Raw genomic sequence first — 115,343 nt, 5'->3', positions numbered from 1 at the left:
ATTCTGGTGAAAGCCGGTTTCGATTCGCACCATTTCTTCGTGACAGGCATCTCGCTGTTCGTGGGGCTTATCACTTTGTTTTCAATGATAAAAATCTGGAACGAAGGATTTTGGAAAAAACAGCCCGAAGAAGTTGAAGAAGTCGTGAATTACACGGAGAAGAAGGTGGGCTTTGCCCTGATTTTTCCGTCAGTTGTATTGGGGTTGTTCTCTATCGGAATGGGAGTGGCTGTTGGCTTTTTCTTCGATTTTTGCATGACGGCAGCACAGCAGTTGCTCGAACCATCAGCTTACATCAATGCTGTTTTAGGAAAATAATACCGGAAGCTATGAGGTATATCTTGGTGAAAATAGTTCAGATCATCGCGTTTGCAGGGTTCTATTTCTGGGAGTTGCTCAAGGCGAATCTAGTGCTGGCGTATGATATCTTAACGCCGACGCACCACATGAAGCCGGGCATTGTAGAGATTCCGCTCGATATCAAGAGCGATTACGAGATCATGACATTGGTGAATCTAATTACCATGACCCCGGGAAGTTTAAGCCTTGATGTGTCGGAAGATAAGAAAAGGTTGTATGTGCATGTTTTATACCTTGAAAATGCCAATGCCTACCGCGAAGAGGTCAAATCGGGCCTGGAAAGAAGAGTAAAGGAGGTGTGGTCATGATGCTGCTTTCGACCGTCATTACCGATGCGGCCAATATTGCTATGGGCATGTTGTTGCTCGCATTCTTTTTGGCTTTTTGGCGATTGGTAAAAGGTCCCAGTTTGCCCGACCGGGTTGTGGTGCTGGATTTGATCGCCTCCCTGGTGATTGGCATTACACTGGCCATAACCTTTCTGAGCGGAGAAAAAGTGTATCTGAACGTAGCCGTGATGATTGCGCTCATCACATTTATGGGAACCGTGGCTTTTGCCATCTATCTAAAGAAACGTTATCATGATAAGTGAATGGATTTCGGCCATATTGTTGGTTTTAGGTGCCTTCTTCATGTTGTTGGCGGCCATCGGAGTGTTGCGTTTTCCCGATTTGTATATCCGGATGCACTCTGCAACCAAGGCGTCGTCGTTTGGTGCGTTGCTGATGCTGGTGGCGGTTTCCATCCACTTTCCCGTTGCCTATGTGATTATCGAGGCAGCACTGGTCATCATTTTCATTTTTCTGACAGCTCCGGTCGCGTCACATATGATCGGGCGGATTGCTCACCTGTTGAAAGTGCCGAAATGGGAAAAAACTACCGTCGATGAGCTGGAAAATCGAATTGATTATGATGAAGAGGATGGCAAAACTAATTCTTAATCTGATACTTTATGTTGTTTAATTTAAATATAAGTAAATCAGTTTACTCGTTTTATTCCGGAGAAGTTTTCACGAAAGGCTGAAGGCGTACATCCTTCCATTTTCTTAAAGAATCGGTTGAAGTTAGCCAGGTTATTGAAGCCAGACTTGTAGGCAATCTCCGAAACGCTCATATTCGATTCGATTAACCACCTCGAAGCAAGGCTTATTCGGTAATGATTTAGATATTCCACAAAAGTTTTTCCGGTTCTTTGCTTGATGAACCGGCTGAATGATACTTCTGTCATGTTCAGCAGTTGCGCCACATCTTCCACTTTTATCTTTTGGGCGAAATGTTGTTGAACGAAATCATGCACCTTCTTGATTTTTCCACTGTTGTGGAAATCGTCGTTTTTAGCCATCACAGAAGAAAGCATCTGTTGTCCGCGTGAATTAGCCAGGTCGAACAACAATGAAACCAATTCCATCAGCGCGTCGATGCCGCTTTTGTGCGCCAGGCTCATGATGCGGGGCTGCAGTGTTTGAATCGTTTCTTCGGAAAAGGCGATACCGCGTACCGACCGGTCCAGCATGTCTTTCACCGGTTTCATAATGTTGCGGTCGAGCAGGGTTTGGTGAAACAGGTCGCGGTGAAACTGGATGGTTACTTCGTGGATATCTTTTGAGTGACATTCGCCCTGTTCCCACACATGCATCAGATTCGGTCCGGTCAATACCAACTCCCATTTCCCGATAGGTGCCCGGTGTTCACCGACGACCCGCACTGCATCTTCCGCATTGTAAATAAAGTTGATTTCGTATTCCGGGTGGAAATGTAACGGAAAGTCGAAGTTGAGCTTCTTTCGATCGAAAACCAGCAGGCAATCTCCTTCAGTTAGTGGGGTGATTTCGCGTTGAGGATTGGCTGTATCAATGCTCATAATGATGAGTTGTTAGGAAAAGTACAGGATTTTGACGAAATAGTATTTGAAGAATGCAAGTATAGCAAATACTTTTGAGACTGGATATTCTTGTTAAAACAAGGGTGTTGATAGCTGGTTGTTTGGTTTTGTCTTCTGATGTATGCTGTTTATCGCCTTGTTGAAGTTGAAATAGTATTGAATTCAGGAAAGGAAATGGCCAGGCCGGTCAAACCAGCTATTTTTAGAAGCTAACGATTCAAACCCTGTAAATGAAGCTTGGAATTATTGATATATCCGTCATTTTCGGATATCTGATGCTGACCGTGGTTATCGGACTGGTACTGCGGAAGCGTGCGCAAAAAGACAAATCAGCTTATCTGCTTGGCGGAAATCGCCTCCCCTGGTACATGTTGGGCCTCTCGAATGCGTCCGGAATGTTCGATATCTCCGGAACGATGTGGCTGGTGACCATCACCTTTGTTTATGGTCTGAAAAGCGTTTGGATTCCATGGCTTTGGCCGGTTTTCAACCAGATTTTCCTGATGGTATTCCTTTCCGTCTGGGTACGACGCTCGAATGTGACTACCGGAGCAGAATGGATTGGTACCCGGTTTGGGAAAGGCCGCGATGCTGCCATGTCGCATGCAGTGGTTGTGGTGTTTGCATTGATTACCTGCCTGGGATATCTCGCTTATGGTTTTATCGGACTGGGAAAATTTGTGCAGATATTCATTCCGTGGAGCGTGGTGCAACCGTACATTCCTTTTCATGTTCCGGTTGAATACGTGCCGCACATTTATGGAATTATCTTCACCTTCTTTGCCGTATTCTATTCGGTTTTGGGCGGAATGTCGGGAATCGTCTGGGCCGACGTGCTGCAATATCTTATCATGACGGTTTCGGCTTTTGTGATAGCTTTCATTGCGATGGGCGCTTTGGGACACAGTACCCTGAATGTGCCGGATGGCTGGATGAATCCTTTCTTCGGATGGAAGCTTCACATGGACTGGTCGCATATTATCGCGGAGGTGAATGAAAAAATTGCTTCGGACGGCTACTCGCTCTTCAGCATCTTCTTCTCCATGATGTTGTTCAAAGGCGTGCTGGTCAGTTTAGCCGGGCCTGCCCCGAACTACGATTTGCAGAAGATTCTCTCGACCAAGTCACCAAAGGAAGCAGCCATGATGAGTGGTTTTGTGAGTGTTGTGCTCATGCCGGTTCGTTACCTGATGATTGCCGGATTTGCTGTGTTAGCGCTGCTTTACTACGACAAACTGAATTTGGTTGTGGCTGGTCACATCGATTTTGAGCAGATTCTTCCGTCGGCGATTAACGAATTCGTTCCGGAAGGATTTACCGGGTTATTGCTGGCCGGACTGTTGGCGGCCTTCATGTCGACTTTTGCGGGAACGCTGAATGCTGCCCAGGCGTACATTGTCAACGATATTTACCTGAAATACCTGAATCCAAAGGCATCAAAACGACAAATTAATGTGACAACCTATGCCACCGGAGTGTTGGTGGTAGTTGTCAGTATCTTCTTCGGAATATTTGCCACCGATGTCAATTCGATTTTGCAATGGATTGTGTCGGCGCTGTACGGAAGTTACGTGGCTTCCAATGTGCTGAAATGGTACTGGTGGCGCTTCAACGGTCACGGTTTCTTCTGGGGCATGGTGGCCGGAATGGTTCCCGCGCTGGTTTTCCCGTACATCTTCACCGAAACCCTCGATCTCTATTATTTCCCGCTTATTCTCATTATGTCCGTGGGCGGAAGTATCATCGGAACTTACATGGCTCCGCCTACCGATGAAGAGACATTGAAAAGTTTTTACAAAAGCGTTCGTCCGTGGGGATTCTGGAAACCGGTTCATGAGCTGGTCATAGTCGATGACCCGGGCTTCCGGAAGAATAAAAACTTCTACCGCGACATGTTCAATGTAGTGCTTGGTATCATCGCGCAAACCGGATTGGTTTTGGTCCCCATATATCTTGTGTTGAAGAAAAATCTGGCGCTGGGAATTTCACTGGCCATCGTGGCGGTGATTGCCATTATCATGAAGAAAACCTGGTGGGACAAGTTGGTGGAAGAGGAAGGCTAGTTCACCTGATGGAATAATAGATTGGAAAATAACCTGAAAAAATAACATCAAACGAAAGATGACTCAGTATTTCGAAAACCGATTAACCCAACTGAAGGAGAAGCACGAAGAACTGCTGACCCGGAAGAATATAGCAGAGTTCTCTGTAAACGGCATTTACGAGCGGTACCGTTATCCGGTATTGACAGGTGCTCATGCTCCGTTGCACTGGCGTTTCGATTTATCGTCCGAACGCAATCCGAATCTGCTGGAGCGCATTGGGGTGAATGCGGCTTTTAACGCCGGCGCCCTGAAATCCGGCGATAAATATCTGTTGGTCGCCCGGGTGGAAGGCTGGGACCGGAAATCTTATTTCGCGGTAGCGGAAAGCTCGAATGGTGTGGACAATTTCCGGTTTTGGGAACGACCTATCACGATTCCGCAGCTGGAAGATCCCGATATCAATGTATACGACATGCGTCTGGTGACACATGAAGATGGCTGGATTTACGGCATCTACTGCACAGAGCGCAAAGATCCTAACGCGCCGAATGGCGATACCAGTGCCGCAGTTGCCAATGCCGGCATTGTTCGTAGCAAAGATCTCAGTAACTGGGAACGCCTGCCCGACCTGATTTCCAACACCGGTCAGCAACGCAATGTGGTGCTGCATCCCGAATTTGTCAACGGAAAATATGCGGTTTATACCCGCCCGCAGGATGGTTTCATCGATGTAGGGAGTGGCGGAGGAATTGGTTTCGGTTACATCGATGAAATGAAAAATCCGGTGGTTCAAAACGAGACCATCATTCACCAGAAAGCCTATCACACGGTTTACGAATTGAAAAACGGACTTGGTCCGGCACCGATCAAAACGGAGAAGGGTTGGTTGCAGTTGGCTCATGGCGTCAGGAATACCGCTGCCGGCTTGCGTTATGTGCTGTACCTTTTTATGACCGATTTGCACGATCTGACGAAAGTTACCCACCTACCGGGAGGATATTTTATGGCGCCGGAAGGAGAAGAACGCATTGGCGATGTTTCGAATGTATTGTTTGCCAACGGCTGGATTGCCGATGACGACGGAACGGTCTATATTTACTATGCGTCATCCGATACACGAATGCATGTAGCTACAACTACTGTTGATAAATTAGTTGATTATGTGGTTAATACGCCTGAAGATCGACTGGCATCTCATCGCTCGGTCGAAAACATCAACGCACTCATCGATTCCAATAAAGGTTTGTACTGATGCCGATTTCTGTCGAAACATATTTGGGTGAATTGAGCCGGGAGCTGAAAAATATCCTGAGCTACTGGCAAACCTACATGCCCGATGTAAAGCACGGTGGTTTTTACGGCCTGCTCGACGGGCAAAACCGCCCGGACAAAGAAGCGCCCAAAGGCGTTATCCTGAATACACGCATTTTGTGGACGTTCTCCGCGGCTTGCATGCACTCGTTCTCGGAAGAGAAAAAGGCAATGGCCGACCGGGCTTTTCAATACCTGGAAACATATTTTCGCGACAAGCGATATGGTGGAGTGTACTGGGAACTTGATTACTTGGGAAAGCCTCTGAATCCGCGGAAGCAGGTTTACGCTCAGGCATTTGCTGTATATGCATTGTCTGAATATTACAAGCTGACGTCAGAGTCGGCAGTACTCGACTGGATCTTAGAACTTTTCCATTTGCTGGAAGAGAAGGCGGCTGACCGGGAGAGTGGAGGGTACATTGAGGCTTTCGCCGAAGACTGGAGTGAGCTCGACGATCTGCGCCTGAGCGAAAAGGATGCCAACGAGAAAAAGGGAATGAACACCCATATTCATCTGCTGGAAGCATTCACAAACCTGTACCGTATGCACCGAACGGAAGAAGTGGGAGCTGCGTTACGACAGCTCATCGAATTGATGCAGGAACATTTCGTTGGAGACGACTATCATTTAAAGCTGTTTTTCGACGAAAAGTGGAACGTAAAGAGTTCGGTCATCTCCTACGGTCATGATATCGAAACCTCCTGGTTAATATACGAAGCAGCCGAAGTGCTGGGCGATGAAGCATTGATAGACGAGTTGAAGCCGATGTTGCTCGGAATGGTCGACACATTTCTAAAGGAAGGAGTGGACAGTGCCGGTGGTGTGATGAATGAGCTGGACAAGGAAACCGGCCATCTGGATACCGATCGTCATTGGTGGCCACAGGCTGAAGCGATGGTGGGACTGGCTTATGCCTACCGGATGAGCGGCGATGATCGATATCTCGGAAAGGCGCTGAAAATATGGACATTCATTAAGGAATTCATCATTGATCACCGGAAGGGCGAATGGTTTTGGAAGGTCGATCGGTATGGCAATCCTGACGTGAGCGATGAAAAAGCCGGGTTCTGGAAATGTCCCTATCACAATTCCCGGGCTTGTCTGGAAATCGGGCGTCAATTGGGTTAACGCAACAAACTTCTCTGTTCTAAAGCGGTATCGGGAGGTTCAAGAATAAGCTCATATTCTTTCACATAGGTTTGTATTACTGAAAAAGGGTGACCTGTTTGTGGGTCACCCTTTTTGTTTCACTATCTAATCTCGTATGAAAGCAGGCCTGGGCGTCTTTAACCGGTTGACCAGGATAAAGACGACGAACGCTGCGATGATACCAAAGAAAATGGGGTCGAGTCCGTAGGGTAAATCTTTTTTTATAAGCGTTAATGTAATGGTCAGTGTTCCACCCGTGACCATCGACCAGAAAGCAGCACCGGGATCCTTTCGTTTGAAATAGAGAATTCCGAGAACGGGAATTAATAAGCCGGACACCATAAAGGCGTAGGAATAAAGCATCAGCTCGAGCACGTTCTGCATACTGGAAGCCAGCAGAATGGCGAACACTCCTACAATAATGGTGACAATCTGGGGAATAACCATTTTTCCCCGTCCTGATTTGCCTTTGAATTTGAAGATGTCCGTCAGGATATTTCCGGATGCAGCCATCAGACAGCTATCGGCGGTCGACATAACGGCCGAGAAGTATGCGGCCAGCATCAGTCCCATCACACCGGTCGGGAGGACGTATTTCAGCAGCAGCGGAAGTCCCAGCTCGGCATCGATGCTATTCACATTGGCAAAGCCGGCGTCGGCAAACATTCCCTGAATAGTTGCCACACGCGAGAACATTCCCAGCAAAACACCCATGAACGACATCAGCGGATATTCGAATAAGCCGGCAATGTACCAGGCACGTTTGGCCGTTTTTTCATCCTTACAGGCATAAATCCGCTGGTAAAGCGTCATCCCGATAAACCAGATGGGAATAATGGTAATACTCCAGTTGATGATTTTCGCAATGGAGATATTCTGCAGCGAGAAAAATTTGTCGGGCAAAGTGGCAGAGATGCCGTCCCATCCTCCAATTCCGATAAAACCCAGTGGAATTCCGATGAAAACCAGGCCGAACATCAGGATGGCCCATTGAAAACTGTCGGTGTAAATCACGGCTTTCAATCCGCCGAGACCAGTATAAGCGACAGCAATTACCCCCATCACAATCAGGGCGATTTTGGTATCGATCTCTGGGAAAGTCGCGGTAGCCAGTTTAGCGCCGGCCAGCAGCTGCGAACTCGTAAAACCGATATAACCAATCGCCGAAATGATTCCGGCAGCAAACGCAACTCGTTTATCGTAGTGGGTTCCCAGTAACTGGGGAAAGGTGAGTAAATTTTTTTCCCGGGCTGAATTAAAAATCTTTGGAATAAGAATGACGGCACTCAGCCAGGCACCAATCAATCCGGTGAACAGCATCCAGCTTCCCGAAAGGCCCATCACAAATCCCAGTCCGCCAAGTCCGATGGAGAATCCACCACCGACGTCGGTAGCAACCACTGAAAGACCGATGTGAAAGCTTCCCATTTGGCGTCCACCCACGTAATAATCTTCCTCACTTTCATTCTTCCGGTGGTGGTAAATACCAATAGCTAAAACAACAATGAAATAAATAATCAGAACGACTGCATCAATCAATGTCATATGAATTCGATATTTTGATTAGGCTAACAAAAGGTTTCGGTATGAATATTTTTTTTGATAATACCCGGATGTATTTCCTGCAAAAGGGTTAGGCGGAATGGGGCTTACGATGTACCCCGGATTTCCGGCGACGGGTATCGGTTATTCATCTGTCTCAGCGATGAACATAAAAAAAGGGAGAGTCATACCGAACTGGCTCACCCTTCTGTGAAATTTCCTTAAAATTAATCAATCGAAGGCAAGTCACCAAAAGCAATCGGGCTGGCTGGTTGCAGCCTTTGTCGCTACTATTCTTACATTAAAAGCCTTACGGCAGAAATAAGAAAGGCCTGAAAATCTGAGGCAGCCGTTGTTTCTACCGGCAAAATGAACGAAATCCGGCGTTCGGCGGTTATTATGAGCAAACAGACTTAACCTGAACAAATAACAACAATGGACAAAAAAATCAAGCCGAATATCCCCGCATATTTTTACTGGAGCGCCACCATCGCCCTGATGATTGTTTTCCTGATTGTTGGCCGCAGTATTCTGGTACCGCTGGCGTGGGCCATTTTGTTCTCTTTCCTGCTGGTTCCCCTGGTGATTTTCCTGGAAAAGCATGGCTGGAAACGGCCGCTGGCTATCCTGACGTCGCTGGTACTGTTTCTCATCATTATCGGGGCGCTCTTTTATTTTCTCGGCTCGCAGGTGGTGGCCATCAGCAGCGAGTTGCCTTCCATTACCGGGAAGTTGTCGGTTTACATCAACGATGCCAAAGATTTTATTGAGGCACACTTAAATATCATTCCTCAGGGAAGCGATTTGCAAAAGCTGTTGGTTGGACAAGTGGAGAAAGTGGCTTCGTACTTTTTGAAACACGTAACCACCATCGGCCAAACGCTCATGTATGTTTTCCTGATGCCGGTGTTCGTCTATTTTCTGTTGTACTACCGTGAATTACCTGCCAAATTTGTGCGCGAGCGCTACCGCGATCGGGAAAACCGCGAATCGGTGAGTCATGTCTTCTTCAAAATACAGAAGATGATTGAGAAATACCTGGTGGGCGTTCTCTGGTTAACGGCAACAACCGCGGTGATGGATTTCATTGTCTTGATCAGTTTGGGCGTGAATTACGCGCTGTTCTTTGCGGTAATGATTGCCCTGCTGAACCTGATTCCGTACGTGGGAAACCTGATTGCCATGATTGTGGTGGTAGGCTACGCGCTGCTCACTTCCGATTCGTTGCTTGTTCCACTACTCACCCTCGGGTTGCTCTGGGCAGCCAATATTTTGCAGGAAAACCTGGTTCGTCCGTGGCTGGTGGGCTCTTCTACCAAAATCAATGCATTTGTGGTGCTCATCTCGGTTATCGTTGGTGGTATGGTTTGGGGCGTGTCGGGTATGGTGTTGTTCATCCCGATTGTCGGTGTCGTGAAAATTATATTGGAAGAGGTTCCGACACTACGGCCTTTCGCTGTTTTTCTTAGCGATACCGGAAAAGTGACAGAGGAAGAGGAACCGGAAAAACAGGATACCGAATCGGAAGAATCATAGTTTTTTATCTTCCGCCCTTTTTATTTCCCGTCGGAGGATTGCCGAAAATGCTTTATCTTGCCATCTGAATCAAAAATTAAAACCAAATTGAACGATGAGTAAATTAGTTATTGGCAGCTACGATGAGTTTGCGGCGTATGATGGCAGGGATTTGGGAACATCAGAGTACCTGAAAATTACCCAGGATCAAATCAACTTGTTTGCCGATGCCACCCTCGATCACCAGTGGATTCACACCGATCCCGAAAGGGCAAAAACCGAGAGCCCGTTCAAAAGCACCATCGCGCACGGTTATCTGACCCTGTCGGTATTGCCTTACCTGTGGGAGCAGATTGCCGAGTTCCACAATGTGAAAATGCTCGTAAACTACGGAATCGATAAGCTGAAATTTATGGAAGCGGTCCGTGTCGACAGCGAAGTGCGGTTGCACGCCAAGGTGAATTCCATTATGAATCTCCGGGGCATTACGAAAGCACAGCTCGACGTAACGCTGGAAATCAAAGACAGCAAAAAGCCGGCGCTCACTGCTACACTGATTTTCCTCTACCATTTCGAATAAACATCCGGTTTCCTCTAAGCCGGGTTGACGGAAATCACCATGAAACATGTTTTCCGCGTACTCGTCTTATCGGCAGGATTAATCATATCAACAATCGTCGCCGGTTTCCTGGCGGCGTTTGTTTTATCGGTCCTTTCCACACATCCTGCACCTTCGGTTTGCCCGGAAAAGAAACTCGTTTACGTTACCACGAATGGTGTTCATCTGAGCATCATCGTTCCCCTCAATCAGCTCGATACCGCTTTCGCAGAAGAATTGCAACTAACGCCCGGAACCCGTTTTGTCTCCTTTGGTTGGGGCGATCGCGGCTTTTATCTCACCACACCTACTTGGGCCGACCTCACTTTCAAAACAGCTTTTCGCGCGCTTTTCCTGAGAACACCATCAGCCATGCATATAGACGATTACCGCTTTCGCGGAAACTCGTGGCATGAAGTACAGCTTTGTCCGGAACAACGAAAAAAGCTACTTGCTTATATCCGAACCTCTTTCACTACCGACAGCCTTGGTCACATCATCGAAATACCTCACGCGGGCTACACGCCTTCCGATCGTTTTTTCGAAGCCAATGGCCATTTCACCTGTTTCCACACCTGCAATGTGTGGGTGAACGATGCGTTGAAAACAGCCGGGATTCCCACGTCCATCTGGTCGCCGTTCGATAAAGGAGTATTGTTTCACTTGACGAAACGGGAGAAGCGCAAATGAAAAACCCCGGCATCAGTCAGGGTCTTCGAAAATATAATGATAAAGTTGATTAATCCGTTAGTAGAATTTCCGGAAACCGATGATTTCACGAACTTCCTTCAGCGTCTGAGAAGCCGATTCACGGGCTTTTTCAGCTCCCATTTTGGCTACTTTTCCCAGATAGGCATCATCCTTCACAATGTCCTCAATTCGCTCCCGTATGGGCGTCGTAAAGTTGATGATGTCTTCGGCCAACTGCTTTTTCAAATCGCCGTAGCGGATGGAACAGTTATTATAGGCATCGTCGAAATGCTTCACGGTATCAGGTGTCGAAACCACGTTCAATAGTGTAAACAGATTCTGAATGGGCTCCGGCTTTTCCTGGTTCATCTCGGTCGGACCGGCGTCGGTTACGGCGCGCATCACCTTCTTGCGAATGCTTTTGGGATCTTCGGCCAAACCAATGGCATTTCCTTCCGATTTACCCATTTTTCCTGAACCGTCCAGTCCCGGAATCTTAATCATATCCTTGCCATCGAATGTGAAAGGCTTGGGAATCGGAAACTCTTCCACCTTGTACATCCGGTTGAAACGGCGGGCAAATGTACGCGCCATTTCCAGGTTTTGCTCCTGATCTTTTCCTACCGGGACAAAATGTGCTTTGTGGATGATAATGTCGGTCGCCATCAGCACCGGGTAGGTCAAGAGCCCGGCATTCACGTTATCGGGTTGCTTCCGGGCCTTATCTTTAAATGAAGTCGTTCTTTCCAACTCGCCCAGGTACGCATTCATGTTCATGAAAGTGTACATTTCGGTAATTTCCGGAACGTCACTCTGGATAAAAAGGGTGGCTTTTTCCGGATCGAGTCCGCAGGCAAGGTATTCCGAAAGTACCTGCCGCACATTCTGGTACAGGTGATCGGGGTGTGGGTGCGTGGTCAGCGAGTGAATATCGGCAATAAAGAAATAACAGTTCATGTCATGTTGCATCTGCACGAAATTCTTTACCGCCCCGAAATAATTTCCCAGGTGAAGATTCCCGGTTGAGCGGATTCCGCTTACGACTGTAGGCACTTTGGTGGTCATATCGTTGTGTTGTTATGATTTGCTTATGAATAAAACAGATGCAAAAATAGCAAATGTTCCCGAAAGGGGAAGGATGAATCGGCTCCGGCTTAGGCAATTGTTTCCGGTTTGAATCATTGTGAGTAAGAAATCCGTAAACGAGAAATGTTTTCAGACGGATTTACTTTTATAATTTTTAGTCTATTCTGGAACTTTCGGTATTTTTATCAGTGAATTTTTATCCTATTTGTAAAACAAACTTTTGTGACCAATGATTCGTAACATTCTTCCTTTACTTACCGGGATTATGTTGTTGGCAGTGGCTTGCCAACCAACAAAGAAGACAGTGCAGCAGCCGGAGCGATTGACCGATTTTGTCAACCCGTTTATCGGTACTGCAGGCCACGGACATACTTATCCGGGAGCGGCTTATCCGTTCGGACAGATACAGTTGAGCCCTGATAACGGCGTTTCGGGCTGGGACTGGTGTTCCGGTTACCACTATTCCGACAGCATCATTTCCGGATTTTCGAATTTGCATCTGAGCGGAACCGGCATCGGCGATTTGGCCGATCTCTCTTTCCTTCCGGTGAATGAGCCCGTAACATACAAGCCGGGTGAAAAAAATGCAGACTTTACCAAAAAGTATGCAGCTACTTTTTCGCACGACGAAGAGATGGCTTCGCCGGGATATTATGCCGTAACATTACAGGATCGCGATGTGCGGGCCGAAATGACGGTAACCGAGCGTTCCGGATGGCAGCGTTATACTTTTCCCGACGAGGGAGAGCACAACATTATGCTGAACCTCGGTTTCGCCATCAATTGGGACAAACCCTACGAAACCGCCATCACGGTAGTGGATGATCATACCATTACCGGGAAACGTTTTTCGCATGGATGGGCAGCCGACCAGCACGTTTTCTTCGTAGCCCGGTTCAGTGCGCCAATTCAGAAATCAAAGATTTTCGATGCGCCGACGGATGCGGAGAAAGTGGGTGTTTTCACGTTCGGCGAAAGCCAGGTGATGGTGAAAGTGGCAGTTTCCTCTGTTTCGGTAGACAATGCCATGGCCAATCTCGCATCGGCACCGGAGAACTGGGATTTCGATGCAGTTCATCAGGCAGCCAGTGATGCATGGGAAAAAGAGCTCGATAAAGTTCGTATCAAGTCAAGCGATCCCGACCAGAAAACTACTTTCTACACCGCACTGTATCATACCATGGTGGCGCCGGCACTTTTCTCCGACCGGAACGGCGATTTCAAAGGTGTCGATGGCAGTACGATGAGAGCGAACGGTTACAAGCGTTACACCGTTTTCTCGTTGTGGGACACCTACCGTGCCTTGCATCCGCTGTTTACGTTTATGCACCGCGACCGCGTGAACGATATGGTGAAAACCATGCTCGACCATTACAAGCAGACCGGCCTGTTACCCGTTTGGGAACTGGAAGGTAACGAAACGTTCTGTATGGTGGGCAACAGCGGCGTACCGGTTGTTGGGGAAGCCATTCTGAAAAATATTGGCGATTTCAATCGCGAAGAGGCCTACGAGGCAATGAAAAATACCATGATGTCGGATCGCGACGGACTGGATTACTACAAAAAGCTCGGTTACATTCCGGCTGATAAGGTAAACGAATCGGTTTCGAAACTGCTCGAATATGCCATCGATGATTATAGCGTGGCGCTGGTGGCAAAGAAATTAGGCAAGACCGATGATTACAATTACTTCCTGAAACGTTCGCGGAATTTCAAGAACATTTTCGATTCGAAAACCGGTTTCTTCCGTGGGAAAAAACTGGACGGAAGCTGGACAGGCGATTTCGATCCAGCCTATTCCAAGCATCGTCAGAGCGATTACACCGAAGGAAATGCCTGGCAGTATCTGTGGGAAGTTCCGCAGGATGTGCCCGGTTTGATAGATTTGCTGGGTGGCAAAAAAGCTTTCGCTGACAAGCTCGACACTTTGTTTGCTTTGAAACACGGTGTAAAAGGCGCCGAAGCTTCTCCCGACATTTCCGGCTTGATTGGTGGGTATGCACAGGGTAACGAGCCGGGTCATCACATCACCTATCTGTTCAATTATGCTGGGGAGCCATGGCGTACGCAGGAACTGAACCGTCAGATTCAAACCGAAATGTACTACAACGCACCCGACGGTCTTTGTGGAAACGAAGACTGCGGCCAGATGTCGGCGTGGTACGTGTTCAGTGCTCTTGGCTTCTACCCGGTCAGTCCTGCCGACCAGCAATATCAGTTAGGTTCTCCGATAGTTCAGGAAGCGCAGATTACCGTCGCTCCCGGCAAGGTGTTCACCGTAAAGGCACCCAATGCATCGGAGGATAACCTGTATGTGCAGTCTGTGAAACTGAACGGGAATGAGTTGCATCGTTCATACATCACGCAGGACGAAATTATGAACGGCGACACACTGGTCTTCGATATGGGACCGGAACCCAACAAGCAACTGTTTCAGTAAAGATATTGTAAGGGAATTCGTTCCCGGTGCCTAACCCGTCAGGCTTCCAAAACCTGACGGGTTTTCTTATTATTGCAAAGGCAAATTCAGCAGGAAACTATTCTGCCGGAATCTTGTTCTCTATTCTGATTTGGACAAAAGTGTAACCTAATCAATTTAAATCATCATGGAATCAGGAAATTCTATCTGGTCGGCAGCCGTTTTGTTGTTTTTGCTCATGGACCCGATTGGTAACATACCGATACTCCTGGCAGTGCTGAAAGGAATTGAACTGAAACGTCAGCGGACCATCATCATTCGGGAGTTGCTGATTGCCCTGGGGATTTTGGTGTTTTTCATTTTTACCGGAAGACCTATGCTGAACTTTATGCACCTGCAAAAAGAGGCGGTGACCATTGCCGGAGGAATCATCCTGTTGATTATTGGTCTGCGGATGATTTTCCCGAAGCCGGAAGGAGTGATGGGCCAAACGCCCGGAGGAGAGCCTTTCCTTGTTCCCATAGCCATCCCGATGATTGCCGGTCCGTCCGTCCTGTCCATGTTAATCCTGATGTCGCAGGGGAGCACCGGTAACCGTGTCAGTTTGGTTCTTTCCCTGGTGATTGCCTGGATTATGTCCTTCATTATCCTGTTAGTGGCACCAGCTCTTATCAAAGTGTTGAAACAGCGCGGCTTGATCGCCCTCGAACGTTTCATGGGAATGATTCTGGTGATGATGGCTGTTCAGATGCTGTTGGACGGATTTAAGCAAATACTTTAATAGTTAGCCTAGTACTGATTTTTCATCAGCCGTTTTAAATCACCCCTTTCTTTTCCAGCGAAGTCTTCATTTCCCGGTGATGTTTTTGGAAGTTGATGTCGATGGTGTGCAAAAGCTTTTTGACTTCAGGATGGTCCTTCATATTGTCGATCAGTGGATCGATTTTGAGGAAAAGAATCACCCAGTAGTAGTAATCCTGTTGCTCTGAAAAAAGCTTCAACTGTTCGATTGCTTTGGTCGTTTGGTTTTCGTATGCATAGTACATCGCCAGGCTTAGGTGCTTGTAAATCGATTGGTCGCCTTCAGCGAAAGCTTTGTACTTCTGCAAATATTCAGCTGATTTTTCGGTTTGTCCGACCTGGGCTAATACCAGTCCAATTTTGGCATCTTCGCCCGGAAAAATCGCCAGGTGATACTTTTCTTTGGCAGCGATGAACGGTTGGTAATAGAAATAAGCACTTTCGTAATCGCGCTGGTAGTAACAGATTTTTCCTACCTCCTGCAACACATCCAACCGGGTGGTATCCTTTTTTAGCACGGCAATCAGACGAGTCCGTAATTTTTGCAGGTCTGGATTCCGGGCATACTGAATGTACGCTTTCACATATTGAGAGTAGAGATTATCGGGATGATAGGCCAGCGACTGATTGATATACTTTTCCGCTTCATCAACAAAACCGCTTTGAATAAAGGCATTGCTGATGTGCAGGAAGATGAAACTGGCAGTCACCGAGTCATTGGCGGCAATATCCAGTTGTGCACCTTTCAGCGCATATTCGAGATACTTCTCGGAGTTGGGAGAGTAGGTGGTATAAAAGTCGGACAGAAGATTGATCACCATGGCGGAATTGGGGTGATATTCCAGCGCTTTCAGCAGGTAAGGTTCGGCCAGTTTGTACTCTCTACTGTGCATATAGAACAGTGCTTTGGCCATTAAACTCTGCGGCAGCTGAGAATCGTACAGCAGCGCTTTGTCGGCATTCTCGTTGATTTCAGCACCGTATTTTTTTTCGGTTTGGCTAATGTCGAGGTAATAGTAAGCAATGGCGATATCGGCGTAGGCGCGGGCAAATGTTGAGTCGTGTTCCACCGCTTTTTTAAATAATGGGAGAGCTCTCTTCAGTCCTTCGCCCGTGCCTTTGTGGAAATACTCGAGCGCCTTCAGAAAATAGTCGTAAGCAACCAGATTCCGGGTCGGCACTTTGTCGATACGCTTCTGTTCTTCCGGTGTGATGATGACCTCAATCTTTTCAGCGATATTTTTAGCGATTTCGTTTTGCAACGAGAAGATATCCTTCGTTTCGCGGTTGTACTGTTCCGCCCACAGGTGTTTGTCGCCATTGGCTTCAATCAGCTGCACATTCAGCCGGATGTGGTCCCCGATTTTCTGTCCGCTGCCTTCCACCACATAGGTCACGTTGAGCTCTTTGGCAATTTCGGAAATGAGCTCGGGGTGATGGCGGTATTTTTCCACGGAAGTGCGGCTAATCACCCGCAAATGCTGAATATTTTGAAGATTGTTGAGGATGGATTCCATGACACCGTTGATGATATACACATTGGTGGAGTCGTTGCTATCGTTGATGAAAGGCAGCACCGCGATGGATTTCTCCTGCGTTTTGGGCTTTTCGGCCATCGGACCGACGATGAGGTAGATGATATTGGCGGTAATAACAACCAGAATAATGGCCCATAACCAAACCAGACTTCTCTTTTTCTTCGGAAGCTCTTCCGGAACCGTTTCTTCTTCGGCGGAAGCCTTATTCTTTGCTTCGCCGGGCGGATAGCCGTACTGGTCGCGGAAGCATTTAATGAAGTAGGAAGTGCTGCCAAATCCTACGCGGTACGATATTTCCGAAGTAGTCAGTGACGTTTCTTTCAGCAGCTCCATGGCCGCCTCGAGGCGTACCTGACGAATAAACTGACTGGCCGAAAGGTTGGTCTGCTTTTTCACCTTGCGGAGCAGGTTGGAGCGGCTCATGCCCATTTCGTGCGCCAGCTCCGATACGCCGAACTGCTCGTTCGACAAATTTTCTTCAATGGCAGCGGTCGTTTTGCTTAAAAAATCGTTTTCTAAGGTTCCGGATTCAGTCATGATTCAGTCAGGCATCAGGTAATTTCTGCAAAAGTTACGCATAAAGTTTGAAACTGCATTTCAGGCCGTTTCGTCGTCATTTGCGTCATAATTGATATGCCTGCGTCATAATTTTCACGTGCTCGTCAAACTTGATACGATTGACGGCATGGTTGATAGGCTTTGCGTCAGTGCGTGACGGAACTTTACACTGTCAATCAAAAATCGAAATTTAAACGATGCGGTCATGAAAACACGAATCTATTTTTTGGACAATCTGAGGACTTTCCTCATCTTTCTGGTGGTGCTGTTGCACGCAGGATTGGTTTATGAACAAGCCCTCGAAGGCAACTGGATTGTTGTCGACCCGGTGAAAAATAATTCCATAGGCTTGATCAGAATGTACCTGGACCTCTTTGTCATGTTCAGTATCTTCTTCATCTCCGGATACTTTATTCCTTATTCTTTAAAGAGTAAAAATACGTGGGGCTTCGTGAAATCGAAACTGAAACGAATTATGCTTCCGTGGCTGATTGCCGTGTTGACCCTGATTCCTGCCTACAAAGCGATCTTCCTTTTCTCAAGAGGATTGCCGCAGGAAGCCTGGTACACCTATTTCCATGTGTTCCAACGTGCCGGAACCGACCTGTACTTTTTTGCCAATAATCCGACCCAGAACTGGCTGTGGTTCTTACCCATCCTGTTTATGTTCCAGCTGATTTACCTTGCTTTACACAAACTCAACCTCTTATCGTTCAAAATTTCACTGAAAACGGGTGTGGTTTTGACATTCGTCTTCGGAGTCCTTTACGGTATGGTTATTTCCGAAGCCGGACTGATGGGCTGGACACACACAGCGCTCTTCGATTTTCAGCGGGAAAGGCTGTTGATTTATTTCATGTCCTTCCTGTTGGGAACCCTGTGCAATAAGCAGAAAGTGTTTGAATCGGGTACAAAAAATAAAAAGCTGTATATACAGGCAAATGTGGTATTGACCTTCTCGTTGCTGGTTTTCACAGCAGTAGCGCTGAACCTGTTCTTCAATATCATCAATCCCGGAAGGAACTTCTACTTCGTTTCCCCGTTTTTCGACCGGCTTTTTTACCATATGTCGGCTGTGCTTTCGATGTTGAGTTTCCTGTATGTATTGATTTATGCGTTCCGCTTTAGCCTGAATAAAACCAACTGGTTAATGGACGAACTGAATAACAGTTCTTACTCGGTTTACATTATTCACCTGGTCGTGATGGGCGTAATTGCAGTTGGATTACTGTATGCACCGGTTCCGGCGTTGGTAAAATATGCCGTACTGACTATTCTGACGTACGCAGTGAGCAACCTGCTGGTGATAGTTTATCGCCGGGTTTTTCAACCGAACGTTCCCTTGAAACTGGCGACGGGTGCTGTCATGGTAGGCGCATTTTTTGCCTTCATAGTAATAGGAAGTCAGAAATCAGCTACTGCTGAGCCGGAGCAACCGGCAAAACAGGTCGAAGTGAAAGCGAATCCAAAAGTCAGCCTGCACGAAGCCATTGTTCTGGGCGATATGGAAGCGGTACAGCAGCACATTGCATCTGGTTCCGATCTGAATATCAAAGAATCCTCGGGTGGTTCGAGTCCGTTGATGACGGCTGCAACCTTTGGACGGAACGAAATGGCAATGGCATTGATTGAAGCGGGAGCCGATGTCAACTTCCGGAACAACAATGGTTCCACGCCCTTGCATACTGCTGCTTTCTTCTGCCGTACGGAAATCGTGAAGGCATTGCTGGCCCATGGTGCCGATACATCCGTTAAGAACAATGCCGGCTCTACGGCACTCGAATCCGTGCTGGTTCCCTTCGAAGCGGTGAAAGGTATTTACGATTATTTCGGGAAGGTATTTGGTCCGCTTGGGCTGAAACTGGACTACGAACGTATCAAAACCGCTCGTCCTGAAATTGCAAAACTGCTGCAACAGTCATAACTTGAATTGATTTCCAACTAATTGATGAAGGATAAACGTAAACGGAGGAACTAAAAATGAGCGAAAAAAGCGAAACTGAAGACAAGAGTACCTGGGCCATTGGTGGCGGATTGCTGCTGGGGTTGGGTATCGGATTTTTCTTCCTGCAAGCATCTGTATTGGCCTTTGTGGGCTGTCTCATTGGTGGTCTCGGTCTGGGCTTAATCCTGACCGCTGTTATCTCCCGGTTTTAAAACCGGGATTTTTTGTATGTAAATTACAGCACATCCTCATCGAGAACCTTTTCCTGACCAGAGGTAAGGAAGGCGCTTATAACCAGGCCCAAGAGGATATCAAAACGCTAATTGGGTTGATTGATGGGGAGGTGGGGGCGGCAGAAAGAAAAATAGAAATGAGACTATATCAAGTGATTGGAAACCGCCTGCGGGGCGGTTTTGGGGAATAATGTTTATTTATTAACTTAATCATTTCTTGCAAACAGATTACTGATCTATTCATATTTAGCTTAGTAGGAACAAATGATATTTGGAAATTAAAGAATAAATTTATTTATTTTGCAAAGGTTTAGCTCAAACTAAACATTATGGAGTCTTTTACGTTAAAACAAATAGATGAAATTGAGGGAAAGCAGAAAATCTATAAACTAGAAATAGATGACAAATGTCTATTTGATGATTTTGAAGATGAAATTGAGAAACGAGGTCAATATTCAGATGAATTGGCAACTATATATGCACATATTGAAGACTTTGCAAATAATAAAACTTTACCTCAAACAAAATTTAGGATTCTGAATAAAGGAGTTAAAAATGATAAAATAAAAGAGTACGAATTTAAATCAAAGCATCTTAGGATCTATGGAATTAAAGCTCCTAGTGGTCAAATTATTATCATGGGAGGCTACAAGAAAACGCAAAAGAAGGATATCAATAGATTGAAGAATATTAAAGCAATTTACATTAAAACCTTATGATATGAAAAGAGAAAAATTAATAAAAAGCAAAGGGTATAATGTAGCAAAGATTCAAAATGAACTTTTCAGACAATTAACTGAATATATTGAGAAAAAAGGTATTACAAGATCTCAGTTTGCAAAGGAATTGGGGGTTTCAAAAGGATATGTATCTCAAATATTAAACGGAGATTTTGATTTTAAGCTTTCAAAACTTGTCGAATTGTCTTTGGCAATTGGAAAAGTTCCCGAGATTAATTTTAAATCATTTGAAGAAAAAACAACTGAAAAAAAGACAGTTAAATCATTTGAGAGAAAAATATATTTCTTGCATTCAAATAATTATTCTTTCCATTCATCAAACCATATTATAGAGATTCGGAATAATTGGGGGGGCGAAGTCAAAGAAAACTCGAAGTATGAATACGCTTCAATGAATTAGTTATGAAAGCAGATCAAGAGATTAAAATTAGTATATCAGAAATTAATGAGGTGTCATACAAACAATCTCATTCTCCTATTCCAATGGAGGAAATTGTTTTTGGTCAAAATTTGATTTTCGGTTTAGGATTTAATTTTGAGGTAGATTTTGATAAAAGCAACTTCATATTTTCAACATTGGTTAGATTTATCGTCGAGGGATACGATGATCCTGTTATTGAGCTTGAGACAGAGATTGTTTTTGAAGTTATTAATTTGGTAAGTGTTGTGAAAAAGATGGAAGGGGGAGAGATTGAACTTGAAGATAAATTTTTAGCTACGCTTGCAGGTGTTTGCATCGGTACTTCAAGAGGTATTCTGGCTAAAAATACAAAGGGTACACCATTTGCTAAATATCCTCTTCCAATATTGAACCCTACTGAAATAATTAGAGACATGAAGAGAGATACAAATAGCAATTAGTGATAATTGTTTTTCAGTCTCTGTTAAAAAAAAGAAAAGTCCCCGATACCCCGGGGACTTTTCTTTTTTAGGGTCCTTAATTGTCCATTTACTTCTGGTCTTCCGTCCGGTATTCAGGCTGTTCTTTCTGGTCTTTCACCATGTCATCCGGGTCGTCGAGTTTCGTGCCTTTGTTGAGAGCAGCCCAGTCGAAGTTTTCGTCCAGCGGATCGAGTGCTTTCTTCGGATCGAAGATGCGTTTGTCGACTGGAACGGCTTCGTACGGCGTAAAGTCCGGCTTATCGGTGAACATATCGGCCAGGTCGGTAGCGCCGGCATCGTACTGGTTCAGATAGGGAAGCCCTAACACATTCCAGAACGTTTTGAAAATACTGCCAAAGCTGTAGTGCACATGCCCCACGTAATGATGTTTCGCGTAGGGCGAAATCACCATCAGCACGCTGCGGTGCGCATCCACATGGTCCACACCGTTCTGCGCGTCATCTTCGGTAATCACAATCGCCATGTTCTTCCAGTACGGCGTGTGCGACAGGAACTCCACAATGCGCCCTACCGCCAGGTCGTTGTCGGCCATGTAGCTTTCGCGGAAAGGATACCCTTCGGTTGGCCGCTCACCGGCACCGTGGTCATTGGGAATGATGACCGTCATCACGCTCGGCATCGTATCCTGGGTGTTAATCCATTTCTGATTGAATTCCTTGATGAACTGGCTGATGCGGAACTGGTCCGGGATGTTCATGTTGAACGTCGGGTATGCCTTCGACGAGCGGGTGAAGATGGGCTGCGGCACCGGGAAGTTGGCAAACTGCTTAATGCCGGTGTACTTGTACGATTTGTCGTAGAATGCCGGCTCGAACATCACGCTGAACCCGAAATTGTAAAAGTCGATTTTGTTTCGCTCCAGGTGATCCCAAAGCGAACCGGCTTCGTTGTAATCTTCGGGGTAGATGGCTCCTGCCGCGCCGTTCATGGCCAAAGCACCGGGTGCCGTAGATTCCGGATTGTAACGGCGGTTGCCGCCGTAGCTGGCCGGCGTACAGGTTTCCACCCACTCGTTGGGATAGGTATTCACCAGCCAGCGGTGTCCGTCAGCTGACACATCCGAATCCACATAAAAGTTATCGCCAAAGCCGAATTGCCGGGCCAGTCTCAGGTGGTTGGGCATCACGGTGGCGTGCTCCACCTTCATGGTTCCCTCATGGTTGGTGAACCTTACATCGCTTCCGTAACGGGCAATGGTCGGGTCGCCGTTGGCGTTCTTCAACTGACCGAAAATTTCGTCGTACGTCCGGTTCTCTTTCGAGATGAAAACAATGTGCCTGATGGGTGACTCCTTTTGTCCGCCGTAAAGCGGAATCGGGTTGTTCTCCCGTCCTTTCATCGCATCCGTCACCGCCTGGATTTTAAAATTGTTATGGATAACCTTGTCGGTGAGTGAGGTCAATTCCCAGTCATCGGGAATGTCCATCACAGTAACGGTTCCTTTCATCAGATTGCCGATGTAGGTTCCTTCGGGGCCTTCCTTGAAATCTTTGCCGCCATTGGGACCGGCACCGTAGCCTTTCGCATTGGCTACAATCAGCTTTTTCCCGTCAGGCGTTACTTTCAGTTTCGATGGGAACCAGCCTACCGGGATGTGGCCAAGCACTTTTAACGAGGGAATATCAATCACCCCCACCGCGTTGATGCCTGATTCGGCTACATACAGCCTTTTCTGGTCCGGAGAAACGGCCAGACCGAACGGAATTACGCCCCGGAAATGCTTCAAAGGGTCAGCCGGCTTCAGGGCTATCTCCTTGATGATGGTATCTCTCTTTGTATCGATGACGGAGATGTTGTCGTTGTTTCCGTTGCTCACGAAAACGTATTGGTCAGTTGCTACCACCGAGTTCGGGCTCGAGCCACCCACGGCCGGGATGCCTTCTACTTTGGCTCCGACGAGTGTTCCGGTTTTGATTTTGGCCGTTACATGCGGCTTGTCTTTCAGCGAAACGGCCCACACTGAGAACGATTCGGGAACGTTCGGGTCGCCGAGGCCCGGCACTTTCATGCTGTCGATAACCGTTCCGTCCTTCATCTCCTTCGAGCCGTAAGCAAACGCCGGAAACTTCAACGCTTTGTCAATCTTGTGTTCCGACTCGATGTCGTCAATCTTCTTGTACTCGAACATGCCCACGTTGGCCACGTACGCCTTGCTTCCGTCAGGCGAAAGGGTGACCCCGAAGGGATATCTTCCGGTAGGAACCGAATACAGCACTTTTTTCGTTTGCGTGTCCGCGATGATGAGCCGGAAGTTCATCTGGTCGACGGCATACAGGGTTTTGCCGTCTTTGCTCAGCACCATGTCGCCGATGTACCCGTAAGGCGTTTTCTCGCCATCGGCCATCACGTTGCAATCAATGGAATCCAGTTTTTCCCCGGTGGTGATGTCGAACAGGTAAATCTGGTTGGTTTGTCCGCCGGCTACGTAGACCACCTTATTGTCCGGCGAAATAGCCAGTCCCATGAAAACCGAAGCCAGCACACCGCGGTCGGTCGATGGACCGGGAGGTACCTGTCGGATGTCCGGATTTTTCGACGTGATGTTTTTCAAAATGGAAATGGAAAGTGGCGATATGCCCGAGTTAGCGGTTACGGCTACCGTTCCGTCGTGGCTGAGTGTCAAACCAAACGGGTGTGGCGCCACCGTAAAGGTATTCCCGAAAGGCGTAATGAGCCGTCCGTTGGGAAGTACGGTTTCGCCGCCCGGCACAATCTTCGTGAACCGATCGCCGGCTGGTGCCGTTAGCACAACGGCCTCTTTCTTTTGCGGCTGGCAGGACCAAAGAATCAGCCCGAATGCGAGTACCGCAAAAGCAGTGAAAAGCTTTTTCATAGTATTTAATTGTCAGTTGTCAAGTCTGTTTTGAACCATTCTAAGGTATATGTTTGGCTGAGGATATCCAACGGGTTGCAAAAGCGATTGGTGGGATGACGAAAACTTTATGTTGGTAACCCGAAAAAAGTGAGATGGATAGCTTTTTATCTGGTCGCAAATGTCGCGATTTTGCAATAGAAAAATCACGAAAGGATAACGAAATGGCAGCTTTGAGCGGCAGAAATTCATGACCTGCGATACATCTTTCCCGGCTGGCGGATGAATTTTCCGCTTCAGCGAAATGTTCGCAGCCTCTGCCGTTTCCCTCAACAACCATGGCGTGAATGGCCGGCCCGCACCCAGGGGTAACCACAGGTGGGGATTGTTCGCTAAGTGGTGGGCGGACTTCGCTGACAGGTGGGGATTGTTCGCTAGGTGGTGGGCAGACTCCGCTAAGTGGTATTTTGCTTCCGCCATGATACGGGGAACTATGTGTTATAAAGGATGTCATCCCGCCGAGGGATGACATCCTTCCTTCACGCCATTTACGCCGGCAAGGCAGTCAGTGGTTATCCTTAAACCCTTAAATTTTTTTCAACCTGAAATGTCTGGAGTCTGCCATCTGGCGATTTTTCATAAAAAAACACCATGCTATGTTCGAACAGGATGGTGTTTTCCCCCGAAAGGGGTATCTAATTGGAAGTTACTTTCTCTTATAGAATAATTTTCCGGTAATCAACAGGCCGGCAAAAACGAAGATGCCAAATACCAGGCTGCTCACGGCTAACTGCATGCCTCCGGAGAGGATGTGTCCGCTGGTACATCCGCCGGCCATTCGTGCTCCGAAAATGAGGATAAATCCACCAATGAAAGCAGTCACCAGTCGTTTGCTTACCGACTTGCCTTTGTAATGCTCCCAGCGACGGTGGATCGCGGTAATTTTGAATTCTTTTGACAGGAGTGAGAAAACCAGTCCGGCCAGCAGCGCTCCGAAAAGGAAAACCAATTCCCAATGTCCCGGAGTAGCAATCTTACCAAAATAACCGTTGTTGGTCATCCCGGTGAGCTGGTCAGCTACATACGGATAACTCGTCGATGCACCGATGGGACGGTTGGAAGTCACCTTCAGGAATACCATGGCATTGAGAACAGCCAAAGCCAGGCCGGCAAACAGCCAGCGATAATTGGGCGCTTTGTGTTTTTTATCGAAATAGAAGGCGAGCAGAATCATTGCGGCGCCAAATAAAATCGTCAGAAAGTAAAACCAGTAAGTGGTTTGCTCACCCATGATGGTAAAGAGGGAAATCTTGCCTAAGTTGGGACCCAGAATGGGTTCGATGGCAGGCAGGACTGCAGTGAAGATGAGTCCTCCCAGCAAGCCGCCTACGATACCGACCAAAGCGTCGATGGAGCCTTCGCCAAGTGAGACAGCCATGGTTCCGGGGCAGTAACCCAGAATGGCCATGCCGGCTCCGAAAATCAATCCGCCCAGCATAATGCCGCCAACAATGAACGGTTTTACATGGTAGATTGCTTGCCCGGTTCCGATTTCGAAGTTGATGAGCATAATGCCCAGTCCGATGGCGACGAGAATGGCTTTGACTACGGTGTAGTCTTCCAGCGTTGCCATTCCGCTGATGGTGTTGTATTTGTTCAGCTGTGCCCGCTGAAGAATGGCTCCGAAAAGGAAGCCGAATACTAAAATCTGAAGGCTCATAGTTGTCTTATTTAATCGTTTCGGTTATGTTTTTTCCGATAGGAAAGACGTTAAGTACCAACATGAGTTTGAGTGTTGGTTTGCGATGGTAAAGTAATTGGTAATCAATTGTGTGTGCAAATACAATTCCATTATACTCAATAACTACTGGTTATCGACTTGTCCAGGCAGCGACAGCGAGACTGACGGTTTCGACTACTGTTCTTTCCGGTAGAAGAGTTGTATCAAACCGGTATCGAAGCGCTTGGTTTCACTCAATTTCCAGTTTCGGCGCCTGTTCAGCAAACGGAACAGTGACTTTCCATTGCCAATGAACAGGGGATGAACCGCGAGCTGCATTTCGTCGACCAGACCCAGATCGAGGCATTGTCCGGCGATGTCGGCACCACCGAACAACCAGATGTCTTTTCCGGGCTGGACTTTCAACTGCGTCACCGTATGTTTCAGGTTTCCCTGATGAAGTCGTGCAGGAGGTTCGAGATTACGGAGCCTTCGGGAGAAAACGACCAACTCTTTGCCGGGAAATGGGTCAGTGGAAGAGGAAGTGAGCACTTCGTAACTTTTCCGTCCCATCAATAACGTGTCAATCTGTTTCATGAATTGGGTCATCCCGTAGTCCTGGTCGGTGAAACACCAGTCAAACTCACCGTTCGGTCCTTCAATACAGCCATCGAGGCTAATAGCAATATTCAGAATGAGCTTTCGCATGGACCCATTAGCGTAGGGTTAATAATCGAGATTCTTACAAATTCATTTCAGTGTAAAAAGATACAACTATTTAGGCAACAGTCGGTTCAGTAATGTCGACTTTTTCGGGGTATTAAATCACTAAATCGGTCATGTATCCCCAAACAGCATAACGGGCCAGCTTGCCGAATGTCATGAACAGGAAGCTCCAGAATGGAGCAATGCGGAAGAAACCAAGCCCGAGGATGATAACATTACCGAGTCCGGGAACAAACGAAAGCGTTGCAGCTGCGGGCCCGTACCGGTTGAGTTGCGGTTGTATTTGCACCAGCTTTTCATGTTTCACCTTGCCGTATTTTTCCAGCCATTCCGGTTTCCCGATGTGTCCCATGTAATAGGTCACCAGTCCCCCCAATGAATTACCGATGGTTGCCACAACGAGTGCGGTCATCAAATCGGCACCGGCGATCAGAACGGCACTCAACACGATTTCCGAATTAAACGGAATGAGGGTTCCCGCCACAAAGGCAGCGACAAAGAGACCAATTAAACCGTATGTTGCCAGCGCTTCCATTCGTAATTTCTATGTTTAAACATGAATAGGTTAGTGATGTCGGTAACCGAAGATATAACAACAAAGAAGAGAAAATTCCGTCTTGGTTCGGACGAGAAAGCTTAAACGTCTGGGTAGACAACCTGGTTGTGCTGAATCTCAATGTTGTAGGCGTATTTGTAAGCGTTGTAAAAGCTGGTGGTGTATTCTACCGGCTGGTTGTCGGTATCATAAACGTAGCGTTCACGAACCAGTACCGGATCAATGGTAGTGATGCCCAGTCGCTTGGCAGTGATGGTCGATGCAGGCCGGGCTTCCACTTTTTCACGCGAAAGCGAGAGGACAACCGATAAATCGTTGGTTAGAATCTGGCTCAGTGGCTTTGAAAAATCCATGTCTTCGTGTAATCCCAGACGGGGATGGAAGTAGCTTTCGAGATAAACCACCGGTTCGTCGTCATTTCCTTCCAACCGGGTAATTTTGAAAACGGGTGTTCCTTCCGGAATTTGCATGAACCGGGCGACCGTTTCGTTGGCATCTTCCCGGACCGCATTTGTCTGAAGCGTGACCAATGGTTCTTCATCTGACTGAATTTGTCGTGCAATGGCATTTCCGTCAACCGCCGGTGTATGATTTGTTTTTGGAGCAACAGTTGTCCCTTGTCCCTTCTTCCTGATAAGTAATCCTTCGAATACCAGCTTGTTGATAGCTTGTCTAACGGTGTTTCGCGATATGCCTAACTTTTTAGCTAAATCAACCTCTTTGGGCAAATAGGCACCTTCCTGATATTCGGGTTTTTCGATCAGTTTGCGCAGTAGAATTTCTACCTGGGCATGCAGGGGCTTTGAACTGTTGTGGTCGATTTTGAGTTTCATATGGTAATGATATCGATTGGATGATTACATCCGGAACACAATCAATAATTAGTTGTTTATCCGCAGTTCATAAGCAGTTTGCATATTATGTCTGCACATATAAATATACGGCGATTCGGTGAAAAGTCAAGACTCAAATGAAAAACGGGAGTCATTTTTTGATAAATGAGCAGCAGTAATTGGGCAATGAATTATCTTCCGTCATAATTATTTACCTTTGCGCTTAAATATCACGACATATGGATTCCTGTGTTAACGCTATTTTGTATTGAGTTTCCGGGAAACCGTTATTTACAGCAAAAGAAAAAAGACAGAGATGAAAGAATATAGTACCCGTCAGAATAAAATTGGCCGGTTGATACAAAAAGAACTGAGCGAATTGTTTCGACGCGAAACCCAGATGCTTTTTCAGGGGAAGATGATTACCGTAACGACTGTGAGGGTGACCCGCGATATGTCGCTGGCTCGCTGTTATCTGAGTATCTTTCCGTCGGACAATGCACAGGAAATTCTGGACCACATCAACAACCGGAAAGGCCATTTACGTGGGGAATTGGGACGGATTGTGCGCCACCAGTTGCGGGTAATTCCCGATTTGGAGTTCTTCCTGGATGACAGTCTCGACTACATCGAAAACATTGACAACCTGTTGAAATAAATTACAAACGCTCGATTTTAAACGATTTCAGGCACATGCAATACGATCCGATCAAACGCGTTCTGGGAAAAGCCTTTAACCGGACGCCTTTTCTGCGCAAAGTTTTCTATTCACTGCTCGATATGCTTTTGTTGCGTGCCTGGCACGTTAGTCGGGAGCTGAAGAAGTGGGGCAAGTCACATACCGGAAAGGAATTGAAAATCCTGGACGCCGGTTCCGGCTTTGGCCAGTACACCTACCGGATGAGCCGGCTTTTTCCGAAGGCACGAATCAAAGGTGTTGACGTAAAAGAAGAGCAGATAGCTGATTGCAACCAGTTTTTTAACCGTATTGGGAAAGGCGAACGGGTGCATTTCGCGGAAGCGGATTTGACCAAATTTGATGAGCCGGAAACTTACGACCTGATTCTTTCGGTGGACGTAATGGAACACATCCTGGAAGACGAGCAGGTTTTCCGGAATTTTAATGCATCACTGAAGCCAGGCGGCGTACTGTTCATTTCCACTCCGTCCGATCAGGGCGGTTCCGATAGCCACGATCACGAACACGAGGAAGATGTTCATGGCTTTATCGATGAGCATGTGCGCGATGGATACGGTGTGGCGGATATTCGCGAAAAGCTGGAACGAGCCGGATTTACCAACATCGATGTACGCTATACATATGGTGCCCCGGGAAAAATTTCCTGGCGTCTTTCTATGAAGTATCCGATCCAGATGTTGGGCGCTTCCAAAATCTTTTTCGTGGTGTTGCCATTCTATTACCTGGTCGCTTACCCCGTTTCCGCTTTGCTGAATTACTTCGATGTGCACGGAAAGCATGAAACCGGAACCGGACTGATGGTGAAAGCCGAAAAGCCAGTCTAAAGAAAATACTTGATGAACCTGCCGTTATACATAGCCAAGCGTTACCTGCTTTCGCGAAAGAAGACCAATATCATCAACATCATTTCCGGAATTTCCATCGTCGGTATGTCGGTGGGGACGATGGCACTGGTGGTGGTTTTGTCGGTATTCAATGGCTTCGACGGCTTGATCAAATCGCTCTTTTCATCGTTCGACCCAGACCTGAAAATTACCATAGCCGAAGGGAAAAGTTTCCAGGACAGCACGGCCATTTTTCAGGAAATACGTAACCTGCCCGAAGTCGCCGACTATGCTCAGATTATCGAGGAGAATGCACTGCTTCGGTACAGCAATCAGCAATACATTGCCACCATCATGGGCGTGAGTCCATCGTTTCAGCAGATGACGGGTATCGATACGATGTTGGTAGACGGCAAATTCAAGCTGGAAGACGCGAACAACTATTACGCTGTGATTGGGCAAGGGGTAGCTTATTACCTTTCGGTTGGACTCAATTTTATCAACCCCATCCAGGTGTATGTTCCGCAAAGGGGCCGAACCATGGGTATGGGACTGGTCGGAAATTTCAATCACGACATTATTTTTCCTACCGGGATATTCAGTATTCAGCAGGAAATCGATTCGAAGTACGTGATTGTTCCCATGGCATTTGCCCGCCGGTTGTTTGAAATGCCTACCGGCGTCAGTGCTGTTGAGTTAAAACTGAAGAAAGATGCGTCCGTCAAAGAAACGCAACAGAAAATACAGGAACTCGTGGGCAACCGGTTTGTGGTGAAAAACCGATACCAGCAGCACGATTATCTCTACAAAATCATGAAGAGCGAAAAGTGGGCCGTTTACCTCATCCTGGTCTTCATTTTGCTCATTGCCTCCTTCAATATTGTTGGCTCTCTCACCATGCTCATTCTCGATAAGAAGGAAGACATCAATATCCTGAAAAGTATGGGAGCCAATCACAGTCTTATCCGAAAAATTTTCCTCTTCGAAGGCTGGTCCATTTCCATCATCGGAGCCGTAGTGGGTACTTTTCTCGGCCTGGTTGTCAGTTGGCTTCAGCAAACATACGGATTGCTAAAACTCACCGGCGGCACCTCCTTCATTATCGATGCTTATCCGGTTAAAATCATCCCCATGGATGTGACGGCCATTTTTATTTCCGTTCTGGTCATCGGATTTTTTGCGGCCTGGTTCCCGGTTCGCTTTATTTCCGGCAAGTACCTCACCAACGAGTCATACTAATTACATTTTTTCTGAGAAAAGTATCGGTCTGTAAGAATATTTACGGAGCGGAGACGTTATTGCTTTTAGGGAATAACCCGACTTGTTTGACGCCGGAGGAAGAAGTGTTCTCTGTTCTAGTCGCATGGTTATGTGTAGGTTGATGGTGTGTGCTTTAAAAAGAAAGGATGAGACAAAAGGGACCACTATATATTTTCTTTTTGCTGATAATTTGGAGCTGTTTGCCCGGTCATTCAAAAGCCGAGCTCGTTTCGAAGGGTGTCGTGAACATCCTTTTAGAGAAGTTGCAGCAGGGAGAGCCCGTTAAACTGGACGGGACATGGGAATTTTATTGGAAACAGCTGGTTAGCCCCGATAGTCTTTCTTCGGGTCACTCTTTCAGCGAGAAGCCTGAAATGGTCAATATCCCCGCTTACTGGACCGAATACTCTGTTAACGGAAAATCACTTCCTGGCAGCGGATATGCCACGTATCATGCCCGTTTAAAAATTGCGGGTGCAGATGGGGACACATTAAGCCTTTTGGTTCCCATTTTCGATTCTGCGTTCGAACTTTTTATCGACGGAAAACTCCGTTACAAGAACGGGAGAGTAGGGACATCCTTCGGCTCATCGGTTCCGCGTTACCGCCCCGGACATATTCAGTTTATAGCGGGGAAGCAACCTGTTGATATTGTCATCCAGGTATCCAATTTTCATCACCGTAGAGGAGGGTTCTGGAAACCCCTTTATCTGGGGACACCTGGCAGCGTCGCGTTGCAGGCGCGGAAACATAATCATCTGATTTTTGCAGCGCTGATTTTTCTGATAACATTTGGTGTTTTTTACTCGATTTTCGCCTTCTACTACCGTGAAGAGAAATCCCTTTTGTATTTCAGCCTTTCGCTCTGGTTTGTTGTATTGCGCAGCCTGGCCAATGATAACTTCCTGATCAATGACTTATTCACGCCTTCGTGGACGTGGCTCATCCGGATTGAATATCTGTCGACCTTCCTGGCGTTGATGTTCTTCAACTGGTATTACTATTATTTCTACCGGAATCAGGCTTTTTATGCATGGAACCGACTGGTAACTTACATAACGGTTTTCTGTAGCCTGGGGATATTGTTTCTACCGGTCAGGATATTCGCTTATTCGTTGTTCATTTTCTATGCGCTTGTTTTCTTTTCAGGAATATTGATTTTCTATTTTTCGCTGAAATTGACTGGTCGAAAGGTAGCATTTGCCCGGTACCATCTGATTGGAATCAGCTTAATCCTGGTGATCATTTTGCATGACATACTGGTCGCCAATGCCTTTGAGGTTCATTACGGTGAATACCTGATGAAATACGGTTTTGTGGTGTTTATTTACATCGAGACAGCCATCATGTTAAAGCGGTTTGTCATGACCATCCGAAACGAAAGAAAACTGACAAGTGAATCGGAGGCGGTAAATGCCAACCTCGAGTCGCTGGTGAACGAACGGACGGAAGAAATTAACCAAAAAAGAGTAGAGATTGAGAATAAGAACCGGTCAATATCGGAACAAAACAAACGTTTGAAGGAGGATGTGGTAAGCCGGAATCGACTGTTCTCGATCATTGCGCACGATTTGCGTTCGCCGTTGGCTGTTTTCGTTCAGGTGATGGAGTTGATGGATGGCGATGAATTGGATGACTCCAGCCGCCGCGAATTAAGAAAGGAAATGAAGGTTTCAGCCCGTTCGCTCGTTGGTTTGGTCGATAACCTGTTGGTTTGGGGACGAAGCCGGAACAACCAGGTGCAATACGAATTGAAAAGGCATAGCCTGAACAAGATATTAAAGAACAGTATTGAGCAACTGGAGCAAACAGCTCAGTCAAAATCAATTGCGCTCACACTTGATTTGACTCAGGAATATGAAGCCGTTATCGATTCGAACTCGATACAGTTGGCCGTTCGCAACCTGGTTTCCAATGCCATAAAATTCACCCCTGAAGGCGGCAGCATCAAGGTGTTTGTTCGCTCGGTTGCAGATAACCGACTTGAAATTCATGTGAAGGATGACGGTATAGGGATTAACGAGGAAGACCTGCAGAAACTTCGCCAGGGAATTGAGTTCACCTCTGCCGGGACCAATAACGAAAAGGGAACCGGTTTGGGATTGCAGTTGTGTCGCGAGATAGCCCATCAGAACAAAGGAGAGCTTGAGATTTGGAGCAAGCCCGGCGAAGGAAGTGATTTTGTTATGTCAGTACATAGCTATGTGAAGCATTCAATTTGAGTGTTATATGTTTCCATAAGTGCTAGCCGACGTTCAATTCCATTCCTGTTTAAAAATTCATAACTTTATTTGTGCTTTTCCAAATCTGACTTAGGAAGGCCTAATCCTCCGATATTCCCACCAACGAAGCAGGAATTTTTTGCTCAATCAGAATACTGGTGTGCTCATTATTCCGGGTACGACCAGTCGCTTTTTTTGAAAATCCATTAAAAAATGACCGTGGTTATGAAAAGACGAAATTTTATCAAAACAACGGCAGGTGCCGTTCCTCTTCTCAGTCTTTTTCCGGCCGATCTGGCTGGTATGATTAGGGAGAATCCTCCCGGTAAAATTGAAAGACGCTCATTGGGGAAAACCGGTGAAAAACTATCGATGCTCGGCTTTGGCGGAATTGTGGTGATGGATGCAACCCCGCAACAAGCGTCCTCCAGGGTGAGCGAAGCCATCGATTATGGAATCAATTACTTTGATGTTGCTCCCAGTTACGGAGACGCCGAAATAAAATTGGGACCGGCATTGCAGCCTTACAGGAAAGATGTTTTCCTGGCATGTAAAACAACCGAGCGTTCGAAAGATGGAGCGCGGAAAGAGTTGGAGCAATCGCTGAAAAGGCTGAAAACCGATCATTTGGATTTGTACCAGTTGCATGCTGTGACCACCCTCGACGATGTGAAACAAATTTTTGCTCCGGGTGGCGCCATGGAAACGTTCCTCGCTGCCCGAAATGAAGGGAAGGTTCGCTTTCTCGGTTTTTCTGCACACTCCGTCGAAGCGGCCAACGCTCTGATGGATCAGCATGATTTCGATACCATCCTCTTCCCTGTCAACTATACGACGTGGTACGCAGGAAATTTCGGTCCACAGGTTCTGGAAAGAGCACACAGTAAACAAATGGGCATTCTTGCCTTGAAGGCGATGGCCAAAAGTCCGTATCCGGAAGGCACGACCAACAAGGTTCCCAAGTGCTGGTATCAACCATTAACCGATCCGGAAGAGGCACTGATGGGACTTCGGTTTACCCTTTCACATCCGGTCACAGCGGCTCTTCCTCCGGGCAACGAAGACTTGTTTAAAATGGCGCTGGAGCTTTCTTCCCGGATTAAACCTTTGTCGGCTGAGGAGATAAAAATGATGAAAGAGAAAGGAAAAGCGGGGACTCCTATTTTTCAGTATCCAATGGCATAAAAAGGGTGGCACCACGGTGCCACTTTTTTTTGTGCTAAACTTTGCTTTTCCAGGGAAGACTGACCATCGTACCGGCATATTTTTCAGCACCTCCGTAATGAAATGATAAGCAACTGGTAAAATATTCTTATATTCGTTTTACATATTCCTATTCTTAATTTTGTACTTATGAAAATTCTCAAAATCTTCTTTATACTCAGTCTGGCTTTCGTTTTCGGTTGTAAAACCCAACACTTAATGCCGGAAACCACCACTCCCGAGCAGATGAAAGAACCGGAAACGACGAAAATTGATAATGCACCGAAAATTGTGGTGAAGGAAGAAAAGGTTAGCGTGCCGGACGGAGAAGAAAAATCGCTCGATAGCAAACGGTTTTACGTTATCCTGGGCAGTTTTGGTGTATATCAGAATGCTCAGAAGTTCAAAAATCAGTTGATGCACGAAGGTTTTTATCCGGGAATTCTGGTAAACGAAAACGGCCTGTACCGGGTTTGTGTCGACAGCTACGATGACGAGAATACCGCCAGGAAAAAGGTGACGGATATTCGCGATGAGTACAAGCAATTCCGTGATGCCTGGTTACTGATTAAAAAGGAAAATTAAGAGCATATGAAGAGAGCCTAGACGCTCTCTTTTTTATACCTTTCCCCCCGCAAAATTTGCAGCGATTTGTAAAATGGGGTTATGCGGTTGATTCTTTTTCTGGTTTTATTTTCTTTACTCTCCGGTCATGTCAGCGGACAGGGGTCGTTTCTGAAGAAACTGAATTCTCATCCTGATAGCAGCTACATTGCCTCCTACAAGAACGACCTTGTGGTCAGGTTGTATACGTCCCGCAAATACATGGGACAACAACTCATTGACGGCTCCTTAAATAAGAAACTTGATTATCTGCCCAGTAATAACTACCTGGTTGGTTTTGGTATCAACTACAAGCTGTTGGGAATTAACGCGGGTTTTAGCCTGCCATCGATGAGAATGCCGGTGGAAAAATACGGCAAAACCACCTTCCTCGATTTTCAAACGCATCTTTACCTCAGGCGGGTTACCTTCGATCTGTTTTCGCACGTTTTCTGGGGGCAGTATCTCAACAACAGCCATGATATATTGAAGTCTCCTCCACCGAAAGGTTTCTATTATACACGACCCGATATTCGTGCTTATGCGGTTAATGCGGAAATGAATTACAACTTCAATTATTCCCGGTTCAGTTTCCGGGCTCCATTTCTTCAGGATGAGTGGCAGAAAAAGAGTGCCGGAAGTTTCTTTGCCGGCGGCGGTGTATACTGGGATGGTTCCGACGCTGATTCGTCATTTGTTCCCTCGGGAATAGCAGTACCAGATTTTTACAACGGCATTAATTTTAAACGCTGGGAATGGTTGGCAGTGGCGGCAACCGGCGGCTATGCACATACATTTGTCATCGATAAGCGGTTTTTTATCATGCTGTCGGCCATCGGCGGAATCGGTGTGGGGAGAAGCACGTTGACGGACATGGACAACCGGGATTATCATACCTACTCGCCATTTTACAAACTGACGGAACGTTTTGGGGCAGGTTATCAGTTTGGGCGAGTGTATGTTGGGGCGACATGTGTGAACATGGATATGTTGATGGGAGCACCACCCGAGGGTACCCGGATTCATTATCGCTCGGGGAATATCAGGGCCAATGTGGCTTATCGTTTTAGTTTGAAGAAAGAAATCAGGATTTTTCCCGGGAGGAAATAAAAAAAGCGGAACGCCTGTCCCGCTTTTGGTAAGGTTTTATTTCGAAGCGTAGTGTGCCGGATTTAACGCGTCGGGGCTCCAGTTTTTCAGGAAACCTGCCACCTTTTTAATGCTGTAACCTCCGTCTTGTTCCAGGTAAGCGGAGTTTTGCGTATGAATACGTTCCCCCTTGTCATTCAGGATGACCAGCACCGGGAAACCGAAACGTTGAGGATAGCCTAGTTTCGCCAAAACATCCAGGTTTTTGTTTGCCTTGCTGTAATTCACCATCACCCGGACATAATTTTTCTCCATCAATTGATGAATCTCTGGGGTATTGTCGCAAAAGCCGTGGAACTTCACACACCAGGGACACCAGTTCCCTCCAATCTGCAGAAAAACGTTTTTTCCCTCGGCATGGGCTTTCTTCACTGCTGCTGCAATTTGCTCAGTGGCGTTGGCGTTCGGATCGTAAATGTGCACGCCCTGGGCAAAAGTCGGACTAACGGAAAGACCGAGAACAAAAAGGAGCGCGAAAACAATTCTTTTCATATATGAATAAATTTGATTTATGAATGAATGATAGAATCACCATCTGATTTATCGGACGATAATATGTCAAAGTTTAACGTAATATGCAATGGTAAGTTTCATGGTGTGCTTATTCCATGAATACAATTTCCGGGAAGCGCGAATTTCGTCAATACTTAAAATCTGAATTGAAATAGGCAGAGAGCGGGGGAAAGGACCGCGAAGAAGGTGGATTATTATGTATGAACATATGCTATTCGTCAACCAAATAAGGTGTAAAAATAATTTACAGAAACCTCTGTAAATAGTTAAAAAAGAGGAGGGAGGTTATCGATTGGTTTCATTATTCAAATTACAAATATTTTATTGATGAATCGGGATTTAAAAAGGAAAGTTCTTAACAAAAAACGGTTGAAAACTCCCGTCAGATAGTCGTAATTTGGTGTAGAAGGAGTCTGGATTTGTACAAAAATCCGTTTGGAAGGCCGGATGGAGTGGGCAAATATTTTTATCTTTCCTTATATAAACTGTTTTAGATAAAATCCGGAATTGTGAAATTATCATTTAAACGAAAAGCCATTATCGGGATGGTCCATTTGGGAGCGTTGCCCGGTACACCTCGCCACAAGATGAGCATGGCCGAAATTATCGATACGGCTGTGAGAGAAGCCCTGATTTATAACAGTCATGAACTCGATGCAGTGATGATTGAAAATATGCACGACGTGCCCTACTTAAACCGGAAGGTCGGCCCCGAGATTACGGCAGCCATGACGGCAGCGGCGCTTGCCGTACAGCGGGAGATCGAGTTGCCTGTCGGAATTCAGGTGCTGGCTGGAGCCAATACCGATGCCGTAGCCATTGCCAAAGCAGCCGGCCTTGATTTTGTGAGGGCCGAAGGATTCGTTTTCGGTCATGTGGCAGACGAAGGTTACATGGATTCTGACGCGGCCCTGGTCATGCGGTACCGGAAATCAATAGAGGCTGACAGTGTTGGTATTTTCACGGATATCCGGAAAAAACATGCCTCGCACAATATCACAGCCGATGTGAACCTGGAAGAAACGATTCAGGCGGCCGAATTTTTCCTTTCTGACGGAATTATTATCACAGGTGCAGCTACGGGAAAAAAAGCCGCCATTGAGGACGTTAAGGTAGCTAAACGGGCTTCCAGTCTGCCCGTCTTGATCGGTTCGGGCATATCGGAAGAAAATATAGAGTCCTACTGGCCGTATGCCGATGGATTTATTATTGGGTCCTCGCTGAAGGAGGAAGGTTACTGGATGAACCCGGTGGATCGGGACCGCGTGGATTCACTGATGGAGAAAGTAAAGCAACTCCGGGAAAAATAAAGATACGATACATCGAAATAAAAAAGGCTGCAATAATGAATATTGCAGCCTTTGTGTTTTTATAAACAGTCGGTTGTTATACCGTCATGATCTCTTTTTCCTTATTCTCCATTCCTTCATCAACTTTTTTGATATAGTCGTCGGTAATGGTTTGTACCTCGTCAATACCAATCTTCTCCATATCTTCTGAAATCTCTTTCGATTTCAACAATTTCTTGAGATAATCATTGGCATCCTTACGGGCGTTACGGATACTAACCTTCGCATTCTCGCCTTCCCGGTGCGTATCTTTCACCAGCGTTTTGCGTCGTTCTTCAGTTAACGGAGGAACATTAATACGGATGATGTCGCCATTGTTGTCGGGGTTGAAGCCAAGATTGGCGTTGATAATAGCTTTTTCGATCTCAGGGATCAGTTTCTTTTCCCAGGGTTGAATAGCGATCGTACGGGCATCCGGCGTGCTGACACTGGAAACCTGGTTCAGGGGAGTCTGCGAACCATAGTAGTCGACCATAACGCCGTCCAGCATGCGCGGATTGGCTTTACCGGCACGAATATGAGCCAGTTCTTTTTCGAGATGCTCAAGCGCCTGTTCCATTCGGGTACGGGCGTCATCCAATATCATTTGAATTTCTTCGTTCATAGAGCGATTATTTTCCAAGATGTTGATTTAAACAAATTTAGAAAAAATTGAAAGATTTCAAAGTATTAAATATATACTTCAGATAATCAGCTGTTTCAATTATGCACCAACGTGCCTATTTTCTCACCTTTCAATAATTTAAGCAAATTACCGGGCGTATCCATATCGAAGACCATGATAGGAAGATTGTTCTCTTTGCACATGGTGGTGGCTGTTAAATCCATAATTTTCAGCCCCCGGTTGTAGACTTCATCGTAGGTGATCTCATCGAATTTGGTCGCTGTCGGATCTTTTTCCGGGTCAGCCGAATAAATTCCATCTACCCGTGTTCCTTTCAACATGACGTCTGCCTCGATTTCGACGCCCCGCAGCGATGAACCGGTATCGGTTGTGAAATAAGGATTTCCGGTTCCGGCCGACAAGATAACCACCTCACCTTTCTCCAACGACTCGATAGCCTTCTCTTTGGCATAAAATTCACCCACAGGTTCCATGCGAATAGCTGTAAGAACGCGTGTTTTAACACCTATTGCCTGTAAGGCCGAGCTAAGCGCCAGACTGTTGATGACCGTTGCCAGCATGCCCATCTGGTCACCTTTTACCCGGTCGAAACCATTGGCGGCACCACTCAGTCCGCGGAAGATATTACCGCCGCCGATAACTATCCCGATTTGGGAGCCTAGCGCAACGGCTTCTTTAATTTCATTGGCATAATCTGTCAGGCGGTCCCTGTCGATACCATATTGCTGGTTGCCCATAAGCGATTCACCGGACAACTTCAGCAATACACGTTTAAATTTTCCCATGAGTGCGTTGGATTTTATTTCGGTAAAGATACGATGAACAATAAAAATCGCCGAGTTTTCAAAATGGTTTTTCCACGGTTCCCAGGATTTTCATTTGAAATCAGAGGGTTCTGAGGCGCGTAGACATAAAAAAAGCTGCCTCAGTTGAAGCAGCTTTCCATGTATTCTTTACCGTGATTAGGCATTCAGAGTGAAACGCTTGAAATCGGTTACGTTCAAATCCTTGTCGCTGGATGCGAGGAATTCGCGGATGGTCATTTTACCATCTTTTACGTAGACCTGGTTCAGCAGAGTGTTCTCTTTGAAGAATTTATTCAAGGAACCCTGTGCAATTTTATCAAGCATGTTTTCCGGCTTGCCTTCCTGACGGAATTTCTCTTTAGCAATTTTGAGCTCCTGCTCAACAACTTCAGCAGGAACATCGTCTTTGTCAACAGCCACCGGAGCCATCGCAGCAACCTGCATAGCGATGTCTTTAGCAACCTGCTCGTCGGCTACTTCTTTCGAGAAGCCAACTACCGTTGCCAGTTTGTTACCCGGGTGAATGTAAGCGATGGTATCCTCAGCCTGAACAGTTTCATAAGCTGAGAGCTCCAGTTTTTCACCAATGATACCGGTTTGCTCGGTAACATGAGCTTCAACTGAGCGGCCATCCATATCGAGAGCTTTCAGTGCATCGAGATCGGCTGGTTTGTTGGCGATAGCCAAATCCAGGATTTTCTCGGTGAAAGCAACAAAGCCTTCATTTTTAGCAACGAAGTCGGTTTCGCAATTGAGGACAACCAGAGCAGCGAATTTTTTATCGTCGGAAACCTTCGCGAGAACAGCACCTTCGGTTGCTTCGCGGTCGGCACGCTTATTAGCTACCAGTTTTCCTTTTTCACGGATGATTTCAACAGCGCGGTCGAAATCACCTTCGGCTTCGGCGAGGGCTTTTTTACAGTCCATCATTCCGGCACCGGTTGCTTTACGCAACTTCATTACATCAGCAGCAGAAATAGCCATGTTGAAATGATTTATTTGATTTTTTGAATGCAATTATTTGTCAGCTTCTTCGTCTTTTTTCTCATCGGCAGCAGGAGCTTCTTTAGCTTCTTCCTTTACAGGCTCAGCTTTCGGAGCTTCTTCTTTTGCTGGCTCAGCTTTTTTAGCTTCCTCTTTTACAGGTTCAGCTTCTTTTTCTTTAGCTGCAGCTTTACGGCTTCCGCGCTTTTGTTTGGCGGGCTTATCGTCGCCACCTTCTTTCTCACGCTCAGCTTTGCGCTCTGAAAGACCTTCTTTGATGGCTTCGGCCATAACATCGATGATGAGATCGATAGACTGAGAAGCGTCGTCGTTTGCCGGGATCACAAAGTCGATTCCTTCCGGATTCGAGTTGGTATCAACCATGGCGAAAACAGGAATACCCAAACGCTGAGCTTCACGAACGGCGATTTTCTCTTTCATTACGTCAACTACAAACAGGGCAGCAGGCAAACGGGTCAGGTCGGCAATAGAACCGAGCACTTTATCCAGCTTGGCACGCTGACGGGTAATCTGCAGTTTTTCACGTTTTGAGAGGTTGTCCCAACTCGTGTCCTTCATCATTTTATCGATGGAGGTCATTTTCTTAACGGCCTTACGGATGGTTGGGAAGTTGGTGAGTGTACCACCTGACCAACGCTCAGTAATGTAAGGCATATTGGTTTCCTTGATGCGCTCGGAAACGATTGTTTTAGCCTGTTTTTTCGTAGCAACGAAAAGAACTTTACGTCCTGATTTGGCAATAGATTTCAACGCAGCAGCTGCTTCGTCGATTTTGACAATAGTTTTCTGAAGGTCGATAATGTGGATTCCGTTCTTCTCCATGAAGATGTACGGAGCCATGTTCGGGTTCCACTTACGTTTCAAGTGTCCAAAGTGAACACCGGCATCGAGCAATTGCTTGAATTCTGTTCTAGGCATAAAATTGTTTTTGTTTACGTTCTGTTCAGGCAACTATCCGGTAGTCGGGCTCACCGAGTCCGGACAGTTTAGATGCTAAACAAAATCTGTTAATGATTCGGCAAATAAGATTAACGTTTAGAGAACTGGAAGCGTTTACGTGCTTTCGGACGACCTGGCTTCTTACGTTCCACTTCGCGTGGGTCACGAGTCAGGAATCCGGCAGCTTTCAGCTTCGGACGATTCTCTTCGTCGATTTTGATCATTGCACGTGAAATAGCAAGACGAAGCGCTTCAGCTTGTCCTTTTACGCCGCCACCGTCAAGGCTCACCTTAACGTCGAACTGACCAGCTACTTCCAACAGGTTAAGCGGTTGCTTAACGATGTATTGCAGTGTATCAACCGGGAAATATTCGGTGATGTCCCGTTTGTTGATAGTGATATTACCTTTACCCTCGGTGATATAAACACGGGCAACAGCGGCTTTTCTCCTACCGATTGCGTTTGTGATTTCCATGTTTCTTATTTAATGTTATCAATGTTAATTACTTTCGGGCTCTGAGCTTGCTTGTCGTGCTCACTACCCACAAATACATACAAGTTTGTAAAGAGCTTGCGTCCCAAACGGTTTTTCGGGAGCATACCTTTTACAGCTTTCTCAACCAGTCTTTCCGGATGTTTCGCCAGAATTTCACTGGCAGTCTGCGAACGCTGACCACCCGGATATCCGGTGTGGCGGATATACTCTTTGGCATTCCACTTGTTTCCGGTTAGACGGATTTTCTCTGCATTGATAACAATAACATTGTCACCGCAATCTACGTGAGGGGTGAAGTTCGGTTTGTTCTTACCCCTGAGGATTTTGGCAACTTTGCTTGCAAACCGACCAAGGGTCTGATCGGCGGCATCAACCACAATCCATTCTTTGTTTACCGTTGCACTATTTGCCGAAACGGTTTTGTAACTCAACGTATCCACTTGCTTCTTTAATTTAATGAATGAAACAACATATTAACGAACATGCATTTTCCCGGATTCCGAACAGCGGGTCGCCGGTTCTCCGGCACTGTTGCTAAGGCAGTTTTGCTGTCTTCATCCATGCATGTTTGCAAGTATGGATGATAATCGGGACTGCAAAAGTATTTGTTATTTTTCAATTTTACAACTGGGGTAGGAAAAAATAACTGCTACAAAATCAATACAAAAGATCTTGACAGACGGTGTTGAAGTGAAGGAAAACATTTCGGATTTAAAATTTTCGCAAAAATAACTGTTTAAGCACGTAAATTTCGTTGTAATCGGAACTTAAGGTGCTTTTCTTCGGGGAATAACGCCAAAATTAACAACCAGGTACAATCCGGCCGCATTCATCGATTTTTTTTCGATGGTATCATAATACAGATCGAACATGAATCCCAGGTGTGTTTGCGGGGTAATCAATTTGTCGAAATGATATTTCAGGTTGACCAGTTCGCGGTTCTCAACCGAGGTGCCGGGATAACGGCTCGAAACGTTCTGGTACAATATTCCGCCGAAAGGCGCATAAAAATGATGAGCCCGCCAATAAGCCGCTGTGATATCTCCCAGGCGTGTATTGACGTAACCGGAAAGTAACACGGCACTTCCTTTCGAAAAAGGAGAGAGGGTATCGTCTTTCGGGCCGGTGGTTATAAATAAGTTGTCGTTGGTTCCGATATCTGTCAGGAAATGACCGCCTGTATTGTGGTTGTACATGATCCCAGGCGAAACGCTGATGTATGTCCGGACACGTGATGGGCCTGCATTAATCTGGCCACCGGCATGAGTACCGAAAAAACTCAGCGGTACAGAAACCTGGTTGGTATTGTTCTCCAGCAAAGTCCATTTATTCATCACCCCGAACGAGAACTTTTCCTGAAACGGGTCGCCCGGAAGAATCATCTGTCGCCAGTTGATCCACATATCGGTGTACCATTTTACCGTTTCGTACTTCATCTGGATACCGCCCTGTGGTTTGTCGGTGTAAAACCGCTGCGGATCGTAAACTGGTTCGGGCAGCATGTGGTTCTCATCCTGGTCAAGGTTACCCATAATAACAGTGATGGCTGAAGTTGGATGATAACGGACCGTAAACCACGGGCTGATATTTTCGTAATCGGTGCGGCCGGTATATTTTAATATATGTACGCCCAGCTCAAGACGGAGTTGTTTGGTTGGGTAGTACACTGCCTTGGGACGGAACCAGGCTCCCAGAATCGTTGCTCCGGTAGCGATCTTTCCTTTGTATTCGTTATTCTTGAAGAAATTGGTATTGTCGAGTGCGAAATAAATGTTGCCGGTTGTGTCGGGCAAATAAGGCTCGGTGTACTGGAAGAAATGATAGTCGTTCTGCGCGGAAGCAGATTTCATGTTCAGGAATGAGATCAGGACAAAAACAATCCCGGCCGAAGTAATGAAACGGGAAATACGAATTGAAAATAATTGTTTCATGAAATGCATTTCATTTAAGAGCTTCTCGCGAAAGTTGACAATAATAAATCCGGCTGAAAATACATTTATTTTTCCTGCTCTGAAAGTTTTTAGCGGTAGCGGGAAATAAAAAAATCCGGAGCTGGAATAAAAACTCCATGGCTCCGGATGAATACGTTCTAATATTTTAAGCTTATTTCTTTTTCAGGAGTAGTCTATCATACAGGAACAACAAAACTGCGGCACCAACACCGATTCCGGTCACCACCACCCAGATGTTCGACGGGTGATATTTATCCCAAAGGAAATTGGTGAACTGGTCGAGGTTCATATGCAGTTTGTCTGCAGCTGTTTTCAAATAATCGTTTTGAGAAAATGCTTTGGATATCTCGGGCATATGAATACCCCGGGATGCCATCTCGTTTTTTGCCAGTTGAATTTTGTCAGACATGCTCTGGTAAACATTACCAGAGATGATTCCTGCAAAATAGTTTCCCGCAGCAACTGGCAGAAACGAGCACCCCATGTACAGGGCTGTCTTATCTGCCGGAGCAATGCGGCCAATATATTCCGTGATTTTGGGCGAGCTCGACATCTCTCCAAGAGAAAAGATGAGAATGGCAATAAGCGTGTAGATACCGTTTTGTGTCGCCATCGAAAAGCCTACCCCGATGGAAGCAATCAACATCCCGGTAATCATGGCATTCAGGGGGCGGAATTTCATTGCGATCGACGAGACAATAATTTGGAATAGGATGATAAAGCCGGCATCAGCATTGATCAGAATGTTGGGGGGAATGGTACCGTTGCTCGTTCCTATTTGTTCGGCAAGCCATGGCCACCAGCTGTGGAACATATCATATACTATGCTGGTATTTGCCCACTGCTCAATAAATACCGGAAGAGAGAAGAACAACTGATTGTACATGGTCCAGAAGCCGCTCACAATAATCAGGAAGACAACAAAGCGAACATCACTCAGCGCAACCCCAATATTTTTGAACACCTCTATGATATTTTTACCCAGCGACGATTCCTTTTGTTTTTGTTTCTCGGTGGGTTCGCGGTAAAAGAAGGTAAGCAGAATGAAGTTTGCTGCAATTACTGCGGCAGATGAGAAGTAAACATATTTCCAGGCAATTTGCTGGTAGTGGTTTGTCACAAAAGGACCGATGAAGGCACCAATATTCACCATCATATAGAAAAGGCCAAAGCCAATGGAAGAAGTTGTTTCGTCGGTAGTTTTGGCAACAGTTGCCGATACAATGGGCTTAAAAAGAGCGGCTCCTAATGCGAGGTAGAGGAAAATAAAGAAGACGGAAAAGTAGGTATGAAAAAAAGGCATCGCAATGAATGCCGTCGTATAAACCGTATATGCAATATATAGAGTCCGCTTGTATCCAATGCGGTCAGAAATCGTTCCGGTAATGATGGGCAGGAAATATAAAATTGCCGTACCGATTCCCATGATATTCCCTTTTTGAATCTGGGTGAATCCCATTCCACCCTCATCCGTAGAACCAGTAAGATATAAAGCAAAGAGACTGAAAAATCCGTACCAGGCCCATCGTTCGAATAGCTCCATCGTATTCGCAACCCAAAATGTGCGTGGAAATTTTTTAAAAACCTGAAGTGCCTTCATTTGTTTTGTGTTTTTTGAGAGAACAATGGAGCCAAAAATATAAAAATATGCTGGATAAGTAAGAAAACAGGCTTTGTTGTAAAATGCTTATCTTGCGCAACTTTTAAAAAGTAGATTCGCTATGGAGACTAGAAGAAAGCCCGATTGGCTGAAGATAAAGGTGCCGATTGGGACGAATTACCGTCACGTAAAAAGTGTCGTTCGTGATCACCATCTACATACCATTTGTACCAGCGGACAGTGCCCGAATATGGGGGAATGCTGGGGAGCCGGAACCGCAACCTTCATGATTCTGGGGGAAATTTGTACGCGTTCCTGTAAATTTTGTGCGACCAAAACCGGTCGTCCAAAACCGCTGGACCCGAATGAGCCGGCCAATGTAGCCCGTTCGGTGCAGTTGATGAATCTGAAACACGCCGTGATTACTTCGGTTGACCGTGATGACCTGCCCGATGGAGGTGCCGCTCACTGGGTGGAAACCATCAATAAAATCAAAGAGGTAAATCCGGATACGACCATGGAGGTGTTGATTCCCGATTTTGATGGAAAGCCTGAACTGGTGAAGCAGATCATCGATGCCAGGCCTGATATTATTTCGCATAACCTGGAAACCATCGAGCGCTTGACGCCGCAGGTGCGTAGCAAAGCACAGTACGATATCAGCCTGAAAGTGCTCAAGACGATTTCTGATTCGGGAACCGTTTCCAAATCAGGACTGATGCTCGGATTGGGCGAAACCCTCGACGAGATATACAAGACAATGGATGACCTGGTGGCTAATGGTTGCGAAATCCTAACGATGGGACAGTACCTGCAGCCGACGAAGATTCACCTTCCGGTAGAGGAATACGTTCACCCCGATAAATTCCGTGCGTTAAAAGAAGAAGGTTTGCGCCGCGGCTTCCGGATTGTGGAGAGCGGACCACTCGTTCGTTCATCCTACCATGCCGAACGTCACATCAGGCCCCGGGTGAATTAATTAGTTCTGCGGAACACAAAATACGAAAGAAAGTATATAGTCCCTAAGTCCCCTTGAGGGGATTTAGGGGTGATTTTTATTGGTCTGAAAAGGAGTACGACAGAAATGAACCATAAAGTTCAGTATCTCGATTTCGGTGTAGCCGAATACAAATATACCTGGGATCGTCAGGAGGAATTGATGGGGGCAACCATCCAGATGAAACTGGATAATAAAAATGCAGAACCCTCATCCCGGAAGGAAACGCCCAATTACCTGATTTTTGTCGAGCATCCGCATGTGTATACGCTGGGGAAAAGTGGCGATGAACACAATCTCCTGCTCAATTATATCCAGCTACAGGCGGAGGACGCTACTTTCTTCCGCACCAACCGTGGAGGTGATATCACGTATCATGGCCCCGGACAGATTGTAGGATATCCTATCATCGACCTGGAGAATTTCGATATCGGTTTGCGCCAGTATATATATAACCTCGAAGAAACCATCATCAAAACCATTGCCGAGTTTGGCCTTGAAGGTTCGCGCGACGAAAGTGCTACCGGTGTCTGGCTCGACGTGGGTAAACCAACCGCACGGAAAATCTGTGCCATTGGAGTGAAAAGCTCACGCCATGTTACCATGCACGGTTTTGCTTTCAATGTGAACACGAATCTGAACTACTTTCAGCACATCAATCCGTGCGGATTTGTAGACAAAGGAGTGACTTCATTGCAAAAAGAACTGGGCAAAGAGCAGGATTTCGAAGCCATCAAAGCACTGACCCGACAGAAATTCGCCGAGGTGTTTGGTGCAGAGTTGGTATAAGGTTTACTGATGATTCAGTAACGGCTCGATATACTCACCCAGTTTTTCCGGCTTAAAATAAGGAGCAAAACGTTTCACTGGTTTTCCGTTTCGGTCGACCAGGAATTTCGTGAAGTTCCATTTGATTCGCTTTCCCGGGAAACCGGGTTTTTCTTTTTTCAGGTATTGGTATAAAGGATGGGCACTCTTCCCGTTCACGTCAATTTTCGAAAACATTGGGAAAGTAACGCCGTAATTTACCCGGCACGTTTGTTCGATGCTCTCTTTGCCGCCGGGCTCCTGGTTGGCAAACTGGTTGCAAGGGAAACCCAAAATCACCAATCCGTCATCTTTATACTGCTCGTATAATTTCTCGAGTCCTTCGTATTGAGGCGTGAATCCGCACTTGCTGGCAGTATTGACTATCAACACCACTTTTCCGCGAAAAGCGTCCAGTGTTACTTTTTCTCCTTCCAGTGTTTCGGCTTCGAAACCGTAAATATCTTTCATTGCGTTCTGTTTTGCTGTGAATTCAAAAACGCAGTCGGTACCTCAAAGTTCAATGGACTCTCTTTATGGTAAATAACTTATTCAGAAATAAAACAGATAAATTTTTATCGGTAGTAGACAATGTTTTGATAGGTAGCTGGATGTGAGGATTGTCCGGATTGTTGGTTGATAACCTAAAATTATCGTGATCGGATATCGAATTGATTCCAAAACGAAAAATGAGCATCTTTGAATCCTCCAAACCGAAACATACGCATAATGGCAATTGAAGTGGTCGAAGTCAGGTCAACTGATGAATTGAAAGAATTTGTTGAACTACCTTTTGAGCTTTACCGTAATAATCCTTACTGGGTTCCCCCCGTCAAAAGTGAGGAGCGGAATGCCCTGTTGCCAGAAAAAAATCCAGCGATGCGTGGCTGCGACACTCTTTTGTGGATTGCACGCAAGGATGGTAAATGCGTAGGTCGGTTGGCCGGAATCATTCATCACAGGCATAATGAGAAAACCGGCGAGCGGATGGCTCGTTTTTCCCGGGCCGAGTTCATCGACGACGTAGAGGTGGTTGATGCGCTTTTCGCGAAAGCCGAACAATGGGCAAAAGAGCACGAAGCCAACGGCATTCATGGTCCGTTGGGCTTTTCCAATCTCGATCACCAGGGCATGCTCGTCGAAGGTTTCGATTACCTGCCATCCGTTGTTTCCGAATATCATTTGCCCTACTACCAGGAACACATGGAGCGGCTGGGCTATGCCAAGGAGATGGACTGGATTGAATTCCGGTTGTCGTTGGCAGGATTCTCGCTTCCCGAGAAGGCGGTTCGCATTAACGACATGGTGAAGCGCCGCTACGGCCTCAAGGTCGTTAACTTCAAAACCCGGAAAGAACTTCACGAATATGGTCAGCGGGTGTTCCAAATTTTGAACTCTGCTTTCAAAGATCTTTTTAGTGTCGTCGAATTCAACGAGGAGACCAGCCGTTATTACCTGAACAAGTACATTCCGTTGCTCAAACCCAAATTTGTGAAAATGATTGAGGACGGCGAGGGGAACATTGCCGGTTTCATTATTGCGCTGCCGTCGCTTTCCAAAGCACTGCAAAAAGCCAATGGCAAGTTGTTTCCTTTCGGGATTTTCCATATTCGGAAAGCATTGAAAAATCCTGATGAGTGCGATCTGTTGCTCACCGGTGTGCATCCCGACTGGCAGGGAAAAGGAATGGTTTCGCTGCTCTTCTCCGAACTGTTGCAGGAGCTTATCGGTAGCGGTGTCAAAAATCTCGAAACCACCGGCATGCTCGAAACCAACAACAAAGCCATCCAAAACTGGAAAAACTTCGATCACATCCAGCACAAGCGGAAACGCTGTTACCGTAAAGAAATTTAATTCTGGGCGGCTTCACGGTCTGCGGCCTGTAGCGTACTTGCAGGCCCGGGTTCTCACCAGTCGTTCCGGGGGCTCATTTCAATCGCCCCGGCACTCCCGTTCGTCCAACCGGCCCTGCTTCGTCCGGCTGTCGGCCTCCGCCCGGCCGCAAAGCAATGAACCATGAGTATATGAACAGTGAGAAATGCACGGGATTATAGATTGTGCTTCGTGGTTTCTGTTGTTAAAAGAGTTTTAAGAAATTGAAATGACACCAGGGGAGGATGGAAGACGTAGCTGGTTGAGCCGGTGCTGTAGGGCCACAATACATCGTGGCCGCGCAGTATAAGGAGGCAGGTTTCAACATTTCATGTTCCGGGTTGTGCTTCGCTGTTGTTCCTATCGTTAAAAACGTTTCTGTTGTTGTCAGGCTGAAGGCCTGAAAGTCCGCAGCCCTGGGTAAGGAATCACGATGTAGTCGTGATGACACCGCCCCGGGTTAGGATACACGCGAGAGCGGGAGGCGCACCTTCCGGCCATTATAATAAGAAACAACGTTGTTGCGCCGCACATAGAAACTACAACTAAAATATCTTCTGTCCGCTCCATCGCCCTTGCGGTCGAAACAACCTCTCATTTTCAAACACAATCATGACACGACCGCTTACAGCACTCTATTGCCTCATTCCCCAAGGCGTTGCCATTGGGCTGAAATAATTTGGCCTTTCAGGCCGACCGGAGCCCGCCAGGCTGAAGGCCTGACGCCCTGGGTTGCTGTCTCGTTCTTCAACGCTCCGTCCTTCGCGACCAAATCCCTCCCCGGTTTGGGGAGGTTGGGAGGGGCGCTTTCATTGTCCTGAGCTTTTCCAAAGTCTCAAACATTGGAAAAGCTTACGCCTTCTCTGTTTTCTTCTTCTTCGCCCTTTTCTTTACCTGTAAATTGATTTCGGCGATCATCTTCGCCACGGTGCGTGTTAAGTCACCGTAAGTAGCATCGTCTACCTGTTGCATGGCCCTGAGGTAATCTACCAGTTGCTTATTAACCAGGCTCACTACTTGCTGTTTAATTTGGGTGGCGCTCACCAGCTTACGCTCTTTTCCCCTAATTGTCTGCCATTTCAGACGACTGTTCTCAAACTCCTCCTGGGCCGATTCCAGGAGTATCAGTCGCTCTCTGCACCCCGATATTAGCTTAATCGGCTGTTGCATGTCCGGTTCCGAGAGGTCCATCAGAAAAGAGCGGATAAGCGTTGTTTGCGTGGCGTAGCTTTTCCTCATCAGGGCCAGTCCGTACTTTTCGAACACATGATACACTTTTTCCCCGGCAGCATGAACCACAGGAGCGGGATGATGAATGGCCCCGAGCAGCTGGTACGAAAGGCTTCGCCACTGATTGTTGCGAGCAGTATTCTTTTCTTTCAGTGCCGATTTCGCCCTATCCCGCTTGATGGCTGTTGTCAGATCTTTCGTTTGTTTTTCCAGCGACACCATGATATTCTCCAGGTAAGTGTCACCATTAATCGTGGTACGGCGATAAACAATAAGGATTCGGTTCGATGCGCTTCCTGCTTCGGTGGCGCGACAGTTGGTCATGAGCTTGGTCAGCATGGTTACGAGGCTTTTTCTTCCCTTGGGAAACCTTTTTCCTGCCGGGAAGGATTACTCCCAGTAAGTTACGACGAATAAACAGATAATGAAATAGTGAAATCAAATGATTTTAATATGTCATTAGTTAGTTGAATAATTAAACACAAGGATTATAACTATTCATTATATAATGAAATATTTAATTCTTATGAGATTACTTATTCATTGTTTAATTAAATGGCGGATAAGTAAAGTTTCATATAATCATTAAATCTTCATGTCACGATTTTCCGTCAGGGCAGGCTGTAAACTCAGGAAATCTGCGCACGGAAACGATTTTTCGGCACTTACCCGGCGAAGAACAACCATATCTCTCATTGCGGCTGTCCATCACGAAACGATTGTGCTGCCCGGAGCCGGTGGGCATTCGGGTTTGGTATTCTTATTTATGTTAGTCGAAGGATTTTTCGTACTTTCATGTGCTGCCTGCCGAATAACGGCGCAGAACATCGTTTTCCATCATCATTATAATCTCATAAAAAAGCAGATGACATTCACCGAGTTAAAAAAACAACCTTCCGAAAGGGAGATGAAGAACTATACGCAGTTCACAGAATTGATTGACGAATTGAAGAAGCGAACACTTCCGGACGAAATGGTGGAACTAATTAACCAGGAAATTGAGCGACTAAATTCCGTTTCCGGGAAGGATTTTGCCCGCCAACTGGTAAAGTCGAAAGCCTATGTGGTAAAAGAGCTGGAGAATCAACTGAAGATTGTCCCGCAAAACTATTACCGAAACCTTTGGATGGCAAGCGGAATGGCAGCATTTGGACTTCCCATCGGTGTTGTCATAGGCCTGGCGCTGGGGAGCATTGCCTACCTGGGGGTGGGTTTGCCCATTGGCCTGGCTATCGGAGCCGGTGTGGGAACCCAAATGGATAAAAAGGCCAAAGAAGAAGGCCGCCAACTGGATGTGGTGATTGGATAAAATTGGTTTCAGGTTTCAAAGTTTCAAGTTTCACGTTGTGCTTCGCTGTTGTTCCTATCGTCAAAAACGTTTCTGTTGTTGGTCAGGCTGAAGGCCTGAAAGCCCACAGCCCGGGGTAAGGAATCACGATGTAGTCGTGATGACGCCACCCCGGGTTAGGATATCCGCGAGAGCGGGAGGCGCACCTTCCGGCCATTATAATAGAAACAGCGTTGTTGCGCCGCACATGCGGACGGTGCCCGGGTCCGGGTGTATTGCTCCTGTAATTTCGCCCAAAACTTTTCCGCCGTTTCAATCTACGCCACCCGGGCTTTGGAATTACGGTCCTCCAGGCCTGCTATGAAAGCTCCCCGGAACTTTTAATTCAACATTTATAATTCATCATTCAATTTTTTTTAAAGCCCCGAAGCGTCATTCCACTTTTCATCATCATTCAAAATTGCTGTCTCCCCATTGCCTTGTCTCCCCGTCTCCTTTTCGCCCACTCACCATGTTTCTCCTCCTGTGATTGCTGTCTGTGATCTTTTTTTGAAATAAGTTAGTCCAGCTACTCAGTCACTTGCGATTTTATGTCAAAAAAGAAGGAAAAAAGGTTTGGAGAGAAAGGAAAAAATACGCTTTCTTTGCATCCGCTTTCCGGGAGGGGAGCAGCGTTCAGTGGGAGGTTGAAAAGGGAAACAGAGAAGTCGGATTCGTTCGGTTTTTACCCGAAGAAATCACCCCGCAAATTTTTTTGAAGAAGTATTTGGAAAGTCGGGATAAAAGGTTTTATCTTTGCCGCCACGTTTTAAAAAACGGGCGTTGATTTCCGGGTGCTGAAGCCAAATAAAAAAGGCAAAAAAAGATTTGGAATTAACGCGAAAAGATTTCTATCTTTGCAACGCTTTTTTCGGCCCGTCCGACGGCAACTGAGGGTTGGGCAGAAGGGGCAGGAGTCAAGAAGAAGAATAAGTTCATTGAAAATATTGAAAAGGAAAGAAGATAAGCACCAGAAGTTCAATTTTCTTTTAGAGGAAAAACTGATCGTGCCAGGCAAATAGACATTTAAACTTTTTGATTACAACGAAGAGTTTGATCCTGGCTCAGGATGAACGCTAGCGGGAGGCTTAACACATGCAAGTCGAACGGTAAGGCCCCTTCGGGGGTACACGAGTGGCGCACGGGTGAGTAACGCGTATGCAACCTGCCCTGTACAGGGGGATAGCCCGGAGAAATCCGGATTAATACCCCATAGTTTCCGTGAATCGCATGGTTTACGGATTAAAGTTTCGGCGGTACAGGATGGGCATGCGTGGCATTAGCTGGTTGGTGAGGTAACGGCTCACCAAGGCGACGATGCCTAGGGGTTCTGAGAGGATGATCCCCCACACTGGGACTGAGACACGGCCCAGACTCCTACGGGAGGCAGCAGTGAGGAATATTGGTCAATGGGCGAGAGCCTGAACCAGCCATCCCGCGTGCAGGATGACGGCCCTACGGGTTGTAAACTGCTTTTCTGCAAGAAGAATGGTCATTACGAGTAGTGATTTGACGGTATTGCAGGAATAAGCATCGGCTAACTCCGTGCCAGCAGCCGCGGTAATACGGAGGATGCAAGCGTTATCCGGATTCATTGGGTTTAAAGGGTGCGTAGGCGGCTATATAAGTCAGTGGTGAAATGCTGCAGCTCAACTGTAGAACTGCCATTGAAACTGTATAGCTTGAGTGCGCCTGAGGTAGGCGGAATGAGTAGTGTAGCGGTGAAATGCTTAGATATTACTCAGAACACCGATTGCGAAGGCAGCTTACTAAAGCGTAACTGACGCTGATGCACGAAAGCGTGGGGAGCGAACAGGATTAGATACCCTGGTAGTCCACGCCGTAAACGATGATAACTCGCTGTTGGCGATACACAGTCAGCGGCTAAGCGAAAGCATTAAGTTATCCACCTGGGGAGTACGATCGCAAGGTTGAAACTCAAAGGAATTGACGGGGGCCCGCACAAGCGGAGGAACATGTGGTTTAATTCGATGATACGCGAGGAACCTTACCTGGGCTTAAATGTAGAATGACCGTTGCCGAAAGGTGACTTCCCTTCGGGGCGTTTTACAAGGTGCTGCATGGTTGTCGTCAGCTCGTGCCGTGAGGTGTCGGGTTAAGTCCCATAACGAGCGCAACCCTTATCGTCAGTTGCTAGCAGGTAATGCTGAGGACTCTGGCGAGACTGCCACCGTAAGGTGAGAGGAAGGTGGGGATGACGTCAAATCAGCACGGCCCTTATGTCCAGGGCTACACACGTGTTACAATGGTCGGTACAAAGGGCAGCTACCTGGCAACAGGATGCTAATCCCAAAAGCCGGTCTCAGTTCGGATTGGAGTCTGCAACCCGACTCCATGAAGCTGGATTCGCTAGTAATCGCGCATCAGCCATGGCGCGGTGAATACGTTCCCGGGCCTTGTACACACCGCCCGTCAAACCATGGAAGTTGGGGGTACCTGAAGTCTGCAACCGCAAGGAGCGGCCTAGGGTAAAACCAATGACTGGGGTTAAGTCGTAACAAGGTAGCCGTACCGGAAGGTGTGGCTGGAACACCTCCTTTCTGGAGCCGACACGATAGGTTTCTGAGAGGAAATTAGAGCAGAGGATGCTTACTTCTTCCTTTTTAAAAGATACTGTAAAACACAAGAGCAATTGAAAATTGAGAATTGAAGTTGAGAATTCAATGCAAAGCGGTTCTCACTATTCAATGCACGGGTCTGAGAGAAGCAGATGCAGAGCAGGAAACGGACATTATCAATTATCCATTTTCAATTCTCAATTCTGCAGACAGTCCCGTAGCTCAGCTGGTTAGAGCGCTACACTGATAATGTAGAGGTCCCCAGTTCAAGTCTGGGCGGGACTACTAAAGCAATGAATAATGAACAATTAGTAATGAGTCAGATTGTTTATTAGGCAAAGCGGAAGTAACCGCAAATTGGTAATTAGTAATTATTCATTACACATTATTGATTACCCATTGCACAGACGGGGGATTAGCTCAGTTGGCTAGAGCGCTTGATTTGCATTCAAGAGGTCATCGGTTCGACTCCGATATTCTCCACGAGGGTGTAAACACCAGGAAAAGTTCATAAAGAAACGTATTGGAACACGAAGGATTAGGCTGGCGCCTGAAAGAGGAAAGGGTTCGATTCCCTGTAATCCACATATCCTGAAAGGGATGAAGTTCATTGACATGCTGGAAGAAAAACAACAGAGTTACAAGAGAAACGCCGAAGGATAAAACCTTCGAACAAGGCGAGAGAAAGTACGAAAGGGCGTACGGGGGATGCCTTGGCTCTCAGAGGCGACGAAGGACGTGATAAGCTGCGAAAAGTCGCGGGGAGGTGCAAATAACCGTTAATCCGCGAATATCCGAATGGGGCAACCCACCATGCATAAGCATGGTATCCTGTTATGCAGGAAGCTAACCCGGAGAACTGAAACATCTAAGTACCCGGAGGAAAAGAAAACAAAAGTGATTCCCCCAGTAGTGGCGATCGAACGGGGAATAGCCCAAACCGGAAGTGTTTCGGCACTTTCGGGGTTGTAGGACTGCGATATACAAAGTAAGACGAAACGGAAGTGTTCTGGAAAGTCACACCAAAGGAGGTGAAAGTCCTGTACGTGTAAGGCTTGCGGAGTTAGCAGTATCCTGAGTAGGGCGGGACACGCGAAATCCTGTCTGAATCTGCCAGGACCATCTGGTAAGGCTAAATACTACTGAGAGACCGATAGTGAACCAGTACCGTGAGGGAAAGGTGAAAAGCACCCCGAACAGGGGAGTGAAAAAGTACCTGAAACCGTACGCCTACAAGCGGTCGGAGCCCTTTAGGGGGTGACGGCGTGCCTTTTGCATAATGAGCCTACGAGTTACTCCTCACTGGCAAGGTTAAGTGGTTCAGCCACGGAGCCGAAGCGAAAGCGAGTCTGAACAGGGCGGTATAGTCAGTGGGGGTAGACGCGAAACCATGTGATCTACCCATGACCAGGTTGAAGTCCCGGTAACACGGGATGGAGGACCGAACCAGGGGACGTTGAAAAGTCCTTGGATGAGTTGTGGGTAGGGGTGAAAGGCCAATCAAACTTGGAAATAGCTCGTACTCCCCGAAATGCATTTAGGTGCAGCCTTGGTTATGAGTCTTGCAGAGGTAGAGCTACTGATTGGATGCGAGGGCTTCACCGCCTATCAACTCCAGACAAACTCCGAATGCTGCAAGATGCTCACCAGGAGTGAGGGCGCGGGTGCTAAGGTCCGTGTCCGAGAGGGAAAGAACCCGGACCATCAGCTAAGGTCCCCAAGTGTATGTTAAGTTGAACAAACGAGGTCTGATTGCTTAGACAGCTAGGATGTTGGCTTGGAAGCAGCCATTCATTTAAAGAGTGCGTAACAGCTCACTAGTCGAGCGGTCGGGCGTGGATAATAATCGGGCATTAAACATACCACCGAAGCTATGGATTGTAAATTTATTTACAGTGGTAGGGGAGCATTCCGGTCGGCGCTGAAGGTGTACTGCGAGGTATGCTGGAGCGTCCGGAAAAGCAAATGTAGGCATAAGTAACGATAAGGCAGGTGAGAAACCTGCCCGCCGATAGACTAAGGTTTCCTGATCAACGCTAATCGGATCAGGGTTAGTCGGGACCTAAGGCGAAGCCGAACGGCGAAGTCGATGGCGAATCGGTTAATATTCCGATACTTCTCTAGACTGCGATGGGGTGACGAAGTGATGAAAGACCCGCGTACTGACGGAATAGTACGTTGAAGGGCGTAGCCGTTGAACTGCGTAGGCAAATCCGCGCGGTGAGGTGAACCCCGACAGTACCGAGAGCCTTCGGGCAATCGGATAGTGGTCCTAAGGGCTTCCGAGAAAAACCTCTAAGCTACAGGTGTAGAGAACCCGTACCGTAAACCGACACAGGTAGTCAAGGAGAGAATCCTGAGGCGCTCGAGTGATTCGTGGCTAAGGAACTAGGCAAAATGGCCCCGTAACTTCGGGAGAAGGGGCGCTGGCGCGAGCCAGCCGCAGTGAAAAGACCCAGGCGACTGTTTATCAAAAACACAGGGCTATGCTAAATCGCAAGATGATGTATATGGCCTGACACCTGCCCGGTGCCGGAAGGTTAAGAGGGGATGTTATACTTTCGGGTAGAAGCATTGAATCGAAGCCCCGGTAAACGGCGGCCGTAACTATAACGGTCCTAAGGTAGCGAAATTCCTTGTCGGGTAAGTTCCGACCTGCACGAATGGTGCAACGATCTGGGTACTGTCTCGGCCACGAGCTCGGTGAAATTGTAGTAGCGGTGAAGATGCCGCTTACCCGCAACGGGACGGAAAGACCCCGTGAACCTTTACTGCAACTTCACATTGGTTCTGGGTAAGTGATGTGTAGGATAGGACGGAGACATTGAAGCGGGTTCGCCAGGATTCGTGGAGTCATCCTTGAAATACGTCCCTTTGCTTGCCTGGGGCCTAATCCCAGAAATGGGAGACAGTGTGTGGTGGGTAGTTTGACTGGGGTGGTCGCCTCCAAAAGAGTAACGGAGGCTTCTAAAGGTGCGCTCATGGCGATTGGTAACCGCCAGCAGAGCATAATGGTATAAGCGCGCTTGACTGTGAGACCTACAAGTCGATCAGGTAGGAAACTAGAGCATAGTGATCCGGTGGTTCCGTATGGAAGGGCCATCGCTCAAAGGATAAAAGGTACTCCGGGGATAACAGGCTGATCGCTCCCAAGAGCTCATATCGACGGAGCGGTTTGGCACCTCGATGTCGGCTCGTCACATCCTGGGGCTGGAGAAGGTCCCAAGGGTTGGGCTGTTCGCCCATTAAAGTGGCACGCGAGCTGGGTTCAGAACGTCGTGAGACAGTTCGGTCCCTATCTGTTGTGGGCGTAGGAGACTTGAGAGAGCCTGACGTTAGTACGAGAGGACCGCGTTGGACATACCTCTGGTTTACCAGTTGTTCCGCCAGGAGCACCGCTGGGTAGCCATGTGTGGAAGAGATAAGCGCTGAAAGCATCTAAGCGCGAAGCTCGCCTCAAGATGAGGTCTCCTTAGAGGGTCGTTGGAGACTACGACGTAGATAGGTCGCAGGTGTAAAGACGGTGACGTCAAAGCCGAGCGATACTAATTGCCCGAAACTTTCCTTGCCGGTTTTATAAATTGGTGTTTTTGTTGTAATGAAATTGTTTTCTTCCAGGGTTCATGTCAGTCAAAAGAAGCAAGATGTCAGAAAAGAGACATCAGACAGAGACTTCTGTATGACTATAAGATATTGTATAGCTGAAAAGCAAAGCTGAAAACTTTAGGTGGCTACAGCGACGGGGTTCCACCTCTTCCCATTCCGAACAGAGAAGTTAAGCCCGTCAGCGCCGATGGTACTGCAGAGATGTGGGAGAGTAGGTCGCCGCTTATTTTATTTAAAGCCCGGTTCCTTTATTGGAGTCGGGCTTTTTTATATCCGAAAGACAATAGACTTCAGATATTAGACAACAGATAAGAGACAAAAGACACCGGTCTTGATATCTAAGATATTGTACGCTCTGAAGGGATTGATTAGTGAGTTCCGGTCCGACCGGGAATAGGTTGGAGCGATTGTGTGTGTGAAGGTAGCCGGATGGCTGCCTTTTTTTGTTGCAGGCAACCAGGTTACAGGGAACAGACTTCAGATGTTTCTCCTATATCTATCCTATATCGGTTGTATATCGACTTCCGCAAGGTAAAATGAAGTGTATTTTGGGGCTTCTTCTGCGAAAGCAAAATAGAAAGGACCGAAGGCTGGGATGTTCGTTTTGGGGATGGTTTTTCACACTTTACAATGGAATAATCAGCAGGGGCAGGAGGAAGGATTCATTAATAAAGTCACTGGTAAAACTAAGGTAGAACGAGGAGCTTTTGCAAAAATCGAGAGATATTGTGTGGGACGATTAATTTACAAAATTCCTTAAGGCCCGGATATGTCAGCCGAGCCTTAGGGAATACCGAAGAGCAAGTTCTGAGGTTATTTGTGGCATTATAGCACGAATTGGTCTATATTACGTGTCCAAGCAACGGATCGGTCATGCTTGTCTTACCGTTTTCTACATGGCCGGCAAAGCGTTGTTCAAACTCCGGGTAACCTTCCACCTTTAGACTGTAATCATACCAACCGGAACTGGAGGACAAATTCAAAAGTAGTTCCTTTGACTTGTCTTTGAGCCTGAATGTTTCATTTGCTCTTTTGTACGAATTATCCACAAGTTGAATGTCTAATTTTTTGCTTCCCGGTTCTTGAATCGCGATTTGTAATTGGCCGGAATGACCTAAGTGGCTGACCTGGACATGTATTTCGGGAGAATGGCTGAACTTTCCTTTGAATTCCCGGTAAAACCCGTTGGGACCATGTCCTTTGAAATAGTAATCATCTGAACGTTGCGGGATGGAATACCCCAGCTCTTTACCTTCGGTGACGGCAAAATTGTAACAAGCCTGTCCCTGGTTGTTTTTCAGTGCGAGCAAATCGTAAAGTTGAAAGGGAGCTGTAATTGTTTTGGTTTTGGCTAATCCGGGTTGGCAACCAAATGTAAATGCTAAGGCTTTTTCATCCGGTTGAATTTTGGTATCCAACGATAAATTGTAGGGAATGGCACAGGCTGGTTTAGTGCCGGATTCTTGCTTGGGGTAATATTGCCCGAGCCTGTTGTTGGATTGGAGAGCACGAATGGTTTGGTCATCCAATGCTTTGAAGTCACCCGGTAGTTTTTTGTCTTTGGCCGAATAAATCCGTTCGATATATTTGTTACGGTCAACCAATAAATCCTGCGATGCCGGTGAGTCATCAGCTTTTCGGAACACCGATGTTAAATCGCCGCAAACAGCTCTTCGCCAGGTGCCAATATTTTCTTCTATGACTTTTTTACCGGTTTTCTTTTCGATAAAATGTTCCAAAAATTGCAGCGAAGAGGTATGGTCGAAAACTTCGCTGTTGACAAAACCACCTTTTGACCAGGGCGAAGCAATCACCATTGGTACCCGGAAACCCAGCCCCAGGTTGTCTTTCCCGTCTACGAATTCCTCGTCTGTCGGGATTTGAGTTGTTGCTCCGTCGTTGGCGCTCCCCTGACGCGGCGCAGCAAATGGTGGCATATGGTCAAAATAGCCGTCGTTTTCATCATAGGTCAATACGAAGATGGTTTTCTTCCACACCTCAGGGTTTTTGGTTAGAATGTCCAGGGCTTCGGATACATACCAGGCGCCAAACCAAGGCGAGCCCGGATGGTCAGAAAAAGCACAGGGGGCCACCAACCAGGAAACCATTGGCAGCGTACCTTCGTTTACATCTTTTCGGAATTGGTGAAGAACATCGCCTTTGGGAACCCCCACTTTCTGGCCATCGAATTCAAGTGATTCCAACTCACGGTAGTGAGGGGCGTTCATATTCGTGATAAACGCTTTGCGGTGAATGGCCTTTTCTTGCTCGCTCAGTTTTTCGAAATTCGCTTCGCTGTATGTTTCCAGATCATTCTTTAGTTGCTCAATGGTCGCCCGGTTTTTTCCCAACTCATCACCTTTCAGTTTCCCTGATTGCTCCAACTGCGTCAGCCGCTCCAGTTCCGACTGCATAAATTTCCGGTGGAGAGGATGAAAACGAACGTGGTATTGCTTGGTGAACTCCAGATCATTATCGGTGAAATTGGCCAACCAGTAGTCTTCATCGTCTGAAAATCCGGATGGAATACTCAACTCGTTTTGGTAAACGCCCCATGAAATGCCAGCTTCTTCCAGTCGTTCCGGGTAGGTTTTCCAACTCACATCTTTAAAATCGATTTGTCCGTTATTCACATGAGCCGTCGCGTCCGGGTTGTGTGGTTCCTCGCGAACGGTACCTGCCCAGAAATAACAGCGATTGGGGCTTGTTCCCGTCAAGGTCGAACAGAAACTCTGGTCGCAAACCGTGAAAGCATCTGCCAATGCATAATAAAAAGGGATATCTTCCCGGTCGTAGTGCCCCATGGTTAATGGTAATTTTTGATAATCGGGATTTCCCGATTTTTTTGCATCCAGCCATTTGTTCATTTTGCCATGATTGCGGGCTTCCACCATATCATTCCAACCGTGAGGCAACGAACCCATCCAGGTGGCTTTGGTGTTTTTAATATCTAAACGAAACGGCGCGAAGGTCTGTCCGTTGGAATTCCGCTGAAACCAAACAGGCGAGCCGGTGGGGAGATCAATTGCCCGGGGATCGTTGAATCCTCGAACACCTTTCAACCGGCCATAGCAATGGTCAAATGAACGGTTTTCCTGCATTAAAAATACGATGTGTTCCGCATCCAGATACGACGTTCCGGGGTCAGCGTTGATTGCCATCGCCCGAAGTATCGAGCCGGGCATTGTACTCGCTAGAGCCGTAGAGCCGGCCAACAGAGATGCTTTCTTCAAAAAGGACCTTCTTGTTTCCATGGTTTATTTAGAATAAATTAAAAATTGCTGAGGCTAAATGTAGGAAGGCTCAGGCTCTGCTGTTGTTAGTTTATTATTAAACAATGAAAAGCTTCAGTTAACAATCAGTTACAAACATGATTCGATTTTGTTGCTGTAGCCGTAGAGGACTATATTTTTATGTGCGGGCCATATCTTTCATTCAGAAAAGCGAAAAAAAAAGTGCGCCACCCGAAGGTAACGCACTTCATAACAGTTATGCATGGTGTTAGTTAGTGGTAGCTATTTATTGGGGCGACATATCGGCTCCAAGTTCCAGCCTTCTACACGAAAACCTGATTTGTCAAGATTTTGAGCAGGTGTGCTAACCGTTACGGTTCTTGACTCTCCGGGTTTCAGTGTGAAATAACTTGACGACCACATGCCGGGCAATACTTCCTCGCCTTTATTCATCAGCATCGGACGGACAAAGAACGCCAGTTTATCGGATGGATTGCTCAGTTCAACTGTCCATTTTGTATGCGAGCCTTTCGTGGTTTTGTCAATGACCTTCAACTCAACTTGTGCTTTATCCATCGCGTTCATCGAAGTAAAGTTGTCATCAGGCGAAAGCCAGTAGGAATTGTGTGAAATTACTTTCCCATTTGCATCTTTCAATCGTAAAACAACGAATGAAACACCTTCGGCTTTAGCCAATACTTTTGACAGAGAGTATACTTTTTTGACGGACTCAGCATCTATGCTTACCTTCTTCGATTCGTTGTGGATGAGTTTCGAATGAATATTATACACATCGGCTTCAGCCACCAGGTTCTTTTCCCGGCTGTATGAGCGGTTGACGACGGTCACAGAGGCATTATCCTGGTCGTACTGTACATGGACAGGCTCGACGGCATTTTGCATGAAATAATAGCCTGCATTGGGCATCAAATACCAATCGTATACCTGCCAGATGACACTCGGCAAGGCTGCATTCAGTTTCCAGAGCATTACACCGCCATTGTCATCGAGTTTGCTTCCGGCTGCTTCGAAAATCCCCTGGTAACCCATAGCATTCATCAGCTGCATTTTTTCCGAAAAGCCTTTCATCGATTTTGGCTCGCCGAAACGTTTCACCATGTCCTTGTAATAAAGGTCATATTTTCCGTTTCCGGAAGCTGCATCGTGGTACCCCCAGGTATTGTTCAACGGGAACGGAAGTGTTTTATCCCAAACCAGGTCAGGGATAATCTTCGGAAGAATATTGTACGGAGGTTGCGACGGAATACCGGTCTCGTCTTTGAAAACCCAGTCTTTGGCATTATTGGCCAGGTTGTAATATTGTTTCGGAGTCTGCCATGCATACGGACCGCCGCTGTAAACACCTGATTGTTTGTTATCGGGCCATGAAGCCTGCCAGTCAGCCGGCAATTTGGCAAAGCCGGAAGAACTCGGAATAAACGGCCGTGTTCCGTCAAGTTTTATAATACTGTCGCGCATGGCGTAGTAAAGCTCTTTACGCGCATGACCTTCGTTTCCGCCGGTCCACAGTAACAAGCTTGGATGGTTCCGGATGCGAAGAATCGTACTGGTCATGTTTTTAATGAAAACATTGCCTTGCAACGGCCAGTCAGGCGAACCTTTAAATTCACCCTGGGTATCTCCGGTTACCCAGAAGTCGGACCAAACCAGCAAACCATAGCGGTCGGCAGCGTTGAAAAACTGGTCGGGAGGCGTAATACCACCGCCCCAAATGCGCACCAGGTTGATATTTGCGTTCCGACAAAGCTGAAGTTCGTTGTCATAGCGCAAAGAGTCCCGGTTAACCATCATGTCAGGAACCCAGGCTCCACCGACCAGGTTGACGCGTCTTCCATTCACATAGAAATCACGACGCAGGAATTTGCCCTTCACTTCGGTGGCTTTCGAGCTCACTGTGCGAATTCCGAAAACAAAAGTGGTGTCATCAGAAACGGAATTCCCGGCAAGGTACTGCAAACGGATACGATAGAGATTGGGTGCACCGTGACCATTGGGCCACCACAAATGCGGATTGGTGATGTGCAGACTCGTTTCGTTTTCCGCATTGAGATACACTTTCGTGGAAGAATTACCACTTAGCGTAACATCTTTCGAGAATTCGATGGAAGAGCCACTGAAGTTTTCCGGTGTGATGGTAACATTCAATTTTCCGTTAGCACCGGAATTACCATGATTTGCGAGATTCAGTTTTAGGGAAATATCAGCGACCGTTGTATCGGGAAGAGCGGGTAATGTCGTCACCAAATGCGGACGACTGATGGTTACTGCTCCGGTAGTACGCAGATAAACTGGTTGCCAGATTCCCATGTTCCGATCGCGGGTCGGTGGCATCCAGTCCCAACCGACCGAGCAAAGCATGGTCACATTTTTACCAATATCGCCGGTTGGACCACCGTTGGCAAAGAACGGTCCCATGGCTTTTAGTTGCTCAGGAGCCGGTTCACCCGGGAAGTCGAGCGGATAAATCTTCACCGCCAGGTAGTTCTTATCACCGGCTTTAATTTCTTTGCTGACATCGAGGCTGTATTCGGCGAACATGCCTGCCATATCAGTCGAATCGGCAATTTGTTGGCCGTTAACCCAAACCGCAGCCCGGTAGTTGATGCCTTTAAAGATCAGCTGGAAATGGCGTCCGTTATCGCTGGCGGGCACCTTGAAGGAGGTACGATACCAATACGGCTTTTTCCAGGGATTAGGATCATTCGGAAGAAAGCTGTATTGCTCCAGGTTGTACTCCTTATTGAAACTGTCGGATGCATCCGGAATACGCATGTTGTTCATTCCCTGATACGGATCGGGATAAACATTGTTGGCCACCAATCCGGTAAGTACTGTCGACGGCACTTTCACCGGAAACCAGTACACATTGGCCTGATAAGATGGGGTTGATAAAGTTTCACCGGATGCGTCAATCACGGCTGACGACTGGAGTTGAAAATTGGTGATTTGTTTTTGCTTTACTGCACCGTTTTGTGCCTGGACAGCGGGTGCCGCAAAGAGAAACAAAATCAGAAACAGAAATTGTATTGCCTCTCTTTTCATGTTTGGTTTTAATTAATTTATTTAATTGTCACTTGTTTGCGATCTCTCTTTGGGAATCGAACCAACCAAAAGTAGTGAAATAGTGTATTTATTACAATTAGCTTGAAAGGATATGTCAATCAGAATTAAGAGAGAAGCAGAAAGGCAGGAGTAAAATTTCGGGCATAAAAAAAGCGCCCTTCTAAAGGACGCTCTGTTTTTTTGATGGTGCAAAAATTTATTTATTCACCGTGTAGGTGTAATTGTTTTTGTCGCCAACGGTTAATACAACCTGATACTGACCTGGTTTAGCCGATTCGAAATCGAAAATACGACCCAGACTTACGTCTTTTCCGAGGTTTTCTTCGTGAAGCAGATTGTTGTTGTTGTCGTACAAATAAACTTCAACGTTGTCCTTGCTCAGGTTTAGGTAGGAAAGTTTGAGCATGTTGTTTTTAAACCTGAAAGTAGGAGCAACATCTTTGTTGTCAGCAACCTGGTCAATCATATCGGCGCGGCCGTCAACTACGTTGAAAGGCTGAACCACAACTTTATTACCGGAACGGACCCGCAGGTTGTAGTTACCATCATCCAGTCTCGAGAAATCGAACGCCTTGAAATACTGGCTTCCCGATACATTGTTTTTGGTATAATAAACTACACTTCCCAAGTCATTCTCAATAGTGATACTCATTGGTTGCGTTCCGGGGTTGATAACCGAAACGATGGAGAGATCCGAATTATCTTTAGTATAAACTGAAGTCTTACCACTTGCCAATGCTTGGCCAATTGTAATAACCAGGAAGAACGCGCTCAAACTTACTACCATTAAATTCTTGCTCATCATTGTTTTAAAGTTTGTTGTCTTCATAGCTTCTTATTTTAAGAGGTTTTACACTGCAAATATAAACATGTTATACAGCATATGTTGTAAAACATATATTACTGCTTTTTTAACTGTACGTGATCGGAAACGGGATTTGAGTCGAAATGTGATCTTAAATTGAAGAGGTGTATGTATTTATTTTCGCAAATACCACAAAATCAACTGTATATGTGTGAAGTTTATATGATCTCGAGGTGGGCTGTTTTATTAGTCTGACCTTAGTTGAATGAATTTTTTTCTTCAAAAACCCAACTTTGATAAAATTTTTAATAATTCCTTTCGGGAAAAACCCTCTATTTCCATTTATTTTGGATGGTCAATTTTCCATTTCCAGAAATCATATTAAATGGATATTCGGATTCTGCAATTAATAGAAGGTGCGCAACAAGCCGATGGGCTGGTTGTAGTCATCGATGTCTTCCGGGCGTTTTCAACCGCTTGTTATGCCATGGAGCGCGGAGCTTCACGAATCATCCCGGTAGGAAATATTGAAGAAGCATTTCGCTTAGCGGAAGAAATTCCCGGTTCGGTATTAATGGGCGAACAGAACGAGCGCAAGATTACCGGATTTGATTACGGGAATTCGCCCACGCACATTCTGGAAGCAGACCTGTCGGGAAAAACCGTTATTCACCGGAGTAGTTCCGGCACCCAGGGAATTGTGAACGCGGTTCATGCCGACGAAATCATCACCGGCAGTTTTGTAAACGCTGCAGCAATAGCCCAATATATTAGATACCGCTCGCCGGAAACAGTGAGCCTGGTTTGCATGGGATACGCCGGCGAACGTCCGTCGCAGGAAGACACTTTTCTGGCAGAACATATACGCGATCTCCTAACGGGAAAATCTACCCGCTTTGATGAGATGGTGGAAGAACTTCGTACAGGCGATGGTGCCCGTCTGCTCGATCCGGCCAATAGTGAATGGTCACCGGCCTCCGATTTCGATTTGTGCCTTTCACTCGATCGCTTCGATTTTATTTTGCGACTGGAGGAAGAGGATGGCATCCGTTATCTGAACCGGATCGATTCCCGTACGTTTGAGTTGAAGAAATAACCGTAAACCTTTATCATATGACCTATAATTTTGACGAAATAATTGAGCGAAGAGGAACCAATTGTATCAAATACGACCGGTTGGAACAGTTTTGCGGCAATGCGGAGGCGTTACCTATGTGGGTAGCCGATACCGATTTCCGGGTACCCGATTTCATCATGGATGCCATTCGCGGGCGCGCCGAGCATGAAGTGTTGGCTTATTCTTACCGGCCCGAAAGTTACCATCAGTCCATCATTGATTGGATGAAAAAGCGGCACGACTGGGATATTCAACGCGAGTGGATTTCATTTAGTCCGGGAGTGGTGCCGGCCGTTACCATGTTAATCATGGCGCTTACCAACGAGGATGAAAAAGTAATTGTGCAGCCGCCGGTATATTTTCCTTTTTTCACTTGCGTGAAAGGCTCGGGCCGGAAGATGGTGGAGAATCCGTTGAAGTTGGAAAACGGCCGGTATTATTTCGATTTCGAGGATCTGAAAGCCAAGATTGACGATAAAACCAAAATGTTGTTACTGTCCAGTCCGCACAATCCGGGTGGCATGGTCTGGACGAAGGAAGAACTTACTGAGCTTGGACGAATTTGTAAAGAGAAAGGCGTCATTATCGTTTCCGATGAAATTCATTCCGACCTGATTTACCCGGGGCACAAACATGTTCCGTTGCCTTCCATTTCGGAAGAGTTGGCTGAAATTACGGTCGTTTGTATGGCACCCAACAAAACGTTTAACATTGCAGGTTTATCTTCCGCATTCCTGGTCATTCCGCAAAAGAAGATGCGGGTACGTTACGAGCGGATACTGAATGTACTGCATGTTCACGGAGGCAATATCTTCGGAACCGTTGCCACCGAAGCCGCATACACGAACGGAGAAGAGTGGTTGGGCGAATTGCTGGAATATCTTCAGGGAAACCTGAAATATTTGAACGATTTTATGGCGGAGCATTTGCCAAAAGTTAAAGTAATGCAGCCGGAATCGACATTCCTGGTGTGGATGGATTTCCGCGACTATGGTTTGAGCGAAAAAGAGATGAAAGATGTGCTGGTGAATAAAGCCGGCGTGGCCATGAATGTTGGAAGTACGTTTGGAACCGGCGGCGAAGGCTTTTTCCGGATGAATATTGGCTGTCCGCGTTCAACCCTGCAGGAAGGCCTGGAACGCATCGAAAAAGCGTTAAGAGTGCTTTAAAAAATAGAATGTCGGGGATTGGTTAGCTAATCCTCGACATCACCTGTTCAGCCAGAGCAACTAAATCTTTTTTATTGTCCTCTTCCACTTCGAGTTGAGCCAAACACTTCAACGCTTCGTCATGGTAATGGAGCATGAGCTGCTGTGCTTCCTCACTTACTGCAGCTTCATTATATAACTGCGTAACCGCTTCAATTTTTTCTTCCGAAAGGAAAGACTCTTTGGTAATCCAGTTTTGCAGCTGCTTCTTTTTCTCTCCTTGCAACTTTTCCTGTGCTTTGAGTAAGAGGAATGTTTTCTTATTGCTCAGAATGTCGCCACCAATTTTCTTACCGAAAACGTTGGGATCGCCGTAAACATCGAGCCAATCGTCCTGTAACTGAAATGCCAGCCCAATGTTTATTCCGAAATCATATAACAGTTTAGCCTGTTTTTCCGGCGCGTTACCGATGATGGCTCCCAGTTTCAAGGCGCCGGCAATTAACACCGCAGTTTTCAACCGAATCATTTCGATGTATTCATCCACGGTTACGTCCATCCGGCTCTCGAAATCCATGTCATACTGCTGCCCTTCACAAACCTCGAGTGCTGTTCGGGAGAAGAGCTTCAGTAATTCAGGTAATTTTTCTGCAGGTGAATTGGCCAGATATTCATTGGCGAGAATCATCATGGCGTCGCCGCTGAGAACGGCCGTATTGGGATTGAATTTCAAATGAACGGTTGGTTTGCCCCGACGGACCGACGCGTTATCCATTAAATCGTCGTGCAGCAGGGTAAAATTGTGGAACACTTCGATCGCAGTAGCGGCCGGCAGTGCTTCTTCAATATTTTCGGAAAAAAGATTGGCTCCCGTCAGAACCAGTACCGGCCTGAGCCTTTTTCCGCCCATGTCGAGGGTATAGGAAACCGGTTTGTACAGACCCGCCGGTGTAGCGTTGTCAATTTTTTCCCGTTCTTTTTTCAGTTCCTGAAGAAAGCGGTCAAAGAGTTCCTGCTGGCTTTTCATTCATCAATAGTTTTATCCTTTTCATCGGTTTCGGAGAGAAGATTCCCGTTTTTATCTCTTCCTTCAATTCGAAGCTCATCCTGTTCGATGTCTTCTTCCTCATCGAAAATTTCGAGGAAAGGTTCTTCGAAATACCGTGTTGTAGCGCGACGTTGCAATCCGAGAAGTAATGCCGGCAACAATATCAGGTTCGATATTAATGCAACGAGTAAGGTCAACGATACCAGAATGCCAAGGGCAACTGTTCCGCCGAAACTCGACAGACTGAAGATACCGAATCCGAAGAAAAGTACAAACGAGGTATAAATCATGCTGAAGCCGGTTTCGCGCAAAGCGAGTACCACCGACTTGCCAATATTCCATTGGGTAAACCGAAGTTCCTGCCTGTATTTGGCCAGGAAGTGTATCGTGTTGTCGACCGATATACCGAAAGCGATGGAGAAAACCAGGATGGTAGACGCCTTAATCGGGATGCCCGTAAAGCCCATGATTCCGGCCGTGAAAAGCAACGGAATTACGTTCGGAACCAGCGACAGGAACACCATCCGCCGCGAGTTGAACATCAATGCCATAAAAGTGGCGATGAGTAAAACTGCCAAGCCGAGACTCTGGAACAGACTCTTCACAAGGTACTGGGTTCCTTTCACGAATACCACTGAAGCTCCAGTGACAGTCACATGGTATTTGTCGGCCGGGAATATCTTAGCAGCCTCCTTTCGGATACGGCTCAACAAATCTTCCATCCGGGTTGTACCCACGTCTTTCATGCGGAAGCTGATGCGTGTTTCTTCTTTGGTGCTGTCGATAAACGATTTGAGATCGCCGATTTTGCCGTTCGATTTTCCCACGTAGGACAGAATGAACGACTGTTCGCGGTAGCTCGGCAGCGAATAATATTTTTCGTTTCCGTTATAGAAAGCCTGTTTGGCAAACTTCAACACGTTTACCAACGAAAGTGATGGAGACAAATCGCTGTACTTCGAAAGGGCGGTGCTGAATTCATCAATTTTTTTTAGGTTGGATGTGCGCAAAACTCCGTTGGGACGTTTGGTGTCAATTGTAATTTCCAATGGCATTAACCCGTCGAAATTCTTTTCAAAGAATTTCAAGTCAAGGTAAATCGGGTCATTCTTCGGCAAATCGTCCACCATGTAGCCAGTGCTTTTCATCTGGGTAATTCCGACGATGCTCAGCAGGAGAATAATGCCAAATGTGACGTAAATACCCTTCCGGTGATTTTGAGTGACCAAAACAAACTTGTCGATAATCTTCCCGATGAAATTATTATCGAGGTGGCGCATGTCCTTGTCGGCCGGTGGGTCGAGGATGGTGAAAGCCGTTGGGATAATGATCAGCGAGGTCATGAAAACCGCCATGATGTTCACCGACGCAATCAAACCGAATTCCCTCAGGATAGAACTGCTGGTCACCAGGAAGGTGGCAAAACCCGAAGCGGTAGTTAAGTTGGTCAGGAACGTAGCGTTACCAATCTTCATGATGGTCCGCTGCAACGCCTTGATTTTATTGCCGTGCCCTTTGTATTCGTTATGGTATTTATTCACCAGGAAAATACAGTTGGGAACCCCAATCACAATGAGCAAAGGCGGAATCATCCCTGTGAGCAACGTAATTTTATAGCCGAGTATGGCCATCAGTCCGAGCGTCCAGATGACCCCGATAAGCACGACCGTAACCGGAAGAATCACTGCTTTAAACGAACGGAAGAATGAGAACAGGATGATGATGACCACGGCCAGCGCCGCCAGAATGAACATCAAAAACTCTCGTTTGATCTTTTGCGAAGTGACTACCCGGATGTATGGCATTCCCGAATAATGAACCTTTACGTTTGTATCTGCCTGGTATTGGTCGCCAACTTTCACAATCTGATTAACCATTTTTTCCCGTTTCGGCGTTGCCATCAAGGCTTTGCTTACGGTAATGGCCATCATGTAGGTATGGGTCTTTTCGTTATATAACTGGCCTTTGTAAAAAGGTAACGTATGCAACGTTTCAACCGGTGTATCGAGTTGTTCCTGCGATTGTGCCCTTGACGGGAAAATGCTGTCGAACTTGAACTTGTGTGCTTTCCGGTCTTTGTAAATATCGTAAGCGTTGGCTACCGACAGCATGCCTTCCACACCATCAATTTTTTTCAGCTCGGCAGCCATTTCATTCCACCGGTTGAAATGGTCGATTTTGAAGAAGTTGGAATCCTGCACGCCGATGACAATCACATCGGAACCGGCACCAAATTTCTTAATGAAATCCTGATTTTCCTGATAAACCGTGTCTTTTTTAGGTAACAACGGAGCATATTCGTACGAAAGTTGAACCTGAGGTGCCTTAAATCCCATGTAAATGGTAATTCCCAGCAAAATAACCGAGAGGGCAATTCGGTAAGATAAAATGAAGCGTGCTATTCTTCTCCACATAATAATAAAATGAAATCCCCGCGAAATTAGTGTTTAATTGACTGAATTGAAAAGAATATGCCATTTTACTTGTTATGCTGCTGAGAGGGTTAGGCTAAATGCCAAGGTTTTACCTAATAAGGAATCGGAACAGTCAATTTTGATAGAAATGATGGAGATGAAAATATTTCTTTGCCATTGGGTAAAATTTGTTTCATTCGCTTTTCAGTTTTGTATCAAAACCTTTAAATTCGGCACAGCCTAACCCCCCTTTACCAGAATGATGAACTACGGATTTGTTGATTTCCTAAGGCTACTTGGCTCGCTGGCTGTTTTCCTTTTCGGGATGAAGCTGATGAGTGAATCGCTGCAAAAGGTAGCGGGCAATAAACTGCGCGCTATTCTGGCATCGATGACAGCCAACCGTATGCGCGGAGTTTTAACCGGCATCCTTATCACCACCCTCATCCAATCCTCTTCGGCAACCATTGTTATGATTGTCAGTTTTGTGAATGCAGGACTGCTTTCGTTGCTCGAGTCCATCAGTGTGGTAATGGGGGCGAATATCGGTACGACGGTCACAGCCTGGATTATTTCCCTTTTCGGATTTAAGTTCAACATCACGCAAATAGCTTTGCCGATGGTCGGTTTAGCACTGCCCGTATTATTCTCCCGTGTTCGTTCGCGTAAATCGTGGGGCGAACTGGTGATGGGCTTTGGCTTGCTGTTCATTGGTCTGGAATTCCTGAAAACTTCTGTGCCGGATGTCAGCAGCAATCCCGAAGTGTTGGGCTGGCTGTCGCAATATGCCCACATGGGTTACCTGGGATACATTCTTTTTATGCTCATCGGTACCTTGTTAACTATTTTGATCCAGTCGTCCAGTGCAACCATGGCCCTAACGTTGGTGATGTGCAACAACGGATGGATTAATTTCGACATGGCTGCTGCGATGGTGCTGGGCGAGAATTTGGGGACAACTATCACGGCCAACGTAGCGGCATTGGTGGCCAATACCAATGCAAGAAGAGCTGCCCGGGCACACCTGTTCTTCAACCTGGCCGGGGTGGTTTGGATGCTTATCATCTTTCCCTTCTTCCTGAAAGGCGTTGCTTTTCTGACCGAAGACCTGGGCGGTGGCAATCCGTTTGAATCGAGTAGTGCCATTCCCGTGGCACTGGCGCTGTTCCACACCTTGTTTAATGTGCTGAACATGTTGCTATTGATCGGTTTCACGAAGACGCTTGCCCGGATTGTAACCCGCTTAGTTCCCGAACGGAAAGCAGAAGCAGAAAGTGCGTTCACTTTGCAGCATATAAAAATTGGACTTTTGTCAACACCGGAAGCATCGCTTTACCTGGCACGCGAAGAGATTTCTCTCTTTGGCCAGCGGGTTTCGAAAATGTTTAAGGATGTACAGGAGCTAATGACCGAAATTCCTGATAAGAGATTTGAATTGCGATTTCAACGACTGGAAAGTGAAGAGAAAATATGCGACGGCATTGAGATTGAAATTGCCAACTATCTGACGAAAGTGGGAGAGACGCGGCTGAGTGTGAGAAACTCGAGGGTGCTGTCATCGATGTTTAAGTTGATTGATAACATCGAAAGCATTGGTGATTCGTGTTATAATATTGGTCGGGCGTTTAATCGCGCACACGAACAGCAAATCACCTTTTCGGGAAAACCGCTGGAGAATCTGGAGATTCTGTTCAGCCTGGTGGACGACACGATCCAAATCATGGAGTTCAACCTGAAAACGGAAGACCGGGTAGATGCTTCGGTGGCCCGGAAAAAGGAGGAAGAGATCAACGTATTCCGAGATATTCTGAAAACAGAACATCTGGAGAACCTGGAAAAAGGAATGTACAACTACCAGAAAGGCAGTATTTACAACGACATTTTCAACGAATGTGAACGGCTGGCCGATTATGCCATCAACGTTTCCGAATCGCTCGAATCGGTAAGCGCCAACCTCTGATAAATAAAAATCCCCGGAAGTATTTTCCAGGGATTCAAATTTCTTTGTGAAAGCAGCCTTTACTTGTTTTCTTTCGGCTTGGCTTCCGGTTGTACCGGAGCAGACTGAGCTTTCGGAGCTGATGCTGAACCAGAGCCAGCACTTCCCATCGAACATTTACCGGTAAACTGAGCTCCCGGCTCAACCGATAATTTGCCCATGGTCAGGTCGCCGTTGATAACGGCTGTGTTTTTCAATGTCATCAGTTCCGAAGCAAAAATTTCCCCTTCAAGATTCCCCATAATGTCGGCTAAACGGCAACGAACGGTTCCTTTTACCTTGGCATCGGGACCGAGTACTACCCGACCTTTGCATTCCAGGTTCCCCTCCAGTGCACCGTCGATTCGAATATCACCATCCGATTTGATATCCCCTTTAATCATGGTATCTTTTGCAATCGTGTTCAGTGCTTTCACTTCGTTTTGGATGATGGGTTTTGCCATTTTCTTCGGTTTTAACGTAAACAATTTGTCTTGACTTTAGCCGATGAAGATAATAAAAGCCAACAAGTTTTGAAACTGTTCGTGAACAGTATTCTTCTTAAAATCGAAAGGGAGGCGGATATTTATCAATAAAATAAAGGATGGAGAAACACGACGGGTGTAAAAATAAAAAGGCTTTTCTGTGCTCAGAAAAGCCTTTTTAAAGCCATGAAAAAACCAAATAGACAGAAAGAATTTTCTTTCTGCTATGGAAATCAAACAGTAATTTCTTTTTCAATAACGAGTTTACCCCTGTAGTGGCCGCACTCATTACATACGGTGTGATACTTCACAGTAGCACCGCAGTTTGAACAAGTTGCCATGGTAGCAGGAGTTGCTTTATAATGCGTTCTGCGCTTATCCCTTCTCGTTTTCGACGTTTTGTGTTTCGGATGTGCCATTTTAAATCAACTTTACTTAGTTACCAATAATCTTTTTCAAATCATTCCATCTCGGATCGATGGGTTCATCGCCGTCTCCGGGATGATCGTATTCATCGAGCTTATCCAGCATATCCGGGTCACAAGTGCTTTCGCCGTTTTCATCATCCGGATGAACATGTCTTGCCGGTAAGCTCAGAACAATAAATTCATATATCAAATGACCTACCTCTACCTGATGATCATTGGGGTGGAGATACATCACTTCGTCATCATCTACCTGCGGTTCTTCGCTGAACTTCACGTAGAGCTTAAAATCGTTATCCAATGGCTGGTCGTAATTGTCCAGACACCGGTCGCAAACTAACTGAACGCCTCCAGTCAATTTAAAGTCAAGCGATAAGTAGGTTGTCCGTTTTTCGAGTTCTACCTCGATATTCACTTCACCTCTTTCAATCTCCGACTCTTCAAACTCCCTGAAAAAGCGCTCGTCAGCTTCGAACTGGAACTGATGTTTTCCCTCCTTCAATCCGGAGAAAGGAATAATATAGTTTTTCAGGTATTTCACAACCTTCCTTTTTTAGCTTTGCAAAAGTATAAATTTTTAATATACCACAGAAAAAAACCTGATAATTTTGAAATTCTTAATATTAAACAGGTTGAGTGATTTTCTCGGTCAGGTTTTCGTCGGAGTGAAGAACGATACGGAACGTGGTTCCTTTGTTTATCTCCGAGTGTTTGACAGATATATGTCCGTTGTGGTAATTTTCGATAATACGCTTAGCCAGTGATAGTCCTAATCCCCAGCCTCTTTTCTTTGTCGTGTACCCCGGGCGGAAAACCTCTCTGAAACTGGTTTTCGGAATCCCTTTTCCTGTGTCGCTCACATCAATGTAAAGCTCCTCCGGGGCTACATACAGCGAAACATTGATTTCCCCTTTTCCTTCAATCGCATCGATGGCGTTTTTGCACAGATTTTCGATAACCCAGGAAAAAAGCGAAGTATTCAGCGGAATCATAATTTCCTGGAAAGGATTAAAATTCGAGGTGAACAAAATCCGTTTAGGGCTTCTCTTTTCGAGATATTCAATCGAGTTGGCCAATACTTCAACTACATTGGTTTCGGTCAACTCCGGCGTTGAGCCGATCTTCGAAAAGCGCTCGGTAATTCGGTTGAGTCGTTCGGTGTCCTTGGCAATTTCGGACACGATTGACTCATCCACATTCTGCATTCGCAGCAATTCCACCCAGGCCATCATCGAAGAGATCGGCGTTCCCAACTGGTGAGCCGTTTCTTTAGCCATTCCGACCCAAACACGGTTTTGTTCCGACACACGCGAAGCACTAAACGCGATGTAAGCAACTAAGATGAACAGGATGAGGATAAGAAGCTGTACGAGTGGATAATACCGGAGCTTCTTTAGCAAGACGGAATTACTATAGTAAATAAGATTTTTTTTGCCAGATGAAATGGGAATAACGATGGGCGGATACTGCTTTTTCATGTTAGCCAGTACCTGTCGCAGTTTTTGCTGCTTGCCCGGGCCGTCAGCAATTTCCAGGTTCCGGTCGTAGAGAATACTATCATTCTGGTCGGTGACGATGATGGGAACCGTTTGGTTGTTTTCCACTACATCAAAGGTAAAAGCCAGTTCGTCTCCCGAAGAATTATGCGATTCAGCCAGGCGGTGCGTTGCCTGCGCCCACAATTCTACTTTCCGGTGTTCTTCCTGCTTTAGCTTATCGACTAATGTTTTGGTATAGATAAATGTACCGATGCTGATAAGAAAAGCAAAGCCCAGTAGTACTCCTTTAAAATTCCGGTTGCTGAAAAATTGAAACAAGATGTTAGTTTTACAGTGTGTTCCGAAGATAAAAATTTCCTGATAAGAATCGGTTTCTCAGCCGAAAAGAATATCCGGAGCTTTTGTAAAAGCTGTTATCCTTTCATCATGTTGCGGACTTCGCGGCAAATTCCGTCACTGTCGAACCCACATTCCCGGTAAAGCTCTTCCGGCGATCCCTGGTCGATAAACCGGTCGGGAATTCCCAAACGTTTTATCCGGCCCTGATATCCGTTCTCAAAGAGGTACTCCATCACCGCACCGCCGAATCCGCCGTTAATCACACCGTCTTCAACTGTGATGATTTTGTCAAACTGCTTCATGACCGAATCCAGAATTTCGGTATCGAGCGGTTTCACAAAACGCATGTCGTAATGCTGTACCGAAATACCTTCTTTTCTGAGTTCCTCCGTCGCTTCTTGCGCAAAATTCCCGGGATGCCCGATACTTAGCACGGCGATATCCGTTCCATTGGCAATCTCTCTGCCTTTTCCTACCGGGATTTCGCTGAGCGGAAGCTCCCATTCCAGGTGAACTCCTTTTCCCCGTGGGAAACGTATAGAGAACGGTCCCTTATCGGGAAGTTGAGCGGTGTACATCAGGTTCCGCATTTCAATTTCGTCCATCGGTGCCGAAACCGTCATGTTCGGGATATTTCTGAGATAAGCCAGATCGAATACGCCGTGATGAGTGGCACCGTCAGCGCCAACCAAGCCGGCCCGGTCGAGGCATAAAACTACGTTCAGGTTTTGCAGCGCCACATCATGAATAATCTGATCGTACGAACGCTGCATGAACGAAGAATAGATATTACAGAACGGAACCAGGTTGTTGGCTGCCAGTCCGGCTGCAAAAGTTACGGCATGCTGTTCCGCAATTCCTACGTCGAAAGTCCGTTCGGGAAATTTTTCCATCATCCAGTTCAATGACGAACCGGTCGGCATCGCCGGTGTGATGGCGGTAATTTTTTCATTCTTCCCGGCCAGTTCCACAATGGTCTTTCCAAAGACATCCTGGTATTTGGGAGGAGATGGTTTTAATGGTAAATCAACAAACACTTCGCCTGTACGAATATCGAACTTTCCGGGAGCAGCGTGCCATTTGGTGGCATTCTGTTCGGCCGGAGCAAACCCTTTGCCTTTTTTGGTGATAACATGCAGAAGTTTCGGGCCTTCGATGTTGCGCAAATCGGCCAGGATTTTCACCATGGCATTCACATCGTGCCCGTCAACTGGTCCGAAGTATCGGAATCCGAACGATTCGAACAGGTTACTGTTGCGCAACAAAACCGACTTCAGCGCATGCTGATGTTGCTGCAACACCTGGCGGGCTTTGGGACCTACTTTGTTCAGTTTTCCCAGAATTTTCCAAACGTCACTCTTCAGCCGGTTATAGGCCGGCGAAGTTTGCATCTGGACCAGGTAGTTATTCAGACCTCCTACAGCCGGATCGATGGCCATGTTGTTATCGTTCAGAATAACCAAAATATCAGAGTTGCTGGTAGCGGCGTTGTTCAAGCCTTCGAAAGCCATTCCACCGGTCATGGCGCCATCACCGATAACGGCCACTACTTTGCGGTCGGCTTCGCCTTTGATTTTGGCGGCCAACATCAAACCAAGTGCTGCCGAAATGGAGGTAGACGAGTGTCCGACCCCAAAAGCATCGAATTCACTTTCAGCAATTTTCGGGAAACCACTGATGCCACCCATTCGCCGGTTGGTATGGAATTTTTTCCTTCTTCCTGTTAAGATTTTATGGCCGTAAGCCTGATGCCCTACGTCCCAAACCAGTTGGTCGTAAGGTGTTTGGTATACGTAATGAAGAGCGACTGTCAATTCAATCACTCCCAGACTGGCTCCAAAGTGTCCGGGATTGGATGAGACCTCCCGGATAATATAATTGCGCAGTTCCGTGCAAAGATCGGGAAGTTCCTTCTCGCTTAATTTGCGCAGGTCTGCCGGATATTCAATTTTCTCCAGAAGCTGAGTTTGCGCTTCTGCCATGAACTGAGACACTATCGTTATATGATTTTCCAACGGAACAAAGTTATAAATTAATCCCTATTGGGGATATACGAAGCAGATGCACTACTTGTTTGTTAAGTGCATGGTCTTTCATTATTTTTACTTCGACGATTTGATATTACAAATATATGACAAGGATAGATATGAGAAACTTTCGTGTTATGCTGCTGGGCACATTATTAACGATTTTCGTGTTGCCTTCGTGTGTCTCAACCAGCGAGTTTAACCGGGTCAAAGGTAAACTGGATGAGTGCGAGGACAGTCAGTTGCTGTTAAAGCAGAAGCTTCAGGATATGGAGGCCAAGGCGAACGAAGCCGGTTCGAAGGCTGATCAGCTGGAGGCTGAAATGAAAAAGATGAAAGCCGAACAAAGTTCACTGAAAGATGAGCGGGATAACCTGGCTCGCGAAGTGAAGCGGTTACAGGCTACCAACGCTGATTTAGAGAAGCAGATTTCTGCCGTAAAATCAGGGAGCAGTGATGAGATTTCACGGTTGCTTACCAATCTGGAATCGGCAAGAGCTGATCTGGACGCAAGGGAAAAGAAACTGGCGGAAAAGAATCAGCGATTGCAACACCTGGAAGACCTTCTGGCAAGAAAAGACAGAGCGGTAAAAGACTTGAAGCAGAAAATGCTGAATGCGTTAACCGGCTACAAGAAACTGGGAATAAACGTTACCGAAAAAAATGGTCAGGTTTATGTTTCGATGGCGGAGAAGTTGTTGTTTCAGTCGGGGAAATATGCCGTTGGTCAGCAGGGGCGACAGGCGTTGAAGAAAATTGCCCAGGTATTGGCGGCTAATCCGGATATCAATGTATTGGTGGAAGGACATACAGACGATGTTCCGTTGCGGGGAACCGGAGCGATTAAGGACAACTGGGATTTGAGCGTGATGCGGGCAACAGCCGTCACCAAGATATTGCTGCAGGATGCCAACATCAATCCGAAACGAATTACGGCCGCCGGACGAAGCAAATATGTGCCTGTCGATCCGAGAAATACGCCCGAAGCCCGTCAGAAGAACCGGCGTACAGAAATTATTTTGACGCCCGATTTGACCGAATTGTATAAGCTCCTATCGAATTAATGATAGACATAAAAAAGTCCCGGTTGTTGCCGGGACTTTTTGTTTATAGTGGTTCTTCAATTTTTTGTCGTTTTTGATAGCATATTAAATTTCGGTATCCCAATTCTTTTAACATGATTCGGGCATCATCAAAATAGCGTCCGATTTGCTCTGCCTTGTGGGAATCGGAACCCAGCGTGACCGGGACTTTCGCTTTGTATAACTCATTAAGAAATTCCTTTCCGGGAAAGAATTCGCCACAAGGACGATCAATACCACTCGTATTCACTTCAAATGAAACTCCCGATTGGGCAAAGACTTTTGCCGTTTCCCTAAAAAGTCCATTTTGTGCGCTCTCGGGCCAAACCCTGAATTTCTTAATCAAATCGGGATGGGCCATGGTGTCAAAAAGACCTGACGAAGCTGCTTTTTGCAGTTCGGCAAAATACCAGCGATAGAGGTAGTCGTTGCTGAACTCCCCGTACCGGCTGCGGTCGGAATCGTAATTCCAGTTGTCGAGGAAATGAACAGAACCAAGTACGTAATCAAACGAATATCGCTCGAGTTCTTTCCCAATTTCTTCTTCCTTGTCAGGGAAATAATCCACCTCTACGCCCCAAAGAATCTGAATCTGGTCCTGATATTTCTTCCGTAAAGCATCCAGTTTCTTCAGCATTGGCTCCAGGCCATCTGCTCCCATGGCCCACGAACAAGGTTGTTTGATACAGAAATGATCCGTGAATCCAATCTCCGAAAAACCTTTTTCAATCGCCGCTTTCACCATGTCCTCGTGACTGTTTTTGCCATCGGACAGGAGAGTGTGCATATGGTAATCGAAGCGGATCGACATCATGTTAAGATTGAGTTATTCTTTCCAAATGGATTTAATTTCATGTACCTCCAGTGAATCAACCATGAGTTCACCACCGCGCGTCCATAGTTCCATGTCATCCGCTTTTTCGGCAGGAGTGAAATTGTCGGTGATGACTTTTTCGCCATTGTTGGCAAAGATCTCAATCGATGCCCGATCGACCAGGATATCCAGTTTGATTTTGTTGTCAACCGGAGCCAATGGGATTTTCGAACCTAAACAAGTCAGTACTTGGTTGCTTACATCGTAAGCAATCTGCGTTCCCGGTTCTTTCCTCGATTTTCTGACGGTAATCCCGAACGCATTGGATGTTTTGACATCGAACACACCCGTGATGCGGAAGCAATCGCTATGTATTCCACTAAGCAGGTTGTTGTTCTTCAAGCCAGGGATAATATTCTTGTCGGTCTTATCCATCTTCTTCCCGTAAAGGGAGGAAATTTCTTTAACCGGAGTTCTGACAATGCGCGGTCCCTCGGTTGTCGATTTCAGCGAAAGCACCGTGGGGAATGACATTTGTCCGGTGAATGGCATGCCCGGATATTTGCTCTCCCTCATCCAGGCAATCTGAATTCTTTTGCCGTCGGGAGTATTGGACCAGGTTTGTGTGGCATAGAAATTTTTCCCGTAGTCAAGTATCTTTTTCCCTGACTGGGGAGTGAAGTGTTTTCCGTCGAAATCGCCCAACATGTATGAGCCATCGCCGCCCAGAAGCGCCCATTTCATCTTGGTGCTGTCGCCATCCAAAGGCAGGGCGAAAAGGTCGGGACATTCGTAGTACCCGGTTACGTGGCTTTCAAAAGTCCAATGCACCAGGTCGGTGGAGTTGTAAATGGAAATTCCCTCTTTCTTTTTATCGCCGTCTGGCATACGGTAGAGAACCATCACAAAGGTTTTGCCCGGCTCGTACCAAAAGACTTTCGGATCGCGGGTTTCTTCGCCAGGGGTTTCCGGAATAATCGGATTACCGGCATATTTTTTCCAGGTACGTCCTTTGTCGTTGCTGTAAGCCAAACGTTGGCCGCAACCACGGCTGGTGTAAAAGGCCAGTAAGGTTTTGTAGTTGCCTTCCTGTAGGCGGGTTACATTATTGTTGTCGACAATTGCCGAGCCGGACCATGCGGTGCATTTTACTTTATCCTTCGAATCATTGTCGGGGTAAATCGCAATGGGAAGATTTTTCCAGTGAACCAAATCGGTGCTTACTGCATGTCCCCAATGCATGTAGCCCCATTCGTTCCCGTTAGGATTGTACTGGTAAAACAAGTGATATTCACCATCGTAGTAAACTAATCCATCTGGATCGTTCATCCAGTTTTTCTCAGGAGAGAAATGAAACTGAGGTCGGTACAATTCATCATATGTCTTAACCGGTCTTCCGGAAGTCAACAATAAGATACCGGTAACTAATGCGCACATGCTAAGGAACTTTGTCATTTTTATCAAATTAGGAGTGGTAACGCTTCCGGAAAATTTCCGGTTTAGACAAATATACACGTTCCGGCATTTTCCTGAATAAAAAAGCGGGAGTAAATATTTTTCAGATATTTCAGGAAAGGCAATTGGCTTTTGTTGACAATTTTAGGGCGGCAAATACGTTTTTATTTACAACGCAGAAGAAGTTGTGAGTTCGCTGAAATTGAATTTGTCCCTTCGGATTTGCGTTGAACACTTGTGCTGAATGCTACAGGAAGAAGTTGGAATTCAACCTTTGCAGTGTCATTTTGTTTATAAAAATGAAGAACCGCATTTGACATGAACGATATTCAGACATATCCCATATTTCCGTTGAGTGTATTTGCATTCCCGGGAGAGGAGTTTGAGCTTCATATTTTTGAGGAGCGCTACAAGCACTTGGTGAATGACGTCATGGAGTCACATCAAATGTTTGGAATCCCTTATGTGTTAAATGGTGAAACACAGGATCGCGGCTGTCTGGTTCGGATTGAGACGGTGAAGAACCAAACAGACAACGGTGAGATGGATATTGTGGTAAAAGTAGTGGAGTTAGTCAATTTTCTGACCCGAAGCAGTTCTCCATCGAAATTGTACATGGAAGGAAATGTGGAGTTGCTCCATTTTGAAGATACAAAGCCTGGTCCCCGGTTGTTATTGCTGTATCATCGGTTTATGCTGATGCGTGACGAAGGAAAGGAACCAGAGCCTTTGGTCAGCAATAATATTTTCGAATTGGCCGCCCGGTTGAAGATACCGTCCAATCAGAAATTCAGTTTTATCGACGACCAGCTGCCCGAATATTTTGAACGCAACCTGACCAACTTTTTAACATTACAAATTCAAATAGAGTCCATGACGCAGGAAATGGGATCTAGATTTGTATTAAATTAGTAGCCTGATTTAAATTAATTAACCTAAAACCCGGGCTAATGCCAAGACGCCTTACTTTACTGATCGTACTGGCCTTTTTTTTGATATTGGGAAATCAGGCCTATTCCAAGAATTATAACCGAAGCCTTCCCGGAAGGTATGCTTTATGTTATAAAAGCGATTCTGTTCGCAAAAGTTTTGTCCCACCACCCAATGCTTTCCTGAAATCTGCGACAGCAAATTCAAACTTTAGTCTGGAGTTGATAGGGTTCAGTCAGGAAGCAGCAGATGCATTTCGATATGCAGTGAGTGTCTGGGAATCCGTTTTAGACAGTCCTGTCCCGATTCGACTAAAAGCAACCTGGACGTCACTTGATAAAGGAGTTCTCGGTTCATGTGGGCCAGCTTCCTATTACCGGGATTTCAACGGGGCACTTCGTGAAAACACCTATTATCCAGTAGCCTTAGCAGATAAGATGTCGAATCAGGATATTTTAGGAAGCACCTCTCCTGATATGGTCGCCCGTTTTAACTCTGACAACACCGACTGGTATTTTGGAACCGATGGAAATACGCCGGTCGATAAATATGATTTTGTGTCTGTCGTTATTCACGAAATTGGTCACGGATTGGGAATTATTGGATTTGCCTCGGTAACCGGTTTGGAAGGGAAAATTGGGGATGACACAAATCTTTTCCCGGGCATTTACGATGTGTATGTGCAGAATCTTCAGGGAGAACAGTTGGTCGACACCAATTATTTCGCTAATCCCTCGGCCGACTTATATAGTCAATTTACCGGAAATGCGCTTCAGTTCGACAGCCGGTTGGCCCGCGAAGATTACAACGGAACCAATCCCCGGTTGTATGCCCCTTCGACCTGGAATGATGGTTCCAGTTTTTATCATCTGGATGATGCCACTTATCCGGCCGGAAGTGCCAATGCATTAATGACGCATGCGCTGGCCTACGGAGAAGCAAACCACGACCCGGGACCGTTGTTGGAAGGAATGCTGGCGGAAATGGGATGGAAATACACGTACATTGTCCATACGCCCGTATCGGATTACGATCAACTCCCATCGGAGGTGCCGGTAACTGCAAAAGTTTACGGTGATTATGGTATTGATACATCTTCAGTTGTGTTGCACTATTCGTTCGATAACTGGCAAACTGAAGCTGTGGATACAATGCTCAGCACAGGAAATCCTGATGAGTACTCTGCCAGTATTACCGTTCCGGCAATGGGTACCACTACCGATTACTATATTTCGGTGACAGATTTGAGACAACGAAACTTTACTAAACCGGAACATGCTCCATCTAACTATTATTCGTTTTATGTAGGTCCAGATGTGACACCACCTTCGCTTTCGCACGTGCCGGTAAAAATGGTCTTTTCATCTGCGGACTCCGTTTATATCGAGGCTACAGCAACGGACAATATTGGAGTGGCTTCTGTTAAGGTAGAACTGATGTTGAATAGCTCAAATGCGGGAACGTTCGATCTTTCTTTGGTTGCTGACTCGACCTACGCTGCGAATGTGCCACTGCCCTCCGGTTTGACATCCAATGATGTACTGGAATACCGGATTGTGGCTACCGACAGTTCACCCAACAGTAATCAATCAACCTTGCCGGCAAAGAATTACTACATAGTATCGATTGTGTCGGTTTTGCCTGCTGTTACCTATTACGAAAATGATTTCAATACAGCAACAGATGATTTCTCGGGTACAGATTTTACGGTGTCCAAAACTTCACTTTTCGATAACGATGCGCTCAATTCTCCCCATCCTTATGAAGGTTCGGGAGATAAAGCTCCATATATAAATTATATTACGGTGTTACGCTCACCGGTCGTTCTGAATGCAAATACGGAAATGGCTTTTGATGAGGTTGTGCTGGTTGAACCAGGTGCTGATAACGCAACTTTTGGAAGCGCTGATTTTTACGATTATGTAGTTGTTGAAGGTTCCAAGGATGATGGACATACCTGGAAAGCCATTGCTCCCGGATGGGATTCATCCTCCAGTGGTACCTGGCTCACTGCCTATAATCAAGATATACAAAACGGAAACTCGTTGACAGAAGGAAGCAAGGATATGTTCAAACGGAGAGTCCTTGATATGACTTCATCTTCTGATTTCTCTCCCGGTGATACGATTCTCGTTCGCTTCCGGCTTTATTCCGATCCTTATGCATGGGCCTGGGGATGGTGCATCGATAACTTGCTGATTGGCGATAATGTAGATGTAGCAACTATTCCTCTCTCTCCTGGTGATTTGAGGTTGTATCCAAATCCGGTTCACGATCAGATGCAGCTGGAACTGGATTTGGAAAAGCCGGCTGATTCGGGAAATATTGTTGTATACAATTATCTTGGTCAAAGGATGTACAACCGACAGGTGTATCCGGTCGATGGCAGGCTGACCGAACAGCTTGACTTTTCCGCATATCCTCCGGGAATGTATTTGGTCAACATCGAAGTGGGTGGCCAACAGATTTCCCGAAAGGTAATTAAGCGATAGCCGTATGCAAAACATCTTGCTGATCAGGGTGGGAATTGTACCTTTGCATCAGTTTCTTAAAACGGTTATGGAGAGAAAAGATGTGGAAATTATGGCCCCGGTCGGGTCATACGAATCGTTAATGGCAGCTATCCAGGCTGGTGCCGGATCGGTTTATTTCGGTGTTGAAAAACTGAATATGCGGGCCCGCTCGTCGCACAACTTCACTATCGACGATTTGAAAGAGATTGTTTCGCGTGCCGAAAAAGCTGGTGTTAATACTTACTTGACGGTTAACACCGGTATTTTCGATGATGAGTTGGATAAGATTAGTGAGATTATAGCGGCAGCTAAAGCAAACGGAGTTTCAGCTGTAATTGCTTCCGACATGGGCGTGATACAGATGTGTCGCGAGCAGGGCGTAGAGGTACACATGTCAACGCAGGTGAACATCACCAATTATGCCGAAGTAAAGTTCTACTCGCAGTTTGCAGATGTAATGGTGCTGGCCCGCGAAATGACCTTGGACCGTGTTGCAGAGATTTCGAAACAGATAGAACGGGACGATTTAAGAGGTCCTTCCGGAAAACGGATCCGCTTGGAAATGTTTGTTCACGGCGCGTTATGCATGGCTATCTCGGGAAAGTGTTATCTTTCATTACACGAAACGAGTTCCTCGGCCAATCGGGGAGCTTGTATGCAAACCTGCCGTCGGGCGTACATTGTTACTGATAAGGAAACCGGACAGGAGCTGGAGATTGACAATGAGTACATCATGTCACCCAAGGATTTGAAGACCATTCATTTCCTGAATAAGATATTGGATTCCGGTGTTTCCGTACTAAAAATCGAAGGCCGGGCCCGAAGTGCTGAATATGTGAAAACGGTAGCCGAATGTTATCGCGAAGCAGTTGAAGCATATTGCGACGGAACATTTGGACAGGAAAAGATTGACAACTGGGATAGCCGCTTAAGTACTGTCTTCAACCGAGGATTCTGGGACGGTTATTACCTCGGTCAGCGTTTGGGCGAATGGAGTCATAACTACGGTTCACGGGCGACTAAAAAAAGGATGTACATCGGTAAAGGAACCAACTATTTCAGCAAACTGAAAGTGGCGGAGTTCAAAATGGAAACTCAAAACCTGAAAGTTGGCGACGAAATTCTCATTACCGGCCCAACAACCGGTGTCGTACAAATGGTTGTTCCGGAAATCAGGGTGGATGAAAAGGCGGTGGAAGAGACCCGGAAAGGCGAGTATTTCTCGATGCCGATGGAAGTAAAAATCAGACGATCTGACAAACTGTATAAAATTGTGGATGCTTCGGAAGTCAAATCGGGGCGACCGAAATAATGAGTTATGCATAACCTGAAAAAACTAAACCTTCTTTTTTTCCTGTTCGTTGCCTTCTTTGGTCAGCTAAAGGCGCAGGATACCCTTCGTGTCATTCAATACAATCTGCTGAATTATGGTAAAGATGTTTATTCATGCGACCAGCAAACGAACAATCGCGATGATAAAAATGGCTATCTGAGAACATTGTTCAGCTATTATCTGCCGGATATTTTCACGGTAAACGAGATGGATGGTGATGAAGCAGATGTCAAATATTTACTGGATAGTGCATTGAATGTCAATGGTCGCACACAATATGCCCAGGCTGTTTTTTCGGGTGATTATTTGGTCAATATGCTGTACTACAACACCAATAAGTTGGCACTGAAATGGCAGGATAACTTGTTTTTAGGTAATACTGAGCGAGACGCCAATTTCTACCGGCTATATTACAAGTCACCGGATTTGGCCGACGGTGCCGATACTGTTTTCATCAACTATGTGGTGGTGCACCTGAAGGCCGGCAGTGAAGCTTCTGATATCAGTACGCGTGCAGCCGAAACGCAGGATATCATGGCTGAGTTGGAGCGGATGGGTTGGAATGGCAATGTCATCTTCTCGGGAGACTGCAACCTGTATAACAGCGACGAGCAGGCATTTCAGAACTTAGTCGCTCCGTCCGATATTTCATACAGTTTTTATGACCCTATTGGACAGGAAGGAAACTGGCACAGCAACTCAGATTTTGCTCTTTATCACACACAGTCTACACATTCTGTTAGTGGTTGTGCTTCGGGCGGCGGTATGGACGATCGATTCGATTTTATTCTCGTTCAGGAAGATTTGCTGAACAATACCAACAACCTTTCATACAAAGAGGGAAGCTACGAAGCAATAGGACAGGACGGGCAGCATTTCAATCAATCACTGCTTGACGGCTCCAATGCAGATTATCCGGCAGACTTGGTTACTGCTCTCTATAATAATTCCGACCATCTTCCGGTGACAATGCAATTGGTCGTAGACCAAACCGCGACTGGAATCAACGATATTGCCGATATAGGTGTTAGATTATTGGGTAATCCGGTTTCCGGTGTTATTAAGATGGAAGTTCAGGCACAGTTGCCACAGTTCAGTTACCATTTATTCTCCATCTCGGGCAATGCCGTGAAAAGCGGCGTGGTCTATCCTTCGAGAGGCACCACAGTGAGTATTCCTACCGGGAAATTGGCGGCGGGTATTTATCTCCTGAAGCTGAAGATTGCGAACAGAGCACCGGTTACTTTCAAAGTTATTTTACAGTAACCTTCTTCGGATCGTTCCCTGAATTGTTGACGTTGTAGGTTATTGTATTTATTTTTACATAACATTTTCTTGCGAAAGAATCAGATAACGTTCAATTTATGGGTAAAAAAGGTCTGGGAATCGTTACGGGATTAATCATTGTAGGAATATTTATCGGTTGGTACTATTTCAGCCGCGAGTCGCGCTATATAGGTACTTCAGCACTACGAGCTGTTCCGGTAAACTCTCCGTTGATTATTGAAGCCCGCAATATTTTCGCCTTTACGGGAGATATTCAGGAAAACCCGATGTGGCAGGATCTTTCGGAATTACCCGGATTTTCAGATATTCAAAGCGAGATAACCTACGTCGATTCGCTGTTCACGGCCAATCGCGAAGCCAGGGAATTGTTCCGGAATAAACCACTGGTAATGGCGCTCGGCTTCGAAGGAAAGGATAGCTTTAATCAACTCTATTTAGTTGAACTGGATGATATCTCGGAAAAGAATATCATTAACCAGTTTATCCGAAAAGTATTAGCTCCCGATAATGCTCAGGTTACCCATCGAAAGTATGATCATGTTCAGGTGAACAAGTACGTTTGGAACCAGAAGGGTAAGCAGCATAAACTGGTGTATGCCTTCCATAAAGGAATTTTCATTGCCGGAGAGAATCCGGTGAAAGTGGAGGAAGCTATTCGGCAGCTCAATACGTCATCGTTGCTTGATAAGCCCCATTTCCAGAAGGTGTATAAAACAGCTGGTGCGAATGTCGACATGAATTTCTATATCAACTACCAGACATTTCCGCGCTTGTTATCGCTTTGTACCAGCGAACCGGTGGCCCATGCGCTGCGCGGTTTTAACAACTTTGCTACCTGGTCGGAGATTGATATGGAGATGAAGCAGGACGAACTTATGCTCAATGGGTTTACCTATACTGATGACTCTGTCAATAATTACCTGAACATATTTTTACATCAGCAGCCACAGCGATTCCGCATGGAAGAGGTGCTTCCGGCAGAAACCAGTTTCATCCTGAGCTTTAACCTGAGCAATCCGAATGTCTTCTTTAAGGATTATGAGAAATACCTCGATCGGGCCGGCAACTACTATGCTTACGAAAATAAGTTGGGTGCTGTTAAAAAATCTACCGGGCAAAATCCGCAGGAGGTGGTCAAAAAGCTGATGGATAAGGAAGTTGCAATGGTTTATACCCGTGGCAATCCGTCGCAACCAGACGAAAATCGGTTCCTGGTGATGCGAGTACATAGCAGGAACCAGGCGGAGAAGGCCATCCGGGAAATGATTGGACATTGGGCCCGAATTAACGGTAAATCGCTAAACGATTATGTTCGAACATACCATGTCGACAAGCAAACAGCTTACCCGATTTACAACATGCCTGTTGATAATTTTGGCGAGCGGGTTTTCGGTCCGATTTTCAGACCGGTTCCCACGCGGTATGTTTCCTTCGTTGGTAATTACATGGTGATGGGGGATTCCTATCGTTCGATTTCTGGGTTCATTAAAGATTATGTGCTTCAGGAAGTATTGAAAAATAACATCCGTTACCAGGAATTCAGCGATCGGTTATCGCAGCGTTGCAATTTCTATATGTGGTTTTCTCCCGGAAGGGCATTACCATTTTTTAAAGATATTATTCATCAGGAAATTAGTCAGAAACTGGAACCGAAACTGGAGCATTTGTTGAGGCTCGAAGCCTTTGGCTGGGAGTTTGGTCCCGAAAACGGGATGATATACAATAGCGCTCTGCTGCGGTACAATCCTAATCTGCGCGAACGGCCGCAAACGGTTTGGTCGAGTCACCTGGAAACGGATATTCAGTTTAAACCGCAGTTTGTCATCAACCATTATGACCGGGCCAACCGGGAAGTGGTTGTTCAGGATACTGACAATAATTTCTATCTGATTAATAAAGAAGGACGGGTTCTTTGGAAAATCAAGCTGCCGGGGCCAATCATGGGAGACGTGTACCAGATCGACTATTACAAAAACGGAAAGTTGCAGTACCTGTTTAACACGGCCGGTGAGTTACATTTGATCGATCGGAATGGCAATTATGTGGCAAACTACCCGATAAAACTTCGCGCGAAAGCGACCAATGGCGTGGCAGTATTCGATTACGATCACAACAAGAATTACCGCTTCTTCATTGCGTGCGCCGATCACCACGTTTATTTGTACGATAAACGGGGCAAGCTAATTCCGGGCTGGACATTTGGTAAAACCGAGCACGAAGTGACGCAACCGGTGCAGCATTTCAGGGTGGGCACCCGCGACTACATTGTTTTCTTCGATAAAAACAGAACCTATATCGAAGACCGGAAAGGAAACACCCGTGTGCAAAGCAAAGCGCAATATGCACATTCAATGAACAACAATTTTGTGTTGGAGCCGGGAAATGGTAGCCATGCGGCACGGCTGGTTGGAACTGACGAACACGGCAAGGTCTACTTCCTCTATTTTAATGGTGATTACCAAACAAAAGAGATCGAGAATTTCAGCCCCTCGCATTATTTCATGTACGATGATATGAATGCCGACGGGAAAAATGACTTCGTTTACCTCGACGGGAACGATTTGACAGTATACGATTCGGACGGTCAGAAGATGTTTAATCATCACTTTAAAGAAGCACCTGACAGGGCCCCACAGATTTATGCTTTTTCGGCTAACAACAAGAAGATTGGAGTTGTCAACCCGAAGGAGAATCTGATTTATCTTTTTAACAAAGATGGAAGTTTGTACAACGGTTTTCCGATGGCCGGTAATTCCCGGTTTAGTATTGGATTTTTTACTTCCGGAAGTCAGCATTTTAATTTGGTGGTAGGTTCAGCAGACGGATTTTTGTACAACTATTACGTCCAATAGTCTTTAAGGAAATTTTAAGAGAATTTTTTTCGAGTTTCTTCGTTATAAAAATGGCGAGTGTCTTTTTATGCGCATATCTGCAGATGTACACTTTTTAGACAGCAAAGACAAAACAAGTAAAATAGTAGCAAAAAACTCTTAAGGGAAAATTTAATACATGAAGCATATGTTTGGGAAAAAGAAATTGTGGTTCCTCGTTGTACTGTTGGGAATCGCGCTGTTGAATTCGTGTAGTACCGGCGAATTCAATTTCGACAAGATGGCCGGTCCGGTCAACTGGAAACCTTCACTTTATCTTCCGTTGGCACACGGTAATTATACTGTTCAGGATTTTGTGGATAAAATTGACGATCCGGACTCTTTATTACAGAGTGATTCAAACAACCTTCTGCACATTATCTACACTGAGGATTCGATTTACCAGTTCGATGCGGCCAGTATGGTAAATTTTCCGGCCAATCAAACAATTCAGTCCGATGCTGTAACGGTTGACTCTGTCCAGTTGGCGGATGCCAGTTTTACCAGTGCTGTAACGTTGGATGCTTTAACATTAGCCGTTCCGTCTCTTACTCCATTGAGAGCTTACGATGGTCAAAGTACACAGTTTCCGGCGGCCAGTACGAACAACGCGGGAAGTTATTACCCGACCAGCCTGAATAGTTTCCAACAGGTTACTTTCCAAAACGGCACACTTTCGTTAACCATGGTCAACAACTATCCGGTCGAGGTCTCAGCAACCTTTACCCTGGTTGACCCGAATAATCTGAGCACTTCACTGCAATTTGTGTTTAGCAATGTGGCTTCAGGTGGAACGCAGACCCAGACTGTTTCGCTGGCCAATGTAAGTTTGTCGGATCAACTTCATTTCAATTTGACAAGCTTCTCTACCCCGGGCTCGACAACGGCAGTTCCTATCCGGTTAGCCGATGAACTGCAGTTGAATTTCCAGATTACCAATGCCGTCCTTTCTCAAGGCTCGGTTATGATTCCTGATCAGGACGTAAGCAGTACTTCAGGTGAGTACACGTTTAGCATTAATGGACTGAACAATCAGCCGGTGAAGGTTTTCAAAACGGAAGTAAAATCAGGTGTGTTGGCGGTTGACGTTAACAGTACTGTTGCAGCGGCAGGCAGAGTACGAATTGAGTTACCGACCGCCATGAAAAATGGTCAGCCGGCAGTCTTCGATATACTGACCGACGGAACACAAGCCTCCTATCATCAGGAGTTTGATCTTTCGGGTTATACCATCGACCTGACGCAGGGAGCCAATCAGAATTACAATGTATTGCCCTATACCAGCTCGGTTCATTTATTTAAATCGCCCAGCTACGTAAATATTAATCCGACTGATCAGGTTTCTTTTTCTGCTGATATGAATAATATCCAGGTAGGATACATTGAAGGTGATCTGGGACAGGAATCAATTACTATTGATCCGGGATCTTTTCAGTTCAATATTGGAGGACTTAGTAACCTAAACGGGAATGTGCAGTTACCCAATCCGAAATTGAGTTTAAAAGTAACAAGTTCAGTTGGGGTGCCTGCTACATTGAATGCTAATTTCAAAGGTTACAATACCGATGGTCAGACAGCTGATTTGAATCCTTCGCCGATGGCAGTTCCCTATCCAACCTCGCGTGCGCAAGGAACGATTAACGATACAATTACCTATGACAATGGTAACTCTGATATTGTGAATTTTATTTCACTTCCACCGGATGATAAAATCGAATATTCAGGTACTGTGTCGTTCAATCCGAATGGAGCAGCTGACCCGGCTACGCCAAATTTCATCACAGATCAATCGAAACTGATGGTCGGATTGATGGCCGATTTACCGCTGGAAATCCAGTCGCAGGGATTTGACATTCATGACACGCTGGATGTGAACATGGACAATGTCGATCAGGTTGACAGTGTTACTTTGGTGATGAACATTACCAATGGTATTCCGCTCGATTTCCAGTTCGAGATGGCATTTATCGATACCCTTTCGGGAACGCAATATGGAAACCCAATCAGCTCGGAAACAATTTCAGCTGCCCAAACCGACGAGCAAGGTAATTACCAGCAGCCGACTATCACACAAACGGAAATTGTGTTGTCTCCTGATCAGATCAACGACCTGAATCAGTCAAATGGAATTGCGCTGAGGGTTCATTTGGCGAGTCCGAACCAGGGATTGACGCCGGCGCGAATTTATTCCGATTCGCCGTTAAATGTGAGTTTGGGAGTAAAAGTCAGAGCGAACCTGAATAAGTAGGTTGGCTGCGTTTAACTTCCTGAAGAAAGATAGAGTAATGTCATTCGATTCTGTAAGTAACAACTGAGAACAAAATGAAGTATCTGAAAAACAATATAAGATTCCTGGTACTGCTGTCTGTTTTAGGGCTGGTGGCAGGAAACGCCCATGCTCAGCCGAATACCATGTACCACATGAAAAATATTTCGCAGACATGGGAAATGAACCCGGCGAATACCGGAATTGAGAGTGGCTGGCATTTTAGTATGCCAGGTTTCTCGAGTGTTGATCTGAACATGAACACCAACGGATGGAGATATTCTGATTTGATTCATCAGGGAACCGGGCAGTACGCCGACTCACTGATTGTCGATCTGGACAAGTTCTACAACAAGCTGGATGACTCCAATTTCATGTTCGAGAAGACCAATTATTCTTTTTTCACGCTTGGTTTCCGAACAGGAAAGCATGTTTTTAATCTGGCTGTTACCGAGAAGGAATTTGCCAACGCATTCTTTGGCAACAACCTGGTGGCTTTGGTGAAAAACGGAAATGCTCCTTACCTTGGGTCGTCTTTCAATACAGGCTCCTTCGGGCTGAATGGTATTCACTATCGTGAACTGGCGCTTGGTTATGCCTACGATTTGAATAAGAAAGTGACGCTCGGTATGACCGCCAAAATTTTATTTGGTATGGGAGCTGCGCAAAGCAAAGATATCAGCATGTCGGTACAGGCACCGGGCGACGCTTCGTATCTGAATGTAGAAGGCACGGGTCAGTTAAATGTTTCCGGACCGTTCACGTTTTATACCAGCCCTGATGGATTGGTCGACTCGGTCGATACTCATTTCGACGGAAGTTATATGACCAACACCGGGAACATGGGATTTGCCGTCGACCTGGGAGCAGTATTCAAGCCAACCGATAAGGTAACACTTTCGGCCAGTATCATCGACCTGGGAAGTATTGGCTGGAAAACCGATGTGACCAATTTGACGCTGAACGGTCAGTTCAACTACGAAGGGGTGAATATTGACAATTCATTGAATAAAAACGATCCCAACTACAAGTCACCGAGTGATGCATTCAGCGATTTGGGCGATTCGATCAAACACGCATTCAGCATCGACAATACCAACAATAGCTTCAGTACGGCTATTCCTGTAAAGGTATACATTGGCGGAAGTTATCGTGTTAATCCGAACATTGAGGTCGGTGGTTTGGCGCGTGCCCGTATTTACAACAGCCAGGCAAGCCTGTCGTTTACCGCTTCCGGAAATGCTTACTGGGGCGACTTCTTCAGTCTTTCGGCCAGTTATTCGGTTATCGAAGGTTCGTACGCAAACCTGGGACTAGGTGTTGGATTGCGTGGTGGACCGGTACAGTTCTACATGGTAACCGACAACGTACTGACGGCTGTGAATCCGGCTGGTGCCTCCAGTTTAAACCTTCGTTTCGGACTCAACTTCTTAATCGGTTACAATAAAGAGAAAAATCGTGGGCCGATTTAACAGAAGCTCCACATAAGTTGATTCTCTCAACGGGTAAAGGTCGAAAATAATTTATATTTTTGACCTTTGCTTTTTAATGAGGGAGTTATATGCAACTATTTGTACTGTTATATTTTGTTGGATTTCTGAAGACACTGTTCATCATCCTGGTCGTTTATTACGGTTTTCGGTTTCTGATGCGATGGCTGGCGCCGAAAGTGGTCGACAAAGCAGCACAAAAGTTGTACGATGATATGAAGAAAAAGTCGGGTCGGCCCGGAAAAGAAGAGAAGAGAGAAGGCGAAGTAACCATTGAACAATCCGAACGGCACGAAAAAAAATACAACCGTTCCGATGGTGAATACATCGACTTCGAAGAGGTTGATTAAGACGATTGATTCTCATCAGAAAAAATTCCCAAAGAACATCAGGAAACGTATACTGAAAATTTAAATCATAATTTATGGCTCAGGAAGATTTGTTTAAGAAGCTAATCGCCCACTGCAAGGAGTACGGGTTTGTATTCCCGTCGAGTGAAATCTACGACGGCCTGGCGGCTGTTTACGATTACGGACAGTATGGTGTTGAATTGAAGAACAACATCAAAAAATACTGGTGGGATTCCATGGTATTACTTCACGAAAACGTGGTGGGACTCGATTCAGCAATCTTTATGCATCCCACAACGTGGAAAGCTTCCGGCCATGTCGATGCCTTCAACGACCCGTTGATTGACAACAAAGACTCGAAGAAACGCTATCGTGCCGATGTGCTGATTGAAGATCAGCTGGCCAAATACGAAGCGAAAATCGATAAAGAGATTGAAAAGGCGAAGAAGAAATTTGGCGACAGTTTCGACGAAGCCAAATTCCGTGAAACCAATCCGCGGGTGCTCGCCAACCTCGAAAAATGGAAGGAACTGCACGAGCGTTTCAGTAAAGCCATGAACGACATGGATTTGGCTGACCTCAAGCAGATCATCATCGATTATAAAATCGTTTGCCCCATTTCGGGAACCGGCAACTGGACCGACGTCCGTCAGTTTAACCTGATGTTTGCTACCGAAATGGGCTCGACTGCTGATGGCGCGTCCAAAATATATCTTCGTCCGGAAACGGCGCAGGGAATTTTTGTGAACTACCTGAATGTACAGAAAACCGGTCGTATGAAAATTCCTTTCGGGATTGCCCAAATCGGTAAAGCATTCCGTAACGAGATTGTTGCCCGTCAGTTCATCTTCCGCATGCGCGAATTCGAGCAGATGGAGATGCAGTATTTTGTGCGCCCCGGTAGCGAAATGGAATGGTTCGAAAAATGGAAGGCTACCCGTATGGCCTGGCACAAAGCCCTCGGTTTCGACGAAAATAGTTATCGTTTTCACGAGCACGAAAAACTGGCCCACTATGCCAACGCGGCAGTGGATGTCGAGTACAAATTCCCGTTCGGTTTCAAAGAAGTGGAAGGGATTCACTCCCGGACCAATTTCGACCTTAGCCAGCACCAGGAGTTTTCCGGTAAGAAGATTCAGTATTTCGATCCGGAAATCAACGAATCGTATGTGCCGTATGTAATCGAAACCTCCATCGGTGTCGACCGCATGTTCCTCCAGGTCGTTTCGGCAGCATATTGCGAAGAAGAAATCGAGGGAGCCAACGGTAAGAAAGATTCCCGCGTGGTGATGAAATTGCCGCCGGCCCTGGCTCCGGTAAAACTCGCGGTAATGCCGCTGGTGAAAAAAGACGGACTGCCGGAAAAAGCCCGCGCCATCATCGACACGCTGAAGTTCGAATTCAACTGCCGGTACGACGAAAAAGATTCCATCGGTAAGCGTTACCGTCGCCAGGATGCGGTAGGAACTCCCTTCTGTATTACGGTCGATCACCAAACGGTTGAGGACGATACGGTCACCATCCGCTACCGCGACACCATGGAGCAGGAGCGCGTATCGATCAACGATTTACGAAACATAATTCACGATCAGGTCAGCTACAAAAACCTTTTCGAGAAAATAGGATAAGCTGTTACCGGCCTTTTTCCCCGACAAAAACAGGTGGCGTGCAATGGTTCGCTATATTTCTGTCGGGCAACAGGGCCGGTTTTTTATTTCTTCCCAACGAAGAAAAACTGAGCGAAAATGTTTGGGCGTTCTTCTGAATAGAATATTGCCGAACAAATGTGTTTTGGCATTATTCTGAATAGAATATTGCTGAGCAAATATGTTTTGGCATTATTCTGAATAGAATATTGCTGAGCAAATGTGTTTTGGCATTCTTCTGAACAGAATATTGCTGAGCAAATGTGTTTTGGCATTATTCTGAATAGAATATTGCTGAGCAAATGTGTTTTGGCATTATTCTGAATAGAATATTGCTGAGCAAATATGTTCTGGCATTATTCTGAACAGAATATTGCTGAGCAAATGTGTTTGGGCGTTTTTTTACACAGTACAGGGTCCGAACAGGCAGGTGATGAAGCTCCGGTTGATAATCCGGATATTCTCCTTCATGATTTAGATTTTAGTGTAAATTTGGAGTGCTTTAACGAACAACCCGGTAAAAACAAGATATGATAGCATCGAAGCTGGAAAAGAAAGAGACATCGCTGGCAGTTGTCGGCCTGGGCTACGTGGGACTGCCGCTGGCTTTGGCTTTCGCCGGAAAAATTAAGGTAATTGGCTTTGATATTGATGAACGCCGCCTGAAACTGCTGAATCAAAATATCGATCCTTCCGGAGAGCTGGAGAGTGACGACTTTGATGGCTGCGATATTCGCTACACCAACAACAAGGCCGAACTGGCCGGTGCTTCGTTTTTCGTGGTAACCGTGCCCACACCGGTCGACGAATATAAAATCCCCGATTTAAGTCCGTTGAAAAACGCTACCGGAACAGTTGCCTCTGCCCTGAAGAAAGGCGATTATGTGGTGTACGAATCGACGGTTTATCCGGGTACCACCGAAGAAGTTTGCCTGCCTATCCTGGAGCAATTGTCAGGCCTGAAAGCGGGTGTCGATTTTTCGTTCGGTTATTCGCCCGAGCGCATCAATCCGGGCGACAAGGTGCACACGGTGGAAGAAACCATCAAGATTGTTTCCGGAAACAACGAACAGGCGCTTGACGAGATCGCCAAAGTTTATGAAATGGTCGTTCGTCCGGGCGTGCACCGGGCGCCGCAGATAAAAGTGGCCGAAGCCGCCAAGGTTTTCGAGAACACCCAGCGCGACATCAACATCGGGTTGGTAAACGAGTTGTCGAAAATCATGGATCTGATGAACGTGAACACCTACGATGTATTGGAAGCAGCCGGAACCAAGTGGAACTTCCTGAAGTTCTATCCGGGGCTGGTTGGCGGACATTGCATTGGCGTCGACCCGTATTATCTCACCCATAAGGCCCGTTCGCTGGGTTTTCATCCCATGATGATGGACAGTGGCCGCATTATTAACGACTCAATGAGTTCGCATGTGGCCATGAACACCGTGAAAATGCTGATTAAAGCAGGCCACGAAGTGCAGGGCGCCCGGGCTTTGGTTTTTGGTATAACCTTTAAAGAAGATGTGAGCGATTTCCGGAACTCCAAAGTTGCCGAAGTGGTGCATCATCTGGAGGATTTTGGTGTGGAAGTAGACGTGATGGACCCGTTGGTCGAACCCGACCGGCTGGAAGAGGAGTGCCACATCCGGTTAACCGAAAAGCCTGAAGGAAAATACCAGGCAATTATTCTGGCGGTTTCGCACCGCGATTATATCGATTTAAGCCAGGAATATTTTGAGTCATTGGCTACTGAACGGCCGGTTTTCATCGACATTCGCGGAATTTATCGTCGGAAGATAACCGGATTTAATTACTGGAGCCTTTAATTTCAGGCTCTTAACGAAATTCTGAAACTGTCCCCTTCGTTTCGGAAGTTGATCAGGAATTTGGAATGAAGAAACGGGTATTAATCATAACCTATTACTGGCCGCCCAGCGGAGGAGCTGGCGTTCAGCGCTGGCTCAAGTTTTCTAAATATCTTCCCGATTTCGATTGGGAGCCGGTGATATTAACGGTTGATCCGGAAAACGCATCCTACGCTCAGTGGGACAAAACCCTTCGGGAAGATATCAGGGATGATTTGAGAGTTTATCATACCTTATCTTTCGAGCCATATTCTATCTACCGGATGCTTTCATCCCGAAAGGAAATACCCTATGGCGGGTTTTCCAATGAAGGGAAACCTTCCCGGTTTCAGAAAATATCGAGATTTATCCGGGGTAATTTTTTCCTGCCCGACCCGCGTCGTGGATGGAATATCTTCGCTGTAAAGGCAGCTAAAAAGATTATTGAAGAGCAGCAGATTGATATAGTTGTAACCACCGGGCCACCGCATTCGACTCATCTCATCGGAAGGAGGCTTAAAAATGATTTGGGCGTACGTTGGTGTGCCGATTTTCGTGATCCCTGGACGGATATCTATTATTACGAAAATCTCTATCATACCAGGTGGGCCAAGTCGCTCGATCGAAGAATGGAACAATCAGTGCTTTCGCGGGCAGATGCAGTTGTTACGGTGAGCCATGATATTCGCGGGCTTCTTCGTTCCAAAGTGGCTAAAGCTGATGCGGATAAGTTTCATGTCATTAGCAATGGTTACGATCATGTCGATTTTGAGGGAGCAGAGAGACAGGAACCCGATCGTTTTACTATTACCTATACGGGAACAGTTGCTCCTATTTACCGGGCTGAGAATTTTGCCAAAGCTGTAGCCCGGTTCAAACAACACGTAAACGAGCCGTTCCGTATTCGGTTTGTAGGTAAAATGGATCAGCATATTTTGTCGGTTTTTCGAGAACAGGGACTGGAAGAGGAGCTTGATTTGATTAGTTACGTCCCGCACGAGGAGTCAATATCTTATATACTCAATGCATCTGTATTGCTGTTACTGATTCCCGATGTGCCCGGCAACAAGGGCATTGTCACAGGAAAGTTCTTCGAGTACCTTGCAGCTGGAAATCCAATGTTGGTTTTGGGACCTGAAGATGGAGAAGTTGCTGAATTATTAAAAGAAACCGGTGCGGGCGAAATTTTTAATCCTGGACGTGTGGAATCCATCGAACAGCAATTGATAACTTATTTTGAGCAATACAAGTCAGGCACGCTTAGGAAAACGAATCCGCCCATTGAATCTTTCTCCCGAAAGGCTCTTAGCGGAAAGTTGTCCGAGGCCCTGAACAGATGCATATAATACCGAAACGATAACCCATGACGGTAAAAAAAATACAAATGGTCGATTTGCACGGGCAATATCTGAAAATGAAGCCCGAAATCGATCAGGCAATACAGGATGTAATCGATTCCTCTGTTTTTATCAATGGACAACCGGTTAAGGAATTTGCCGGCGAATTAGCTGAATACCTGGATAGCAAATTTGTGATTCCCTGTGCCAATGGCACCGAAGCATTGCAAGTGGCTTATATGGCACTCGGGTTGGAGCCGGGCGACGAAGTTATTATGCCGGCGTTCAATTATGTGGCTTCCGCCGAAGCCGCTGCTTTGATGCGGTTGAAGCCGGTTTTCGTTGATGTGCATCCCGCTACGTACAATATTGATGTAAACCAGTTGGAAAAGGTTATCACATCAAAAACCAAAGCAATTGTCGTTGTGCATCTTTTCGGGCAATCGGTTGATATGGAACCTATCCTTTCGCTGGCGCGGAAACATGAGATTAAGGTGATAGAAGACAATGCCCAGGCATTGGGAGCAGTTTACTCGTTTCAAGACGGAGCCCAACACAAAGCCGGCGTTATGGGCGATATTGGGACCACATCATTTTTCCCGACCAAGACATTGGGGTGTTATGGTGATGGGGGCGCTATTTTTACCAATAATGAAGAGCTGGCTTCGGTTTCCCGGATGATAGCAAGCCACGGACAGGCAAAAAAATATACCTTTGAAAGAATCGGGTTGAATTCGCGCCTCGATACCATGCAGGCAGCGATTCTTCGCGTGAAGCTGAAACGACTCGATGAATGGAACCGTGCCCGGCAGAAAGCTGCGGTAATCTATGATGAATTGTTAGGGGATGTGGAAGGAATTGTGACGCCATCGCGAAGTGGATTTTCGACCCACGTTTTTCATCAGTATGTTGTCCGGGTAACCGGAAAGTCAAGAGATAAGGTGAAAGATAGATTGAAGGCAGCCGGCATTCCGTCGATGGTTTATTACCCGTCGCCATTGCATCTGCAAAAGGCGTTTGCGTATTTGGGCTACAACGAAGGAGATTTCCCGGTAGCAGAAAAACTTTGCAATGAGGTGCTGGCACTGCCAATCCATACGGAGTTACAGCGTGAAGAACAAGAACGGATTGTTTCGAAGTTGAAAGAAATTATACAATAAAATGGCCGACTATTTTGCACATTCAACTGCCGTTATCGATGACGATTGCGTCATTGGTGAGGGAACGAAAATCTGGCATTTCAGCCACGTGATGTCGAACTCAAAGCTGGGAGAGAAGTGCAATCTGGGGCAGAATGTGGTCATTTCGCCCAATGTGGTATTGGGTAACAATGTGAAGGTGCAAAACAACGTTTCGGTGTACACCGGTGTCATCTGCGAGGACGATGTTTTTTTGGGACCTTCCATGGTTTTTACCAATGTCATTAATCCGCGCAGTTTCATCAACCGGAAGGACGAATTTCGGCAAACGATTGTGCGGAAAGGTGCTACCATCGGAGCCAATTCGACGATTATTTGTGGCATTGAAATCGGAGAGTTTGCGCTTATCGGAGCCGGTGCTGTGGTGACGAAGGATGTTCCGGCGTATGCGCTAATTGTTGGTAATCCGGGGCGACAGATTGGTTGGGTGAGTGAGTACGGGCATCGCCTGGAATTCTCCGCAACAGGAGAAGCGGTTTGTCCGGAAAGCAATCAAAAATACAGACTGGAAAACAACCAGGTAAAACGAATTTGAAATGAAGAATTTTGCATTGATAGGAGCAGCAGGTTATATCGCTCCGCGACACATGAAAGCTATTAAGGATACCGGTAACCATTTGCTGGCTGCCTACGATCCGTATGATGGTGTGGGAATAATGGACAGTTATTTTCCGTCGGCCCGGTTTTTTGTGGAGTTTGAGCGTTTCGACCGGTATCTGGAAAAGCTGAAATACGAGGAGAAAGTCCCACTCGATTATGTCAGCATTGCTTCTCCAAATTACCTTCATGATGCGCATATTCGTGTCGCTCTGCGCCGTGGCGCAGATGCCATTTGCGAAAAGCCTCTGGTGTTGAATCCCTGGAACATTGATGCGTTGGAGCGTTTGTCGGAAGAAACCGGAAAGAAAATTAACACCATCCTGCAGCTGCGTTTGCACCAGACCATCATCGATTTAAAGAAGCGGGTGGAAGAGGCGCCGAAGGACAAAATATTTGACATCGACCTGACGTACATCACTTCGCGTGGTTACTGGTACTACACTTCCTGGAAAGGAGATGTGACGAAATCGGGCGGCATTGCGACCAACATTGGTGTGCACTTTTTTGACATGCTGGCCTGGATTTTTGGCGATATTCAGCAAAATACGGTTCATATTCATACGCACGACCGCGCAGCCGGATTTTTGCAGCTCGAACGGGCTCGTGTAAGATGGTTCCTCAGCATTAATGAAGAAACATTGCCCGAAGCCATTAAAGCGAAGGGACAACGTACCTACCGTTCTATTACCATAGAAGGCGAGGAGCTGGAATTCAGCGCCGGCTTTACCGATTTGCACACGCGTAGCTACGAGGAAATCCTGAAAGGGAACGGATACACCATCTCAGATGCACGGCGAGCCATCGAAACTGTTCACCAAATCCGTGAACAGCAGCCGGTAGGCCTAAAAGGAGACTACCATCCGTTTGCCACCAAAGAATTGACAAAGCATCCGTTTCATAAATAAATTCCTCGCAAACTTTTCGCATGGATAATATTGCACAAACCGATCAACTATTCAGGCAATTCTTAGCATTCGAGGATGAAATGAAATTGCTTGAAAAGTATCAGGTCGATGGAATTCCATTGTGGGCCAATTGTCGGTTTGCTGTTTACCATGATTTGCTGAATGCTAAAGGTTTTATCGGACGGGAAATGGGAATTTCGACCAGTAAGCTGGTCCTCATTAAGCGTCAGCTAAAGAGAGCCTGGTCGATGATTTGGTCAGGTAAACTGTTCCGACATCCGGGAAAATTCCCTAAAGGGGTGGATGTATTGCTAGTCAATCAGCCGCGAAAAGTGCTCTTTGGAGAACGGTATGGTTGTAAATATTCCTACCAGTGGGCCAGCCAATCAAAATTGAGGATTGCAACCATTGAACCTCCTTTGCTGTTTGGAGATACCCCGCACCTGGAACCTTCCCATTTCGAATCGTCAACCTATTATACAGACCGTTTGCTCTTTGCCGGAAAGTGGCAGGAAATAAAGGGAGCAAGACAGAAAGATTCTTTGGCAGAACAGCAGAGTAACGAGTTGGCGGAACGGTTTTGCGAAACATTTGATATAGCTGATAAAAAAGAATATTACGCACGCTTTATATACAAACGCTTTTTGTATTATCGCTTTTTCAGAAGTTACTGGAAAAAGTTTTTACAGGAAAAGAGGCCTCATTCGGTGGTGGTGGTCAATGCCTATTCAACGGAAAATATGCCGTTGATTCAAGCTGCCAATGAAATGGGAATTATAACTATCGAGATTCAACATGGAACGATGGGGAGCCGTCACATTGGATATAATTATCCTTCCGGTGAATACAACTTCTTTCCCCGGTTTGAGTTAATATGGGGAAATTTCTGGCGGGATACATCGGCTGTTCCTATTCCGAAGGAAAACTGTTATGTTACAGGTTTTCCTTTCCTGGAAAAAAATGTTGACGACCTTTCCGGAGAAAATCAATATGATGTCTTATTCATTTCGCAGGCGACCATCGGGGAACAGATTCGAACATATGCAAGAGAGCTTTCGTTAAAACATCCGGAGTGGTCAGTTGTTTTTAAACTGCATCCGTCTGAGATTGCTAAGGCTCAGGATTACAGGAGCTATTTTACTGGAACGAATATCACGGTGGAATACAAAAGTGATCTATACGAGGAGTTGCAAAAGGCATCAGCAGTGGTCGGAGTTTACAGCACATCACTTTTCGAAGCACTGGCTTTTGGTTTGCAACCCGTTGTGCTTTCAGAGCTTTATGGTGCAGGATACATGGACGACCTAATCGGAAAAGGCGGAGCTGTTGGAGTTTACAATACCGATGAATTAAGCGATGCCCTGGAGGAGCAGCTGTCAGGTGAGCAGACTACAGTCGATTTGAATTATTATTTTGTATCGAATGCCGCGGAAAAGATGGAGGAAGCAGTTTCTCAGATATTGAATAATGCAGAGTGAAGAATTCTGAAATGAAAACAGCCGTCGTTATACAAGCCCGGAAAGGCTCGCAAAGATTACCGAATAAAGTCGTCAAACCCTTTTTTCAGGAAAGAGGAATCCTTGAGATTCTTATTGGTGAAGTGAAGAAGTTGGAATTGCCGGTGATTGTGGCTACCACAACACACGAGATCGATGATGAAGTGGAACTGCTTTGTCAAAAAGAAAAGGTTTCCTGTTTTCGCGGTAGCGAAGAAAATGTGCTCGAGCGATTTGTGAAAGCTTCCCGGACCGGAGATTATGACGTCGTTTACCGTGTTTGTGCCGATAATCCGTTTCTTTCGGTCCCTTTTATGAGAGAGCTGGGAAATGCCTGGCACGAGGGCGTCGACTATGTTAGCTACCGGGATGGATTTGGCCATCCGGCGATGAAGACGCACTTTGGATTTTTTGCAGAAATGGTTCGCATCTCGGCATTGGAGAAAGTCCTTTCTGTGACCAAAGATCCATTGTATCTGGAGCATGTCACTAACTTTGTGTACGAACATCCGGACACGTTTTCGCTACATTGGTTACACATGCCTGATTTCCTGCGTCATCGCAATGATATCCGTATGACGGTTGATACAGAGGAGGATTTCAGAACGATGCAGGAACTATATCAACTGAAAATAGAACAAAACTGGGAATCGATGGACGAATTGGTTGTCTGGCTGGATAATCATCCTGAGTTTCTTGCTGGAATGAAAAAAAATATAAAAGCCAATACAAAATGACATACATAATAGGGGAAATCGGACAAAACCATAACGGCTCGGTCGACATTGCCAAGCTAATGATCGACACAGTTGTACGGCCGGTAGTTGATGAACGTTTTCAGGCAACACTAAAACCCATTGATGCCATCAAGTTGACTAAACGTGATTTGGCAGAAGAACTTTCGGAATCGCAGATGAACCGGCCTTATGATTCTCCGCATTCTTTTGGAAAGACCTACGGAGAGCACCGGGCTCACCTGGAACTTTCGGATGAGCAGCATTACGAAATCTATCAATACGCCAGGCAATCGGGACTTGAATTTGTAGAAACCATTTGTGCGATTGGTGCGATGAGTCTGCTCAAGCTGTTTTCTCCGGATCGGTTAAAAGTGGCTTCGCGCGATTTGACGAATCTGCCTTTGTTGGCAGCGATGGCGGAAACAAAGCTGCCGATTGTTTTGTCGACCGGGATGACGGGGAAGAAGGAGCTTGATGAAGCTCTGGAGACGATTACCCGGTACCACAGCAATATTTCCATTCTGCACTGTGTTTCGGAATATCCGACAGCGTATGAGAATGTGAACCTGCGCACCATTCATTATCTTCAAAAACACTATTCTGAATACACCATTGGTTACTCCGACCATACCATTGGAATAGCAGCACCGATTGCTGCCGTCGCCATGGGGGCCAAGGTAATCGAGAAACACATTACCCTCGATCGGAAAATGAAAGGAACTGATCAGGAAGGTTCATTGGCTCCGGAAGGCATACATCGTATGGTTCGAGATATCCGTAACATGGAGAAAGCTATGGGAGTAGAGGATATTGTCGTGCCTGAATCGGTGATTGGAGCCAAGAATAAACTTGAACGTTCGCTGGCGACACGCCGGGCAATGAAAGCCGGTGAAGTAGTTGAGGAAAAAGATATTCATCTGCTTTCACCCGGTGATGGTTATCGCTGGAGCGAAAGAGACGAAGTGATTGGGAAAAAGCTGACCAAGGATATTTCCGGTAATGAAATAATATACCCTGATTATGTGCTCTAGCCGACGACTGCCCAAACTGGTTCTGACCGATATTGACGGCGTGTGGACGGATGGAGGAATGTATTACACCGAGAATGGCGATGAGTTGAAGAAATTCAATACCAGCGACAGTGCCGGTGTTATTTTTTGTCGGATGCTGGATATCCCGGTAGGTATCGTAACCGGGGAAGACACACAATTAGTAGAGCGTCGGGCCGATAAGCTGAAAATCGAATATTTATTCAAGGGGGTTGGAAATAAGCGTCGGGTCGTCGAGGAATTGTTGGACAAGTTAAATCTCGAGTGGGATGATGTGGCCTATATTGGTGATGACATCAATGATATCGATGTATTAAAAGATGCCGGATTCAGTGCTACGCCTTCCGATGCTCCGGAATACGTGAAAAAGTATACTTCCATTGAGCTGAGTAAAAAAGGCGGCGAAGGGGTTTTTCGTGAATTCGTGGAAAAGATTTTGGGTAAAGAAGGAGTTAATCAAGCCATTGAAAGGTTCCGGGAACTAATGGCATCCCGGTAATATTATTCCCTGCTTTTACCCAACTGTTTATTGATGATGTGGTTGAAATCGGTACTCAATTTCAGAAAATAAACCAGCGCAATATAAACAACCAGAATAACCAGGCTGCGAATAAGAATATCGGCGACGAGATTAGAGATCGAAGGTATTAGCATTCCGGCACCGTAGCTGATAACGGCAATAGCAATGCCCGACAGATGCTGTAGTTTCCACGGCCATAGTCCAAATTTTATTTTTAGGAAAATCAGACGAACCGCTGAATAGATGAGTGTCGATATCATCGATGCTAATGCTGCACCCGTTATTCCCAGCGCAGGGATTAGCAGGATATTGGAAATCACGACGAGCGTTATGAGCAGAAACATAAAATAAGCCTGGAACCTGTAATAGTGCGATGTGTTGAGAACCATGATGCTGCTACCTGTCGAAACCGTGATCAGATTCGCCATGCTGATAAAAAAGATGACCCACTGGCCGTTCTCATAATTCTCCGGCAGGATGCGAAAAATATTATGCAGGTTTCCCCAAATTCCTGCAAATAGTAATAATCCGAAAAGAAACTGGTTGATACTGCTTTTTACCAGCACGTCGTCGATTTTTGCCATGTTGTTGGCTTTCCATGACTCGGAGATGATTGGTACCACCGCCTTGTTCATCACCCGCGAAGGAATCATAATTAACGTTCCAAAATAGAAGGTAACCGAATAGATTCCGGCAGCTTTCAAATCGATGTAGGCGTTCACCATGTACTTGTCGATGTTGATCAGGGCAAAGCTGCTGAGGCCCGAAATGATTCCGAAAACGCAGAGCAACAGAATTTGTTTTTTCAGTTCCGGCGTGATAAAATGAAGCTGTGGACGAAGATTGAATTTCTTGTGGCGGATTAGGTATAAACTAAGAACCAGTGGCGGCATAGATTGAATAATCACAAACAGCAACACATATCTGGCAAAATCAATAACATCGAAATAGTACAACAAAATGATGCCAAGGTTGAGTACTCTTAGCAGGAAATCCTTGAGGAAGGTACCCAGAACGATATTGTAAAGTACTTTGTTGTAGTTGTCGAATACCGCAAAATACAGGAAAAAGAAAACCAGCGGCCAAACATAAAATGCATATTTCGAAAGCAAAGGCGATTTATTCAGGTTTTGCGTGACCAGGTAAGGGGTGAAGAAGTACAAGAAAATCGAAACCAGAATAAATCCGGTAGCCGAAACAGCCATGGCGAGAAAGAGATAGCCATTGTGATGTTGTTTATTATTTCGGAAAAAGGGGAACAACCGGTTGGTGACATCCTGAAAACCCAGTCCGGAGAACTGCGCCAGAATGGTGGATATAGCAATCAGCACCTGTGTTAATCCAATTTCTTCCGCCGAAAAAATCTTGGGAGATAAGATGGCCAGGTTAAAAAAACCCAGCAAAACGCCAGCATAGGACCAGATTGAACCACGAATGGTTTGTTTGATGATTATTCCCACAGAAATTAGATTTATGTCAAAAATATTTAATAAAAGTGAGTTGAACGGAGCGTTTGTTAAAAAAATATACTTTTGTGTATATGTGAAACGGTAACACGCAAAACTGATGAAGAAAATCTCCCGTAAAGCAGGATTACCCTACGTGGTCGCAATTCTGTTATTTTTTGTTCTTTCTCTGATTTATTTCTCGCCCGCAATCGAGGGGCAGAAGCTTGCCCAGCATGACAATTTCACCTACAAGGGAATGTCAAAAGAAATCAGGGATTACAACCGTTCGCACGATGATGTGGCTCTATGGACGAACAGTATGTTTGGAGGAATGCCTTCCTATTTGGTTGCTCTGCCCATCACGAAAACTATTTTCTCGCCATTGCATAAAGTAGTGACGCTTTTTAACTTGAATCCGTTCTATTTTCTCTTCCTTTATTTCGTTGGATTCTACATTGCACTGCTTTTGTTTGGAGTCGACCCATGGCTCAGTATCATTGGGGCGATAGCCTTTGGATTTTCCTCATACGACATTATCATCATTGCGGCGGGGCATAATAGTAAGGCCATTGCTATTTCATACATGGCGCCTATCATTGGTGGACTTTATTACGCTTTTCGAAAAAATAAATGGAAAGGAGGCTTAATAATGGCCCTTTTCCTGGGATTACAGCTATTCGCTAACCACCTTCAGATTACCTATTACACGCTCTTGTTGGTTTTGGTGTTGGGGGCGACGGAGTTGATTATGGCTATTCGGAGGAAGCAGTTAGTTCCGTTTGCCAAAACTGCCGGGGTTCTTACACTTCTGGCATTGTTGGCTGTTGGTGCCAATATGACCCGTTTGTGGACAACCTATGAGTACGGAAAATTCTCCATACGGGGTAAATCGGAGCTGACGCACGATCAGCACAACAAAACCTCTGGCTTGGATAAGGATTATGCCACCGCCTGGAGTTACGGAAAAGCTGAAACCTTTACCCTGATGATTCCAAATTTCAACGGAGGTTCGTCGACCGGAGGTTTCGATACCAATTCCAAAACTTATCAAACACTGCGTCAGAACAACGTTCCCAACAGTCGGCAAATTATAAAACAGCTTCCCGGTTACTGGGGACCGCAACCGTTTACTTCGGGGCCGGTCTATGTCGGAGCTATTATCTGTTTTCTCTTCGTTCTCGGTTTAATTTTAGTAAAAGGACCGCTGAAGTGGTGGCTGGTTGTGGCAACAGTCTTGTCAATCACGTTGGCTTGGGGAAAGAACTTCATGCCATTGACGGATTTCTTCCTGAATCATGTTCCCGGTTACAATAAGTTCCGAACTGTGTCGATGATTTTAGTGATTGCCGATTTCACGATTCCGTTACTAGGATTTTTGGCGTTGAAGAAGTTGTTGAGCGGAGAAGTGAGCAAAAAAGAATGGCTTTATGCCTTCAAATGGGCTTTCGGTATCACTGCTGGCTTTTCGTTGCTGTTTGCTTTAGTTCCCGGTTTGGCCGGAAGCTTTTCAGGACCGCAGGACGCACAATTGCCGGGTTGGCTACTGGAATCGCTTCAGGAAGACAGGCAGGCCTTGCTGCGCAGCGATGCTTTCCGCTCGCTTATATTCATTGTTCTGTTTGCTGCGGTGCTGTGGGGAACCTTCGAGAAGAAAGTAACCAAGCGAAATGGTCTGGTCCTGATGGGCATTTTGATACTGATCGATTTCTGGGGCGTTGACCGCCGTTATCTGAACAAGGATAATTTTGTGACTCCTCGTCAGGCCAAACAGCATTTCACCGAGACGACAGCTGATAAAGAAATTCTGAGAGACAAAGATCCCGATTTCAGGGTACTGAATATGACAGTGAGCACCTTCAATGATGCCACTACCTCGTATTATTTCAAATCCATTGGAGGATATCACGGGGCGAAGATGCGCCGTTACCAGGAGTTGATTGAATATCATCTGCAACACGAGATGCAGACGCTGGGTAGTCGCCTGAAAGCGATGAAAAGCAACGCCGACATGGATTCATTGTTTGTTGGATTGAATGCCATCAACATGATGAACACCAAATATGTGATTGTGAATCCCAATGGTGGTCCGTTGAGGAATCCAATGGCGCTGGGGCATGCCTGGCTGGTGAAAAGCTATCGCATGGTGGACAATGCCGATCAGGAAATTGCGGCATTGAACATGATTAATCCGGCCGATCAGGCTGTCATCGATAAGCGGTTTGCACCGGAAGTGAAGAAAGTTCAGATACAATACGATCCGGATGCGCAGTTGAAATTGACTTCCTATTCACCCAACGAGGTAGATTATCACTACAAAGGGAAAAGCAAACAGATGGCTGTTTTTTCCGAAATCTATTATCCGAAAGGATGGAATGTGTATATTGATGGCAAGAAGGCGCCCTATTTCCGGACGGACTATGTGTTGAGAGGAATGGTATTGCCGGCCGGCGATTATGATATAAAATTCAAATTCCAGCCGGTTTCCTACCGCCTGGGGAACACAATTTCGATGGCCAGTTCAGCGATTCTCCTTCTTTTGTTGTTAGGTTTGGGAGTGAAAGAATTCATGCGAAGAAAGCAGGGAAACGCAGATTTGTAAATTCGAGCAGAGAGATAACATATGTCAAAGAGAAAGCCCAGAAGACTGAAACGACGATTATTTAGTTCGTATTTCACTACAACGTTGAGTATTTCCATGGTCCTGTTTCTGTTTGGATTGATGGGGCTACTTTTGTTAAACGCGAAGCGGCTGTCCGACTACGTGAAGGAAAATATCGGGGTAACCCTGATTTTGAATGACAACGCCCGGGACGTAGACGTAATTCGGTTACAGAAAAAGCTGGATGCGACCGATTACATTAAATCGACACGCTTTGTGGATAAAGCCACTGCAGCAAAGGAGTTGAAAAAGGAGCTGGGCGAGGACTTTGTCGATTTTCTGGGTTACAACCCGCTGCTTTCTTCTATCGATGTAAAGGTGTACGCCAGTTATGCCAATCCCGATAGTCTGGCACTGCTCGAAAAGAAATTTCTTGAATATCCCGAAGTGAAAGAGGTGCATTACCAGCGAAATTTGGTGCGGCAGCTCAATCGGAACGTGAATAAAATAAGTGTCATACTGGCTGTGCTCAGTCTGTTGATGTTGGTGATTTTTATTGCGCTCATCAACAATGCCATCCGGTTGTCCATTTATTCCCGACGCTTTCTCATCAATACCATGCAACTTATTGGGGCCACGCGCGGATTTATCCGAAGGCCCTTTATGTCGAAAGGGGTATTGCACGGCATTTACGGAGCTATCATTGCCTCCATCATGCTTTTAGGTTTGGTTTTTTCTTACCAGAAAGAATTAAAAGCGGTGATTAATTTTCAGAATATGGAAACCATGGGCATCCTGTTGGGACTGGTGTTTGTGCTGGGTATCCTGATTTCGGGGATATCGACCTTCTTCGCCGTTAACAAATTTTTGCGGTTGAAATTTGATGAACTTTTTTATTGATATTACTTTTGCCTTTTAGTAAAATTCGATACAATGGCCAAAAATTCGGAAAAATTAAAGGATCAGGGATTCGCTTTGGGGCGACAAAACTACCGTTTACTCGTTGTTGGTTTTCTGATCATCGTGATAGGATTTATCCTGATGGTAGGTGGGAAAAGCGACAGTCCTGATGTTTTCAATCCCGACCAAATATTCAGCTTTCGCCGGATAACACTCGCTCCAATGGTGGTGCTCTTTGGATTTCTTTTTGAGATCTACGCCATCATGAAGAAGACGAAATCCGAAGAAGAGGCTTAATCATATTTTTTAAGGCAGAGACGAAGAGTGCAATCCTCGTTCCTGCCTTTCTTATCTGGTTCCGGTAAATATCCCGAGAGCACTTGAGTGAAGCGGGAGTTGCCGGACGTTTTGTCATGGTACATAGGCGCTGAAAAGGCGTATTAAGGCAATACGGATATAGCATTTATGGCCATTATTTTGCACGCAATTGTGCAGTTTTTGAGATAATTGCTATTTTTGTCGGCTGATATTCAGTAAATTATTGTTAACTCCGGCGTTTTTGTGAAGTAAACCGAACATGGCTGAAGAGGCGAAAGTATTTGATTTTAAGGGAGGAGAAATTCTTGTTTTCGATAAACCACTTGAATGGACCTCATTCGATTTGGTGCAGAAAGTAAGGAATAACCTTTGCCGGAAAATGCGTATAAAGAAGTTGAAAGTGGGACATGCCGGAACGCTTGATCCCATGGCAACTGGCATTATGGTATTGTGTACCGGAAAGGCTACCAAAAAAATTGAAGAGCTTCAGGCGGGGGAGAAGGAATATATCGCAACGCTGAAACTGGGAGCAACCACTCCTTCGTTCGATTTGGAAACGAAGGAAGATGCCACCTACGATACCGGGCACATTACGGAAGAATTATTCCGGGAAACCGTACAGAAATTTATTGGGACCATTGAGCAGGTTCCACCTGAATATTCAGCAGTAAAAGTTGAGGGTCAGCGGGCTTACGATCTGGCGAGAAAAGGAAAATCGGTTGAACTGAAACCGAAAATTCTTGTTGTAAAAGAGATCGAGGTACTGCAATTTGCTGAGTCAGAAGCCAAACTTCGCATTGTATGCGGAAAAGGTACTTACATCAGGGCGTTGGCGAGGGATATTGGTCAGGCATTGAACAGCGGAGCTTACCTGATCGGCTTACAACGAACCCGCGTGGGTGATTTCACGCTGGAAAACGCGCAACAAATTGAAGAATTTCTCGAATCGCTGAAAGATATAGCGATTGCTGAGGAGACGAAATAGAAAAAGGTTCATCAAATTCCACATAAATTGTAATCTTCTATGAAGTTATCAAAGTTTAAGTACAATCTTCCTGAAAATCTCATTGCTTTGCATCCGGCACAAAACCGCGATGAATCTCGGATGATGGTTTTGCATCGTGAAACCGGAGAGATCGAGCATAAAACCTTCAAAGATATTATCGATTATTTCGATGATGAGGATGTGATGGTATTCAACAATACCAAGGTTTTCCCGGCAAGGTTGTATGGTAATAAAGAGAAGACAGGCGCACAAATCGAGGTATTCCTGCTTCGCGAGTTGAATCGCGAGCAGCGGTTATGGGATGTGCTGGTTGATCCGGCGCGTAAAATCCGTATTGGAAACAAATTGTATTTTGGCGATGACGACCTGTTGGTTGCCGAAGTAATCGACAATACCACTTCCCGCGGACGTACGCTCCGCTTCCTGTACGACGGTCCGTACGAAGAATTCAAAAAGACTCTTTACAGCTTGGGTGAAACTCCGTTACCTAAATTCATCGATCGGCCGGTTGAAGAGTCCGATGCCGAACGTTATCAGACCATTTTTGCCAAGCACGAAGGGGCTGTTGCGGCACCGACTGCCGGTCTGCACTTCAGTCGTGAATTGCTGAAGCGTTTGGAGATTAAAGGCGTCGATTTCGCCGAGATTACATTGCACGTGGGACTGGGTAACTTCCGTAGCGTCGATGTGGAAGATTTGACCAAGCATAAAATGGATTCCGAGCAAATCTGGATCAACGACAAAGCGGCCAAGCAGGTGAATGGTGCCAAGAAATCGAAACACCGGGTTTGTGCAGTAGGTACTACCGTGATGCGGACACTCGAAAGTTCGGTTTCAACGATGGGTACCTTGAAACCGTTCGAAGGATGGACCAACAAGTTTATCTTCCCGCCTTACGAATTCAGCGTGGCCGATTCAATGGTTTCCAATTTTCATCTGCCGCTTTCTACCTTGTTGATGATGGTAGCTGCTTTTGGTGGTTACGATAAGGTGATGAATGCCTATCAGGTGGCCATTAAAGAGAAATATCGCTTCGGAACTTACGGAGATGCCATGTTGATCATTTGATCGAAAATATACGCTTAAAACAAATAAAAAGAGGATGTCAGTTATGGCATCCTCTTTTCTCTTTTCTTTTATCTGGAGTCAGATATGTTATTTCTTATCGGAAAAGGAGTAGGGAAATGAATCGGGTTGAGTTCCCCGTGTTTTATTGGGCTGATTTCCCATCTCAAACTTGATTTCCCCGCCTTTTTCAATGGCTTCGTGCGTCAGATAGTTCTTGTCGTACGTTTGGCCATTCAGCGATGCTTTTTCGATATACACGTTTTTGTGGCTGTTTTTGTCAGCTACTACCGTGAAGGTATTCCCGTTCTCCAGTTTCAGGGTTATCTCCTTAAAGAGCGGGGAACCGAGCACATACTGGTTACTTCCGGGCGCCACCGGATAGAATCCCATAGCTGAAAATACGTACCATGCCGAAGTTTGTCCGTTATCTTCATCACCACACAAACCGTCGGGATTAGGCGTGTAAAGCTTGTCCATCACATCGCGCACATGCATTTGTGCTTTCCAGGGTTGTCCCAGGTAATTGTACAGGTAAGTGGCATGCTGGATGGGTTGGTTTCCGTGTGCATACTGTCCCATGTTGGCAATCAGCATCTCGGTGATTTCGTGAATCTGAATGCCATAATACGAATCATCGAACGTGGGGCGGGTTGTGAAAACTTCATCCAGACGTTTGGCCATTTTCTCGCGGCTGCCGAACAGTTTGGCTAAACCAGCCGGGTCCTGAAACACCGACCAGGTATAATGCCAGCTACATCCTTCGGTAAAGGCGTCTCCCCATTTGTCGGGACGGAAAGGCGATTGGAACGTTCCGTCTTCGTTCCGGCCCCGCATGAAATCTACCGACGGGTCGAATACGTTCTTATAGTTCATGGCCCGTTGAGCGAATAGCTTAATCTCTTTCTTCGGACGGTCGAGCGCATTGGCCAAACGCCAGATACACCAGTCGTCGTAAGCATATTCCAGTGTGCGGGCTGCATTTTCATTAATACCAACATTGTAAGGAATATAGCCCAGCTTGTTGTAGTAATCGGCTCCGTAACGGCCAACCGAATGCACCGGTCCGACACCTTTCGTGTTTTTCAGGATGGCGTCGTACAGCGTATGGATGTCGAATCCGCGAATTCCCTTCATGTAAGCATCAGCAATGATGGAAGCCGAGTTGGAACCAATCATACAGTCACGGTGTCCCGGACTGGCCCATTCGGGCAACCAGCCACTCTCTTTGTACGTGTTGACCAGCCCCTGCATCACCTGTGAATCATGTTCCGGGAACATCAAAGTAAAGAATGGGAAAACGGCCCGGAAGGTATCCCAGAATCCGTTATCGGTGAACATGTAGCCTTTCTCCACTTTCCCGTTATACGGACTGTAATGCACAATCTCGTTGTCGGCATTCAGCTCGAAGAACTTGCGAGGGAAGAGCATGGTGCGGTACAATGCAGTGTAGAACGTGCGGTATTGGTCCACGGTTCCGCCTTCCACGCGAATGCGGTTTAATTGTTTGTTCCATGCCTGGTAGGCTTTCTCTTTCACCTGGTCGAAGGAGTCGTTCCCGATTTCCCTCTGCAGGTTCAGTTCGGCCTGTTCGGGGCTGATGAAACTCGAAGCTACCCTGGCGTTTACCTGTTCGCCTTTTTCCGTTTTAAAAGTAATAACGGCACCCACATGTTCTCCTTCGGCTTCAGTTGAACCTTGCGAAAGCTTCGTATTGTTTTTCCAGGTTCCGGCTACGGTAAAAGGCTTGTCGAAATAAATCACGAAATAGTTGTGGAAATTGTCCGGTACGCCACCGTGGTTATTCCGGCAATAGCCGATAATTTTCCGCTCCTGCGGAATAATTTTCACCATCGAACCCATGTTAAAGGCGTCAATCAGCACGCGCGACGAGTCGGATTGCGGGAACGTAAAACGAAAACGGGCAGCCCGGTCGGTGGGTGTGATTTCGGTGACGACATCGTAATCGGCCAGGTAGGCGCGGTAGTAATCGGGGCGGGAAATTTCCGCCTTGTGCGAATACCACGATGCACGCTTGGCTCCGTCGATGATCACTTTTCCCGTTTCCGGAAAGATGGAGAAAGCCGCGTAATCGTTAATCCACGGACTGGGTTGATGGGTTTGTTTAAAACCCCGGATTTTCTTGGCCTGGTACGTGTAGCCCCAGCCGTCGCCCATTTTTCCGGTTTGCGGCGTCCAGAAATTCATTCCCCATGGCAGGGCAATGGCCGGATATGTGTTTCCGTTCGACAACGAGAAATCCGATTCGGTTCCCAGCAACGGATTGACATATTTGACCAGGTTTTCGCCCAGGGGCACATCTTGTGCCTTACTGACTGTAGTTTGCCCAAGCAAACCTGCAGCCAGCAGCATACTTAGAATAATTTTCTTCACGATTCTCTGAAATTTGGTTACGCTTTCAAAGATAAAAATTTAGTGCAGCTACACGGTTAAAAAGTGGGGAAATGCTTGGTGATGGATACTTCGCAGTGAAATAAAAAAGGCAAGCTGTCCGATCAACGAACGGACGACTTGCCTTTGGTCGTATCTTCTTCCCGGCAGGAAGATGACACTAGCGGAATTTAACTATCTGGAACGGATTTCTTTTCGCATAAAGAAAACGTACGAAAGAGCGAAACAAACTACCGTGATGGCGATAATGGCTGTTAGCTGCGGCCATACGAGCAGCAGGCTTTGTCCCAAAGGAAGCGGGCTCGGAATGGTTCCGTGTACCTGCTCCATGGTGAGTGGGCCAAGGCTGCGTACCGAAGGCATTAACAACGTCGTTGTTGCTTCACTGAATAGTTGACTCGGTGACAGACGCATCAAATCCAGTATAAAGTTTCGGTGAGCAACGATGTAGCGCTCCGGTGCCATTTCGGGGGGCATGGTCGCCCGGGCAATCAGCTTTACAATCAGGTTGTAGAAAATGCTGAAGAAGAGCCAAACCGAAATTCCCGCCAAAGCGGAAGTGGCTGCCTGCCGGAACCGGACCGAAAACAGGATGGACAGATTCAGCCACAAGGCTACGTAGAAGACACTGAGCACGATGAAG

Annotated in this window: 91 protein-coding genes, 2 tRNA genes and 3 rRNA genes (2 of these 96 running past the window's edge); 61 read left to right on the top strand and 35 right to left on the bottom strand. The window is 46.2% G+C overall.

The window, feature by feature from the left end:
- The 4 genes in view from GJU87_RS17775 to mnhG are tightly spaced (at most 11 nt apart) and all read left to right on the top strand, a layout consistent with a single transcriptional unit that may run on beyond the window.
- Positions 1–318, top strand: the final stretch of a protein-coding gene (locus tag GJU87_RS17775) for a Na+/H+ antiporter subunit D (RefSeq protein ID WP_153640705.1). The gene continues 1,179 nt to the left of window position 1, outside the view; the window shows 318 of its 1,497 coding nt (coding positions 1,180–1,497); its start codon lies beyond the left edge, outside the window; it ends in the stop codon at positions 316–318.
- A gap of 11 nt (positions 319–329) precedes the next feature.
- The gene (locus GJU87_RS17770) at positions 330–668 is read left to right on the top strand and encodes a Na+/H+ antiporter subunit E (protein WP_153640704.1); all 339 of its coding nucleotides are present in this window, start codon (positions 330–332) and stop codon (positions 666–668) included.
- Positions 665–952 (top strand): monovalent cation/H+ antiporter complex subunit F, encoded by a 288-nt coding sequence (locus GJU87_RS17765; RefSeq protein WP_228492041.1) that lies wholly within the window; start codon positions 665–667, stop codon positions 950–952. The genes GJU87_RS17770 and GJU87_RS17765 overlap by 4 nt, the downstream gene beginning before the upstream one ends.
- On the top strand, positions 942–1,301 hold the full coding sequence (gene mnhG, locus GJU87_RS17760; protein WP_228492040.1) for a monovalent cation/H(+) antiporter subunit G: 360 nt from the start codon (positions 942–944) through the stop codon (positions 1,299–1,301). Before GJU87_RS17765 ends, mnhG begins: the two co-directional genes overlap by 11 nt.
- A gap of 38 nt (positions 1,302–1,339) precedes the next feature.
- Here the strand turns inward: mnhG and GJU87_RS17755 are convergent, their stop codons facing one another.
- Entirely contained in the window at positions 1,340–2,221 is an 882-nt protein-coding gene (locus GJU87_RS17755) for an AraC family transcriptional regulator (RefSeq protein WP_153640703.1), read from the bottom strand.
- A gap of 251 nt (positions 2,222–2,472) precedes the next feature.
- On the opposite strand from GJU87_RS17755, the gene GJU87_RS17750 reads away from it, so the two are divergent.
- The 3 genes from GJU87_RS17750 to GJU87_RS17740 are packed head-to-tail and all read left to right on the top strand — an operon-like array spanning position 2,473 to position 6,729.
- Positions 2,473–4,305, top strand: coding sequence for a sodium:solute symporter family protein (locus tag GJU87_RS17750; RefSeq protein WP_153640702.1), 1,833 nt, complete (start codon positions 2,473–2,475; stop codon positions 4,303–4,305).
- A gap of 58 nt (positions 4,306–4,363) precedes the next feature.
- Positions 4,364–5,539, top strand: coding sequence for a glycosidase (locus tag GJU87_RS17745; RefSeq protein WP_153640701.1), 1,176 nt, complete (start codon positions 4,364–4,366; stop codon positions 5,537–5,539).
- On the top strand, positions 5,539–6,729 hold the full coding sequence (locus GJU87_RS17740; protein WP_153640700.1) for an AGE family epimerase/isomerase: 1,191 nt from the start codon (positions 5,539–5,541) through the stop codon (positions 6,727–6,729). The genes GJU87_RS17745 and GJU87_RS17740 overlap by 1 nt, the downstream gene beginning before the upstream one ends.
- 126 nt (positions 6,730–6,855) lie before the next feature.
- Here the strand turns inward: GJU87_RS17740 and GJU87_RS17735 are convergent, their stop codons facing one another.
- A complete protein-coding gene (locus GJU87_RS17735) occupies positions 6,856–8,295 on the bottom strand; it encodes a sodium:solute symporter (RefSeq protein WP_153640699.1) in 1,440 nt (479 codons plus the stop codon).
- 432 nt (positions 8,296–8,727) lie between these two features.
- Here GJU87_RS17735 and GJU87_RS17730 point away from each other — a divergent pair, with 432 nt between their 5' ends.
- From GJU87_RS17730 to GJU87_RS17720, 3 genes are all read left to right on the top strand, one after another.
- Positions 8,728–9,828: an AI-2E family transporter gene (locus GJU87_RS17730; protein ID WP_153640698.1), complete on the top strand. Its 1,101-nt coding sequence runs from the start codon at positions 8,728–8,730 to the stop codon at positions 9,826–9,828.
- A 94-nt stretch (positions 9,829–9,922) separates the two neighbouring features.
- On the top strand, positions 9,923–10,387 hold the full coding sequence (locus GJU87_RS17725) for a MaoC family dehydratase (RefSeq protein WP_153640697.1): 465 nt from the start codon (positions 9,923–9,925) through the stop codon (positions 10,385–10,387).
- A gap of 39 nt (positions 10,388–10,426) precedes the next feature.
- Complete coding sequence (locus tag GJU87_RS17720) at positions 10,427–11,095, top strand: TIGR02117 family protein (protein ID WP_153640696.1); 669 nt, start codon at positions 10,427–10,429, stop codon at positions 11,093–11,095.
- Positions 11,096–11,152: 57 nt separating this feature from the next.
- Here GJU87_RS17720 and trpS read toward each other — a convergent pair whose 3' ends face one another.
- Entirely contained in the window at positions 11,153–12,160 is a 1,008-nt protein-coding gene (trpS, locus tag GJU87_RS17715; RefSeq protein ID WP_228492039.1) for a tryptophan--tRNA ligase, read from the bottom strand.
- A gap of 250 nt (positions 12,161–12,410) precedes the next feature.
- Here trpS and GJU87_RS17710 point away from each other — a divergent pair, with 250 nt between their 5' ends.
- Positions 12,411–14,621 carry a GH92 family glycosyl hydrolase gene (locus GJU87_RS17710; RefSeq protein WP_153640695.1) on the top strand — a complete coding sequence of 737 codons (2,211 nt, stop codon included), beginning with the start codon at positions 12,411–12,413 and terminating at the stop codon, positions 14,619–14,621.
- 166 nt (positions 14,622–14,787) lie between these two features.
- Positions 14,788–15,381, top strand: coding sequence for a MarC family protein (locus GJU87_RS17705; protein ID WP_153640694.1), 594 nt, complete (start codon positions 14,788–14,790; stop codon positions 15,379–15,381).
- 34 nt (positions 15,382–15,415) lie between these two features.
- On the opposite strand, the gene GJU87_RS17700 is transcribed toward GJU87_RS17705, so the two are convergent.
- Entirely contained in the window at positions 15,416–17,476 is a 2,061-nt protein-coding gene (locus GJU87_RS17700; RefSeq protein WP_153640693.1) for a helix-turn-helix domain-containing protein, read from the bottom strand.
- Positions 17,477–17,702: 226 nt separating this feature from the next.
- On the opposite strand from GJU87_RS17700, the gene GJU87_RS17695 reads away from it, so the two are divergent.
- The 5 genes from GJU87_RS17695 to GJU87_RS17680 all read left to right on the top strand — a co-directional run bounded on the left by GJU87_RS17695 (position 17,703) and on the right by GJU87_RS17680 (position 21,276).
- Positions 17,703–19,421, top strand: a complete 1,719-nt coding sequence (locus tag GJU87_RS17695; protein WP_153640692.1) for an acyltransferase family protein — start codon at positions 17,703–17,705, stop codon at positions 19,419–19,421.
- A 56-nt stretch (positions 19,422–19,477) separates the two neighbouring features.
- The gene (locus tag GJU87_RS21360) at positions 19,478–19,654 is read left to right on the top strand and encodes a hypothetical protein (RefSeq protein WP_194831572.1); all 177 of its coding nucleotides are present in this window, start codon (positions 19,478–19,480) and stop codon (positions 19,652–19,654) included.
- 350 nt (positions 19,655–20,004) lie between these two features.
- The gene (locus GJU87_RS17690) at positions 20,005–20,394 is read left to right on the top strand and encodes a hypothetical protein (RefSeq protein WP_153640691.1); all 390 of its coding nucleotides are present in this window, start codon (positions 20,005–20,007) and stop codon (positions 20,392–20,394) included.
- Position 20,395: 1 nt separating this feature from the next.
- A complete protein-coding gene (locus tag GJU87_RS17685; protein ID WP_153640690.1) occupies positions 20,396–20,815 on the top strand; it encodes a helix-turn-helix transcriptional regulator in 420 nt (139 codons plus the stop codon).
- A gap of 2 nt (positions 20,816–20,817) precedes the next feature.
- Positions 20,818–21,276: a hypothetical protein gene (locus GJU87_RS17680; protein ID WP_153640689.1), complete on the top strand. Its 459-nt coding sequence runs from the start codon at positions 20,818–20,820 to the stop codon at positions 21,274–21,276.
- Positions 21,277–21,364: 88 nt separating this feature from the next.
- Here the strand turns inward: GJU87_RS17680 and GJU87_RS17675 are convergent, their stop codons facing one another.
- The 5 genes from GJU87_RS17675 to GJU87_RS17655 all read right to left on the bottom strand — a co-directional run bounded on the left by GJU87_RS17675 (position 21,365) and on the right by GJU87_RS17655 (position 27,965).
- Positions 21,365–24,151, bottom strand: coding sequence for a hypothetical protein (locus tag GJU87_RS17675; RefSeq protein WP_153640688.1), 2,787 nt, complete (start codon positions 24,149–24,151; stop codon positions 21,365–21,367).
- A 685-nt stretch (positions 24,152–24,836) separates the two neighbouring features.
- Positions 24,837–25,850 carry a YeeE/YedE thiosulfate transporter family protein gene (locus GJU87_RS17670; protein WP_106540852.1) on the bottom strand — a complete coding sequence of 338 codons (1,014 nt, stop codon included), beginning with the start codon at positions 25,848–25,850 and terminating at the stop codon, positions 24,837–24,839.
- Between the two features lie 195 nt (positions 25,851–26,045).
- Positions 26,046–26,558 (bottom strand): dihydrofolate reductase family protein, encoded by a 513-nt coding sequence (locus GJU87_RS17665; protein WP_153640687.1) that lies wholly within the window; start codon positions 26,556–26,558, stop codon positions 26,046–26,048.
- 112 nt (positions 26,559–26,670) lie between these two features.
- Positions 26,671–27,111, bottom strand: a complete 441-nt coding sequence (locus tag GJU87_RS17660) for a YqaA family protein (protein ID WP_153640686.1) — start codon at positions 27,109–27,111, stop codon at positions 26,671–26,673.
- A gap of 101 nt (positions 27,112–27,212) precedes the next feature.
- Positions 27,213–27,965 (bottom strand): GntR family transcriptional regulator, encoded by a 753-nt coding sequence (locus tag GJU87_RS17655; RefSeq protein ID WP_153640685.1) that lies wholly within the window; start codon positions 27,963–27,965, stop codon positions 27,213–27,215.
- A gap of 316 nt (positions 27,966–28,281) precedes the next feature.
- Between GJU87_RS17655 and rbfA the strand changes: the two genes are divergently transcribed.
- From rbfA to GJU87_RS17620, 7 genes are all read left to right on the top strand, one after another.
- Positions 28,282–28,623: a 30S ribosome-binding factor RbfA gene (rbfA, locus tag GJU87_RS17650; protein ID WP_106540848.1), complete on the top strand. Its 342-nt coding sequence runs from the start codon at positions 28,282–28,284 to the stop codon at positions 28,621–28,623.
- Between the two features lie 35 nt (positions 28,624–28,658).
- Positions 28,659–29,489 (top strand): class I SAM-dependent methyltransferase, encoded by an 831-nt coding sequence (locus GJU87_RS17645; protein ID WP_153640684.1) that lies wholly within the window; start codon positions 28,659–28,661, stop codon positions 29,487–29,489.
- 12 nt (positions 29,490–29,501) lie between these two features.
- Positions 29,502–30,728 carry an ABC transporter permease gene (locus GJU87_RS17640; RefSeq protein ID WP_153640683.1) on the top strand — a complete coding sequence of 409 codons (1,227 nt, stop codon included), beginning with the start codon at positions 29,502–29,504 and terminating at the stop codon, positions 30,726–30,728.
- A 167-nt stretch (positions 30,729–30,895) separates the two neighbouring features.
- The gene (locus GJU87_RS17635) at positions 30,896–32,971 is read left to right on the top strand and encodes a sensor histidine kinase (protein WP_153640682.1); all 2,076 of its coding nucleotides are present in this window, start codon (positions 30,896–30,898) and stop codon (positions 32,969–32,971) included.
- Positions 32,972–33,196: 225 nt separating this feature from the next.
- On the top strand, positions 33,197–34,156 hold the full coding sequence (locus GJU87_RS17630) for an aldo/keto reductase (RefSeq protein ID WP_153640681.1): 960 nt from the start codon (positions 33,197–33,199) through the stop codon (positions 34,154–34,156).
- Positions 34,157–34,324: 168 nt separating this feature from the next.
- On the top strand, positions 34,325–34,759 hold the full coding sequence (locus tag GJU87_RS17625) for an SPOR domain-containing protein (RefSeq protein ID WP_153640680.1): 435 nt from the start codon (positions 34,325–34,327) through the stop codon (positions 34,757–34,759).
- An 81-nt stretch (positions 34,760–34,840) separates the two neighbouring features.
- A complete protein-coding gene (locus GJU87_RS17620; protein WP_153640679.1) occupies positions 34,841–35,887 on the top strand; it encodes a DUF4421 family protein in 1,047 nt (348 codons plus the stop codon).
- Between the two features lie 36 nt (positions 35,888–35,923).
- Here GJU87_RS17620 and GJU87_RS17615 read toward each other — a convergent pair whose 3' ends face one another.
- Positions 35,924–36,418 (bottom strand): thioredoxin family protein, encoded by a 495-nt coding sequence (locus GJU87_RS17615; protein ID WP_153640678.1) that lies wholly within the window; start codon positions 36,416–36,418, stop codon positions 35,924–35,926.
- A gap of 530 nt (positions 36,419–36,948) precedes the next feature.
- Between GJU87_RS17615 and GJU87_RS17610 the strand changes: the two genes are divergently transcribed.
- Entirely contained in the window at positions 36,949–37,749 is an 801-nt protein-coding gene (locus tag GJU87_RS17610) for a BtpA/SgcQ family protein (protein WP_153640677.1), read from the top strand.
- Between the two features lie 76 nt (positions 37,750–37,825).
- On the opposite strand, the gene frr is transcribed toward GJU87_RS17610, so the two are convergent.
- From frr to GJU87_RS17570, 8 genes are all read right to left on the bottom strand, one after another.
- Complete coding sequence (frr, locus tag GJU87_RS17605; RefSeq protein WP_106540840.1) at positions 37,826–38,392, bottom strand: ribosome recycling factor; 567 nt, start codon at positions 38,390–38,392, stop codon at positions 37,826–37,828.
- 95 nt (positions 38,393–38,487) lie between these two features.
- Entirely contained in the window at positions 38,488–39,198 is a 711-nt protein-coding gene (gene pyrH / locus GJU87_RS17600; protein WP_153640676.1) for a UMP kinase, read from the bottom strand.
- 177 nt (positions 39,199–39,375) lie between these two features.
- On the bottom strand, positions 39,376–40,203 hold the full coding sequence (gene tsf / locus GJU87_RS17595) for a translation elongation factor Ts (RefSeq protein WP_153640675.1): 828 nt from the start codon (positions 40,201–40,203) through the stop codon (positions 39,376–39,378).
- Positions 40,204–40,236: 33 nt separating this feature from the next.
- Positions 40,237–41,142 (bottom strand): 30S ribosomal protein S2, encoded by a 906-nt coding sequence (rpsB, locus tag GJU87_RS17590; protein WP_153640674.1) that lies wholly within the window; start codon positions 41,140–41,142, stop codon positions 40,237–40,239.
- A gap of 110 nt (positions 41,143–41,252) precedes the next feature.
- Positions 41,253–41,639 carry a 30S ribosomal protein S9 gene (gene rpsI / locus GJU87_RS17585; protein ID WP_106540836.1) on the bottom strand — a complete coding sequence of 129 codons (387 nt, stop codon included), beginning with the start codon at positions 41,637–41,639 and terminating at the stop codon, positions 41,253–41,255.
- Positions 41,640–41,644: 5 nt separating this feature from the next.
- Positions 41,645–42,100, bottom strand: coding sequence for a 50S ribosomal protein L13 (gene rplM / locus GJU87_RS17580; protein WP_153640673.1), 456 nt, complete (start codon positions 42,098–42,100; stop codon positions 41,645–41,647).
- Between the two features lie 327 nt (positions 42,101–42,427).
- The gene (locus GJU87_RS17575) at positions 42,428–43,591 is read right to left on the bottom strand and encodes a hypothetical protein (RefSeq protein ID WP_153640672.1); all 1,164 of its coding nucleotides are present in this window, start codon (positions 43,589–43,591) and stop codon (positions 42,428–42,430) included.
- A 172-nt stretch (positions 43,592–43,763) separates the two neighbouring features.
- Positions 43,764–45,212, bottom strand: coding sequence for an MFS transporter (locus GJU87_RS17570; protein WP_153640671.1), 1,449 nt, complete (start codon positions 45,210–45,212; stop codon positions 43,764–43,766).
- A 121-nt stretch (positions 45,213–45,333) separates the two neighbouring features.
- On the opposite strand from GJU87_RS17570, the gene lipA reads away from it, so the two are divergent.
- Positions 45,334–46,191 carry a lipoyl synthase gene (gene lipA / locus GJU87_RS17565; RefSeq protein WP_153640670.1) on the top strand — a complete coding sequence of 286 codons (858 nt, stop codon included), beginning with the start codon at positions 45,334–45,336 and terminating at the stop codon, positions 46,189–46,191.
- A gap of 105 nt (positions 46,192–46,296) precedes the next feature.
- On the top strand, positions 46,297–46,998 hold the full coding sequence (lipB, locus tag GJU87_RS17560) for a lipoyl(octanoyl) transferase LipB (protein WP_153640669.1): 702 nt from the start codon (positions 46,297–46,299) through the stop codon (positions 46,996–46,998).
- A gap of 3 nt (positions 46,999–47,001) precedes the next feature.
- On the opposite strand, the gene GJU87_RS17555 is transcribed toward lipB, so the two are convergent.
- Positions 47,002–47,487 carry a glutathione peroxidase gene (locus GJU87_RS17555; protein ID WP_153640668.1) on the bottom strand — a complete coding sequence of 162 codons (486 nt, stop codon included), beginning with the start codon at positions 47,485–47,487 and terminating at the stop codon, positions 47,002–47,004.
- A gap of 258 nt (positions 47,488–47,745) precedes the next feature.
- Between GJU87_RS17555 and GJU87_RS17550 the strand changes: the two genes are divergently transcribed.
- A complete protein-coding gene (locus GJU87_RS17550; protein ID WP_153640667.1) occupies positions 47,746–48,870 on the top strand; it encodes a hypothetical protein in 1,125 nt (374 codons plus the stop codon).
- An 870-nt stretch (positions 48,871–49,740) separates the two neighbouring features.
- On the opposite strand, the gene GJU87_RS17545 is transcribed toward GJU87_RS17550, so the two are convergent.
- On the bottom strand, positions 49,741–50,457 hold the full coding sequence (locus tag GJU87_RS17545; RefSeq protein WP_153640666.1) for a DUF6261 family protein: 717 nt from the start codon (positions 50,455–50,457) through the stop codon (positions 49,741–49,743).
- 256 nt (positions 50,458–50,713) lie between these two features.
- Between GJU87_RS17545 and GJU87_RS21500 the strand changes: the two genes are divergently transcribed.
- From GJU87_RS21500 to rrf, 6 genes are all read left to right on the top strand, one after another.
- Positions 50,714–51,427 (top strand): hypothetical protein, encoded by a 714-nt coding sequence (locus tag GJU87_RS21500; RefSeq protein WP_228492038.1) that lies wholly within the window; start codon positions 50,714–50,716, stop codon positions 51,425–51,427.
- 1,059 nt (positions 51,428–52,486) lie between these two features.
- Positions 52,487–54,006 (top strand): 16S ribosomal RNA (locus tag GJU87_RS17535).
- A 229-nt stretch (positions 54,007–54,235) separates the two neighbouring features.
- A tRNA-Ile gene (locus GJU87_RS17530) sits at positions 54,236–54,309 on the top strand.
- 124 nt (positions 54,310–54,433) lie between these two features.
- Positions 54,434–54,507, top strand: a tRNA-Ala gene (locus GJU87_RS17525).
- A gap of 198 nt (positions 54,508–54,705) precedes the next feature.
- A 23S ribosomal RNA gene (locus GJU87_RS17520) occupies positions 54,706–57,592 on the top strand.
- Positions 57,593–57,747: 155 nt separating this feature from the next.
- Positions 57,748–57,858, top strand: a 5S ribosomal RNA gene (gene rrf, locus GJU87_RS17515).
- The 16S, 23S and 5S rRNA genes sit together here with 2 tRNA genes alongside, the layout of an rRNA operon.
- 614 nt (positions 57,859–58,472) lie before the next feature.
- On the opposite strand, the gene GJU87_RS17510 is transcribed toward rrf, so the two are convergent.
- The 3 genes from GJU87_RS17510 to GJU87_RS17500 form a co-directional block, all read right to left on the bottom strand.
- Entirely contained in the window at positions 58,473–60,884 is a 2,412-nt protein-coding gene (locus GJU87_RS17510; protein WP_153640665.1) for a phosphocholine-specific phospholipase C, read from the bottom strand.
- A 261-nt stretch (positions 60,885–61,145) separates the two neighbouring features.
- Positions 61,146–63,926 carry a sugar-binding domain-containing protein gene (locus GJU87_RS17505; protein ID WP_153640664.1) on the bottom strand — a complete coding sequence of 927 codons (2,781 nt, stop codon included), beginning with the start codon at positions 63,924–63,926 and terminating at the stop codon, positions 61,146–61,148.
- Between the two features lie 217 nt (positions 63,927–64,143).
- Positions 64,144–64,776, bottom strand: a complete 633-nt coding sequence (locus GJU87_RS17500) for a hypothetical protein (protein WP_153640663.1) — start codon at positions 64,774–64,776, stop codon at positions 64,144–64,146.
- 361 nt (positions 64,777–65,137) lie between these two features.
- On the opposite strand from GJU87_RS17500, the gene GJU87_RS17495 reads away from it, so the two are divergent.
- A complete protein-coding gene (locus GJU87_RS17495) occupies positions 65,138–65,848 on the top strand; it encodes a 2-phosphosulfolactate phosphatase (protein ID WP_153640662.1) in 711 nt (236 codons plus the stop codon).
- Between the two features lie 17 nt (positions 65,849–65,865).
- Complete coding sequence (locus GJU87_RS17490) at positions 65,866–67,038, top strand: MalY/PatB family protein (protein ID WP_153640661.1); 1,173 nt, start codon at positions 65,866–65,868, stop codon at positions 67,036–67,038.
- A gap of 22 nt (positions 67,039–67,060) precedes the next feature.
- Here the strand turns inward: GJU87_RS17490 and GJU87_RS17485 are convergent, their stop codons facing one another.
- Complete coding sequence (locus tag GJU87_RS17485) at positions 67,061–68,044, bottom strand: polyprenyl synthetase family protein (protein ID WP_153640660.1); 984 nt, start codon at positions 68,042–68,044, stop codon at positions 67,061–67,063.
- Positions 68,041–70,479: an RND family transporter gene (locus GJU87_RS17480; RefSeq protein WP_153640659.1), complete on the bottom strand. Its 2,439-nt coding sequence runs from the start codon at positions 70,477–70,479 to the stop codon at positions 68,041–68,043. Before GJU87_RS17480 ends, GJU87_RS17485 begins: the two co-directional genes overlap by 4 nt.
- A gap of 259 nt (positions 70,480–70,738) precedes the next feature.
- Here GJU87_RS17480 and GJU87_RS17475 point away from each other — a divergent pair, with 259 nt between their 5' ends.
- Positions 70,739–72,439 carry a Na/Pi cotransporter family protein gene (locus tag GJU87_RS17475; protein ID WP_228492037.1) on the top strand — a complete coding sequence of 567 codons (1,701 nt, stop codon included), beginning with the start codon at positions 70,739–70,741 and terminating at the stop codon, positions 72,437–72,439.
- 59 nt (positions 72,440–72,498) lie between these two features.
- Here the strand turns inward: GJU87_RS17475 and GJU87_RS17470 are convergent, their stop codons facing one another.
- From GJU87_RS17470 to dxs, 5 genes are all read right to left on the bottom strand, one after another.
- Positions 72,499–72,921, bottom strand: coding sequence for a polymer-forming cytoskeletal protein (locus GJU87_RS17470; RefSeq protein WP_106540778.1), 423 nt, complete (start codon positions 72,919–72,921; stop codon positions 72,499–72,501).
- A 254-nt stretch (positions 72,922–73,175) separates the two neighbouring features.
- A complete protein-coding gene (gene rpmF / locus GJU87_RS17465; protein WP_106540777.1) occupies positions 73,176–73,361 on the bottom strand; it encodes a 50S ribosomal protein L32 in 186 nt (61 codons plus the stop codon).
- Positions 73,362–73,377: 16 nt separating this feature from the next.
- Positions 73,378–73,908: a DUF177 domain-containing protein gene (locus GJU87_RS17460; protein WP_153640658.1), complete on the bottom strand. Its 531-nt coding sequence runs from the start codon at positions 73,906–73,908 to the stop codon at positions 73,378–73,380.
- 82 nt (positions 73,909–73,990) lie between these two features.
- Entirely contained in the window at positions 73,991–75,184 is a 1,194-nt protein-coding gene (locus GJU87_RS17455) for a PAS domain-containing sensor histidine kinase (protein ID WP_153640657.1), read from the bottom strand.
- Between the two features lie 95 nt (positions 75,185–75,279).
- The gene (dxs, locus tag GJU87_RS17450) at positions 75,280–77,220 is read right to left on the bottom strand and encodes a 1-deoxy-D-xylulose-5-phosphate synthase (RefSeq protein WP_228492036.1); all 1,941 of its coding nucleotides are present in this window, start codon (positions 77,218–77,220) and stop codon (positions 75,280–75,282) included.
- 131 nt (positions 77,221–77,351) lie between these two features.
- On the opposite strand from dxs, the gene GJU87_RS17445 reads away from it, so the two are divergent.
- Entirely contained in the window at positions 77,352–78,296 is a 945-nt protein-coding gene (locus tag GJU87_RS17445) for an OmpA family protein (protein WP_194831571.1), read from the top strand.
- Positions 78,297–78,339: 43 nt separating this feature from the next.
- Here the strand turns inward: GJU87_RS17445 and GJU87_RS17440 are convergent, their stop codons facing one another.
- Entirely contained in the window at positions 78,340–79,128 is a 789-nt protein-coding gene (locus GJU87_RS17440; protein WP_153640655.1) for a histidinol-phosphatase, read from the bottom strand.
- Between the two features lie 12 nt (positions 79,129–79,140).
- Positions 79,141–80,583: a glycoside hydrolase family 32 protein gene (locus tag GJU87_RS17435; protein WP_153640654.1), complete on the bottom strand. Its 1,443-nt coding sequence runs from the start codon at positions 80,581–80,583 to the stop codon at positions 79,141–79,143.
- Between the two features lie 318 nt (positions 80,584–80,901).
- On the opposite strand from GJU87_RS17435, the gene GJU87_RS17430 reads away from it, so the two are divergent.
- The 18 genes from GJU87_RS17430 (at position 80,902) to GJU87_RS17345 (ending at position 104,931) form a co-directional block, all read left to right on the top strand.
- Positions 80,902–81,495: an LON peptidase substrate-binding domain-containing protein gene (locus GJU87_RS17430; protein ID WP_153640653.1), complete on the top strand. Its 594-nt coding sequence runs from the start codon at positions 80,902–80,904 to the stop codon at positions 81,493–81,495.
- Between the two features lie 38 nt (positions 81,496–81,533).
- Positions 81,534–84,005, top strand: coding sequence for a T9SS type A sorting domain-containing protein (locus GJU87_RS17425; protein WP_153640652.1), 2,472 nt, complete (start codon positions 81,534–81,536; stop codon positions 84,003–84,005).
- A 67-nt stretch (positions 84,006–84,072) separates the two neighbouring features.
- Positions 84,073–85,338: a peptidase U32 family protein gene (locus GJU87_RS17420; protein WP_153641497.1), complete on the top strand. Its 1,266-nt coding sequence runs from the start codon at positions 84,073–84,075 to the stop codon at positions 85,336–85,338.
- A gap of 6 nt (positions 85,339–85,344) precedes the next feature.
- The gene (locus GJU87_RS17415) at positions 85,345–86,625 is read left to right on the top strand and encodes a hypothetical protein (RefSeq protein ID WP_153640651.1); all 1,281 of its coding nucleotides are present in this window, start codon (positions 85,345–85,347) and stop codon (positions 86,623–86,625) included.
- Between the two features lie 98 nt (positions 86,626–86,723).
- A complete protein-coding gene (locus GJU87_RS17410; protein WP_153640650.1) occupies positions 86,724–89,498 on the top strand; it encodes a hypothetical protein in 2,775 nt (924 codons plus the stop codon).
- Positions 89,499–89,655: 157 nt separating this feature from the next.
- Positions 89,656–91,764, top strand: a complete 2,109-nt coding sequence (locus GJU87_RS17405; protein WP_153640649.1) for a hypothetical protein — start codon at positions 89,656–89,658, stop codon at positions 91,762–91,764.
- Positions 91,765–91,838: 74 nt separating this feature from the next.
- The gene (locus tag GJU87_RS17400; RefSeq protein WP_153640648.1) at positions 91,839–93,254 is read left to right on the top strand and encodes a DUF5723 family protein; all 1,416 of its coding nucleotides are present in this window, start codon (positions 91,839–91,841) and stop codon (positions 93,252–93,254) included.
- Between the two features lie 89 nt (positions 93,255–93,343).
- The gene (locus GJU87_RS17395) at positions 93,344–93,622 is read left to right on the top strand and encodes a DUF4834 family protein (RefSeq protein WP_153640647.1); all 279 of its coding nucleotides are present in this window, start codon (positions 93,344–93,346) and stop codon (positions 93,620–93,622) included.
- 74 nt (positions 93,623–93,696) lie between these two features.
- Positions 93,697–95,250 (top strand): glycine--tRNA ligase, encoded by a 1,554-nt coding sequence (locus GJU87_RS17390; RefSeq protein ID WP_153640646.1) that lies wholly within the window; start codon positions 93,697–93,699, stop codon positions 95,248–95,250.
- A gap of 548 nt (positions 95,251–95,798) precedes the next feature.
- Complete coding sequence (locus GJU87_RS17385) at positions 95,799–97,091, top strand: nucleotide sugar dehydrogenase (RefSeq protein WP_228492035.1); 1,293 nt, start codon at positions 95,799–95,801, stop codon at positions 97,089–97,091.
- A 65-nt stretch (positions 97,092–97,156) separates the two neighbouring features.
- Positions 97,157–98,455, top strand: a complete 1,299-nt coding sequence (locus GJU87_RS17380) for a glycosyltransferase family 4 protein (protein ID WP_153640645.1) — start codon at positions 97,157–97,159, stop codon at positions 98,453–98,455.
- A gap of 17 nt (positions 98,456–98,472) precedes the next feature.
- A complete protein-coding gene (locus GJU87_RS17375; RefSeq protein ID WP_153640644.1) occupies positions 98,473–99,606 on the top strand; it encodes a DegT/DnrJ/EryC1/StrS aminotransferase family protein in 1,134 nt (377 codons plus the stop codon).
- Between the two features lies 1 nt (position 99,607).
- A complete protein-coding gene (locus GJU87_RS17370) occupies positions 99,608–100,180 on the top strand; it encodes an acyltransferase (RefSeq protein ID WP_153640643.1) in 573 nt (190 codons plus the stop codon).
- 1 nt (position 100,181) lies between these two features.
- On the top strand, positions 100,182–101,150 hold the full coding sequence (locus tag GJU87_RS17365; RefSeq protein ID WP_153640642.1) for a Gfo/Idh/MocA family protein: 969 nt from the start codon (positions 100,182–100,184) through the stop codon (positions 101,148–101,150).
- 20 nt (positions 101,151–101,170) lie between these two features.
- A complete protein-coding gene (locus GJU87_RS17360) occupies positions 101,171–102,628 on the top strand; it encodes a hypothetical protein (RefSeq protein WP_153640641.1) in 1,458 nt (485 codons plus the stop codon).
- 11 nt (positions 102,629–102,639) lie between these two features.
- On the top strand, positions 102,640–103,383 hold the full coding sequence (locus GJU87_RS17355) for a cytidylyltransferase domain-containing protein (RefSeq protein WP_153640640.1): 744 nt from the start codon (positions 102,640–102,642) through the stop codon (positions 103,381–103,383).
- Entirely contained in the window at positions 103,380–104,414 is a 1,035-nt protein-coding gene (locus tag GJU87_RS17350; protein ID WP_153640639.1) for an N-acetylneuraminate synthase family protein, read from the top strand. The genes GJU87_RS17355 and GJU87_RS17350 overlap by 4 nt, the downstream gene beginning before the upstream one ends.
- Positions 104,404–104,931: an HAD family hydrolase gene (locus GJU87_RS17345; protein WP_153640638.1), complete on the top strand. Its 528-nt coding sequence runs from the start codon at positions 104,404–104,406 to the stop codon at positions 104,929–104,931. The genes GJU87_RS17350 and GJU87_RS17345 overlap by 11 nt, the downstream gene beginning before the upstream one ends.
- A gap of 2 nt (positions 104,932–104,933) precedes the next feature.
- Here the strand turns inward: GJU87_RS17345 and GJU87_RS17340 are convergent, their stop codons facing one another.
- Complete coding sequence (locus GJU87_RS17340; protein ID WP_153640637.1) at positions 104,934–106,412, bottom strand: oligosaccharide flippase family protein; 1,479 nt, start codon at positions 106,410–106,412, stop codon at positions 104,934–104,936.
- Positions 106,413–106,518: 106 nt separating this feature from the next.
- On the opposite strand from GJU87_RS17340, the gene GJU87_RS17335 reads away from it, so the two are divergent.
- The 5 genes from GJU87_RS17335 (at position 106,519) to queA (ending at position 112,291) form a co-directional block, all read left to right on the top strand.
- Positions 106,519–108,999, top strand: coding sequence for a YfhO family protein (locus GJU87_RS17335; RefSeq protein ID WP_153640636.1), 2,481 nt, complete (start codon positions 106,519–106,521; stop codon positions 108,997–108,999).
- A gap of 21 nt (positions 109,000–109,020) precedes the next feature.
- The gene (locus tag GJU87_RS17330; RefSeq protein WP_153640635.1) at positions 109,021–109,899 is read left to right on the top strand and encodes an ABC transporter permease; all 879 of its coding nucleotides are present in this window, start codon (positions 109,021–109,023) and stop codon (positions 109,897–109,899) included.
- A 33-nt stretch (positions 109,900–109,932) separates the two neighbouring features.
- A complete protein-coding gene (locus GJU87_RS17325) occupies positions 109,933–110,196 on the top strand; it encodes a DUF3098 domain-containing protein (protein ID WP_153640634.1) in 264 nt (87 codons plus the stop codon).
- 280 nt (positions 110,197–110,476) lie between these two features.
- The gene (gene truB, locus GJU87_RS17320) at positions 110,477–111,202 is read left to right on the top strand and encodes a tRNA pseudouridine(55) synthase TruB (RefSeq protein WP_153640633.1); all 726 of its coding nucleotides are present in this window, start codon (positions 110,477–110,479) and stop codon (positions 111,200–111,202) included.
- 39 nt (positions 111,203–111,241) lie between these two features.
- On the top strand, positions 111,242–112,291 hold the full coding sequence (gene queA / locus GJU87_RS17315; RefSeq protein ID WP_153640632.1) for a tRNA preQ1(34) S-adenosylmethionine ribosyltransferase-isomerase QueA: 1,050 nt from the start codon (positions 111,242–111,244) through the stop codon (positions 112,289–112,291).
- Positions 112,292–112,378: 87 nt separating this feature from the next.
- Here the strand turns inward: queA and GJU87_RS17310 are convergent, their stop codons facing one another.
- Complete coding sequence (locus GJU87_RS17310; RefSeq protein WP_228492034.1) at positions 112,379–114,682, bottom strand: GH92 family glycosyl hydrolase; 2,304 nt, start codon at positions 114,680–114,682, stop codon at positions 112,379–112,381.
- Positions 114,683–114,874: 192 nt separating this feature from the next.
- A protein-coding gene (locus GJU87_RS17305; protein WP_228492033.1) for an ABC transporter permease crosses the window boundary here: on the bottom strand, positions 114,875–115,343 show its 3' end. 611 nt of this gene lie beyond the right edge of the window; 469 of the gene's 1,080 nt are visible here — the last part of the coding sequence; its start codon lies off the right edge, out of view — the gene reads right to left on this strand; the stop codon is at positions 114,875–114,877.

The sequence above is a fragment of the Prolixibacter sp. NT017 genome, assembly GCF_009617875.1.
Classification (GTDB): Bacteria; Bacteroidota; Bacteroidia; order Bacteroidales; family Prolixibacteraceae; genus Prolixibacter.
The sequence above is the reverse complement of the archived record's forward strand: the minus strand, read 5'-3'. Positions and strand labels throughout refer to the sequence as shown.

What these genes read in the sequence shown, in the direction of transcription:
- GJU87_RS21500 (WP_228492038.1), top strand. Translation starts at nt 50,714, where the DNA reads ATGTCACGATTTTCCGTCAGGGCAGGCTGTAAACTCAGGAAATCTGCG.
- GJU87_RS17625 (WP_153640680.1), top strand. Translation starts at nt 34,325, where the DNA reads ATGAAAATTCTCAAAATCTTCTTTATACTCAGTCTGGCTTTCGTTTTC.
- GJU87_RS17615 (WP_153640678.1), bottom strand. Translation starts at nt 36,418, where the DNA reads ATGAAAAGAATTGTTTTCGCGCTCCTTTTTGTTCTCGGTCTTTCCGTT.
- GJU87_RS17765 (WP_228492041.1), top strand. Translation starts at nt 665, where the DNA reads ATGATGCTGCTTTCGACCGTCATTACCGATGCGGCCAATATTGCTATG.
- GJU87_RS17670 (WP_106540852.1), bottom strand. Translation starts at nt 25,850, where the DNA reads ATGAGCCTTCAGATTTTAGTATTCGGCTTCCTTTTCGGAGCCATTCTT.
- GJU87_RS17570 (WP_153640671.1), bottom strand. Translation starts at nt 45,212, where the DNA reads ATGAAGGCACTTCAGGTTTTTAAAAAATTTCCACGCACATTTTGGGTT.
- queA (WP_153640632.1), top strand. Translation starts at nt 111,242, where the DNA reads ATGAAGTTATCAAAGTTTAAGTACAATCTTCCTGAAAATCTCATTGCT.
- GJU87_RS17705 (WP_153640694.1), top strand. Translation starts at nt 14,788, where the DNA reads ATGGAATCAGGAAATTCTATCTGGTCGGCAGCCGTTTTGTTGTTTTTG.
- GJU87_RS17655 (WP_153640685.1), bottom strand. Translation starts at nt 27,965, where the DNA reads ATGAAACTCAAAATCGACCACAACAGTTCAAAGCCCCTGCATGCCCAG.
- GJU87_RS17510 (WP_153640665.1), bottom strand. Translation starts at nt 60,884, where the DNA reads ATGGAAACAAGAAGGTCCTTTTTGAAGAAAGCATCTCTGTTGGCCGGC.
- GJU87_RS17350 (WP_153640639.1), top strand. Translation starts at nt 103,380, where the DNA reads ATGACATACATAATAGGGGAAATCGGACAAAACCATAACGGCTCGGTC.
- rpmF (WP_106540777.1), bottom strand. Translation starts at nt 73,361, where the DNA reads ATGGCACATCCGAAACACAAAACGTCGAAAACGAGAAGGGATAAGCGC.
- GJU87_RS17575 (WP_153640672.1), bottom strand. Translation starts at nt 43,591, where the DNA reads ATGAAACAATTATTTTCAATTCGTATTTCCCGTTTCATTACTTCGGCC.
- GJU87_RS17355 (WP_153640640.1), top strand. Translation starts at nt 102,640, where the DNA reads ATGAAAACAGCCGTCGTTATACAAGCCCGGAAAGGCTCGCAAAGATTA.
- GJU87_RS17475 (WP_228492037.1), top strand. Translation starts at nt 70,739, where the DNA reads ATGATGAACTACGGATTTGTTGATTTCCTAAGGCTACTTGGCTCGCTG.
- rbfA (WP_106540848.1), top strand. Translation starts at nt 28,282, where the DNA reads ATGAAAGAATATAGTACCCGTCAGAATAAAATTGGCCGGTTGATACAA.
- mnhG (WP_228492040.1), top strand. Translation starts at nt 942, where the DNA reads ATGATAAGTGAATGGATTTCGGCCATATTGTTGGTTTTAGGTGCCTTC.
- rpsI (WP_106540836.1), bottom strand. Translation starts at nt 41,639, where the DNA reads ATGGAAATCACAAACGCAATCGGTAGGAGAAAAGCCGCTGTTGCCCGT.
- GJU87_RS17740 (WP_153640700.1), top strand. Translation starts at nt 5,539, where the DNA reads ATGCCGATTTCTGTCGAAACATATTTGGGTGAATTGAGCCGGGAGCTG.
- GJU87_RS17325 (WP_153640634.1), top strand. Translation starts at nt 109,933, where the DNA reads ATGGCCAAAAATTCGGAAAAATTAAAGGATCAGGGATTCGCTTTGGGG.
- GJU87_RS17555 (WP_153640668.1), bottom strand. Translation starts at nt 47,487, where the DNA reads ATGAAAGATATTTACGGTTTCGAAGCCGAAACACTGGAAGGAGAAAAA.
- GJU87_RS17370 (WP_153640643.1), top strand. Translation starts at nt 99,608, where the DNA reads ATGGCCGACTATTTTGCACATTCAACTGCCGTTATCGATGACGATTGC.
- GJU87_RS17430 (WP_153640653.1), top strand. Translation starts at nt 80,902, where the DNA reads ATGAACGATATTCAGACATATCCCATATTTCCGTTGAGTGTATTTGCA.
- GJU87_RS17445 (WP_194831571.1), top strand. Translation starts at nt 77,352, where the DNA reads ATGAGAAACTTTCGTGTTATGCTGCTGGGCACATTATTAACGATTTTC.
- GJU87_RS17400 (WP_153640648.1), top strand. Translation starts at nt 91,839, where the DNA reads ATGAAGTATCTGAAAAACAATATAAGATTCCTGGTACTGCTGTCTGTT.
- GJU87_RS21360 (WP_194831572.1), top strand. Translation starts at nt 19,478, where the DNA reads ATGAGCGAAAAAAGCGAAACTGAAGACAAGAGTACCTGGGCCATTGGT.
- GJU87_RS17725 (WP_153640697.1), top strand. Translation starts at nt 9,923, where the DNA reads ATGAGTAAATTAGTTATTGGCAGCTACGATGAGTTTGCGGCGTATGAT.
- GJU87_RS17385 (WP_228492035.1), top strand. Translation starts at nt 95,799, where the DNA reads ATGATAGCATCGAAGCTGGAAAAGAAAGAGACATCGCTGGCAGTTGTC.
- GJU87_RS17750 (WP_153640702.1), top strand. Translation starts at nt 2,473, where the DNA reads ATGAAGCTTGGAATTATTGATATATCCGTCATTTTCGGATATCTGATG.
- GJU87_RS17700 (WP_153640693.1), bottom strand. Translation starts at nt 17,476, where the DNA reads ATGACTGAATCCGGAACCTTAGAAAACGATTTTTTAAGCAAAACGACC.
- GJU87_RS17485 (WP_153640660.1), bottom strand. Translation starts at nt 68,044, where the DNA reads ATGAAAAGCCAGCAGGAACTCTTTGACCGCTTTCTTCAGGAACTGAAA.
- GJU87_RS17345 (WP_153640638.1), top strand. Translation starts at nt 104,404, where the DNA reads ATGTGCTCTAGCCGACGACTGCCCAAACTGGTTCTGACCGATATTGAC.
- GJU87_RS17735 (WP_153640699.1), bottom strand. Translation starts at nt 8,295, where the DNA reads ATGACATTGATTGATGCAGTCGTTCTGATTATTTATTTCATTGTTGTT.
- GJU87_RS17380 (WP_153640645.1), top strand. Translation starts at nt 97,157, where the DNA reads ATGAAGAAACGGGTATTAATCATAACCTATTACTGGCCGCCCAGCGGA.
- GJU87_RS17545 (WP_153640666.1), bottom strand. Translation starts at nt 50,457, where the DNA reads ATGCTGACCAAGCTCATGACCAACTGTCGCGCCACCGAAGCAGGAAGC.
- GJU87_RS17620 (WP_153640679.1), top strand. Translation starts at nt 34,841, where the DNA reads ATGCGGTTGATTCTTTTTCTGGTTTTATTTTCTTTACTCTCCGGTCAT.
- GJU87_RS17645 (WP_153640684.1), top strand. Translation starts at nt 28,659, where the DNA reads ATGCAATACGATCCGATCAAACGCGTTCTGGGAAAAGCCTTTAACCGG.
- GJU87_RS17420 (WP_153641497.1), top strand. Translation starts at nt 84,073, where the DNA reads ATGGAGAGAAAAGATGTGGAAATTATGGCCCCGGTCGGGTCATACGAA.
- GJU87_RS17745 (WP_153640701.1), top strand. Translation starts at nt 4,364, where the DNA reads ATGACTCAGTATTTCGAAAACCGATTAACCCAACTGAAGGAGAAGCAC.
- GJU87_RS17470 (WP_106540778.1), bottom strand. Translation starts at nt 72,921, where the DNA reads ATGGCAAAACCCATCATCCAAAACGAAGTGAAAGCACTGAACACGATT.
- GJU87_RS17415 (WP_153640651.1), top strand. Translation starts at nt 85,345, where the DNA reads ATGCATAACCTGAAAAAACTAAACCTTCTTTTTTTCCTGTTCGTTGCC.
- pyrH (WP_153640676.1), bottom strand. Translation starts at nt 39,198, where the DNA reads ATGGGAAAATTTAAACGTGTATTGCTGAAGTTGTCCGGTGAATCGCTT.
- GJU87_RS17695 (WP_153640692.1), top strand. Translation starts at nt 17,703, where the DNA reads ATGAAAACACGAATCTATTTTTTGGACAATCTGAGGACTTTCCTCATC.
- frr (WP_106540840.1), bottom strand. Translation starts at nt 38,392, where the DNA reads ATGAACGAAGAAATTCAAATGATATTGGATGACGCCCGTACCCGAATG.
- GJU87_RS17335 (WP_153640636.1), top strand. Translation starts at nt 106,519, where the DNA reads ATGAAGAAAATCTCCCGTAAAGCAGGATTACCCTACGTGGTCGCAATT.
- GJU87_RS17640 (WP_153640683.1), top strand. Translation starts at nt 29,502, where the DNA reads ATGAACCTGCCGTTATACATAGCCAAGCGTTACCTGCTTTCGCGAAAG.
- GJU87_RS17435 (WP_153640654.1), bottom strand. Translation starts at nt 80,583, where the DNA reads ATGACAAAGTTCCTTAGCATGTGCGCATTAGTTACCGGTATCTTATTG.
- truB (WP_153640633.1), top strand. Translation starts at nt 110,477, where the DNA reads ATGGCTGAAGAGGCGAAAGTATTTGATTTTAAGGGAGGAGAAATTCTT.
- GJU87_RS17405 (WP_153640649.1), top strand. Translation starts at nt 89,656, where the DNA reads ATGAAGCATATGTTTGGGAAAAAGAAATTGTGGTTCCTCGTTGTACTG.
- GJU87_RS17425 (WP_153640652.1), top strand. Translation starts at nt 81,534, where the DNA reads ATGCCAAGACGCCTTACTTTACTGATCGTACTGGCCTTTTTTTTGATA.
- GJU87_RS17375 (WP_153640644.1), top strand. Translation starts at nt 98,473, where the DNA reads ATGACGGTAAAAAAAATACAAATGGTCGATTTGCACGGGCAATATCTG.
- GJU87_RS17360 (WP_153640641.1), top strand. Translation starts at nt 101,171, where the DNA reads ATGGATAATATTGCACAAACCGATCAACTATTCAGGCAATTCTTAGCA.
- GJU87_RS17675 (WP_153640688.1), bottom strand. Translation starts at nt 24,151, where the DNA reads ATGAAAAAGCTTTTCACTGCTTTTGCGGTACTCGCATTCGGGCTGATT.
- GJU87_RS17690 (WP_153640691.1), top strand. Translation starts at nt 20,005, where the DNA reads ATGGAGTCTTTTACGTTAAAACAAATAGATGAAATTGAGGGAAAGCAG.
- GJU87_RS17495 (WP_153640662.1), top strand. Translation starts at nt 65,138, where the DNA reads ATGGATATTCGGATTCTGCAATTAATAGAAGGTGCGCAACAAGCCGAT.
- GJU87_RS17630 (WP_153640681.1), top strand. Translation starts at nt 33,197, where the DNA reads ATGAAAAGACGAAATTTTATCAAAACAACGGCAGGTGCCGTTCCTCTT.
- GJU87_RS17550 (WP_153640667.1), top strand. Translation starts at nt 47,746, where the DNA reads ATGGCAATTGAAGTGGTCGAAGTCAGGTCAACTGATGAATTGAAAGAA.
- GJU87_RS17665 (WP_153640687.1), bottom strand. Translation starts at nt 26,558, where the DNA reads ATGCGAAAGCTCATTCTGAATATTGCTATTAGCCTCGATGGCTGTATT.
- lipA (WP_153640670.1), top strand. Translation starts at nt 45,334, where the DNA reads ATGGAGACTAGAAGAAAGCCCGATTGGCTGAAGATAAAGGTGCCGATT.
- GJU87_RS17395 (WP_153640647.1), top strand. Translation starts at nt 93,344, where the DNA reads ATGCAACTATTTGTACTGTTATATTTTGTTGGATTTCTGAAGACACTG.
- GJU87_RS17505 (WP_153640664.1), bottom strand. Translation starts at nt 63,926, where the DNA reads ATGAAAAGAGAGGCAATACAATTTCTGTTTCTGATTTTGTTTCTCTTT.
- GJU87_RS17390 (WP_153640646.1), top strand. Translation starts at nt 93,697, where the DNA reads ATGGCTCAGGAAGATTTGTTTAAGAAGCTAATCGCCCACTGCAAGGAG.
- GJU87_RS17685 (WP_153640690.1), top strand. Translation starts at nt 20,396, where the DNA reads ATGAAAAGAGAAAAATTAATAAAAAGCAAAGGGTATAATGTAGCAAAG.
- trpS (WP_228492039.1), bottom strand. Translation starts at nt 12,160, where the DNA reads ATGACCACCAAAGTGCCTACAGTCGTAAGCGGAATCCGCTCAACCGGG.
- GJU87_RS17680 (WP_153640689.1), top strand. Translation starts at nt 20,818, where the DNA reads ATGAAAGCAGATCAAGAGATTAAAATTAGTATATCAGAAATTAATGAG.
- rpsB (WP_153640674.1), bottom strand. Translation starts at nt 41,142, where the DNA reads ATGCCTAGAACAGAATTCAAGCAATTGCTCGATGCCGGTGTTCACTTT.
- GJU87_RS17440 (WP_153640655.1), bottom strand. Translation starts at nt 79,128, where the DNA reads ATGATGTCGATCCGCTTCGATTACCATATGCACACTCTCCTGTCCGAT.
- GJU87_RS17365 (WP_153640642.1), top strand. Translation starts at nt 100,182, where the DNA reads ATGAAGAATTTTGCATTGATAGGAGCAGCAGGTTATATCGCTCCGCGA.
- lipB (WP_153640669.1), top strand. Translation starts at nt 46,297, where the DNA reads ATGAACCATAAAGTTCAGTATCTCGATTTCGGTGTAGCCGAATACAAA.
- GJU87_RS17660 (WP_153640686.1), bottom strand. Translation starts at nt 27,111, where the DNA reads ATGGAAGCGCTGGCAACATACGGTTTAATTGGTCTCTTTGTCGCTGCC.
- GJU87_RS17755 (WP_153640703.1), bottom strand. Translation starts at nt 2,221, where the DNA reads ATGAGCATTGATACAGCCAATCCTCAACGCGAAATCACCCCACTAACT.
- GJU87_RS17720 (WP_153640696.1), top strand. Translation starts at nt 10,427, where the DNA reads ATGAAACATGTTTTCCGCGTACTCGTCTTATCGGCAGGATTAATCATA.
- GJU87_RS17500 (WP_153640663.1), bottom strand. Translation starts at nt 64,776, where the DNA reads ATGAAGACAACAAACTTTAAAACAATGATGAGCAAGAATTTAATGGTA.
- GJU87_RS17770 (WP_153640704.1), top strand. Translation starts at nt 330, where the DNA reads ATGAGGTATATCTTGGTGAAAATAGTTCAGATCATCGCGTTTGCAGGG.
- GJU87_RS17490 (WP_153640661.1), top strand. Translation starts at nt 65,866, where the DNA reads ATGACCTATAATTTTGACGAAATAATTGAGCGAAGAGGAACCAATTGT.
- GJU87_RS17710 (WP_153640695.1), top strand. Translation starts at nt 12,411, where the DNA reads ATGATTCGTAACATTCTTCCTTTACTTACCGGGATTATGTTGTTGGCA.
- tsf (WP_153640675.1), bottom strand. Translation starts at nt 40,203, where the DNA reads ATGGCTATTTCTGCTGCTGATGTAATGAAGTTGCGTAAAGCAACCGGT.
- GJU87_RS17730 (WP_153640698.1), top strand. Translation starts at nt 8,728, where the DNA reads ATGGACAAAAAAATCAAGCCGAATATCCCCGCATATTTTTACTGGAGC.
- GJU87_RS17635 (WP_153640682.1), top strand. Translation starts at nt 30,896, where the DNA reads ATGAGACAAAAGGGACCACTATATATTTTCTTTTTGCTGATAATTTGG.
- GJU87_RS17480 (WP_153640659.1), bottom strand. Translation starts at nt 70,479, where the DNA reads ATGTGGAGAAGAATAGCACGCTTCATTTTATCTTACCGAATTGCCCTC.
- GJU87_RS17410 (WP_153640650.1), top strand. Translation starts at nt 86,724, where the DNA reads ATGGGTAAAAAAGGTCTGGGAATCGTTACGGGATTAATCATTGTAGGA.
- GJU87_RS17330 (WP_153640635.1), top strand. Translation starts at nt 109,021, where the DNA reads ATGTCAAAGAGAAAGCCCAGAAGACTGAAACGACGATTATTTAGTTCG.